General features: G+C 54.9%; 113 protein-coding genes and 3 tRNA genes (2 of these 116 running past the window's edge). 48 read left to right on the top strand and 68 right to left on the bottom strand.

Going from position 1 to position 115,343, the window contains the following annotated elements; genetic code table 11:
* Positions 1-1,632, bottom strand: the 5' portion of a protein-coding gene (gene aspS / locus AB3N39_RS12635) for an aspartate--tRNA ligase (RefSeq protein WP_111964818.1). It extends 141 nt beyond the left edge of the window; 1,632 of the gene's 1,773 nt are visible here — the first part of the coding sequence; its start codon is at positions 1,630-1,632; its stop codon lies off the left edge, out of view.
* Positions 1,633-1,895: 263 nt separating this feature from the next.
* On the opposite strand from aspS, the gene AB3N39_RS12640 reads away from it, so the two are divergent.
* From AB3N39_RS12640 to cmoB, 5 genes are read left to right on the top strand one after another with little or no spacing between them, the layout of a single operon-like run.
* Positions 1,896-2,462, top strand: a complete 567-nt coding sequence (locus AB3N39_RS12640; protein WP_121932053.1) for a hydrolase — start codon at positions 1,896-1,898, stop codon at positions 2,460-2,462.
* The gene (locus AB3N39_RS12645; protein WP_367896770.1) at positions 2,459-3,277 is read left to right on the top strand and encodes a DUF72 domain-containing protein; all 819 of its coding nucleotides are present in this window, start codon (positions 2,459-2,461) and stop codon (positions 3,275-3,277) included. Before AB3N39_RS12640 ends, AB3N39_RS12645 begins: the two co-directional genes overlap by 4 nt.
* Before the next feature lie 51 nt (positions 3,278-3,328).
* On the top strand, positions 3,329-3,724 hold the full coding sequence (locus AB3N39_RS12650) for an MAPEG family protein (protein ID WP_021240443.1): 396 nt from the start codon (positions 3,329-3,331) through the stop codon (positions 3,722-3,724).
* 40 nt (positions 3,725-3,764) lie between these two features.
* A complete protein-coding gene (cmoA, locus tag AB3N39_RS12655) occupies positions 3,765-4,508 on the top strand; it encodes a carboxy-S-adenosyl-L-methionine synthase CmoA (protein ID WP_111964821.1) in 744 nt (247 codons plus the stop codon).
* On the top strand, positions 4,505-5,476 hold the full coding sequence (gene cmoB / locus AB3N39_RS12660; RefSeq protein WP_115875692.1) for a tRNA 5-methoxyuridine(34)/uridine 5-oxyacetic acid(34) synthase CmoB: 972 nt from the start codon (positions 4,505-4,507) through the stop codon (positions 5,474-5,476). The genes cmoA and cmoB overlap by 4 nt, the downstream gene beginning before the upstream one ends.
* Before the next feature lie 205 nt (positions 5,477-5,681).
* On the opposite strand, the gene cutC is transcribed toward cmoB, so the two are convergent.
* Positions 5,682-6,425 (bottom strand): copper homeostasis protein CutC, encoded by a 744-nt coding sequence (gene cutC, locus AB3N39_RS12665; protein WP_111964823.1) that lies wholly within the window; start codon positions 6,423-6,425, stop codon positions 5,682-5,684.
* A 78-nt stretch (positions 6,426-6,503) separates the two neighbouring features.
* Positions 6,504-7,064 (bottom strand): VOC family protein, encoded by a 561-nt coding sequence (locus AB3N39_RS12670; RefSeq protein WP_367896771.1) that lies wholly within the window; start codon positions 7,062-7,064, stop codon positions 6,504-6,506.
* Positions 7,065-7,303: 239 nt separating this feature from the next.
* Between AB3N39_RS12670 and argS the strand changes: the two genes are divergently transcribed.
* A complete protein-coding gene (gene argS / locus AB3N39_RS12675; protein WP_248174521.1) occupies positions 7,304-9,037 on the top strand; it encodes an arginine--tRNA ligase in 1,734 nt (577 codons plus the stop codon).
* A gap of 56 nt (positions 9,038-9,093) precedes the next feature.
* Here the strand turns inward: argS and AB3N39_RS12680 are convergent, their stop codons facing one another.
* From AB3N39_RS12680 to AB3N39_RS12745, 14 genes are all read right to left on the bottom strand, one after another.
* A complete protein-coding gene (locus tag AB3N39_RS12680) occupies positions 9,094-9,486 on the bottom strand; it encodes a flagellar protein FlhE (protein WP_111964826.1) in 393 nt (130 codons plus the stop codon).
* On the bottom strand, positions 9,486-11,564 hold the full coding sequence (flhA, locus tag AB3N39_RS12685) for a flagellar biosynthesis protein FlhA (RefSeq protein WP_111964827.1): 2,079 nt from the start codon (positions 11,562-11,564) through the stop codon (positions 9,486-9,488). The genes AB3N39_RS12680 and flhA overlap by 1 nt, the downstream gene beginning before the upstream one ends.
* On the bottom strand, positions 11,557-12,705 hold the full coding sequence (flhB, locus tag AB3N39_RS12690; protein ID WP_048992249.1) for a flagellar biosynthesis protein FlhB: 1,149 nt from the start codon (positions 12,703-12,705) through the stop codon (positions 11,557-11,559). The genes flhA and flhB overlap by 8 nt, the downstream gene beginning before the upstream one ends.
* A gap of 147 nt (positions 12,706-12,852) precedes the next feature.
* Complete coding sequence (gene cheZ / locus AB3N39_RS12695; protein ID WP_111964828.1) at positions 12,853-13,497, bottom strand: protein phosphatase CheZ; 645 nt, start codon at positions 13,495-13,497, stop codon at positions 12,853-12,855.
* 10 nt (positions 13,498-13,507) lie between these two features.
* Positions 13,508-13,897 (bottom strand): chemotaxis response regulator CheY, encoded by a 390-nt coding sequence (cheY, locus tag AB3N39_RS12700; RefSeq protein WP_008500431.1) that lies wholly within the window; start codon positions 13,895-13,897, stop codon positions 13,508-13,510.
* Between the two features lie 17 nt (positions 13,898-13,914).
* Complete coding sequence (locus AB3N39_RS12705) at positions 13,915-14,964, bottom strand: chemotaxis response regulator protein-glutamate methylesterase (protein ID WP_008500430.1); 1,050 nt, start codon at positions 14,962-14,964, stop codon at positions 13,915-13,917.
* A complete protein-coding gene (gene cheR, locus AB3N39_RS12710; RefSeq protein ID WP_111964829.1) occupies positions 14,961-15,827 on the bottom strand; it encodes a protein-glutamate O-methyltransferase CheR in 867 nt (288 codons plus the stop codon). The genes AB3N39_RS12705 and cheR overlap by 4 nt, the downstream gene beginning before the upstream one ends.
* Positions 15,828-15,846: 19 nt before the next feature.
* Positions 15,847-17,448, bottom strand: coding sequence for a methyl-accepting chemotaxis protein IV (gene tap, locus AB3N39_RS12715; RefSeq protein ID WP_367896772.1), 1,602 nt, complete (start codon positions 17,446-17,448; stop codon positions 15,847-15,849).
* A gap of 44 nt (positions 17,449-17,492) precedes the next feature.
* Entirely contained in the window at positions 17,493-19,160 is a 1,668-nt protein-coding gene (gene tar / locus AB3N39_RS12720) for a methyl-accepting chemotaxis protein II (protein ID WP_133294696.1), read from the bottom strand.
* 84 nt (positions 19,161-19,244) lie between these two features.
* Positions 19,245-20,207: a spore coat U domain-containing protein gene (locus AB3N39_RS12725; protein ID WP_136195785.1), complete on the bottom strand. Its 963-nt coding sequence runs from the start codon at positions 20,205-20,207 to the stop codon at positions 19,245-19,247.
* Positions 20,204-22,588, bottom strand: a complete 2,385-nt coding sequence (locus AB3N39_RS12730; protein WP_248174533.1) for a fimbria/pilus outer membrane usher protein — start codon at positions 22,586-22,588, stop codon at positions 20,204-20,206. Before AB3N39_RS12730 ends, AB3N39_RS12725 begins: the two co-directional genes overlap by 4 nt.
* Complete coding sequence (locus tag AB3N39_RS12735; protein WP_133294699.1) at positions 22,564-23,319, bottom strand: molecular chaperone; 756 nt, start codon at positions 23,317-23,319, stop codon at positions 22,564-22,566. The genes AB3N39_RS12730 and AB3N39_RS12735 overlap by 25 nt, the downstream gene beginning before the upstream one ends.
* A 16-nt stretch (positions 23,320-23,335) precedes the next feature.
* Positions 23,336-23,884 (bottom strand): spore coat U domain-containing protein, encoded by a 549-nt coding sequence (locus tag AB3N39_RS12740; protein ID WP_367896773.1) that lies wholly within the window; start codon positions 23,882-23,884, stop codon positions 23,336-23,338.
* A gap of 12 nt (positions 23,885-23,896) precedes the next feature.
* Positions 23,897-24,469, bottom strand: a complete 573-nt coding sequence (locus tag AB3N39_RS12745) for a spore coat protein U domain-containing protein (protein WP_111964835.1) — start codon at positions 24,467-24,469, stop codon at positions 23,897-23,899.
* A 429-nt stretch (positions 24,470-24,898) separates the two neighbouring features.
* Between AB3N39_RS12745 and AB3N39_RS12750 the strand changes: the two genes are divergently transcribed.
* Complete coding sequence (locus tag AB3N39_RS12750) at positions 24,899-26,164, top strand: dicarboxylate/amino acid:cation symporter (protein ID WP_111964836.1); 1,266 nt, start codon at positions 24,899-24,901, stop codon at positions 26,162-26,164.
* Positions 26,165-26,268: 104 nt separating this feature from the next.
* Here AB3N39_RS12750 and cheW read toward each other — a convergent pair whose 3' ends face one another.
* From cheW to flhD, 6 genes are all read right to left on the bottom strand, one after another.
* The gene (gene cheW / locus AB3N39_RS12755) at positions 26,269-26,772 is read right to left on the bottom strand and encodes a chemotaxis protein CheW (RefSeq protein WP_023312262.1); all 504 of its coding nucleotides are present in this window, start codon (positions 26,770-26,772) and stop codon (positions 26,269-26,271) included.
* 19 nt (positions 26,773-26,791) lie between these two features.
* Positions 26,792-28,831 carry a chemotaxis protein CheA gene (gene cheA / locus AB3N39_RS12760; protein WP_127731482.1) on the bottom strand — a complete coding sequence of 680 codons (2,040 nt, stop codon included), beginning with the start codon at positions 28,829-28,831 and terminating at the stop codon, positions 26,792-26,794.
* Between the two features lie 4 nt (positions 28,832-28,835).
* A complete protein-coding gene (gene motB / locus AB3N39_RS12765; RefSeq protein ID WP_028018604.1) occupies positions 28,836-29,765 on the bottom strand; it encodes a flagellar motor protein MotB in 930 nt (309 codons plus the stop codon).
* Entirely contained in the window at positions 29,762-30,649 is an 888-nt protein-coding gene (gene motA, locus AB3N39_RS12770) for a flagellar motor stator protein MotA (protein ID WP_008500417.1), read from the bottom strand. The genes motB and motA overlap by 4 nt, the downstream gene beginning before the upstream one ends.
* A gap of 123 nt (positions 30,650-30,772) precedes the next feature.
* Positions 30,773-31,351, bottom strand: coding sequence for a flagellar transcriptional regulator FlhC (gene flhC / locus AB3N39_RS12775; protein ID WP_013096051.1), 579 nt, complete (start codon positions 31,349-31,351; stop codon positions 30,773-30,775).
* Positions 31,352-31,353: 2 nt separating this feature from the next.
* Positions 31,354-31,704, bottom strand: a complete 351-nt coding sequence (gene flhD / locus AB3N39_RS12780) for a flagellar transcriptional regulator FlhD (protein WP_008500415.1) — start codon at positions 31,702-31,704, stop codon at positions 31,354-31,356.
* 794 nt (positions 31,705-32,498) lie between these two features.
* Between flhD and uspC the strand changes: the two genes are divergently transcribed.
* Entirely contained in the window at positions 32,499-32,927 is a 429-nt protein-coding gene (gene uspC / locus AB3N39_RS12785) for a universal stress protein UspC (protein WP_133294702.1), read from the top strand.
* A gap of 15 nt (positions 32,928-32,942) precedes the next feature.
* Here uspC and otsA read toward each other — a convergent pair whose 3' ends face one another.
* From otsA to araF, 5 genes are all read right to left on the bottom strand, one after another.
* Complete coding sequence (gene otsA, locus AB3N39_RS12790; RefSeq protein WP_029741334.1) at positions 32,943-34,367, bottom strand: alpha,alpha-trehalose-phosphate synthase; 1,425 nt, start codon at positions 34,365-34,367, stop codon at positions 32,943-32,945.
* A complete protein-coding gene (gene otsB / locus AB3N39_RS12795) occupies positions 34,342-35,145 on the bottom strand; it encodes a trehalose-phosphatase (RefSeq protein ID WP_133294703.1) in 804 nt (267 codons plus the stop codon). Before otsB ends, otsA begins: the two co-directional genes overlap by 26 nt.
* A 176-nt stretch (positions 35,146-35,321) precedes the next feature.
* A complete protein-coding gene (gene araH, locus AB3N39_RS12800; protein WP_023312268.1) occupies positions 35,322-36,308 on the bottom strand; it encodes an L-arabinose ABC transporter permease AraH in 987 nt (328 codons plus the stop codon).
* Between the two features lie 14 nt (positions 36,309-36,322).
* Positions 36,323-37,837, bottom strand: a complete 1,515-nt coding sequence (araG, locus tag AB3N39_RS12805; RefSeq protein ID WP_127731486.1) for an L-arabinose ABC transporter ATP-binding protein AraG — start codon at positions 37,835-37,837, stop codon at positions 36,323-36,325.
* A 71-nt stretch (positions 37,838-37,908) separates the two neighbouring features.
* On the bottom strand, positions 37,909-38,898 hold the full coding sequence (gene araF / locus AB3N39_RS12810; RefSeq protein ID WP_003859687.1) for an arabinose ABC transporter substrate-binding protein AraF: 990 nt from the start codon (positions 38,896-38,898) through the stop codon (positions 37,909-37,911).
* A 786-nt stretch (positions 38,899-39,684) separates the two neighbouring features.
* Here araF and AB3N39_RS12815 point away from each other — a divergent pair.
* Complete coding sequence (locus tag AB3N39_RS12815; RefSeq protein ID WP_136195790.1) at positions 39,685-40,188, top strand: non-heme ferritin-like protein; 504 nt, start codon at positions 39,685-39,687, stop codon at positions 40,186-40,188.
* A gap of 591 nt (positions 40,189-40,779) precedes the next feature.
* A complete protein-coding gene (locus AB3N39_RS12820) occupies positions 40,780-42,123 on the top strand; it encodes an anaerobic C4-dicarboxylate transporter (RefSeq protein WP_111964843.1) in 1,344 nt (447 codons plus the stop codon).
* 41 nt (positions 42,124-42,164) lie between these two features.
* Here the strand turns inward: AB3N39_RS12820 and AB3N39_RS12825 are convergent, their stop codons facing one another.
* Together AB3N39_RS12825 and azuC are read right to left on the bottom strand one after the other, a co-directional pair.
* A complete protein-coding gene (locus AB3N39_RS12825) occupies positions 42,165-42,416 on the bottom strand; it encodes a DUF2766 family protein (protein ID WP_008500405.1) in 252 nt (83 codons plus the stop codon).
* A gap of 107 nt (positions 42,417-42,523) precedes the next feature.
* Positions 42,524-42,607, bottom strand: a complete 84-nt coding sequence (gene azuC, locus AB3N39_RS12830) for a stress response protein AzuC (RefSeq protein WP_014884364.1) — start codon at positions 42,605-42,607, stop codon at positions 42,524-42,526.
* A 234-nt stretch (positions 42,608-42,841) separates the two neighbouring features.
* On the opposite strand from azuC, the gene yecR reads away from it, so the two are divergent.
* From yecR to tyrP, 3 genes are all read left to right on the top strand, one after another.
* The gene (gene yecR, locus AB3N39_RS12835) at positions 42,842-43,180 is read left to right on the top strand and encodes a YecR family lipoprotein (RefSeq protein ID WP_023336145.1); all 339 of its coding nucleotides are present in this window, start codon (positions 42,842-42,844) and stop codon (positions 43,178-43,180) included.
* A gap of 204 nt (positions 43,181-43,384) precedes the next feature.
* Complete coding sequence (ftnA, locus tag AB3N39_RS12840; RefSeq protein WP_111964846.1) at positions 43,385-43,882, top strand: non-heme ferritin; 498 nt, start codon at positions 43,385-43,387, stop codon at positions 43,880-43,882.
* Between the two features lie 250 nt (positions 43,883-44,132).
* A complete protein-coding gene (tyrP, locus tag AB3N39_RS12845) occupies positions 44,133-45,344 on the top strand; it encodes a tyrosine transporter TyrP (RefSeq protein WP_126330200.1) in 1,212 nt (403 codons plus the stop codon).
* A gap of 119 nt (positions 45,345-45,463) precedes the next feature.
* Here tyrP and AB3N39_RS12850 read toward each other — a convergent pair whose 3' ends face one another.
* The 9 genes from AB3N39_RS12850 to AB3N39_RS12890 form a co-directional block, all read right to left on the bottom strand.
* Positions 45,464-46,840, bottom strand: a complete 1,377-nt coding sequence (locus AB3N39_RS12850) for a hypothetical protein (protein ID WP_367896774.1) — start codon at positions 46,838-46,840, stop codon at positions 45,464-45,466.
* The gene (locus AB3N39_RS12855) at positions 46,837-47,094 is read right to left on the bottom strand and encodes a PAAR domain-containing protein (protein ID WP_045356826.1); all 258 of its coding nucleotides are present in this window, start codon (positions 47,092-47,094) and stop codon (positions 46,837-46,839) included. The genes AB3N39_RS12850 and AB3N39_RS12855 overlap by 4 nt, the downstream gene beginning before the upstream one ends.
* A 13-nt stretch (positions 47,095-47,107) precedes the next feature.
* On the bottom strand, positions 47,108-47,812 hold the full coding sequence (locus AB3N39_RS12860; RefSeq protein WP_133294706.1) for a hypothetical protein: 705 nt from the start codon (positions 47,810-47,812) through the stop codon (positions 47,108-47,110).
* 18 nt (positions 47,813-47,830) lie between these two features.
* The gene (locus tag AB3N39_RS12865) at positions 47,831-48,547 is read right to left on the bottom strand and encodes a hypothetical protein (RefSeq protein WP_136195794.1); all 717 of its coding nucleotides are present in this window, start codon (positions 48,545-48,547) and stop codon (positions 47,831-47,833) included.
* 3 nt (positions 48,548-48,550) lie between these two features.
* Entirely contained in the window at positions 48,551-49,246 is a 696-nt protein-coding gene (locus AB3N39_RS12870; protein ID WP_133294708.1) for a hypothetical protein, read from the bottom strand.
* A 3-nt stretch (positions 49,247-49,249) separates the two neighbouring features.
* Positions 49,250-49,945 (bottom strand): hypothetical protein, encoded by a 696-nt coding sequence (locus AB3N39_RS12875; RefSeq protein ID WP_133294709.1) that lies wholly within the window; start codon positions 49,943-49,945, stop codon positions 49,250-49,252.
* A gap of 9 nt (positions 49,946-49,954) precedes the next feature.
* Positions 49,955-52,090 (bottom strand): DUF3274 domain-containing protein, encoded by a 2,136-nt coding sequence (locus tag AB3N39_RS12880; protein WP_133294710.1) that lies wholly within the window; start codon positions 52,088-52,090, stop codon positions 49,955-49,957.
* Entirely contained in the window at positions 52,090-54,600 is a 2,511-nt protein-coding gene (locus AB3N39_RS12885) for a type VI secretion system Vgr family protein (RefSeq protein WP_367896775.1), read from the bottom strand. Before AB3N39_RS12885 ends, AB3N39_RS12880 begins: the two co-directional genes overlap by 1 nt.
* 377 nt (positions 54,601-54,977) lie before the next feature.
* Complete coding sequence (locus AB3N39_RS12890; protein ID WP_133294712.1) at positions 54,978-55,646, bottom strand: YecA family protein; 669 nt, start codon at positions 55,644-55,646, stop codon at positions 54,978-54,980.
* Positions 55,647-56,071: 425 nt separating this feature from the next.
* On the opposite strand from AB3N39_RS12890, the gene AB3N39_RS12895 reads away from it, so the two are divergent.
* The 5 genes from AB3N39_RS12895 to AB3N39_RS12915 all read left to right on the top strand — a co-directional run bounded on the left by AB3N39_RS12895 (position 56,072) and on the right by AB3N39_RS12915 (position 61,078).
* Positions 56,072-57,193, top strand: coding sequence for a branched-chain amino acid ABC transporter substrate-binding protein (locus AB3N39_RS12895; protein ID WP_023312277.1), 1,122 nt, complete (start codon positions 56,072-56,074; stop codon positions 57,191-57,193).
* 99 nt (positions 57,194-57,292) lie between these two features.
* Complete coding sequence (locus AB3N39_RS12900) at positions 57,293-58,207, top strand: branched-chain amino acid ABC transporter permease LivH (RefSeq protein ID WP_115875715.1); 915 nt, start codon at positions 57,293-57,295, stop codon at positions 58,205-58,207.
* A gap of 11 nt (positions 58,208-58,218) precedes the next feature.
* Positions 58,219-59,493 carry a high-affinity branched-chain amino acid ABC transporter permease LivM gene (gene livM / locus AB3N39_RS12905; protein WP_149366619.1) on the top strand — a complete coding sequence of 425 codons (1,275 nt, stop codon included), beginning with the start codon at positions 58,219-58,221 and terminating at the stop codon, positions 59,491-59,493.
* A complete protein-coding gene (locus AB3N39_RS12910) occupies positions 59,490-60,365 on the top strand; it encodes an ATP-binding cassette domain-containing protein (protein WP_136195798.1) in 876 nt (291 codons plus the stop codon). Before livM ends, AB3N39_RS12910 begins: the two co-directional genes overlap by 4 nt.
* Entirely contained in the window at positions 60,362-61,078 is a 717-nt protein-coding gene (locus AB3N39_RS12915; protein WP_111964853.1) for an ABC transporter ATP-binding protein, read from the top strand. Before AB3N39_RS12910 ends, AB3N39_RS12915 begins: the two co-directional genes overlap by 4 nt.
* A gap of 280 nt (positions 61,079-61,358) precedes the next feature.
* Here the strand turns inward: AB3N39_RS12915 and AB3N39_RS12920 are convergent, their stop codons facing one another.
* From AB3N39_RS12920 to uvrY, 7 genes are all read right to left on the bottom strand, one after another.
* Entirely contained in the window at positions 61,359-62,036 is a 678-nt protein-coding gene (locus tag AB3N39_RS12920) for a DUF2076 domain-containing protein (RefSeq protein WP_136195799.1), read from the bottom strand.
* A gap of 302 nt (positions 62,037-62,338) precedes the next feature.
* A tRNA-Leu gene (locus AB3N39_RS12925) sits at positions 62,339-62,425 on the bottom strand.
* Positions 62,426-62,436: 11 nt separating this feature from the next.
* Positions 62,437-62,510 (bottom strand) — tRNA-Cys (locus AB3N39_RS12930).
* 46 nt (positions 62,511-62,556) lie between these two features.
* A tRNA-Gly gene (locus AB3N39_RS12935) sits at positions 62,557-62,632 on the bottom strand.
* Between the two features lie 152 nt (positions 62,633-62,784).
* Entirely contained in the window at positions 62,785-63,333 is a 549-nt protein-coding gene (gene pgsA, locus AB3N39_RS12940; RefSeq protein ID WP_008500348.1) for a CDP-diacylglycerol--glycerol-3-phosphate 3-phosphatidyltransferase, read from the bottom strand.
* A 56-nt stretch (positions 63,334-63,389) separates the two neighbouring features.
* A complete protein-coding gene (uvrC, locus tag AB3N39_RS12945; protein WP_133294717.1) occupies positions 63,390-65,222 on the bottom strand; it encodes an excinuclease ABC subunit UvrC in 1,833 nt (610 codons plus the stop codon).
* Positions 65,219-65,875, bottom strand: coding sequence for a UvrY/SirA/GacA family response regulator transcription factor (uvrY, locus tag AB3N39_RS12950; protein WP_111964857.1), 657 nt, complete (start codon positions 65,873-65,875; stop codon positions 65,219-65,221). Before uvrY ends, uvrC begins: the two co-directional genes overlap by 4 nt.
* A gap of 154 nt (positions 65,876-66,029) precedes the next feature.
* On the opposite strand from uvrY, the gene AB3N39_RS12955 reads away from it, so the two are divergent.
* Positions 66,030-66,191 (top strand): hypothetical protein, encoded by a 162-nt coding sequence (locus tag AB3N39_RS12955; RefSeq protein WP_367896776.1) that lies wholly within the window; start codon positions 66,030-66,032, stop codon positions 66,189-66,191.
* Between the two features lie 149 nt (positions 66,192-66,340).
* Complete coding sequence (locus tag AB3N39_RS12960; protein WP_008500345.1) at positions 66,341-66,565, top strand: DUF2594 family protein; 225 nt, start codon at positions 66,341-66,343, stop codon at positions 66,563-66,565.
* Between the two features lie 66 nt (positions 66,566-66,631).
* Here the strand turns inward: AB3N39_RS12960 and sdiA are convergent, their stop codons facing one another.
* The 9 genes from sdiA to AB3N39_RS13005 form a co-directional block, all read right to left on the bottom strand.
* A complete protein-coding gene (gene sdiA, locus AB3N39_RS12965; protein ID WP_133294718.1) occupies positions 66,632-67,354 on the bottom strand; it encodes a transcriptional regulator SdiA in 723 nt (240 codons plus the stop codon).
* A gap of 221 nt (positions 67,355-67,575) precedes the next feature.
* Entirely contained in the window at positions 67,576-68,328 is a 753-nt protein-coding gene (gene tcyN, locus AB3N39_RS12970) for an L-cystine ABC transporter ATP-binding protein TcyN (RefSeq protein ID WP_008500343.1), read from the bottom strand.
* Positions 68,325-68,993, bottom strand: coding sequence for a cystine ABC transporter permease (gene tcyL / locus AB3N39_RS12975; protein ID WP_028013677.1), 669 nt, complete (start codon positions 68,991-68,993; stop codon positions 68,325-68,327). The genes tcyN and tcyL overlap by 4 nt, the downstream gene beginning before the upstream one ends.
* Positions 68,994-69,014: 21 nt before the next feature.
* On the bottom strand, positions 69,015-70,001 hold the full coding sequence (gene dcyD / locus AB3N39_RS12980; RefSeq protein ID WP_133294719.1) for a D-cysteine desulfhydrase: 987 nt from the start codon (positions 69,999-70,001) through the stop codon (positions 69,015-69,017).
* Between the two features lie 106 nt (positions 70,002-70,107).
* A complete protein-coding gene (tcyJ, locus tag AB3N39_RS12985) occupies positions 70,108-70,908 on the bottom strand; it encodes a cystine ABC transporter substrate-binding protein (protein WP_023336163.1) in 801 nt (266 codons plus the stop codon).
* Positions 70,909-70,994: 86 nt separating this feature from the next.
* Positions 70,995-71,546, bottom strand: a complete 552-nt coding sequence (fliZ, locus tag AB3N39_RS12990; RefSeq protein ID WP_008500339.1) for a flagella biosynthesis regulatory protein FliZ — start codon at positions 71,544-71,546, stop codon at positions 70,995-70,997.
* Between the two features lie 54 nt (positions 71,547-71,600).
* Entirely contained in the window at positions 71,601-72,320 is a 720-nt protein-coding gene (locus AB3N39_RS12995; protein ID WP_014170714.1) for an RNA polymerase sigma factor FliA, read from the bottom strand.
* 129 nt (positions 72,321-72,449) lie between these two features.
* The gene (fliB, locus tag AB3N39_RS13000; RefSeq protein WP_367896777.1) at positions 72,450-73,709 is read right to left on the bottom strand and encodes a flagellin lysine-N-methylase; all 1,260 of its coding nucleotides are present in this window, start codon (positions 73,707-73,709) and stop codon (positions 72,450-72,452) included.
* 8 nt (positions 73,710-73,717) lie between these two features.
* Positions 73,718-74,542 (bottom strand): flagellin, encoded by an 825-nt coding sequence (locus tag AB3N39_RS13005; protein ID WP_088544828.1) that lies wholly within the window; start codon positions 74,540-74,542, stop codon positions 73,718-73,720.
* 401 nt (positions 74,543-74,943) lie between these two features.
* On the opposite strand from AB3N39_RS13005, the gene fliD reads away from it, so the two are divergent.
* The 4 genes from fliD to amyA are packed head-to-tail and all read left to right on the top strand — an operon-like array spanning position 74,944 to position 78,713.
* Positions 74,944-76,368 (top strand): flagellar filament capping protein FliD, encoded by a 1,425-nt coding sequence (gene fliD, locus AB3N39_RS13010; protein WP_133294722.1) that lies wholly within the window; start codon positions 74,944-74,946, stop codon positions 76,366-76,368.
* A gap of 21 nt (positions 76,369-76,389) precedes the next feature.
* Positions 76,390-76,794, top strand: coding sequence for a flagellar export chaperone FliS (gene fliS / locus AB3N39_RS13015; RefSeq protein ID WP_033145898.1), 405 nt, complete (start codon positions 76,390-76,392; stop codon positions 76,792-76,794).
* Between the two features lie 5 nt (positions 76,795-76,799).
* Positions 76,800-77,174, top strand: coding sequence for a flagella biosynthesis regulatory protein FliT (gene fliT / locus AB3N39_RS13020; protein ID WP_033145899.1), 375 nt, complete (start codon positions 76,800-76,802; stop codon positions 77,172-77,174).
* A gap of 51 nt (positions 77,175-77,225) precedes the next feature.
* A complete protein-coding gene (gene amyA, locus AB3N39_RS13025) occupies positions 77,226-78,713 on the top strand; it encodes an alpha-amylase (protein WP_133295442.1) in 1,488 nt (495 codons plus the stop codon).
* A 102-nt stretch (positions 78,714-78,815) separates the two neighbouring features.
* Here amyA and yedD read toward each other — a convergent pair whose 3' ends face one another.
* Positions 78,816-79,229 (bottom strand): lipoprotein YedD, encoded by a 414-nt coding sequence (gene yedD / locus AB3N39_RS13030; RefSeq protein WP_115875725.1) that lies wholly within the window; start codon positions 79,227-79,229, stop codon positions 78,816-78,818.
* Positions 79,230-79,303: 74 nt separating this feature from the next.
* Positions 79,304-79,618, bottom strand: coding sequence for a flagellar hook-basal body complex protein FliE (gene fliE, locus AB3N39_RS13035; RefSeq protein ID WP_008500329.1), 315 nt, complete (start codon positions 79,616-79,618; stop codon positions 79,304-79,306).
* A 228-nt stretch (positions 79,619-79,846) separates the two neighbouring features.
* On the opposite strand from fliE, the gene fliF reads away from it, so the two are divergent.
* From fliF to rcsA, 14 genes are all read left to right on the top strand, one after another.
* Positions 79,847-81,526, top strand: coding sequence for a flagellar basal-body MS-ring/collar protein FliF (fliF, locus tag AB3N39_RS13040; RefSeq protein WP_133294723.1), 1,680 nt, complete (start codon positions 79,847-79,849; stop codon positions 81,524-81,526).
* Positions 81,519-82,517, top strand: a complete 999-nt coding sequence (gene fliG, locus AB3N39_RS13045; RefSeq protein ID WP_059346984.1) for a flagellar motor switch protein FliG — start codon at positions 81,519-81,521, stop codon at positions 82,515-82,517. Before fliF ends, fliG begins: the two co-directional genes overlap by 8 nt.
* Entirely contained in the window at positions 82,510-83,217 is a 708-nt protein-coding gene (gene fliH / locus AB3N39_RS13050; protein ID WP_111964865.1) for a flagellar assembly protein FliH, read from the top strand. Before fliG ends, fliH begins: the two co-directional genes overlap by 8 nt.
* Positions 83,217-84,587 (top strand): flagellar protein export ATPase FliI, encoded by a 1,371-nt coding sequence (gene fliI / locus AB3N39_RS13055; RefSeq protein ID WP_023336182.1) that lies wholly within the window; start codon positions 83,217-83,219, stop codon positions 84,585-84,587. The genes fliH and fliI overlap by 1 nt, the downstream gene beginning before the upstream one ends.
* A 21-nt stretch (positions 84,588-84,608) precedes the next feature.
* Positions 84,609-85,052, top strand: a complete 444-nt coding sequence (gene fliJ, locus AB3N39_RS13060; protein WP_023312304.1) for a flagellar export protein FliJ — start codon at positions 84,609-84,611, stop codon at positions 85,050-85,052.
* The gene (gene fliK, locus AB3N39_RS13065) at positions 85,049-86,281 is read left to right on the top strand and encodes a flagellar hook length control protein FliK (protein ID WP_133294724.1); all 1,233 of its coding nucleotides are present in this window, start codon (positions 85,049-85,051) and stop codon (positions 86,279-86,281) included. Before fliJ ends, fliK begins: the two co-directional genes overlap by 4 nt.
* A gap of 106 nt (positions 86,282-86,387) precedes the next feature.
* Positions 86,388-86,858: a flagellar basal body-associated protein FliL gene (fliL, locus tag AB3N39_RS13070; protein WP_023312306.1), complete on the top strand. Its 471-nt coding sequence runs from the start codon at positions 86,388-86,390 to the stop codon at positions 86,856-86,858.
* Positions 86,859-86,862: 4 nt separating this feature from the next.
* Positions 86,863-87,867 (top strand): flagellar motor switch protein FliM, encoded by a 1,005-nt coding sequence (gene fliM, locus AB3N39_RS13075; protein WP_008500320.1) that lies wholly within the window; start codon positions 86,863-86,865, stop codon positions 87,865-87,867.
* Positions 87,864-88,277, top strand: a complete 414-nt coding sequence (gene fliN / locus AB3N39_RS13080) for a flagellar motor switch protein FliN (RefSeq protein ID WP_008500318.1) — start codon at positions 87,864-87,866, stop codon at positions 88,275-88,277. The genes fliM and fliN overlap by 4 nt, the downstream gene beginning before the upstream one ends.
* A gap of 2 nt (positions 88,278-88,279) precedes the next feature.
* Positions 88,280-88,654: a flagellar biosynthetic protein FliO gene (gene fliO / locus AB3N39_RS13085; RefSeq protein WP_032658659.1), complete on the top strand. Its 375-nt coding sequence runs from the start codon at positions 88,280-88,282 to the stop codon at positions 88,652-88,654.
* Positions 88,654-89,391 carry a flagellar type III secretion system pore protein FliP gene (gene fliP, locus AB3N39_RS13090; RefSeq protein ID WP_023619313.1) on the top strand — a complete coding sequence of 246 codons (738 nt, stop codon included), beginning with the start codon at positions 88,654-88,656 and terminating at the stop codon, positions 89,389-89,391. The genes fliO and fliP overlap by 1 nt, the downstream gene beginning before the upstream one ends.
* 9 nt (positions 89,392-89,400) lie before the next feature.
* Positions 89,401-89,670, top strand: coding sequence for a flagellar biosynthesis protein FliQ (gene fliQ / locus AB3N39_RS13095; RefSeq protein ID WP_008500315.1), 270 nt, complete (start codon positions 89,401-89,403; stop codon positions 89,668-89,670).
* A gap of 7 nt (positions 89,671-89,677) precedes the next feature.
* Positions 89,678-90,463 (top strand): flagellar biosynthetic protein FliR, encoded by a 786-nt coding sequence (fliR, locus tag AB3N39_RS13100; protein ID WP_008500314.1) that lies wholly within the window; start codon positions 89,678-89,680, stop codon positions 90,461-90,463.
* 294 nt (positions 90,464-90,757) lie between these two features.
* Positions 90,758-91,381, top strand: a complete 624-nt coding sequence (gene rcsA / locus AB3N39_RS13105; RefSeq protein WP_008500313.1) for a transcriptional regulator RcsA — start codon at positions 90,758-90,760, stop codon at positions 91,379-91,381.
* 101 nt (positions 91,382-91,482) lie between these two features.
* Here the strand turns inward: rcsA and dsrB are convergent, their stop codons facing one another.
* The gene (gene dsrB / locus AB3N39_RS13110; protein WP_008500312.1) at positions 91,483-91,671 is read right to left on the bottom strand and encodes a protein DsrB; all 189 of its coding nucleotides are present in this window, start codon (positions 91,669-91,671) and stop codon (positions 91,483-91,485) included.
* A 136-nt stretch (positions 91,672-91,807) separates the two neighbouring features.
* Here dsrB and yodD point away from each other — a divergent pair, with 136 nt between their 5' ends.
* Positions 91,808-92,035, top strand: coding sequence for a YodD family peroxide/acid resistance protein (gene yodD / locus AB3N39_RS13115; RefSeq protein ID WP_008500310.1), 228 nt, complete (start codon positions 91,808-91,810; stop codon positions 92,033-92,035).
* 301 nt (positions 92,036-92,336) lie between these two features.
* Positions 92,337-93,137: a mannosyl-3-phosphoglycerate phosphatase-related protein gene (locus tag AB3N39_RS13120; protein ID WP_133294725.1), complete on the top strand. Its 801-nt coding sequence runs from the start codon at positions 92,337-92,339 to the stop codon at positions 93,135-93,137.
* On the opposite strand, the gene dgcQ is transcribed toward AB3N39_RS13120, so the two are convergent.
* From dgcQ to AB3N39_RS13135, 3 genes are all read right to left on the bottom strand, one after another.
* Positions 93,122-94,822 (bottom strand): cellulose biosynthesis regulator diguanylate cyclase DgcQ, encoded by a 1,701-nt coding sequence (gene dgcQ / locus AB3N39_RS13125; RefSeq protein WP_136195806.1) that lies wholly within the window; start codon positions 94,820-94,822, stop codon positions 93,122-93,124. The two genes, AB3N39_RS13120 and dgcQ, sit on opposite strands and share 16 nt — an antisense overlap.
* Before the next feature lie 73 nt (positions 94,823-94,895).
* Positions 94,896-95,078 carry a YodC family protein gene (locus tag AB3N39_RS13130; protein WP_008500307.1) on the bottom strand — a complete coding sequence of 61 codons (183 nt, stop codon included), beginning with the start codon at positions 95,076-95,078 and terminating at the stop codon, positions 94,896-94,898.
* A gap of 78 nt (positions 95,079-95,156) precedes the next feature.
* Positions 95,157-96,068, bottom strand: a complete 912-nt coding sequence (locus AB3N39_RS13135; RefSeq protein ID WP_008500306.1) for a DUF808 domain-containing protein — start codon at positions 96,066-96,068, stop codon at positions 95,157-95,159.
* A gap of 178 nt (positions 96,069-96,246) precedes the next feature.
* Here AB3N39_RS13135 and yedA point away from each other — a divergent pair, with 178 nt between their 5' ends.
* Positions 96,247-97,161, top strand: a complete 915-nt coding sequence (gene yedA / locus AB3N39_RS13140; protein ID WP_115875733.1) for a drug/metabolite exporter YedA — start codon at positions 96,247-96,249, stop codon at positions 97,159-97,161.
* Here yedA and AB3N39_RS13145 read toward each other — a convergent pair.
* The 3 genes from AB3N39_RS13145 to AB3N39_RS13155 all read right to left on the bottom strand — a co-directional run bounded on the left by AB3N39_RS13145 (position 97,133) and on the right by AB3N39_RS13155 (position 99,783).
* The gene (locus AB3N39_RS13145) at positions 97,133-97,624 is read right to left on the bottom strand and encodes a very short patch repair endonuclease (RefSeq protein ID WP_367896778.1); all 492 of its coding nucleotides are present in this window, start codon (positions 97,622-97,624) and stop codon (positions 97,133-97,135) included. The genes yedA and AB3N39_RS13145 overlap by 29 nt on opposite strands.
* Positions 97,605-99,020 (bottom strand): DNA cytosine methyltransferase, encoded by a 1,416-nt coding sequence (locus AB3N39_RS13150; protein WP_133294729.1) that lies wholly within the window; start codon positions 99,018-99,020, stop codon positions 97,605-97,607. Before AB3N39_RS13150 ends, AB3N39_RS13145 begins: the two co-directional genes overlap by 20 nt.
* A gap of 61 nt (positions 99,021-99,081) precedes the next feature.
* Positions 99,082-99,783 (bottom strand): phosphohydrolase, encoded by a 702-nt coding sequence (locus AB3N39_RS13155; protein WP_133294730.1) that lies wholly within the window; start codon positions 99,781-99,783, stop codon positions 99,082-99,084.
* Positions 99,784-100,067: 284 nt separating this feature from the next.
* Here AB3N39_RS13155 and ompC point away from each other — a divergent pair, with 284 nt between their 5' ends.
* Positions 100,068-101,174 (top strand): porin OmpC, encoded by a 1,107-nt coding sequence (gene ompC / locus AB3N39_RS13160; RefSeq protein ID WP_252093204.1) that lies wholly within the window; start codon positions 100,068-100,070, stop codon positions 101,172-101,174.
* A 53-nt stretch (positions 101,175-101,227) separates the two neighbouring features.
* Here the strand turns inward: ompC and AB3N39_RS13165 are convergent, their stop codons facing one another.
* On the bottom strand, positions 101,228-102,091 hold the full coding sequence (locus tag AB3N39_RS13165; RefSeq protein WP_288459699.1) for an N-acetylmuramic acid 6-phosphate etherase: 864 nt from the start codon (positions 102,089-102,091) through the stop codon (positions 101,228-101,230).
* Between the two features lie 164 nt (positions 102,092-102,255).
* On the opposite strand from AB3N39_RS13165, the gene AB3N39_RS13170 reads away from it, so the two are divergent.
* Complete coding sequence (locus AB3N39_RS13170) at positions 102,256-103,872, top strand: sensor histidine kinase (protein WP_136195813.1); 1,617 nt, start codon at positions 102,256-102,258, stop codon at positions 103,870-103,872.
* Entirely contained in the window at positions 103,869-104,588 is a 720-nt protein-coding gene (gene dcuR / locus AB3N39_RS13175) for a two-component system response regulator DcuR (protein ID WP_045908149.1), read from the top strand. Before AB3N39_RS13170 ends, dcuR begins: the two co-directional genes overlap by 4 nt.
* Here dcuR and AB3N39_RS13180 read toward each other — a convergent pair.
* Complete coding sequence (locus AB3N39_RS13180) at positions 104,569-105,531, bottom strand: FAD:protein FMN transferase (RefSeq protein ID WP_136195814.1); 963 nt, start codon at positions 105,529-105,531, stop codon at positions 104,569-104,571. The genes dcuR and AB3N39_RS13180 overlap by 20 nt on opposite strands.
* A gap of 95 nt (positions 105,532-105,626) precedes the next feature.
* Complete coding sequence (locus tag AB3N39_RS13185; RefSeq protein WP_367896779.1) at positions 105,627-108,407, bottom strand: flavocytochrome c; 2,781 nt, start codon at positions 108,405-108,407, stop codon at positions 105,627-105,629.
* A 609-nt stretch (positions 108,408-109,016) separates the two neighbouring features.
* Between AB3N39_RS13185 and AB3N39_RS13190 the strand changes: the two genes are divergently transcribed.
* Together AB3N39_RS13190 and fumA are read left to right on the top strand one after the other, a co-directional pair.
* A complete protein-coding gene (locus AB3N39_RS13190; protein ID WP_023325580.1) occupies positions 109,017-110,525 on the top strand; it encodes an anion permease in 1,509 nt (502 codons plus the stop codon).
* Positions 110,526-110,581: 56 nt separating this feature from the next.
* Positions 110,582-112,231, top strand: a complete 1,650-nt coding sequence (gene fumA, locus AB3N39_RS13195; RefSeq protein ID WP_325813635.1) for a class I fumarate hydratase FumA — start codon at positions 110,582-110,584, stop codon at positions 112,229-112,231.
* Here fumA and AB3N39_RS13200 read toward each other — a convergent pair.
* Positions 112,220-113,113, bottom strand: coding sequence for a LysR family transcriptional regulator (locus tag AB3N39_RS13200; protein ID WP_136195817.1), 894 nt, complete (start codon positions 113,111-113,113; stop codon positions 112,220-112,222). The genes fumA and AB3N39_RS13200 overlap by 12 nt on opposite strands.
* A gap of 105 nt (positions 113,114-113,218) precedes the next feature.
* Here AB3N39_RS13200 and AB3N39_RS13205 point away from each other — a divergent pair, with 105 nt between their 5' ends.
* Positions 113,219-114,517 carry a serine hydrolase gene (locus tag AB3N39_RS13205; protein WP_136195818.1) on the top strand — a complete coding sequence of 433 codons (1,299 nt, stop codon included), beginning with the start codon at positions 113,219-113,221 and terminating at the stop codon, positions 114,515-114,517.
* Between the two features lie 281 nt (positions 114,518-114,798).
* A protein-coding gene (locus AB3N39_RS13210; protein ID WP_127731546.1) for an MFS transporter crosses the window boundary here: on the top strand, positions 114,799-115,343 show its 5' end (the start). 769 nt of this gene lie beyond the right edge of the window; 545 of the gene's 1,314 nt are visible here — the first part of the coding sequence; it begins with the start codon at positions 114,799-114,801; the stop codon falls past the right edge of the window.

Consider the following 115,343-nt stretch of genomic DNA (forward strand, 5'->3'; position numbering starts at 1 on the left):
GCCGGTCAGCAGCATGGTCAGACGGTCAAGACCAAAGGCCAGACCCGCGTGCGGAGGCGTACCGTATTTCAGCGCGTCCAGCAGGAAGCCGAATTTCTCGCGCTGCTCCTGCTCGTTGATGCCCAGGATGCCGAACACGGTCTGCTGCATTTCACCGCTGTGAATACGCACGGAACCGCCGCCCACTTCGTAGCCGTTAATGACCATATCGTAGGCGTTGGCGACGGCCTCTTCCGGTGCCGCTTTCAGCTCTGCCGCCGTCATCTCTTTTGGCGAGGTGAACGGGTGGTGCATCGCGGTCAGGCCGCCTTCACCGTCGTCTTCAAACATTGGGAAGTCGATAACCCACAGCGGCGCCCATTTGCTCTCGTCGGTCAGGTTCAGGTCTTTGCCGAGCTTCAGACGCAGCGCGCCCATCGCATCCGCAACAACTTTCTTGTTATCTGCGCCGAAGAAGATCATGTCGCCGTCCTGCGCGCCGGTGCGCTCAAGGATCGCTTCCACGATGTCCGCGTTCAGGAATTTCGCGACCGGGCTGGTGATACCTTCCAGACCTTTCGCACGCTCGGTCACTTTAATATAGGCCAGACCTTTAGCGCCGTAGATCTTGATGAAGTTGCCGTAATCGTCGATCTGCTTACGGCTCAGTGCTGCACCACCCGGTACGCGCAGGGCCGCCACGCGACCTTTCGGATCGTTAGCCGGGCCGGAGAAGACGGCAAACTCAACGGCTTTCACCAGGTCTGCAACGTCCACCAGCTCCATCGGGTTACGCAGGTCTGGTTTGTCAGAGCCATAACGACGCTCGGCTTCCGCGAAGGTCATGATTGGGAAATCGCCCAGCTCAACGCCTTTAACGTCGTTCCACAGGCTACGCACCAGGGCTTCCATCACTTCACGCACCTGCTCAGCGGTCATGAAGGAGGTTTCCACATCGATCTGGGTAAATTCAGGCTGGCGGTCAGCACGCAGGTCTTCGTCGCGGAAGCATTTCACGATCTGATAGTAGCGATCGAAGCCGGACATCATCAGCAGCTGTTTGAACAGCTGTGGAGACTGCGGCAGCGCGTAGAATTTGCCTTTATGAACGCGGGATGGGACCAGGTAATCGCGCGCGCCTTCCGGCGTGGCTTTGGTCAGCATCGGGGTTTCGATATCAAGGAAACCGTGGTCATCCATAAAGCGACGCACCAGGCTGGTGATTTTCGCACGGGTTTTCAGGCGCTGAGCCATTTCCGGGCGACGCAGATCCAGGTAGCGGTATTTCAGACGCGCTTCTTCAGTGTTGACGTGGTTGGAGTCCAGCGGCAGCGCTTCAGCACGGTTAATGATCGTCAGATCGGACGCCAGCACTTCAATGGCACCCGTCGCCATGTCGGCGTTAACGTTTTTCTCGTCACGCGCACGCACGGTGCCGGTGACCTGAATGCAGAACTCATTACGCAGCTCAGAGGCCAGCTTCAACGCATCAGCGCGATCCGGATCGAAGAACACCTGAACGATACCTTCGCGGTCGCGCATATCGATGAAGATAAGGCTACCAAGATCACGACGACGATTGACCCAACCACACAGGGTGACCTGCTGTCCGACGTGGGACTGACGCAGCTGCCCGCAATATTCTGTACGCATGAGATATCCCTTAATTAGCCGCAGGCTAAATGTCGCCTGGTATGCAGGCTACTATGTCGCAGCTTTCTGTATGTCACAACTGGATGAAAAAAGGCGGCTATTATACTGGAAATTCCGCCGGACGATAAGAGCGAACCACGGCCTGGCGGTCGTTTGCTGCACTCTTATTGCGCATTCTCACAAAAATTAACAAAATTATCCGCCCAGGAACAGGCCATCACGTCGTATGGTGTCCGGAAGTGATTCATTTAACGGGAGTAACGATGTTAACACTTGATGCCAGTAAAACCGCGCTTGTCGTGATTGATTTACAGGAAGGCATTTTGCCCTTCGCTGGCGGCCCGCATACCGCGGACGATGTAGTCAGCCGCGCCGCTCGCCTGGCGGAAACCTGTCGTGCCAGCGGTGCCCCGGTTGTCATGGTGCGCGTCGGCTGGTCTGCTGATTACGCCGAAGCGTTAAAACAGCCCGTTGATGCCCAGGCTCCTGCACGCGCCCTGCCGGAAAACTGGTGGACGTACCCGGCCTCACTGGGTAAACGCGACAGCGATATTGAAGTGACCAAACGTCAGTGGGGTGCATTCTACGGCACCGATCTTGAACTGCAGCTCCGCCGTCGCGGCATTGACACCATTATCCTGTGCGGTATTTCCACCAACATCGGCGTGGAGTCGACTGCCCGCAACGCGTGGGAGCTGGGGTTTAATCTGGTGATTGCCGAAGATGCCTGCAGCGCGGCCTCCGCGGAACAGCATCAGGGCAGCATGACCCACATCTTCCCGCGCATCGGCCGCGTGCGCAGCACGGATGAGATTGTCAGCGCGCTATGATGTATGTCGGTTTACCCCAGTGGTCGCACCCGAAATGGGTGTGCCTTGGCATCACCGGCCTTGAGGAATATGCCCGGCACTTCAACTGTGTCGAGGGTAACACCACCCTGTATGCGCTTCCGAAAGCCGAGATTGTTGCACGCTGGCGGGAACAAACGACCGACGACTTCCGCTTCTGCTTCAAGTTTCCGGCGACCATTTCTCACCAGGCCGCGCTGCGCAACTGCGGCGATTTGACCGAAGAATTTTTCGCGCGCATGTCACCGCTGGCAAACCGCATCGGCCAGTACTGGCTGCAGCTTCCGGCCGTCTTTGGCCCGCGCGACCTGCCCGCGCTGTGGACGTTTCTGGACGCCCTGCCCCGGGAGTTTACCTACGGCGTTGAAGTCAGGCATCCTGAGTTTTTTGCTAAGGGCGAAGCGGAAAAAGCGCTCAATCGCGGCCTGCTTGAGCGTTCCGTTAACCGGGTGATCCTCGACAGCCGTCCGGTGCACAGCGCTATCCCGCATAGCGAAGCCATCGTTGAAGCTCAGCGTAAAAAACCGAAAGTACCGGTTCACGCCATCGTGACCGCACATAACCCAATGGTCAGGTTTATCGGCAGCGATAACATGCAGCAAAACCAGGCGCTGTTCACCGCCTGGCTGGAAAAACTGGCATCGTGGGAACACACCACCACGCCGTATCTCTTTTTGCACACGCCGGATATTGCCCAGGCCCCCGAACTGGTCGATGCTCTATGGCAGGCCTTGCAGGCTGCGGTGCCGTCCGTGGGAAGCGCCCCTTCCATCCCACAACAATCTTCTCTTTTCTGATATCACCCCCTATCATAGTGAAGTGCCATCTGCCAAAAACAGGGAGTTTGTATGGTCAGCGCGCTGTATGCGGTGTTAGGTGCATTACTGCTGATTAAGTTTTCATTTGATGTTGTGCGCCTCAGAACGCTCTACCGCGTCTCCTACGGTGACGGCGGGTTTTCAGAGCTACAAAGCGCTATCCGCATTCATGGCAACGCGGTTGAATACATCCCCGCAGCCCTAATCCTGCTGCTGTTTATGGAGATGAATGGCGCAGAAACCTGGATGGTGCACATCTGTGGCTTGCTGCTTATTGCTGGCCGCCTGATGCATTATTACGGCTTTCACCATCGCTTAATCCGCTGGCGTCGTTCCGGCATGAGTGCAACCTGGTGTTCACTTTTGCTGATGGTGCTGGCTAACCTGTGGTATATGCCGTGGGAGTTGGTTTTCTCCCTCCATTAGCGCACAATACGCCACTTTATTTTTCCCGGATTTTTACGTTATGTCAGATCGCGACACGCTTTTTTCCGCGCCTATCGCCAGCCTGGGCGACTGGACCTTCGATGAACGGGTAGCCGAAGTCTTCCCGGATATGATCCAGCGCTCTGTTCCCGGTTATTCCAATATTATCTCTATGATCGGCATGCTGGCTGAGCGCTTCGTTCAACCCGGCACGCAGGTCTATGACCTGGGCTGCTCGCTCGGCGCGGCAACGCTGTCGGTTCGTCGTAACGTTCACCACGAAGGCTGCCGCATTATTGCCGTCGATAACTCCCCGGCCATGGTTGAGCGCTGCCGTCGCCATATTGACGCGTACAAAGCTCCTGTTCCGGTAGACGTGGTGGAAGGTGATATCCGCGAGATTGAGATCAATAACGCGTCTATGGTGGTGCTGAATTTCACGCTTCAGTTCCTGGTACCGGAAGACCGCCAGCTGCTGCTGGACAAAATTTATCAGGGGCTGAATCCTGGCGGCGCGCTGGTGCTCTCTGAGAAATTCAGCTTCGAAGATGCCGAGGTTGGCGAGCTGCTGTTCAATATGCACCACGATTTCAAACGGGCGAACGGCTACAGCGAGCTGGAGATCAGCCAGAAGCGCAGCATGCTCGAAAACGTGATGCTGACGGATTCCGTAGAAACCCATAAAGCGCGTCTGAGCAAAGCCGGTTTTGAGCACAGCGAACTGTGGTTCCAGTGCTTTAACTTTGGTTCGCTGGTAGCGCTGAAAGCGGGGAAACCGGCATGATCGAGTTCAGTAACTTCTATCAGCTGATTGCCAAAAACCAGCTCTCCCACTGGCTGGAAACCTTGCCCGCGCAGATTGCCGCCTGGCAGCGGGACCAGCAGCACGGCCTGTTAAAGCAGTGGTCAAATGCAGTGGAGTTTCTGCCCGAACTGACCCCGCATCGTCTGGACCTTCTGCACAGCGTCACCGCAGAGAGTGAAGAACCGCTCCCGGCCGGGCAGATCAACCGCATCGAAACGCTGATGCGTAACCTGATGCCGTGGCGCAAAGGGCCGTTTTCACTTTACGGCGTGAACATCAATACCGAATGGCGCTCGGACTGGAAATGGGATCGCGTCCTGCCCCACCTTTCCGACCTGACCGGGCGCACCATTCTGGACGTGGGCTGCGGCAGCGGTTACCACATGTGGCGCATGATTGGCGCGGGCGCGCATCTGGCGGTAGGTATTGACCCGATGCAGCTGTTCCTGTGCCAGTTTGAAGCGGTACGTAAGCTGCTGGGTAACGACCAGCGCGCGCACCTGCTGCCGCTGGGCATTGAGCAGCTGCCAGCTCTGAAAGCGTTTGATACCGTGTTCTCCATGGGCGTGCTTTATCACCGTCGTTCCCCGCTTGAACACCTGTGGCAATTGAAAGATCAGCTGGTCAGCGGCGGCGAGCTGGTGCTCGAAACGCTGGTGATTGAAGGCGATGAACACGCCGTTCTGGTGCCGGGCGATCGTTACGCGCAGATGCGCAACGTTTACTTCATCCCTTCCGCGCTGGCGCTAAAGAACTGGCTGGAGAAGTGCGGGTTTGTGGACGTGCGGATTGCCGATGTCAGCGTGACCTCAATCGAAGAGCAGCGCCGCACCGACTGGATGATCACCGAATCGCTGGAGCAATTCCTCGACCCAACCGATCACAGCAAAACCATCGAAGGCTATCCGGCCCCGATGCGTGCGGTGTTAATAGCAACTAAGCCGTAGTCTTTTAGTCGGGTGGCGGCTGCGCCTTACCCGGCCTACTCGTAGCACGTTTTCTCCGAAATAGTTCAAGTTGCAGCAAGGCGGCCAACGCAGCTGCGGCTTGAAATATGAAGGAGAAAAAAAGGCCCCTGTGTAATTGGCAGGGGCCTGGTACAAGCAAGCATCATATTGGGCGACATGATGCGCGGTAAAAATCGGTACGTTGCTACACGTGATGGCGCTCAATCAGCGACTTCATTTCCGCAACCGACTCTCCCTCTACGCCATAGCGTGAATACTCATCCGCTTCAGCATCCGTCGACATTGACAATCCTGTATTGCGATAACGCATGGGCGAAGGTATCCATTTCCCCGCGGAGCTGTGCAGCTCTTCTACCCCGGCGTTTAAAAACCGTTCCAGATTGCTGGCGCGGACTCCCGCACCCGCCATTATTATTGGAACACCAGAATGTGCTTTTAGTTCCGTAATTAATTGCAGTCCTTTTTCAGCTGACGCCTGCTGACCCGATGTCAGGATGCGCGCCACGCCAAGTTCTCCAAGCGTTTCAAAGGCCTGAAGCGGATCTTTACACATATCAAATGCGCGATGAAAAGTGACGGCCATCCCCTGCGCGGCGCTCATAATCTGACGCATACGCGGTATATCGATATTGCCGTCTTCATCCAGCAGCCCGGTCACCAGCCCTGGAAACCCCAGGTCCCGAACGAGGGCGATATCATCAAGCATGGCACTGAACTCGCCCGCCGTGTAACAAAAATCACCGCCGCGCGGACGAATAATTGGGTGAACGGGAATAGTGACGGCCTGACGGGCTGACTTCAACACGCCGTAAGACGGCGTCAACCCGCCCTCCTTGGGTGCCGCGCACAGTTCAATGCGGTCAGCCCCGTGCTTTTGCGCGGTCACGGCACACTCCACGCTGTAACAACAAATCTCCAGCAGCGCCATTTAATCCTCCTGAAATTCCACTAAGCGAAACATCATGACACGCCGTTCGTTTTCGGTCCCGGCGTGAACTCACATCTCTTATGCATCACTGGCAACGATCTGCTCAATGGTCCACGGATGAAACTTCACCGTAACCTGTCCGTCAGTAACGGCCAGCGTCGGGTTAGGTAACCGCTCGCGCTCGCCTTTGGGAGAACTGGTCTTCACAAAAATTCCCGGCTGGCTTAAGCCTTCGTCCGCTAACAGGGCCAGCGCGCGCGCGTTTAACGTCTCCGGCTCACCCGGCAGGACAATCTCGATATGTTCCCAGCCTTCGTGCGGATAGCGTTTCTCGCCCGGCCACGGCAGTTCAACCACACTGAACTGCCAGTGCGCCACGTTCACCGGCTCATGCAGTTTGAACAGGCAAATGGGGCGGCCATTAATGATATTCTCGGACAGTAACTCGCCGCACTGTTCGAACCCGCGACGCCAGCGCTCGGCGGTGGCATTCTGATGACAGCGCAAAGAGATATGATCGGCCTCAAGCGGCGCAATATCCAGACCCAGACGGGTGGCAAGTTCTGTGAACGCCTGGGTGAAGCGCGGTAAATCTGCGGAAATATCATGCAGTTCGTCAATGGATTGCCAGTTCGCCATAAGTCATTCTCTTTTCATGTCGCAAAGCCGCTAATTTACTCTGTTGCCCTGTTTTGACCAACCTCAGAAACCGGCTTTTTGCGACTGCATGATTATGCACACCTTCACTGCCTGGATTCTGAGCAATCTTCAGGCCCCGCACTGCTGACGTCAGAAGGCATTTGCAGTATACTCCCGCCCTAAATTCTTTAACTGGCGCGGGCGGTTGTAAGCCCGCATCAAAAACGTAAGGTATCCAGGTGAATATTCAGGCTCTTCTCTCCGAAAAAGTCAGTCAGGCACTGATTGCCGCAGGTGCCCCTGCGGATTGCGAACCGCAGGTTCGTCAGTCAGCAAAAGTACAGTTTGGCGACTATCAGGCTAATGGCGTGATGGCAGTGGCTAAAAAACTGGGCATGCCGCCGCGACAGCTCGCTGAGCAGGTACTGACGCATCTGGATCTTTCCGGCATTGCCAGCAAAACCGAAATCGCCGGTCCGGGCTTTATCAACATCTTCCTTGAGCCTGCTTTCCTGGCAAGCCACGTTGACGCGGCGCTGAAATCCGATCGTCTGGGAGTGTCCCAGCCGGAAGCGCAGACCGTCGTGATCGACTATTCTGCGCCGAACGTGGCGAAAGAGATGCACGTTGGCCACCTGCGCTCCACCATCATCGGTGATGCCGCAGTGCGCACGCTCGAGTTCCTCGGTCACAAGGTGATCCGCGCGAACCACGTGGGCGACTGGGGCACCCAGTTCGGCATGCTGATCGCTTACCTGGAAAAACAGCAGCAGGAAAACGCGGGTGAAATGGCGCTGGCGGACCTGGAAGGATTCTATCGCGAAGCCAAAAAACACTACGACGAAGACGAAGCTTTTGCCGAACGTGCGCGTAGTTACGTGGTTAAACTGCAGGGAGGCGATCAATACTTCCTCGAAATGTGGCGCAAGCTGGTTGACATCACCATGTCCCAGAACCAGCTGACCTATAACCGTCTGAACGTCACCCTGACCCGCGATGACGTAATGGGTGAAAGCCTGTACAACCCAATGCTGCCCGGCATTGTGGCTGACCTGAAAGCGAAAAACCTGGCGGTGGAGAGCGAAGGCGCAACGGTTGTGTTCCTTGATGAGTACAAAAACAAGGAAGGTGAACCGATGGGCGTGATCATCCAGAAAAAGGATGGCGGCTATCTCTACACTACGACCGACATTGCCTGCGCGAAATACCGTTACGAAACGCTGCATGCCGACCGCGTGCTGTACTACATAGACTCCCGTCAGCACCAGCACCTGATGCAGGCGTGGACCATCGTGCGTAAAGCCGGTTACGTGCCGGACAGCGTTCCGCTGGAACACCACATGTTCGGCATGATGCTGGGTAAAGACGGCAAGCCGTTCAAAACCCGCGCGGGCGGTACGGTGAAACTGTCAGACCTGCTGGACGAAGCGCTGGAACGCGCCCGTCGTCTGGTGGCCGAGAAGAACCCGGACATGCCGGCCGACGAGCTGGAAAAACTGGCCAACGCCGTGGGTATCGGTGCGGTGAAATACGCGGATCTCTCCAAGAACCGTACCACCGACTATATCTTCGACTGGGATAACATGCTGGCGTTTGAAGGTAACACGGCGCCATACATGCAGTACGCCTACACCCGCGTGCTCTCGGTATTCCGTAAAGCCAGTATCGACGAAAGCGTGCTGGCGAATACCACCGTGACCATCACGGAAGATCGTGAAGCACAGCTGGCGGCGCGTCTGCTGCAGTTCGAAGAGACGCTGACGGTTGTCGCGCGTGACGGCACGCCGCACGTAATGTGTGCTTACCTGTATGACCTGGCGGGTCTGTTCTCCGGCTTCTATGAGCACTGCCCTATTCTGTCTGCGGAAAACGAATCGGTTCGCAACAGCCGCCTGAAGCTGGCGCAGCTAACGGCGAAGACCCTGAAGCTGGGTCTGGATACCCTGGGTATCGAAACCGTAGAACGCATGTAATACAAAAAACCCGGCAATCGCCGGGTTTTGTTTTTGCAGTCCTGGTAATCCAACCGTCAGCGATAGTTCACGATGACGGAATTGCTCTGCACCTTCAGAGCCGGAATCAAACGTCCCCCCCCCGGTACTTCCCAGATGAAACGCAAAGGTTCAATAGCCGGTACGCCGTTGAATGCCTGCGTTGTCCCATTTTCGCCGTCGATTTCGGTACAGCGCGTCTGAGAGCAGAGGCGCACCCGCAAGCCCGCTGGCGTAGGGCCAATCAGCCGATAGTTCCAGACCACAAGGCCCATCTGACCGGAGACCTCTTCTGAAGGCGCCAGCGGGTTAGACGACATAGCAACACCGCGATTGCTGAGGGTCACCCCCATGCTGCTCGCCTGCCAGGTGCCCCCCCCGGCAGCCTGCGCCGCCAGCGGGAAGAGCAACATCCAAAGCCATTTACGCATTATTTTCCTCCAATCGTCGCGGTCATGCGGATATGACGGTTATCCGACAGCTCCAGATTCGACAGCACGACCAGCTGGTTCAGGCTACGACGCAGGAAGCGGGACAGCAGCGGACGCAGCGCGTGGTTCACCAGCAGCACCGGCGGCGCGCCGAGCATCTCCTGACGCGCCAGCGCCTCCTGCGTTTGCGCCAGCAGACGGTCCGCCAGGCCCGGCTCCAGACCGCCTCCGCCCTGCAGAGCCTGCAGCAGCAGACGCTCAAGCGGCGTATCGAGGCCGATCACCTGCACTTCCCCGGTTCCCGGGAACCACTGCTGGGTAATGGCGCGTCCCAGCGCCACGCGCACCACCGCCGTCAGCTCGTGCGGATCGCTTTGTATCGGCGCGTGTTCGGCAAGGGTTTCCAGAATGGTGCGCATATCGCGGATCGGCACCTTCTCGTCGAGCAGGTTTTGCAGCACCTTGTGCAGCGTGGTTAAGGTCAGCACGCCCGGGACCAGATCTTCCGTCAGCTTCGGCATCTCCTGCGTGACGCGGTCCAGCAGCTGCTGCGCTTCCTGACGGCCAAACAGCTCCGCCGAGAATTGCCCAATCAGGTGATTAAGATGGGTCGCCACCACGGTACTGGCTTCAACAACCGTATACCCCTGGATCTGCGCCTGCTCTTTCAGGGCGCTTTCAATCCAGATAGCGGCCAGGCCAAAGGCCGGATCGATAGTTTGCTCGCCCGGCAGCGTGCCTGCGGCGGTGCCGGGGTTAATCGCCAGCCAGCGGCCCGGATAGGCATCACCGCTGCCAATTTCGACACCTTTCATCAGGATACGATAGCGCGCGGGCGGCAGGTCCATATTGTCGCGGATGTGTACCACCGGCGGCAGGAAGCCCATATCCTGCGCGAATTTTTTACGGATACTGCGGATACGGCCGAGCAGCTCGCCGTCCTGCTGGAAATCGACCATCGGGATCAGGCGATACCCGACTTCCATTCCCAGGGAATCTTCCAGCTGAACGTCGTTCCAGGTCGCTTCGACGGCCTGGGTATTCTCCGGCATTTTGACCTGAACAGGTTCAGCTGCCGGTTTGGTTTCACGGCCACGCATCCACCACGCAAGCCCCAGCAGCCCCGCCGTAAACAGCAGGAAGACGAGGTTTGGCATCCCCGGCACCAGGCCGAGCAACCCGAGAACCGCAGCGGCCAGCAGCATCACGCGCGGGTTGCTGAACAGCTGGCCCACCATCTGCTCGCCAACGTCCTGATCGGTGCTCACGCGGGTCACAATCACACCCGCCGCAGTGGAGATAACCAGCGCCGGGATCTGCGCGACCAGACCGTCACCGATAGTCAGCAGCGTATAGCTTTCCGCCGCGTGGCCCATGTCCATCCCATGCTGCAGCACGCCCACCAGCAGGCCGCCGACCACGTTAATCACCATGATCAGAATGCCCGCGATGGCGTCACCGCGCACAAACTTACTCGCACCGTCCATGGAGCCGTAGAAGTCCGCCTCCTGCGTCACCTCCGCACGGCGTTTTTTGGCTTCATCTTCGGCGATAAGACCGGCATTCAGATCGGCGTCGATCGCCATCTGCTTGCCCGGCATTCCGTCGAGCACAAAGCGCGCGCCCACTTCCGCAATACGCCCTGCACCTTTGGTGATGACCATAAAGTTGATGATCACGAGGATGACGAACACCACGATACCGATAGCGAAATTACCGCCCACCAGAAAGTGGCCGAACGCCTCCACCACTTTACCTGCAGCTGCCGCCCCGGTGTGACCTTCCATCAGGATGATACGCGTGGACGCCACGTTCAGCGCCAGTCGCAGCAGGGTGGTAAACAGCAGAATGGTCGGGAACGCGGCGAACTCCAGAGTACGCTGGGTGAACATCGCCACCAGCAGCACCATAATGGAGAGCGCAATATTGAAAGTGAAAAGCAGATCGAGGATGAACGCCGGAAGCGGCAGTACCATCATCGACAGAATTAGCAGGATCAGAATCGGCCCGGCCAGGATCTGCCATTGGGTCGATTTCAGGTTGCCGGGCAGGCGCAACATTGCCACCAGATTAGCCATCAGTGTCCTTCTCGTTCATAAAATCCAGCGCGGCAGGCACCGGAAGGTTCTCAGGTTTCACAGGCCGTTGACCGCCGGCCAGACGCCAGCGCTTCAACTGCCATACCCAGGCCAGCACTTCCGCCACGGCGGCGTAGAGTTGTCCCGGGATCTGTTGTCCAATATCCGCATGGCGGTAAAGGGCACGCGCCAGCGGAGGGGCTTCCAGGATCGGCACGCGGTGTTCCGTGCCGATTTCCCGGATGCGCAGCGCGATCAGCCCTGCCCCTTTCGCCACCACTTTCGGCGCGCTCATTTTGTTTTCGTCATAGCGCAGGGCAACGGAATAGTGCGTCGGGTTGGTGACGATGACGTCGGCCTTCGGCACATCTTCCATCATGCGGCGACGGGCGGCAGCACGCTGCATCTGGCGGATACGCCCCTTCACGTGCGGGTCACCTTCCATCTGCTTATATTCGTCACGGATGTCCTGACGTGACATGCGCAGCTTTTTGAAGTGGGTATAAAGCTGGAAGATCACGTCAAAACCCACCATCGGGATAATGCTGAGCACCACAAGCAGTGCGCAAAGCCCGACAAGATTCAGCGCGTTGCTCATCGCGGTGAGGGGCGATTCGCTGATGAGACGCATCATTTCCGGCCAGTGGTACCAGAGGTAAAACCCCGCGGAACTGCCCATCAGCACCGATTTGAGAATGGCTTTGAGCAGCTCGGCCCCGGTCTGAGCAGAGAACATTTTCGCAATGCCCGGCAGCGGGTTCAGTTTGGAAAATTTCGGCTGCAGCGATTTGGCACTAAAAACCAGACCGCCGAGCATCACCGGCGAGACCAGCGCGACCAGCACGACCCCGGTAATCAGGGGCAACAGCGCGACCATGGCCCCTTTAATCAGTTGAATAATCTGGCTGAGGATCAGATTCGGATCGTTGACCATGCTGTGGTCAAAACGCAAGCCGGTTGACAGCATTCCCGCCAGCTTGCGGGCGAGCGACTCCCCGCCCCACCAGATAATGCACACGCCTACGATAAGGATCAGCAGGGAGGTCAATTCTCGGGATCGGGGGATTTGCCCTTCCTCACGCGCCTTTTCTAGTCGGTGGGGTGTGGGGGCTTCCGTTTTGTCGTCGTTCTCTTCTGCCACAGTGCATGCTCAGCCCATTACGTCACGGGTATCATGCCAGCGCAGCGGAAATCCAATGGCGGGAAAAGCCCGTTTATTCGGGCTCTTTTCGGTGATTTTGTCGCAAACCGCCTCAGGCGGCGTAACCTCCTGAGGCGGAAAGGACTATCAGAAGCCGAGGCTGTCCAGCAGGTCGTCTACCTGATCCTGGCTTGCCACAACGCCTGCCTTGGTGGCGTCGAGCTGTGGACCATTGAGCAGGCTTTCGTTCTCGCGTTTTGGACGGGCTGCCGGTTCCGGAATGTTCTCCAGCAGAACCATCAGCAGCTGGCGCTCAATCTCCTGGATAACATCCATCATGCGCTTGATGACCTGACCGGTCAGGTCCTGGAAATCCTGCGCCATCATAATGTCCAGTAGCTGGGCGTTGGTGAAGCTGGTGTGGCCCGGCACATCGCCAAGATACTGACGAGTATCCGTTACCAGCTCGCGGGCATCAGCCAGCTCGATAGGGTTTTCAAACCACTCGTCCCAGCGTTTGCTCAGGGCTTTCGCCCCCTTTTCCATCGCATCCTGGTGCGGCTGTGATGCTTCAACGCTGTTCAGCGCACGTTCCGCAGCCTGAGCGGTCATTTGCACGACATAGTCCAGACGATCGCGGGCATCAGGAATAGCTTCCGCCGCTTCGGCAATCGCCTGATCCAGACCCAGCTCGCGCAGGCTGTCACGCAGCATGCGCGTCAGGCTGCCGATGCGGACGATGATATCGCTCGGCGAGTGTTCTTCAACGGGTTTCATAGCAGGTTGCAACATTTCCATCACCTCACATGCCGAGTTTCTCGAAGATCTTACCGAGCTTCTCTTCCAGGGTTGCCGCGGTGAATGGCTTCACCACATAGCCGCTTGCGCCCGCCTGTGCAGCGGCAATGATGTTCTCTTTTTTCGCTTCTGCAGTGACCATCAGAACCGGCATAGAGGCCATTCCCGCATCGGCACGAATAGTTTTCAGCAGTTCCAGACCGTCCATGTTTGGCATGTTCCAGTCGGAGATAACAAAACCAAACCCGCCAGCCTGCAGTTTGTTCAGCGCATCAACGCCATCTTCTGCTTCTTCAACGTTGTTGAAGCCCAGCTCTTTCAGCAGGTTGCGTACGATGCGACGCATGGTGGAAAAGTCATCCACAACCAAAAACTTAAGCTCTTTATCCGCCATAAAATAATACTCCTGAGTCAAATACGTATTGCCTGTCCGGCACTGATTTTCGCCAGCATCTGCTGGCTTACCTGGCTAAGATCGACCACTTCGCTCACGCCACCCATATTGATGGCCTCGCGCGGCATGCCGAACACCACACAACTTGCTTCATTCTGCGCAATCGTCCAGGCGCCAGCCTGGTGCATTGCAAGCATTCCGGCGGCACCGTCGTTGCCCATCCCCGTCAGGATCACCCCTACGGCGTTGCGCCCCGCATGTTTCGCCACCGAATGAAACAGCACATCCACCGACGGACGGTGCCGGTTGACCGGCGGTCCGTCATGAATTTTGATTTGATAGTTAGCGCCGCTGCGCGCCAGCTCCATATGCTTGTCGCCCGGCGCGATATAGGCATGCCCCGGGAGCACGCGCTCGCCGTCTTCCGCCTCTTTCACGCTGATCTGGCACAGCTTGTTCAGGCGTTCGGCGAACGAACGGGTAAAGCCTGGCGGCATATGCTGAGTGATCAGAATACCCGGACTTGAAAGCGGCAATGGCTGGAGTACATGACGAATTGCCTCTGTTCCTCCGGTTGACGCTCCAATGACCAGCAGTTTTTCCGAGCTGAGTAATGGACCGGCCTTCAGGGTCGCCGGCGCGGCCATCGGCGTGTGGGCGGCAAGCTTCGCACGCGAAGCGGTGCGGATCTTCTCGGCGATCATCTCGCTGTAGGCCAGCATCCCTTCGCGAATGCCAAGCTGCGGCTTGGTGACAAAATCCACAGCCCCCAGCTCCAGCGCGCGCAGGGTGATTTCAGATCCTTTCCCGGTCAGGGAGGAGACCATCACCACCGGCATAGGCCGCAGCCGCATTAATTTTTCGAGGAAATCGATGCCATCCATGCGCGGCATCTCGACATCCAGCGTTAGCACATCGGGGTTATATTTTTTAATTAAATCCCGCGCTACCAGCGGATCGGGCGCGGTTGCCACCATCTCCATGTCGCTGTGGCTATTGATAATTTCAGTCATGATCTGACGCATCAGCGCTGAATCATCGACAGACAACACCCTGATTTTACTCATGCTTTTTCCTTACTCAGCGCATATACCGTTTGCCCACGCAGGCTAAACTCACGCACGAGGTTGCTGAAGTTTTCCGAGTGCCCGGCAAACAGTAAACCGTCAGGCTTGAGCAACGGAACAAACCGACGCAGAATGTCCTGTTGCGTCGTTTTATCAAAATAGATCATGACGTTACGGCAAAAAATGGCGTCGAACGGCCCCGGCACGTTGTACTGCTTATCCAGCAGGTTAACGGGCGCGAATTCGACGCAGTTCGCCAGCTCCTGGCGTACGCGCACCAGGCCTTCATGCGGGCCCGTCCCGCGCATGAAATAACGCTGCAGCTGCTGCGGCGACAGCGTTTTCAGTTCATCCTGGCGATAAACACCGTTACGCGCCTTCTCCAGCACTTCAGTATCGATATCGCTGGCGTAGACCTTCCAGCGTCCCGGCGTCATTCCCAGCGTATCGGCAAGGGTGATCGCCAGCGAGTACGGCTCTTCACCCGTCGAGGCGGCCGCACTCCAGACGCGATACTCCCCGGTGCGACGGCGCGCATGCTCGGCCAGAACCGGGAAGTGGTGAGCTTCACGGAAAAACGCCGTCAGGTTGGTGGTTAACGAGTTAATAAAAGCCTGCCACTCGGCGCTGTTCTGGTTCGCCTCGAGCATGCTCAGATAGCGGCCAAAATCATCCAGCCCCAGCGTACGCAAGCGCCGCACCAGACGGTTGTAGACCATGTCCCGCTTATGATCCGCAAGCACGATCCCCGCACGCTGGTAGATTAACTGACATATCCGACGAAAATGCGCGTCGGACAGCGCGAGGCGCTGTGTCATCTGCAACAATAATGACGTTTGCCCAGGGGGCATTGGTGATGTCATAGCGCCTTCTTAATTACATTCAGGATACAACTGGCACGGCCTGCGACCGCCCGACTTCTGTTACTGCTTCAACGTGCTCTTTCACATTAAATACCGCGACCAGTCCGGTAAGACGATCCGCCTGGCTGGCCAGCTGATCGGTTGCCGCTGCCGCTTCCTCAACTAACGAGGCGTTCTGTTGCGTCACCTGATCCATCTGGCTGACCGCCTGGGCAACCTGCTCAATGCCGCGACGCTGTTCATCCGACGCCGAGGCAATTTCGCCCATAATGTCGTTAACCCGCGTCACGGAGGTGACGATCTCGTGCATGGTTTTCGCCGCCGTATCCACAAGCGTTGAGCCCTGCTGAACGCGCGAGACCGACTCTTCGATCAGGACCTTGATTTCTTTCGCCGCGTTGGCGCTGCGGCTCGCCAGGTTACGTACTTCCCCCGCCACCACCGCAAACCCGCGCCCTTGCTCACCGGCGCGCGCCGCTTCCACGGCGGCATTCAGCGCCAGAATGTTGGTCTGGAACGCGATACCGTCAATCACGCTGATGATGTCGCCAATTTTCTGCGAGCTGGTGGCAATCTCCTGCATGGTGCTGGCGACATGGGACGCCTGGTCACCGCCTTTCTTCGCCGTCATCGCCGCCTGTTTTGACAGGTCAGACGCCTGACGCGCGTTATCGGCGTTCTGGCTTACCGTTGCCGTCAGCTGCTCCATGCTGGCCGCCGTCTGCGCCAGCGAGGCCGCCTGCTGCTCGGTGCGGGACGACAGATCGTTGTTACCCGCCGCAATCTCAGAGATCCCGGAGTGCATGGCATAACTGCCCTGCCGCACGTCGCTCACCGTTTCCCGCAGCGAACCCTGCATCGCCTTCAGGCTGGCAAAGATCGCCGAAATTTCGTTCTTGCCGAACACCGCCACCGGACGCGCCAGGTCGCCTTTTGCAATACTGTCGAAATGGCTGCTGACGATCGCCAGCGGCTGCACAATCATTCTGCGCGACCAGAGCAGCGCCCCGCCGGTCAGCAACCCTGCCAGAATCACCACCACGGCGAAGATGACGCCCGACATGTGATAGCTTTGACGGCTCTGGTCACCGGCACGCTGTACAGACTGGTTAGTATCCTGCTGCCAGGCGTTAAAGCTGCCGTCAAACGCTGCCTGAGACGCCTGGACCGGTGCGGTCATAAAGTCCGACAGCTGGTTGTTCTCAAGCCACGTCGCCTGGTGGTCCAGATCGCTGTACCACTGCTCAAAGTTCGTCTTCATGGCGGCCTTCAGCGCTTTCTCTTTCTCGCTGTCGGCGGCCTGCGCCGTAAAGGCTTTAAACTGTGCGTCAGCCTGTTTCAGGCTGTCGCGCGCGGTTGCCATCAGCGCTTTAATGTCATCCGGCGGATAGCTCAGCGCGGTTAAGGTTCCCGCCTTGTTCAGCGCAGTGCTTGCCTGCAACAGCACGGCACGCGTTTGTGCCAGTGCGGAGCGCTGCTGATTACTCGCCTCAACTTCCTGCAAATTCTGATAGCCATCGCGAAACGCCCAAAAAGACAACCCGTTACTGCCAACCTGCAACACACCGCAAAGGATCAGAATCAAAAACAGTGTGGTCGAGATACGAATACGATTTAACATCCACGCTCCCATCAAGCGGCAAGCAGCCGCGGTTTAATTGTCAGTCAAAATGTTTCCCAGTTTTCATCTTGTCCGGTCGTCGCGGTACGCGTACGGAGTGCAGCCTGTTCAGCGGCTGGCGCGCGGTACGTCGCCTGCGGAGTGACCGTGTTTCCAGCGAGTGAAGCGAGACGAAACGCCGAGACGGCCATCTTCAGACGGCTCGCCTGGTCTTCCAGGGCAGCGGCCGCCGCAGCGGACTCCTGCACCAGCGCGGCGTTTTGCTGTGTCACGCGATCCATTTCCGATACCGCCAGGGCAACCTGGTCGATACCACGACTCTGCTCATCAGACGCAGAGGCGATTTCCCCCATGATGTCCGTCACGCGGGTAACGGCATTCACGATGTCATTCATGGTCTCCCCGGCACTTTCCACCAGCACGGAGCCGGTATCCACGCGGGAGACAGAGTCTTCAATCAGCGACTTGATCTCTTTTGCCGCGTTGGCGCTGCGGCTGGCCAGATTGCGCACTTCCCCGGCCACCACGGCAAAACCGCGTCCCTGTTCGCCCGCTCGCGCCGCTTCCACGGCGGCGTTCAGCGCCAGAATGTTGGTCTGGAAAGCAATGCCGTCGATGACGCTGATGATGTCGGCGATTTTCTTCGAGCTGTCGGCGATTTCGTGCATGGTTTTCACTACGCCATCTACCACGCGTCCGCCGCGCTGCGCCGTCTCGGAGGCGCTTTCTGCCAGCTGAGACGCCTGGCGGGCGTTATCGGCGTTCTGCTTCACGGTCGCGGTGAGCTGCTCCATGCTGGCGGCCGTCTCTTCCAGGGCGGAAGCCTGCTGTTCGGTACGGGATGAGAGATCGTTATTCCCCATCGCAATTTCGCTGGTGCCGGTGTAGATAGCCTCCGACCCGTTACGCACGTTGGCGACGGTTTCGATTAACGAACGCTGCATATGGTCAACGCTGTTTGCCAGCTCGGTGATCTCATTGCGCCCCGAAACGGTCAGCGTTTTAGTCAGATCGCCGCCGGCAATTTCACGAATGTGGTCAATGACGCGCCCAAGAGGATTCAGCAGGATATGGCGAATGCCGTACCAGACCGCGACCAGCACGATGACCAACGCCAGCGCCATTACGGCCATCTGCCATTTCGCAAAGCGGTAGTCATTCTGACTTGCCGTAAAGGCCGAGTGATAGAGATCGCCACTGGCCTTCGCGTATTCCCCCAGCGCCGCGCCGAGTGCGTTTTGCATCCCCTGCGTCGGCTGCGCGAAATAGGCGTCCATATTTCCGCTCTCCAGGAACTGAATGAGCTCTGTCAGACCGGTATGGTAGGCATTGTATTTTTCATCGATGTTCTGGCTCACCTGCTCCATAGCAGGCTGCGGGGCGATCTTTTTGAAGGCGTCGTAATGTTTCGCGGCGTCAGCGAGGGTGGCACGGGCATTTTTCAACAGATCGGTTTTCGCGCTGCTCTGCTGATTGTTAGGGTCCATCATCATGCGCGCGGACGAGCGGCTCAGGTTGATACGCGTTTGCAGCATCAGATCCCACGTCGACGTGAGTTCACTCTGCTGCAGGCGGAGATCGTTCGAGGCCGCGAAACTGTCCTGGTTCTGTTTTAATGACGAGAAAAAAAGCCCGCCGGAGATGAGCTGAAGAAGTGCGAAAATGACCAGCACCATCATGAGCATTGTGACAACGCGGATACGGTTCAACATACAACACCTTCTCATAGATTTATTAACGGTGTTATCGGCACAGCCCACAGGAACTTTACATTTGCGAAAGGGAAAAGCGCGGGGTTAAAACGCCACGTCGACAATAAGCGTGTCGGTGTAGGTTCCGGCAGGAGGCGTGGCCTGACTGGTCAGGACTTTCGCGGTGTAGTTGTAGGTGCGCAGTAAACCGTCGGCACTTACCTGCGACGACGTCGCGCTGGACCAGCGCTCGCTGCCGCTGCCGCCCCAGCGGTTACCGGTGGCTTCCTTATAGATGTCGTAGCTCATGGCGTTACTGCCGCTCACCATGCGCCGCACGTTGTTCAGCGCGTTGGCACCGTTATTAATGCCGATGGTATACGTACTGCCTTTGGTACAGGTGACGGCAATCGCCTGCGAGACGGTAGGGAAACTTTGCACCAGCGCCGCGCTGTTGAAGTTGACGTCCGGCGTGGTCATGGCGCTGCAGTCGTTGGTGACGGTCATATCTAACAGGATGGTGGTTGTCGCGGTTCCCGTCTGATTGATTGTGCAAGCGCCGAGCGCGCCCACGGAGCAGACGCTGTAGTTAACGCTGAAGGTTAACTGCACCTGATATGGCCCGGCAGTCACGTTTTGCCCGGCGACGGTGCGGAAATAAAGCGGAATGTTGTACTGCTTTGATCCCAGTAACCCCAGCAGGGTATTCCCGCTCCAGGTATACGATTTACTTATCTGTACCTCGCTGCTGCTCGCGCACCCCGATAGCCCGCACAGCCGGGTGGGGATCACGTCGGTGATGGCCGCATTATCCGTGCGTTTCATCGTGGCCCGGCTGCTGCCCGAAACCGATGCCGCGGTGTAGGTCAGCGTTACCGAGTCGCTGGTCAGCAGATTCAACACGGCATCGCAGGCCACCACCAGCGTGCCGGTGGTTTGAACTTCCCCGGTTCCGCTGAGCGCGAACGAAGTGACGCTGCCAAACGACGCATTAACCGTACTGACGGTACACGCCGCCCAGCCGCCGCCGGAGAAAAGCAGCAGGATCAACAGCAGCAGGCGCGTCATGGCTCCTCCCGACAAATCAGCGGCCCGTAGGTTTTTAGCTTGTGCTCCGGATTGGCCCCCACGGTTAGGGTGGCCTTGCAGCGTTTACCGTCAGGTGCAGTCACCTCGAGCGGGTTCACATCGCTGAGATTTTCCAGCCATGCGATGCCGTCATACCCCACCACCGCATTGCTGCGCGAGACCCGTCGGACCTGGCTTCCCACCGGCAGCGCCTGGCCGCGCGCATCATGCAAAATGACGCTTGCCACCCGCTCCTGCTCCATCGGGAAATCGACCAGATAGCCGCTGTGGCGGCGGATCGCTATCCGCCGTTCGGTCTCTTTCAGACGGGTATCCGCCGGCAGATTCAGGGTATCAATCCGGTAGCTTGCCGGATAATACGCCGACACCCCGCTGATCAGCAGGTAGCCGTTATTATTGGTTTTACCGACGGGCTGGTTCTCATAGCTGACGGGCACATCCGGGTGGCCGTCGGTACTGATAACCACAAATGCATCGTTGATCTTATTCGCTGCAAACAGCTCGCCGTCCATCAGCACAATTGCGCCCATCGCCTCGCCCCACCAGGTCATGGTGTCCCTTTCGCCATAGCCGCCGCCCTGCAGCTCTATGTTGTTATTGCGCCAGCCCAGCGTAGCCTGTTGATAATCGCTGGATCTTGACTGGTTGGCCCAGGCCATGTTCCAGCTGAAACCGCCGTCAGAAGGCATAGAGTGGTTGTAGTTAATGCGCTGGGTACTGCCGGCATCCGGGGTATTTTCAACGGTGACGGCAGCGCTGTCGCGTGCCCCCAGCGGCACCTGCAGCGACAGCGCGACCGTCCAGTCTCCCCGCTGCTGGTCCCGGCTGCCGGCCAGGTAAATGCTGCTCGCCCCCCACAGGTTGCGGCTCCAGGAGAGATTGAGCAGTTCGGTTTTTTGACTGTCAAAACTCTCCACCCCAATCCAGGCCGCGCCGATATTTCCATACCGTCCCAGATTGAAGGTCAGAGAATACTGATCCGTATTACGGCTAAAGCTGGCGATGGGCTTATCGTTTTCGTCATACACCGTCGGCTGGTCGTAGAGGGCCAGATTGCCAAAGCCGCGGTCGCGACGCGTGTGTTGAGTGGCGACGCTAAATTCGCTGGTACTGTACTGGTAACCCCAGTTGATTTGCCCGCCCGCATCCCCGCGCATGCGGCTCTGCGAGTAAGAGGTATTTACCACGCCAAACTGGCCGAGTTTTATTACCGTTCCCGCACCACCCAGCGCCAGCTCCTGCGCCCCTTCTGCATGCCCTTCCAGCGTTAGCCAGTCCGTCACCCCGTAGCGATACGAGCCGCTGCCTGCCGCCGAGCCGTAGTCAAAATTCTTGATACCGTAATTACGCCGCAGGCTGCCGAGCGTCACGGCGCCGTCGCTCAGCCCTTGTTTAAGTAAGTCACTGGTGACGTAAAACGGGAGCGTGGTGCTTACCTGGCGTCCCAGCGCATCCGTTGTGACCAGAACCGCATCCCCGGCGCCGTTGATATAGGGTAAATTAGTCAGGGTGAAGGGGCCGGGCTGAAGCTGGGTCGAACCGGAGCGATAGCCGTTGATAAAAAGATCGACCGAGGTGGGTACCGCGGCTTCCCCTGCGAACTCGGGCAGCGGCCATGTCACCAGGTCAGGTCGCAGGGAGAAATCCCGCCCTACGCTTACGCCCCCCATCCGCACGCTGGAGCTCCAGCTCAGGGCATCGCTGATCACGTCCCCGACGCTCCAGCTCATCGCGTCATCTTCGTGAGTGAACAGCAGGGTCGTATCATAGCGGACATACCCTTCCTGCTGGCCGTCATTACCGGTGAAATTTTCCCGCGCGTAACCGGTGGAGGAAAACGAGCCGTTCTCGTTGAAGTAGCGGAACTCATGCCAGAGCGACGCCTGACCGCCGATATGTTCCGTGTGGTTAGTGTAGAGATCGTAATTCAGCAGCGCCCCGCGGCCAAAGTGCGGTTTGGCCTGCGCCGTTTGCCCACTAAAAGACGTCACGCGGGCCGTCACCCAGTCACGGGGCACGGTCAGCAGCAGGCGCTGCGCGGCGCTGTCATACTCGACCCGAACCTGAGCAAGCGAGGAGAGATTCACCTCTCCGGTGGGAACATGCGCCGGGGGCAGCCCCGCGCGCAGCAAATCGGCGCTTGAGATAAAGAAAGCGCCTTTACGCTGCGTCACGGGCACGACCAGACCGGTATCGTAGTGGTTCAGCACGAGGGCAAGCTGGAAAACCGCTTCATCATTTATCGTCTGCGCCTGGGGAGGTGGCGGCAAACTGTCGTCGCCGGGCTCGGCCAGGGTCGCGGAACTGACGCAAAGCAGTATTATCATCGCCGGCTTCAGTTGACGGGCGTCGACTGCCATTGTGCGTCCCTGGCATTAATCTGTGCGCTCATCCGCTCTGGCTGACGAACGCCAGCGGGTATGGGCCAGCTGCGGGTGCTGCCCGGGAGGACGTAACCCAGTAATCCTTCCGCTACCGTGCGTTTCTGCCCTCCCTGCTCCAGCGTCACCTGGCTCAGCCTGACATGGACATCCCCCCGATTTCTGACCTCCAGCACAGGCTGCCCCTCCGCGCGCGTCACACGCCAGCTCAGGTTTTGGGTTTCCGCCAGCGCGTGATGCGCGCCCTCTTTGATGGTTCGGATCCCCTGTCCATACACGAACAGAGGGATGGAGTAACGCATCTGCAATTTGAGGCCGATGGCGGGTTCGGCTTTTGCATCAGGCTGGGGGATTTCATCTACGATAATGCGGTAAGCCTGTTCGACGCCCGCGGGAACCGCAGCCTGTTTGATAAGGCGAATAAGCTGCTTGCTGCCTGTGCCAATCGTGACGATGGGCGGGCTGGCGACCACGTCCTGCTGCGAGGTATATCGCTCGTGTCCGTCCTCCTGCTTCCAGCGCACGATGCGGACCTGCATCGTCGTGGCGCTGTTTCCCTGGTTCTGGATCCACAGTTCAGTGGCGTTGGCGTCCGCAGCAAGCCACGGGTCGATAGGCCAGAGCAGAATGGTGGCTGCCGCCTGCGCCTGGCCGGCAACCGCCATTCCCAACGCGCCCGCCAGACAAACGGGTCTGAAAAATGGCTTCATCAACACTCTCCCTTTATTACCATGACAAGGTCACGGTGAGCTGATCGGAATAGGTTCCCGCCGGGCGAAACCCGGTCAGTAGCGCCACGCCAAAAAGCGGTAGCGCGATGTTATTGCTGTTGGTATAGGTCACCGGTATCGCCTGGTTGACGCCAATTTCACTGTTTGCGGCCAGCGAGCTGCTGCTGTAGAGCCGGTATGGCACCAGCTCTGTTCCACCGGACCGCTTCATGCGGCGAACGGATGAGTAATTCTGCCCGCCATTAATGCTCATGCTCAGCGACACGCCCGGCGTACAGGCGATAGACAACGCCCCGTTTGGCACAAAGCTGGTGCTGACCGGCGCGCTCTCAACGCCGTTATGGCTGCCAAAATCCAGCGTACCGAGAAGCCCTCCGCTACCGGTGGCCACCGCGCATCCTGGAACAATCGTCGCGCTGACCTTAAAGGACTGGGATGTCACCGCATCCGCTGCGGGCATCATGAACAATCCGGCGATCAGCGCGAAAAAAGGCTGCACGATTCCCTCTGCGCGATTGCGCAGACCAGTAAGAGTTGCCTTCATGGCGGTGCAGGACTAATAAGTGACGCTGACGTTTATCGTGTCGGTGTAGGTGCCCGGGACGACCGTCACGCTGTTACCGCCGCCGGTAATCCGTCCGTAGAGGGTGTAACTGTCCACCCCTCCGGCCGTTGAGGCGATCGGCAGCGCGGCATTATTGGCAATCACGCTGTTAAACCCGCTGTCGCTGTACAGGCTGTATGCCACACCCTGAGCCGCGTTGGCGGTGTTAACCAGATAGCGCGCAGGTGTTCCCGGGGTGCCGACAACGGTGCCGGGGGCGGTAGAGTTGGTGTTGCCGGTGATCGCCACCGTATAGCTGGCGGTTGTACATTGAATGGTGAAGGTGTTTCCGCCGCTGGCGCCGGTTAGCTGCGTGGTCAGAGTGGAAAACGTTGCGGGATGGGTGCCGAAATCCAGTGTCCCGAAGTTAATGCCGTTTTGCGTGGGCGATCCGTTTATCAGACAACCATTCGTGAGCGTCAGCGTCGCCCCGATGGTGCCGCTGCTGGTAACGGCCAGCGCCTGATGGACCGTTGTCGCAGTCAGTAAAGTGCCTGCGCAGATCAAAAGGAGTTTTCTTTTCATTTACCACCCTCCAGAAGACGTCTCCGTTCCCTTGCCACGTTTTATTTTTGTCGTTCAAGATGTTAGCCCCGCTTAATGTTCCTCTGAGGGGGTTATTGAGAATTTAGTTTACGGATATCGCTTCGACCACCTGCCCCACAACGCATAAGCCATATGTCTTATTGACTAAATTTTCACATAAATAACAGAGAGTTAAATTAAAACAGGCAGCAATTTTATTATATCTGAAGAGAATATATCCATTAAAGTGTGACGACGATCACAATATATCGTCTGCACATTAACAACAAAATTAATAAAACTTAAAAAGGAGTTGTATCCCCCTACACTTTGCGTCAATTTATGTGCCGAATAATTTCCTGCGTCGTAATAAAAAATTTATATGTATCGACGCGGGCTACATCTGAAGCGCATAGAGGGTCTTTTTTCGTGGCAAGTGCAAACAAACTCACACTCTTCATCGTGATATTCATGCTGGCGGGTATTCTTTCAGGGGCAGCAATTCATGAGTATGCATCTGCGGATGCCATCAAAGCCTGGTCGGATAATATTACCCTTCTGACCGATATTTTCCTCCGTCTGATCAAAATGGTCATTGCACCGTTGGTCTTTAGTACGCTCACCGTTGGCATTATGAAGCTGGGCGAAACTTCCACCATTGGCCGCGTCGGCGGTAAAGCGATGGTGTGGTTTATCAGCTCATCCGTGCTCTCAATTCTGGTCGGACTGTTTATCGTCACGCTGGAGCATCCGGGGAGCGGTCTGAACCTGACGATCCCTACCGAGGCGGTAGATACCGGTCTGGCCGTTGGAGGCATGACGCTGAAAGCGTTCCTGTCGCACACCATTCCAACCAGTATCGCAGGGGCGATGTCAAACAATGAGATCCTGCAGATTGTGGTGTTCTCGATGTTCTTCGGCATTGGCGGCGCGTCGCTGGGACAGAAATTCAACGCCCCGCTGGTGGCCGCGCTGGATGTGGTTTCCCATATCATGCTGAAGGTAACAGGTTACGTGATGTACGTTGCGCCGCTGGCTATTTTCGCGGCGATTTCCTCCGTCATTGCCACGCAGGGTCTGGGCATTCTGCTGAACTACGCCTCGTTTATTGGTGGCTACTATGTTGCCATTCTTCTTACCTGCATGGTGCTGCTGGCCGTGGGTTACATGGTGCTGAAAAAAGAGGTGTTTCGCCTGGTCAGCATGCTGAAAGACCCTGTTCTGGTGGCGTTTACCACCAGCAGCTCTGAAGCCGCCTATCCTAAAACGCTGGAACAGCTGGAGCGCTTTGGCTGCTCGCGCAACATCGCCTCTTTCGTTCTGCCGATTGGCTACTCCTTCAACCTGGTGGGTTCGATGGTGTACTGCTCATTCGCCTCGATGTTTATCGCGCAGGCATACAACATTCACCTCAGCTTCTCTGAAGTGACGGTGCTGATGCTGACTCTGATGCTGGCGTCGAAAGGGATTGCAGGCGTACCGCGTTCTTCCCTGGTGGTGCTGGCAGCAACCATTCCGAGCTTTAATATTCCGGTGGCGGGTATTCTGCTCCTCATGGGGATCGACCACTTCCTGGATATGGGCCGTTCCGCAATTAACGTTCTGGGGAATGGTATTGCGACCGCGATGCTGTCGCAGAATGAAGGTGCGCGGGAAGCGGACGCTGAAGCTGAGCTGGTAAAGCAGGAAGCGTAAGGTGAAAAAAAGGGTGAAGCCTGATGGCTTCACCCCAGCCCTCACCCTGTGGGTGAGGGAGCAAATACAAAAAACGGCAACCTCGGTTGCCGTTTTGCATTTACTTACGCGACGTGACTCGCGGCGATGTCCAGCAGCGCCATCTCATCGCTGTTCAGCAGCTTCTCAATGTTCACCAGAATCAGCATACGCTCGCCGAGCGCGCCCAGTCCGGTCAGATATTCGGTCGACAGCGTGACCGCAAACTCCGGTGCAGGACGAATTTGGTCAGAGGTCAGAGAAAGCACATCAGATACGCCATCCACCACGATACCTACCACGCGCTGCCCCAGATTCAGAACGATCACCACGGTGTTGTCGTCGTAGTCAACGTCGCCCTGGCTGAACTTCACGCGCAGGTCCACGATTGGCACAATGACGCCACGCAGGTTAGTGACACCTTTAATAAACGCAGGCGTGTTAGCGATGCGGGTAACCTGGTCGTAACCACGGATTTCCTGCACTTTCAGGATATCGATGCCGTACTCCTCATCGCCTAAAGTGAATACCAGGAATTCCTGCCCTGATGGCTCGCCCGCCAGTTTCGTTACATTACTCATACCGGTCATGTTATTACCTTCTACTTAATCAGGCGGCTGTGTACGCCACACGTTGTTCACGATTTAATCCCTGAAGCGCCGACACGTCGACGATCAGCGCCACGCTACCATCACCCAGAATGGTGGCGGCAGAAATACCCGGCACTTTGCGGTAGTTGCTTTCGAGGTTCTTCACCACCACCTGGTGCTGACCAATCAGCTGATCGACCAGCAGCGCGTAGCGGCGGCCCGCGCTTTGCAGGATCACAACGATGCCCTGCGTGGCCTCGGTCTTCGCCCCGTCCACTTCGAACACTTTCCACAGTTCCACCAGCGGCAGGTACTCACCGCGCACTTCGAGGACGCGCTCGCCGCCCGCCAGCGGATGCAGATCTTCTTCACGCGGCTGCAGGGATTCCATCACGGCGTTCAGCGGCAGGATAAAGACTTCGTCCGCCACTTTGACCGACATCCCGTCGAGGATCGCCAGCGTCAGCGGCAGCAGGATGCGAATGGTGGTGCCGGACCCCTGTTTAGACTGGATCTCAACGTGGCCGCCCATCTCCTGGATGTTACGTTTCACCACGTCCATGCCAACGCCGCGTCCGGAGACGTCGGTCACCTGCTCCGCGGTAGAGAAGCCCGGCGCGAAGATCAGCATGCCCACTTCTTCGTCGGTCATGTTTTCATTGACCGCCATCCCCTGCGAAATCGCTTTTGCCAGGATGCGCTCGCGGTTAAGACCCGCGCCGTCGTCGGTCACTTCGATGCAGATGTTTCCGCCCTGGTGTTCCGCAGAGAGGATCAGGTTTCCGACCGGGGATTTACCGGCGGCAATGCGGTTTTCCGGCAGTTCGATCCCGTGGTCGAGGCTGTTACGCACCAGGTGCGTTAACGGGTCAATAATGCGCTCGATCAGGCTCTTATCCAGTTCGGTTGAGCTGCCCATCAGGGTCAGTTCAATTTGTTTGTTCAGCTTGCTGGCAAGGTCGCGGACCAGACGCGGGAAGCGGCTGAAGACATATTCCATCGGCATCATACGGATGGACATGACCGATTCCTGCAGGTCGCGGGCGTTACGCTGCAGCTGACCCATGCTGGTAATCAGGTCGCCGTGCGTGACCGGATCCAGTTCGTTAGAACGTTGCGCCAGCATCGACTGGGTGATCACCAGTTCGCCAACCAGGTTAATCAGCTGGTCAACCTTCTCAACGGCAACGCGGATACTGGTTGACTCGCTGGAGCGAGCGGCAGGTTTCTCACCACGTCCACCGGGTGCCGCAGCCTCTTTTGGTACGGCCTTCAGCGCCGGGGCCGCAGGTGCCACAGCCGGTGCGGCGGCCTGAGCCACAACAGCCACCTCTTCCGCAGCGGCAGGGGCGTCAACCGCAGCAGTTTCGGTTTCGAAGGCAATCTGGTCAGCTTCAATCACGAAGCACAACACTGCTACGATATCGTCCTGGCCAATACCGTCATCAAGCGTCGCGGCCAGGCTGTCTTTGCCTTTTACCACGTTGCTTAACTTCGCCAGGTTGCCCAGCTCTTCTTCCAGCAGGTTAACTTCATTCTCTTTGAGGCGTGACAGCACAACGCGCAGTTTTCCCGCCTGTGCAGCGGCTGGCGCGGCCTCATCGACAGCAACCGCATCGACAACGCTCAGTTTCGCCGCAGGGACAACGGCTGCAGCGACCTCACCTTTTGCTTCCAGGGCGAGCTGGCGCAGCGCATTGCAGATATATTCAAAGCTGGCGGCATCAGGCTCTGCCGAACTTTTATAGGCGTCGAGCTGTTCCTGCATAATATCTTTGGTTTCCAAAAACAGGTTGATAATGTCGGTATTGAGCTGCATCTCACCGCGTCGTGCTTCATCAAGCAGGTTTTCCATTAAATGGGTCGTTTCCTGCAGGATGGTAAATCCAAACGTTCCGGCTCCGCCTTTAATCGAGTGCGCCGCACGGAAGATGGCATTGAGCTGCTCGGAGTCCGGTGCTTCGGGCACCAAATCGAGCAAGTGTTGCTCCATATCGGCCAACAATTCGTCGGCTTCATCAAAGAATGTCTGGTAAAAATCGCTAATATCCATGCTCACGCTATCACCTCGGATTGGCTGGTGGCGATGTTGGAACGGCAGCCGAAGGAACGGCCCCAGGCTGTTTTAAATCGTCCAGTGACTCATTCTGACTTTCGGCGTTTTCATGCAGGATGGCCTGCTCCGCCTGCTGGTTCAGCACTAAAAGACTGATACGACGGTTGATGGCATCATCCGGCCCGCGGTCGGAAACGCGCATGGTTGCGGCCATGCCGACTACGCGCAGTACCTTGCCATCATCAAGCCCACCTGCCACCAGCTCGCGACGCGAGGCGTTGGCACGATCGGCAGAAAGCTCCCAGTTGCTGTATCCCTTCTCCCCACTGGCGTACGGGAAATCATCCGTGTGTCCTGACAGGCTGATTCGGTTAGGAATGCCGTTCAGCACCGGTGCAATGGCACGCAGAATGTCGCGCATATACGGTTCGACTTCCGCACTCCCGGTTTTAAACATGGGGCGGTTCTGGCTGTCGATAATCTGAATACGCAGCCCTTCCTGCACCAGGTCGATCTTCAGATGCGGGCGCAGCGCGCGCAGTTTCGGATCTGCTTCAATCAGCTGATCGAGATCGCCACGCAGTTTCTTCAGGCGCGCCTGCTCCATCTTTCTTTTCAGCTCGTCGATGTTCGGCTCTTTTTTCACCTCACCCTTCTGCTGGGTGTAATCATCGCCGCCGCCCGGGATCGGGCTGTCGCTGTTAGAGATACGCGGCCCGCCGGCTACCGCCGTTGCCAGCGGCGTGCGGAAATATTCGGCAATCTGGATCAGTTCTTTTGGGCTGGAGATGGAGATCAGCCACATCACCAGAAAGAACGCCATCATTGCCGTCATAAAGTCGGCGTACGCAATTTTCCACGAGCCGTGTGCGCCATGCCCGCCGCCCTTGTGCTTGCGTTTTTTTACGATGACGATCGGATGGGACTGGTTTTTCATGCGTCCTCAGTTGTCGTCTGTTGGTTTGGGTTTTTCACCGCACGCACGTGTTCTTCAAGCTCGATAAACGACGGACGCTCGCTGGAGTAAAGCGTTTTACGGCCAAACTCAACCGCGATCGGTGGCGCGTAACCGTTGAGGTTAGAGAGCAGCGTAATCTTCACGCACTGCATCATTTTGGTGGTTTCGGCGCTCTTCTGGCGCAGAACGCTTGCCAGCGGAGAGATGAAGCCGTACGCCAGCAAAATACCGAGGAAGGTTCCCACCATCGCGTGGGCAATCAGCGCACCGAGCTCGGCTGCCGGACGGTCTGCCGAGGCCAGGGCGTGAACCACCCCCATCACCGCTGCAACGATACCGAATGCCGGAAGCGAGTCGCCGACCAGCGCCAGGCTATTGGCCGGCACTTCTGATTCGCTTTCGTGGGTTTCGATCTCTTCGTCCATCAGCGCTTCGATTTCGAAGGTATTCATGTTGCCGCTGATGATCAGTCGCAGATAGTCGACGATGAAATCCAGCATCATGGCGTCAGCAAGAATGCGCGGATAGCTGGCAAAAATTTCGCTCTCTTTCGGGTTTTCGATATCCCGTTCAAGCGAGAACATGCCCTGCTGACGCGACTTCGCCATCAGGCGATAGAGCAGTGCCAGCAGATCCATATACATGCTTTTCGTGTATTTCGAGCGACGGAACAGCAACGGAATTGCTTTCAGCGTGCCCTTAATCGATTTACCGTTGTTACCAACGATAAAAGCCCCTACCCCTGCGCCGCCGATGATAATAAGTTCAGCCGGTTGATAGAGTGCTCCAAGGTGCCCGCCGGTCATCATGTAACCGCCGAAAACTGTACCGAGAACTACCAGGTAACCTAATAAGATAAGCACGACATCATCCTTCCGCTAGTGACTATGGCAAGGATGTCCAGCTCGCAGCGTTGACCGATTGCGGGGTAAAAAAAAGCAGCGGTAATTGCTTACCGCTGCTGGAATCTTTCCCACACGTTCGGGTTAAACAGCCTGTTCGATCTGTTCATCCAGCAGTTGTGGAATAATATCGGCAGCATCCCGGGAAAGTTTACGTCTTTTTACTGCGCGGGATGGAGGCTGACATAAACTACAGGCGAAGCTGCCTGCAGGTTGATGAGCATGGGTAATAAAATTGCCATCGCAGCAGTTGCAGCGCGACAGTTCAAGCATTCCGCTCTCAACAAAACGCACCAGCGTCCATGCGCGGGTCAGCGCCAGCAGAGGGCCTTCTTCCTGCTGTGGGCATTGTTCAAGGTAAAGTTTGTATGCTTTGATCACGGCGTCAACGCCGCTACACAAACCGGTTTTGAGAAGATACTGCCAGGCATTACAGAACATGGAAGCGTGAATATTCTGCTCCCACGTCATAAACCAGTCGGTAGAAAACGGCAGCATGCCTTTCGGCGGGGGACTACCACGTAACTCTTTGTACAGTTTGATGAGACGACCACGGCTCAGCTGAGTCTCGCTTTCCAGCATTTGTAAACGAGCACCCAGTGTAATCAGCTCCATGGCCAACTGTATGTCACGCGCTTCCTGAACAATGCTTTTCTCGCTCATTGCTAGGCCCTTTTCTTACGGGCTACGTCATCAGGCTGGCTGATTTCGTTAAGCAAGCGAGTGGAGAGAAGAATACCGGTATGGATCTGTTGAAGATCGTCCACACGGGACTCCTGCGTCAGACGCGTTATTGTCTGTGAATCATCGAAACGGAACTGGCAAACCAGTTGATTCGTTTCAGCCAGTTTAACCATCTGCGGGAGGGTTAAGCCGCCCAGCATGGTTGCCATTTCTTCGTTAATACCCAGACGAAACATCGCGGACGCCTTGTCCTGACTAATCAAACGCTGCGCGAGCAGTAAATACGACAAATTGATGTCATAGATATGTTTTAGCAACTCGGATGTATGCATTGTTCCCATCCCGAATAACCAACTATTATTTTTATGCGGAAAGACCGCACCCCGTGATGTCGCCGGGAAATCACCCGGTATAAAAAAGAAAAGGCTAAATGCATAGTTGAATTTAGGTTTGTATTCACTGAAACCGTAAGAGAGAAACCGCGAATGCGTCTCTTACATGATTTATCATTTCTTACAAATAACTAAGATTTTTCCTAATTCGACGCAAACTCTACTCGTCAGTTTTGCCACATACAATCCAGCTACCCTCAAATTTAAAAAAAATGTGATCTGCGTCACACAATTTAAGTGAATATGACCCATAAATCCATCAGTATGACTTGTAATTTGCTCACTTATTAGCCAATTGGAACTATTTTGTATTCTTAAATGACGAATACTCATGCAGATGGCTTAAAAGAACTGGCACGTTACATGCTTGCTCTGTCATGAACCTCTGTCTGAAACATTCACGCCAGTTGACTCTGCGTAAAACATTTTTCTTACCGTGAAAAAACAGAGAGTTATGAGGGCAGTCTCAAAACACTGTTTCACACTGAAATTATTAGAAATGACTTTGTAACGCTTAAGAAGGATTAAACATTGAAAACATGCATTTGTGTGATGTTCGTTAAGTTGTTAATTTTTTTCATTTAGGCGCATTTTTCAGTTATTCTTCTTATAAGAATAATTAATGAATAATTATGATAAGCTTCACACTAATGTCGCATTCAGCTCTTGCAGAAGTGGAGATTTCGCGGTAAAGGTGGTTAAACGCTGTCTTTCAGACATCTAAGGAGTGCGCCATGAGTTACTCCCATCTTCTTGTTTCCGTAGCAGTTTCTCCCGAAAGCCATCAGCTCGTCGCCAGAGCCGTTTCCATTGCCAGGCCCCACAATGCCCGCATCAGCCTTATTACACTGGCCGCAGAGCCTGAGATGTATAATCAGCTGGCTGCCCCCATGCTGGAGGATATTCGTGAGGTTCTGCAGGAAGAAACGCAGCAATTTCTGCGTGAATTAGTGGAAAAGGCACAATATCCGGTTTATGAGACAATTATTGCGACCGGGGAGCTTAACGCCCATATTCTCGACATGTGTCACAAACAAAATATTGATTTAGTGATTTGCGGGAATCATAACCACAGCTTTTTTTCGCGCGCAGCCTGCGCGGCGAAATCTATTGTCGCATCAAGCCAGGTCGATGTTCTGTTAGTGCCGCTTGGGGGGAATTAACCCCCCAGCGGAAAATCAGGCAAGTTTAGGGAAGGTCGCGATCTTTTTTTGCAGATCGCCTTCATGGCTTTGCGGAGCGATGTCCCGGAGATCCTGAATAAAACGCGCCTGCCAGTGGTTAATGTCGTTCTTCCGGATCGTCTCCATCATGTCGGCATGGCGGGAAATACGTTCCGTGAGCGGCATTGTCAGGGCACGATTCAGCGCGTTAGCCACGTCATCCCTGTCGTAAGGGTTAACAATAAGCGCAGACGTGAGCTCATTTGCAGCCCCGGCAAACTGGGAAAGCACCAGAACCCCCGGGTCGGCAGGATCCTGGGCCGCCACATACTCTTTCGCCACCAGGTTCATCCCGTCGCGCAGCGGCGTGACCAGCCCAACGTCCGCATAGCGGAAAACCTTCATCAGGATCTTACGGTCAAAGTGCTGATTCAGGTAAAAGAGCGGCGTCCAGCCCAGCTGGCCGTAGCGGCCATTTATGCGCCCTGCCTCTGTTTCCAGCTGGTGGCGAATATCCTGATAGGCCTGAACCTCACCGCGCGACGTCGGCGCGATCTGGGTATAGCGGATTTTACCGTGGTGCTGCGGATATTTATCCAGCAGCGTTTCATACGCCAGGAAGCGTTCCGGCAGCCCTTTGGAATAATCAAGGCGCTCAACCGAGAAGATATTTTTCACGTGCTTAAGTTCATTCTTAAGCTGCGCAAGCTTCGGCGGCAGCGGACCTGAGGCCTGCTCCGCGATCTCGTCTGGTTCAATTCCTATTGGATACACCTCGGTGTGGAAGGTTTTGCCCCAGGCCGTGTGAGTTTTTCCGCCTTTTGTCACCAGACGGGCTTTCCCTGATACGGAGTCAAGGAATGCCAGGCGGTCATTTTCCGTCTGGAAGCCAAGCAAATCGTAGTCACACAGCGCCTCCAGCAGCTCTTCATGCGGCGGCAGCGCGGTAAAAATTTCCGGCGTCGGAAAAGGAATGTGCAGGAAGAAGCCAATCCGGTTATTCACCCCCCTCTTTCGCAGCTCTCTCGCGAAGGGTAGCAGGTGATAATCGTGGATCCATAAAATATCGTCTTCTTCTATTAATGGCAGCAGTTTATCCGCCAGCAGCGCATTCACGCGCGAGTAGCCTTCGAAGGATTCACGCTGAAATTTGACCAAGTCAAGACGATAGTGAAACGCGGGCCACAGGACGGCATTCGAGAACTGCGAGTAATACTCGTCATAGTCTTTCTCTTTTAATGCAAATGAAGCCCACGTAATGTTTCCGCGCGTCACCTTTTTAAGCGGCTTCTCTTCTTCACTGATTTCCCCACTCCAGCCAAACCACAGCCCGCCAGCGGCTTTCAAGGCACCTAACACCCCTACCGCCAGGCCACCTGCACTGGCTTTTTTGTCATCAGGCGGTGCGATTCGGTTAGAGACGACGACTAAGCGACCCATAATGGTTTCCCCCTTTGCTTTGCGCTATTTGTTGTTGTTGCTGGTTAGCGATGTCAGATATCCACTGCCAGACGCTGGCGACATCCGCCAGTCGCCATTCGGCAACGGTGTCACCAGGCCCCACCTTGACGGCGATACCTCCGGCCTGATTCACCACGCGAAACCCGGCCTCATCGGTCAGGTCATCCCCTAAGAAAACAGGCGTCCGGCCCTTAAATGGTGCCTCCGCCATAAATGCGGCGATGGCTGAACCTTTATTAATCCCCTTCGGTTTTAACTCGACTACGCATTTGCCCGGCTGCAGCGCCAGCAGTGGATGCGCATCCGCAACCGTATGAGCAAGCGCGAGCACGGCATCTTCGTGCTGCGGCGCCTGACGATAATGCAGGGCAAAGGCCATGCCTTTGGCTTCCAGCTCGGTGCCGGGCAGTACGGCCAGCGCTGCAGAGAGCTGCTTATGCAGCGTTTGCGTGAGTGCGTCGGGGAGTGAAACGATATGCGTGTGATCATGGATGTCGCGGCGCTCCGCTCCGTGTACACCGGCCAGCGGAAAGTGGTAAGGACTGGCGAGCATATCCAGCTCGGCCATTGAGCGCCCTGATATCAATGCCAGTGCTCCCTCGTTCATGAGCGAGAGCTGATGCAAATCCTGTAACACCGCCTCCGGAATAGACACCTGATCGGGGTGCGGTTTTATCCCGGCGAGCGTGCCGTCGAGATCAAAAAAGAAAGCATAATGTCCGGGCAGTACAGGCGGTGCGGTTAACATGTCAGCCACCCTTTTCCTCCTTACGGTTTACGAGAGGTAAACGCCTTTACCTCTTTCATAGCCATGTAAGTATAGACAGTGTGACGTGGCTCGCCATTTGACAACCGCCCCGCCAGTTTTACTGGCGGGGCGGTTCAGGGGTCAACTATGGTTATAAGTTGAGCAATAAAAGACGGAAAAAAGGATTACACGGTACGCTTCGCTTTTTGCTTGTAACGGTCGAAAATCACCGCTGCCAGCAGGATCAGGCCACGGACCACGTACTGAGAGAACGGCGAAATATTCAGCAGGTTCATGGCGTTCTCCACCGTGCCTAAAATCAGGATACCGGCCACAACATATGAGATTTTTCCGATGCCTCCCTTGAGGGAAACGCCCCCTAAAACGCAGGCCGAAATGACGATCAGCTCATAACCGATAGAGGTCATCGGCTGGCCGCTGGTCATACGCGAAGCAAGAATAATCCCCGCGGCGGCAGAAACCAGCCCTGAGAGCACAAAGATAATAATCTTGGTTCGCACCACCGGTACCCCTGCCAGGCGTGCCGCCTCTTCATTACCGCCGATCGCCAGCGTGTTACGGCCAAAGGTGGTTCGGTTGAGCAGGAAGCCGAACAGGATCAGGCAGGCCACGGTCAGCCAGATAGGCGCGGGCAGACCCAGCCAGTTGGCGTAACCCAGGGTAAAGAAGCGCTCGTCTTCAATCCCCACGGCTTTACCGTCGGAGATGATGTAGGCCAGCCCGCGGACAATTTGCATTGTCGCAAGCGTGGTTATCAGGGCGTTAATCTTCAGGCGAGCGATAACAAAACCGTTCACCAGACCGCTGATGACGCCGAGCAGCAGTCCGGCCAGGACGCCAATCCACAGGCTCTCCGTCATGTTGATTACCACGGCCGTCGTGACGCCCGCACAGGCAATCACCGACGCCACCGACAGGTCAAAATCGCCGGAGGCCAGACAGAACAGCATACCGCAGGCCACCATCCCGGACATGGAAATAGCTAGCCCCAGTCCCTTCATATTAATGAAGGTGGCAAAATTAGGGACGAAAATAGCACAGGCGAGGAACAGCGCGGCAAAGACGACCAGCATGCCGTACTGATCCCAGATACGCCCAAAACTCAGCGCCGATTTCGATTTCGGCGCCCCGGATGTAGTAACAGAGGACATCATTAACTCCTTACTCAGGCGACAGCCTGGCTGACTTTAGGCATGGCGAGGTTCAACGCCTGTTGTTCATTCGCCTGTTCATGAAGTAATTCACCGGCAATTTCGCCTTCACGCATCACCACAATGCGGTCGGCCACGCCAAGCACCTCCGGCAGATCGCTGGAGGCGAAGAGCACCGCCACGCCGCGCTTTGCCAGTTCATAGATCACGTTATAGATCTCGTGTTTTGCCCCCACATCGATACCGCGCGTCGGCTCGTCCAGCAAAATCACCTTCATATCCTCCGACAGCCAGCGGCCTAAAATGGCTTTCTGCTGATTTCCGCCGGAAAGATTCATGATCAGCTGTTCCGGACCCGGCGTTTTGATATTCAGCGAGCGAATATGGTGGTCGGCGTTGCTCGACTCCCAGCTATCGTTTATCAGGCAGCCTGCGCGAATAAACTTGCGGCGAGCGGAAATATTGATGTTGTCGCGTACCGAATGCACCGGAATGATCCCCTCTGCTTTACGGTCTTCCGGGCAGAGCATCATGCCCGCCCCGATCGCGTGGGCCGGTTTCTGAATATCTACCCGTTCGCCGTCAATGGAGACCTGGCCATCGGTAATACGGGTACCGCCGAACAGACCTTTCATCAATTCGCTGCGCCCCGCCCCCACCAGACCAAACAGGCCGACGATTTCACCGCTGCGAACGGATAACGAAATCGGTGTTCTGACGCCCGGCGCTTTGACGTTATCCAGGCGCAGGCGTTCCGGGCCGTACGGGCGCGGCTGCCAGTGATAAATATCGCCCAGATCGCGTCCGACCATTGCCTGAACCAGCTGGTCATGGTTCACCTGCGCCATGTCGGTAAAGGTGCGCACATAGCGTCCATCTTTAAACACGGTGATGGCATCGCTCAGGGCAAAAATCTCTTCCATTCGGTGCGAAACGTACAGGATCGTACGCCCTTCCTGACGCAATTCGCGGATCACGCGGAACAGATTTTCGATTTCACGCTTAGAGAGCGAACTGGTGGGTTCATCAAAGGCAATAATTCTGGCGTTACGCGCCAGCGCCTTGGCAATTTCAACCATCTGCCACTGGCCGATGGAGAGATATTTCAGCGGCGTCTGGGGATCGACGTCCAGACCCAGGTGTTTAAGCTGCAGCCCCGCTTCATAATTGAGTAGCGAACGATTCACCACGCCGCCTTTATGCGGGAGCTGTCCTAGATAGATATTTTCCGCCACGGTCATCTCGGGAATGAGGTGCAGCTCCTGGTAGATGATCGCCACCCCGGCATTGAGCGCCGCCGTGGTATCGGCAAACGCCATCTCTTCGCCGCGAATGGCCAGCGTGCCGGTCGTGGGCGCGTAGTTGCCGCTGAGGATCTTCAACAGCGTGGATTTACCCGCGCCGTTTTCCCCCATCAGGGCGTGAACCTGGCCGGCATAGCAGTCGAAGCTGATATCGGTCAGCGCGTTCACACCGGGGAAGGTTTTCCCGATGCCGCGAAAAGAGAGATACGGATCAGACTGTTGCATAACGTCTCCGTGATTCCTGTAGTGTGTACGTCTGGCCCCTCACGATGTATGAGGGGCGCAATCACAGCGTATTACTTACCGCCCAGTCCTTTTTTCGCCAGCTCCTCTTTGAAGTTGTCGCGGGTGATCAGCACCACGTCGGTCACTTCGGTAAATTTCGGCGGTTCGGCCCCTTTGGTGACCCAGTTGTAGAGCATCTCACTGGATTTGTAGCCGTGAACGTCCGGGCTTGGCAGCAGAGAACCGTAGAAACCGGTAGCCTGCGCTTTGGACAGCTCGCTGACGGCGTCAACGCCGTTGATGCCAATCCCGATCACGTCAGGCGCTTTGAAGCCCTGGCCTTCCGTCGCACGAACCCCGCCCAGCACGGTGTTGTCGTTCATGCCGACCACCAGCCAGTGTTTGACCTCCGGATGCTGGACGAGCATAGAGTTCGCGGCGTCGAAAGCGCCTGGGATATCGTTGGATTTGGTTGGGACCTTATAGATCTGTTTTTCCGGGAAGCCGGCTGCTTTTAGCGCATCCATTGAACCGGTAGTACGACGACGTGCGGTGTCCAGCTCGTCAGCCGTGATAGCCATCACCGCGGTCTCTTTGACATCCCAGCCGCGCTTTTGCATCTCTTTATAGAGCTCCTGGCCCTGGCGTTCGCCAATTTTTGTCGCCGCCATCATGACCAGCGGGACGGTATCCATCGGCTTGCCTTTAGCGTTGACGAACTGATCGTCAACCGCGATGACCTTCATGTCGTAACCGCGCGCCTTCGCCGCAATCGCCGATCCCAGCTTTGGATCAGGGGTACAGATAACGAAACCTTTTGCACCGCTGGCCGCAAGGCTGTCGATGGCGTTCAGGGTTTTTTCGCCGTCAGGCACGGCGATTTTAATGACTTCAAAACCTAAATCTTTCCCGGCTTTATCTGCGAATTTCCACTCAGTCTGGAACCAGGGCTCTTCGGGCTGTTTTACCAAAAAACCGAGTTTTAAATTCTCAGCGATAGCGGATTGTGACATAACGGCAGCCAGACCGATGGCCGCCAGCGCTTTAGTAAATTTGTGCATGGTAAACTCCAGCTTTAGCATTCTTTTCTGTAGGGAATAAGTGCGTGCTTCTTATTTAATCGGACTTAAAACAAGGCATTAGCGCTTACCTCGTCATAAGCGTTATTGCTGGTGATAGTTTTAGCGGGAAATTAATCATCCATAAGAGAGCCCCATCACACCGCAGAATTACAGTAATTGCGTACATAAATTCAGCGAAAAATGACATAAAAAAGACAGGATTTGTCAGACAAATAGAAGGGGGTTAAGCAGAATTATCCATAAGATTAGCCAAGATATCCCTGATGCCCATCAGCGGGCAAAACGGCACCTGGCGTTAAACGGGTTCAACATGTTTTTCATCACGAATGTACAATGCACCTGAAAAACGTTATTCCGCAGAATTTGATTTAGCGCAATTTTATTGACACATCATATATTCGAAACGATTAAACCGTATTTCTGTTTTTCACGGAGTAATATTCCAACTTAATATTTTGAAAGAGTAACAGTGTGTCACCTCAGCAAAAAACCTTAATATTTAGACACTTAAAAAGCACTCACTTCATGGCGAGCTAATTGCTTTTCTGTACTATATTAAGCTTTGTAATGTATGGTAAACACAGCCTAATTAAGAGTTTTCTTAGACCACAGACAAGGGTATGCTTATTTATATCGAACACAGGAAGTGTATTTCGGTCGACTTCGGTCACGGCAGAATGTGTATTTCTGCTCTTTTCTTCATATTTGCCTGACGCTCAGGTTAAGCAACGGACATCACGTCCCACAGTCAATAAGGATATGAGTATGGCTACCCAAACGATGATGCAAAAACTTAACGCGCAGATGAACCTGGAGTTCTACGCCTCGAATCTGCACCTTCACTTAAGTGCGTGGTGTGCCGAGAATAGCCTTACGGGGTCTGCCACCTTCTTTCGCTCGCAGGCGCAAAGTAACGTCACCCATATGATGCGTGTCTTTAACTTTCTGAAAGCCGCAGGGGCAAATCCTGTCGTCAAAGCCCTTGATGGGATCAACGAAAACTACTCTTGCCTGGAAGAACTCTTCCAGAAAACGCTTGAAGAGTACGAGCAACGCTGCAGCACGCTCAGCAAACTGGCCGATGAAGCCAAAGCGCAGCAGGACATTACGACGCTCAGATTCTTACGCGATATGGGTAAAGAACAGCAGCAGGATGGCATGCTGCTGAAGACGCTGGCGGATGAGATCCATCACGCGCAGCAGGCGGGTTTATGTCCTGAGCAGACAGACCGTCATCTGCTCGACATTGTGTCGGTGCAGCAACACTGAGTTTTTTAATCTGCTCCAACCGGGCTGAGGGTTTCCCAAGAATTTATTAACCTGAAGCGATGAATTTTGTTTCAGGCAAGTGAATAACTGACAGCGATGTCCTGGTCCGGCTGTAAATCGCCGAAGCGTTTCCGTAAGGCCGGGGCGAGGCGCAGGGATGCGCCGAGAGGGTGTGGCCTGCAGGGATGCAGGCTCATGCCCGACCCGATAGCCTGAAGGAATAAGCTGAGGGCACCGCGAAGCGGCGATTTACCGCCGGGAGCCCGGGTCGCCAGGGCGGCGGCGATTGAGCCGCCCTGGCACGTTCACCGGTCATGTCGTTAAAGAGTAGCAAGGAACATGAAGTGAACGGAATGACCACCACAGCCGTATGTTCCCCCTCACCCCAGCCCTCTCCCTCAAGGGAGAGGGAGTCGTCCGTGCAGGCATTGTTTTGTGGGGATCCCTCCTCCCACCTGAGGCAGGATTCCTTTTCCCATCTCCAACCATCTGCTTTTGCTGAAATTTAACAAATCAGATCTGGCTCCCAATGATTAACCACACAACGTGTGATGATTTATTTAGTTACATAATCATTGACGAGGGAGCATCATGATCACCATTGAGTTTGTTGTCATTCTCCTCTGCCTGCTGACGGGTACGCGTTTCGGCGGAATGGGGCTTGGGTTAATCAGCGGTATTGGTCTTTTTATTTTATGTTTTGTCTTTGGTCTGCAGCCGGGTAAACCGCCGGTTGACGTTATGCTGACCATCCTTGCGGTGATTGGCTGTGCCGCTACCCTGCAAACGGCGGGCGGTCTCAACGTCATGATGCAGTTTGCTGAACGTCTTCTGCGCAAACACCCGCAGCACATCACCCTGCTCGCCCCTTTCACCACCTGGATGCTAACCTTTCTGTGCGGCACCGGGCATGTGGTCTACACCATGTTCCCCATCATTGCGGATATCGCCCTGAAAAAAGGGATCCGCCCGGAGCGCCCTATGGCCGTGGCATCGGTCGCGTCGCAGATGGCGATCACGGCCTCCCCCGTTTCCGTTGCCGTCGTGTCGCTGGTCTCCATCCTGGCGGCCCAGCATGGGCTCGGCCACGCGTGGGGGATCCTGGAAATACTTGCCGTCTCGGTTCCCGCTTCACTTTTTGGCGTGGCCATAGCGGCCCTGTGGAGCTTACGCCGCGGGAAAGATTTGGCAGACGACATGGAGTTTCAGGAAAAGCTGAAAGATCCTAAGCAGCGAGAATTTATCTACGGCGGAACGGAGACGTTAATGAATCAACGTTTTCCTAAACAGGCCTACTGGTCCACGTGGATTTTCTTTGCCGGTATTGCCGTGGTCGTTTTGCTGGGGGCATTCCCTGAATTGCGCCCTGCCTTTGAAGTGAAAGGTAAAATGACGGCGCTGTCGATGAACCTTGTCATTCAGATGATGATGTTAATTGCGGGCGCGGTGATGCTGATGGCCTGCAAGGTCAATGCGTCGGCCATTTCCAACGGCGCGGTGTTCAAAGCCGGTATGGTCGCGATCTTCTCGGTGTTCGGCGTGGCGTGGATGAGCGATACTTTTTTTCAGGCACATCTCGAGGAGTTAAAGCTGGCGCTGGAAGGCGTGGTGAAAAGCCACCCGTGGACGTATGCCATTGTACTGTTTCTGGTGTCAAAACTGGTGAACAGCCAGGCGGCGGCGCTGACGGCCGTTGCGCCTATGGGCCTCATGCTGGGCATCGACCCGAAAATGCTGATCGCCTTTTTCCCGGCATCATACGGCTATTTTGTGCTGCCAACCTATCCAAGTGATTTGGCCTGCATCGGCTTTGACCGGTCAGGCACGACCCGCATCGGGAAATTCATAATCAACCACAGCTTCATTTTGCCAGGGCTGATTGGGGTGAGCTGCGCGTGCGCGGCGAGCTACCTGCTGGTCCAGACGTTCTTCTGACAGCATCAAAGGGCGACACGTACCGTCGCCCATTTCCCTGCTTAGTGGGATTCACCCTGCGGCGTGAATCGCAGCTCGATCAGCGCGATGGCTTTCTGGATCGCACGAAGCGTTACCGGATCAGCGGCAGCAGGATGGCTGGCGAAATCGATGTTTTTGAGCTGGGTAGACATCTTCTCGCGCACTTCAACCGGCGCAATCACGTCCAGAACATCAAGGATTTGTTTGATAACCAGCTGACAGGCGACAACGTCAGAGACCAGTTCCTGATCGGCGCTCAGGTTTTGTGACATGGGGCTTTCTCCTTATTTAAAGGCCGCCATATTAGCAAAACACGCCCCCTGACATCTCCCCTTCAACGCCTGCAGGTATAAAAAAACCTGCCGAAGCAGGTTTTTTATCAGAACATGGCGCCCGGCGGCACGTCTTTGAACGTGCGGCAGTAATTGGCCCACATGCTTTTCAGGATTTTGCGCAGTTTCACGATGAGGCTCCATTAACTTGTTATACAACTTTATTGTCAACGTGCCTATAATATGACCACTGTCACAAAAATCAATATTTTTGTGACATGCATCACAATTTAATCCGCATGTGGCCTGACAGCGTTAATCCCGGACCCGTTGCAAAGAGTGAGGGCAGATTGTCCGGCTATTCCAGGCATTGCAGCGGGCATCTGCGGGTACGATAACGTATTTCCATCCACTCAGAGCGAACCATGAAAAGAGTCATTGTAGCCGGCACAATCCTGCTGCTCGCGGGGTGTAGTATTAACCGCCAGGCTGAAGTCAGTAGTCTCGATGCCCCAAACGGAATCGTCCGCCTCGACTACGGCCAGGCAGCGCTGCAAAATGCATATTCCGATGAGTATGTGAATAACGGCACGGCGGCAAAAGCGTGTCAGAGCATGGGGTATGCTACCGCCTCAGCCTATGGTCAGCCCATTAAAACCTGTACCCTGACAAGCGGTTCTCTGTGCCTGAACGAGAGCGTGACTATCCAGTACAAATGTATGGGTTACGCCGTTAATCCTAAGTCAAATAATCCGTGGTATTAATCGAAGCTGCCAGCGTGTGCTGGCAGTTTATTTCATTACGAACAAAAATAATTCTCATTAATACATTATAAAAATCGCCAATGCGTTTTATTCCCATTCGTATTTTGAATAAATAAAATAATAATTTTACGTTTTGCAAATAATTAAATAACAAATTATAGTGTCGCTCATTGTGGACCAGAAATAATAATCCGGAGCGTCACCATGCTGAAAACTGAAATGATCGACAAGCTCAACGCACAAATGAATCTTGAGCTTTTTTCATCCCTGCTCTACCAGCAGATGAGCGCCTGGTGCAGCTACCACAGCTTCGAAGGTGCGGCCGCGTTTCTGCGTCGTCACGCTCAGGAAGAGATGACCCACATGCAGCGTCTGTTTGATTATCTGACAGATACGGGCAGCCTGCCGCGCATTGACACCGTGGCCTCACCGTTTGCTGAGTATAATTCTCTCGATGAACTGTTCCGCGCCACCTACGAGCACGAGCAGCTGATCACCCAGAAAATTAACGAACTGGTTCATGCTGCGATGACCAGCCAGGATTATCCAACCTTTAATTTCCTGCAGTGGTACGTCGCTGAACAACACGAAGAAGAGAAGCTGTTTAAATCCGTGCTGGATAAATTATCGCTGGTGGGGAAATCCGGTGAAGGTCTTTACTTTATTGATAAAGAACTTTCCACTCTCGATACTCAGAATTAATTTCAGCGCGGTGCCGGTTTCCGGCACCGCGTTAATTTACCTTCCCTCCCCCGCATCGAAATACCCATTTTATTCCCTGTACGCCCTGTTTACGTTACGCCTGAGCGTCGCCCCACGTCATAGAATTGCCGGCAGCGCAATTCGTAAACTTTTAATTACAGTACTTGTAACGGTGATTTGACGAGTTACGGCTTTTCCCTTACTCTGCGCCGCAGATTTGTCGCGGTTAAGAAGCGTTGTAGAGGAAAGCGTGAAAAACAGAACCCTGGGAAGTATTTTTATCGTCGCCGGAACGACAATTGGCGCAGGAATGCTGGCCATGCCCCTGGCGGCCGCGGGCGTGGGATTTGGCATGACCCTGCTGCTGCTGGGTACGCTCTGGGCGCTGATGTGCTACACCGCCCTGCTGCTGCTTGAGGTTTACCAGCACGTCCCCGCCGACACCGGCCTGGGTTCGCTTGCGGCGCGCTATCTGGGACGCTACGGCCAGTGGATAACCGGCTTTAGCATGATGTTCCTGATGTACGCCCTGACCGCCGCCTATATCAGCGGCGCCGGGGAACTCATCGCCTCCAGCGTCAACGACTGGTTTGGCTCTGACATTACCCCGGCGACGGGGGCTATCTTCTTTGCGCTCATCGGCGGCGGCGTGGTCTGCGTGGGGACATCGCTGGTCGATCTGTTTAACCGCTTTCTGTTCAGCGCCAAAATTCTCTTCCTGATTATCATGCTGGTGCTGCTGGCCCCGCACGTGCACAAGGTCAACCTGCTGACGCTGCCGCTGGAAAAAGGGCTGGCGCTTTCCGCGATCCCGGTCATTTTCACCTCGTTTGGCTTCCACGGTAGCGTGCCGAGCATCGTCAGCTATATGAACGGCGATATCCGCAAGCTGCGCCGCGTCTTTGTTATCGGCAGCGCGATCCCGCTGATCGCCTATATTTTCTGGCAGCTGGTGACGCTGGGCAGCATTGACTCTTCGACCTTTATTGGGCTGATGGCGCAACACGCTGGCCTGAACGGTTTTCTGCTGGCGCTGCGCGAGGTTGTTACCTCCCCGCACGTGGAGCTGGCGGTACACCTGTTTGCCGACCTGGCGCTGGCAACCTCGTTCCTGGGAGTGGCGCTCGGCCTGTTTGATTACCTGGCCGACCTGTTCCAGCGTCGCAATACCGCGGCTGGACGGTTGCAGACGGGGGCCATCACCTTCCTGCCGCCGCTCGCTTTTGCGCTGTTTTACCCACGCGGATTTGTGATGGCGCTGGGCTATGCGGGGGTGGCGCTCTCTATCCTGGCCCTGCTGCTCCCTTCCCTGCTGGCATGGAAGAGCCGCCAGCAGCATCCGCAGCAGGGTTACCGCGTGGCGGGGGGAAAACCGCTGCTGTGCGTGGTGTTTTGCTGTGGGGTGGTGATTATTCTGGTGCAGGTGTTGATTGCAGCCGGGATGCTGCCGGAAGTGGGATAACAAAGGTTTAAGGGGAAACTATCCGCTTTAATAGGGAGAGATTCCCCTTTAATCAATTCCTTATATTACTATTATCATCATCCGGAATGCTGTCGTTAAAATTAATGCTTCATTCATCATCACATCCCCATGTGCTCATAAGCTTTGTCACCATAATACAAGGTAAACAATGTCCCCATCCCAAGGAATAAACCTATTAACAGAACCGCCATTATCGTTATAAACCAGCCGGACAGAGTTTTACCGGCTTCACCAACGCTGGCAATGATTAACATCAGCCCAAAAAACAACATCAGACCGCCAATCCCGCCAGCTTGCCACGGCAACGTATATCTTTTTTCTTCGGGGTAATCGGGTTGGCAGGTCAACCGGGAGGATAGCGCGGCCATGGCAAAATGGTTCTGTGCGGACGCGGCCACAAGCTGATCGCCCTGCCCATACATAACCGCATCAGCGGCCAGCGCCAGCATCAGCCACTGATAACCGGCAGAGCGCTCACCGAGCGAAGCCTCAAGCTCCAGCCTGTCCGGCACCACTTTGTTCTCGTCCAGCACTTCCAGCAGCGGATACTTCTCTGTGCGGGATAACCCGGTATACCAGAGCAGTTTAGGTTTACTGACCGTTTCCGTCCTCAGATAAACCGGTACCTTGCTTTCAACGTCATTGACACCTGTCATCGGCTGGTAAAGATAAACAGGTTTTTCTCCTTCAGTTTTGACGTAGTCGTTCGTGAAGAGAAGTGCCGTAACATTTTCCATCTGTTTAGATGCTTCTTCGTCAGAATGCAGATCGACGCAGATAAGCAGCCGTTGAACGACGTAGCTTTTCGACAGATTTATCCATTCCGTGACTTGCGTATAGTCCGGGCATTCAGGTAAAAAAGTGATTTTCTTCGTCGCGATCGCAGAACGTTCAAGCACGCGCAGGAGTTCATCGCTAAAGGATTCATCCCCGCCTCGAACCCACACCAGCGCTTCAATCTGCTGGTACCGAGAAAGTTTCCCTGCCATGGGCTCCAGAACGCGGGATACTGCCTGCCCGGCCCTCGTGAAATCGAACGATTCTTCCAGCTCGATTTTCAACGGCATTTTAGCGGCCAGCGGAAACTCTCCCTCAAGTTTCAGCATTCTCAGTGCCAGTTCCTTTGTTGCCTTTGGTGGAGTGAGTACGGACCAGCCAGCAAGGGTAATATTCCCCCGGGCAAAGCTGACAACCTTGTATTCCTGCCGGGCGGCAATCAGCAGCCTCGTTTCCATGTAGTGCCTCATGCCGTGATACACGACAGACCACATCTGAACGAACCCCGTCAGAAAAACAACTGGAATAACAACGGACTGGGCAAGAAAATCGAGATCAACATGTTTATTACCCGGCCAGGTGACTGCCCGAACAGCAATACCGATAATCACGACGATCACATATAGGATAAAAACTGCCAGATAGGGGTAGTCTTCTTTAAATTCGTCCTGTTCAGGATACAACCACCAGTTCATCACACAGCCCCCGCAACAGGTAGCGTGGTCCGGATAGCACAACCACACGCCGCTTTACAGCCGTCCACGACCACGCCGCGGCCGTTCATCGTCCAGGTTGGGTGACAATCGTTAATAGGGAACGTCCCTTTATGCTCCGTACACGTCACTTCATCGCCTTTCAGAGCCACGGGCAGGCCCATAAATTGCGCGCCTGACGCCTTAATCACTTTCCCGCCGCTTACCAGCGGGTCATTGAGTCGAATTACGCCGTTCATCACTTCATTCCTTTTAGTGAGCTTTCATTGATGCCATACTTGCAATACCAACAAGAGGCAAACTAATTAATTGCAATGGCGATGTAACAATATCCACAGCAAGAGTAACAGGGTATAAGAGCGCACCAGCGACAGCTGGGGATGTAGACGTACTTTTCTTGTAAAATGCAATTTTGACTGGCTGATAGAACATTAATACTTTGCTATTATCTTGTTGGGTATTTTTCTTATGAATACTACCAGAAAGGAAACGTACTGTTAGCTCACAATTGTTATTGCTATGGCAAATAAAACCATGCTGTTTCAATGAATTACGGACGCCATCAATTAACGGGGCATTTTTATACAGAATATAGATACTTCCAGAAAACGCATTACCCTTTTGTGAAATCACAAACTGTTCTTCGCCGCGCGCTGTAAGGCTTTTTTTATCAATTGAGTCATCATTTAGAAGACTTACAATTGAATCGCCCCCACTAGATAGTAAATAATCAAAATTTTTACCAATAAAAACCCAACCTTCCTTTTTATTACTGTCAATACCTTTGGAGAAGCCAATAATTTCATCATTGCTATATGATATTGATACGTCCTTTCCATCACCAATTTTCTGGGAAAGCGAGTAGGTCAAACATCCAGATAAACTGGTGCAAGCCACCAGTAAAAACAAAATGTTACATGCTAACACGTTAATGTCATATATTTTAATAAATTTCATATCCTACGTCCTTTTAAGTTAATAACTTTTCCGCCCAGCATCTATATCGCAGCGCATATGGTCCCAGCCGGTGTAGCCTTTTACTTCCGGGACTTTATCGGGGAGGCCCTGATAGTTCGTTTTAAACTGCGCCGTATTCTCTTTCAGACCTTGCTTGGTGATGTAGTCCAGCCCCCAAGCTGGGCCAGGAAATCGAGGTTCCAGCTTGCCGTTTACTTTGCTCCCCATACCATCATCCACGGTATACTCAATCCCTGGACCACCGGGCAGAATACGCGGGTCATCAAACGGTTTTGACGACATATACAGCCGGTGTTTCGTCTGTAAAAAACCCTGCTCGTTGACGACTGTGAAAGAAAGAACGTCTTCATAAGGAGGACCATCATCACCATTTGGCTCATTGTGACCGGGTGCAATACCTACAGAATGCCAGGTTTGTCCGTAGTCTTTGGACACCATAAACCCACCAGCGCCCCAGCCTGTTATTGCAATATATCGTTCTGACGGATGGATAAATTTGCGGGTAAATAATCGGTAATACTGGCTGACCGGTTCGGTATGAATACCTCTCTTCGTATCCGTGTACCAGAGTTCACCTTCGCAGTCCCAGCCTTTCAGCTCCAGATAGCGATGATCGTCAAACCGATAAACCACCTGCGTCGGCGGCTCTTTCGCCTGGCAACCCGCTGCTATAAATACAGCTGCAGCTGTCAGACCTGAGCATAATCCTTTCATGCTTTATCGCCCCGCATCCATATCGCACCGCATATGGTCCCAGCCGGTATAACCCTTTATTTCCGGTACCCTGTCAGGAAGATCCTGATAGTTGGCTTCATGACTCATTATTTTTCCAACAAGTCCTTCTCGCGTGAAGTAAATCAATCCCCAAGCCCATCCTGGTGCTTCCGAAGTAATACTGTCTTTTTCCCCATTAGCAAGGCTATAAAAAATACCCGCCCCTCCAGGCAAAATACGCGGGTCATCAAACGGCTTTGATGACATATACAGCCGGTGTTTCGTTTGCAAAAAACCCTGATCGTTGACGACGGTAAAAGAAAGAACATCTTCCTGCTGTGGGGCATTCATTCCATTAAGATCATTTTCACCAGGGGAAAACAGTGCATCATGCCAAGTCTGACCGTAATCTTTCGAAACAAGAAAACCACTTACATCCCAGGTCGGAAGCGCAATGTAACGTTCTGATGGATGCACATATTTTTTGGTAAATATCCGGTAAAACTGGCTGACTGGCTCCGTGTGGATACCCCGCTGTGTATCCGTGTACCAGAGTTCACCCTCGCAGTCCCATCCCTTCAGCTCCAGATAACGATGGTCATCGAACCGGTACACCACCTGCGTCGGCGGCTCTTTCGCCTGGCAACCAACTGCCATAAATACAGCTGCAGCTGTCAGACCTATGCATAATCCTTTCATGCTTTATCGCCCCGCATCCATATCGCACCACATATGGTCCCAGCCGGTATAGCCTTTTACTTCCGGTACTTTATCGGGGAGGTCCTGATAATTGGCCTCACGGCGCATAACCTTTCCTTGTAAACCTTCCTGCGTAAAATAAACCATCCCCCAAGACCACCCTGGGGCATCTGGCGTAATTTCATCCATTTCACCGCTGTCTAAACGATATTTAATCCCCGACCCACCAGGCAAAATGCGCGGGTCATCAAACGGCTTTGACGACATATACAGCCGGTGTTTGGTCTGCAAAAAACCCTGATCGTTGACTACGGTGAAAGAGAGAACATCTTCATAAGGCGCACTATCATCACCATTGGGTTCATTTTCTCCTGGGACAAACTGTGCAAGTTTCCATGTCCGACCATAGTCCTTCGATACCCTGAAACCATCTGTCCCCCAAATAGGTACAGACATATATTTTTCTGAAGGATGAATAAATTTACGCGTGAAGATCCGATAAAACTGAAAATAAACCTGAGAATGTATAGCCCTCTGCGTATCGGTGTACCAGAGTTCACCTTCGCAGTCCCAGCCCTTCAGCTCCAGATAGCGATGGTCACTGAATCGGTAAACCACCTGCGTCGGCGGCTCCTGGGCTTGACAAGCCGCTGCCAGAAAAATAGCTGTGACCGCCAAGCCTGTACATAATCCTTTCATATCTAATCCTTAAGCCAGCTGGCTGTCACTTTTAGGTTTTGGCATTTCCCATTGCAATAATTTTACTTCCTGGAAATCTTCCGGCCTGGCGGTTCCCGTCTCAATATCCATCAGGTTACGTGATCGCGGCCGGATACCGGCATAATCATTTTTCACACCGAAGTCACCCGCAGGCAGCACCTCATCGGGTTTATTCATAAAATCTTTTGTAGAGGCCGTTGGCAATCGACCCGATTTGTAATATTCCCTCGCATATTGATTACCGCTTTGAGGATCACGCCAGTCTGCACGGTGTAACAACCCTTCCCAGAATTTACCGGCTTTGTAGTCAAACGACTTACACTGACCAATTGCAAGGTCGAACGCCATCGCGTGCGATGGTGCAAACTCGCTCATGACAATTGACGAATGCTGGCTGTAGCTTACCGGGTCAACTTTTTTCCATTCTTTTTCAAGTTCTTCACGGGTTTTCAGCCAGGTAATGGACAACACAGGGTAATCTTTTGAACCAGTTACTTCCCCGTGAATAACGGTATGCCCCCGGTCAAGGCTTTCCCCCTTCAGCTCATCTGGTGTTAAAACATGCCCAGGCTTCCAGCTAATACGCTGATAACTGTTAAGCATATACATCGCAGAATCCGTGCGCTTAATGGCACTGGCTTTAGCTGAATAGGATATGTAGGCGTCTGGGCTATCCGGGTCGATATAATACGTATACGGCTTGTCACTCGTTTCAGGGTCATTATCAGGATGGTTATCCTGACCCTGTAGTTTGAAAATAAAGGGCTCTGGCAATTCTTCACCGTTTATCACTACGTCATGGGCTCGGTAGCTGGCATTCGGGAGAAACGAATATTTTGCATCCCCATCTTTTCGTTGTGGCAACGCAAAGGGTTTAGTGTCAGGTGCTTTTCCTACTTCGCCATGCTGATAAAAAACTCGCTGGAACAGGTTAGGAATAACACTGGCTATTTTTTGGGGGATACCACCCCAGCCGAACCCCTGCACATTCTCAAGTGACACAACACCATCGTTCGGGCAGAAGTAGTTGTACACTTTGCCGTTGTTGTTCCGACAATATCGATCATCACCCCGCAGCGGGTTATCTGAAGGTTTACGCAACGTACAGGAGGCTTCCAGGGTCAGTAATTCATCCTCGTCTAATTTTCCTCCCCCTTTCCACTGGGTATACATCAGGCTACAGAAATTTTTGAATGTCTTCTGTCTGGCGGCATCCGTCTGTTGGTATCCGGGCTGAATATTTTCAGCCACGCGGGACTCCAGTGAATAAGGGGAATGATTCAGAATGACGCAGTTCACCGGATTCTGTCCTGCCTGTTTTACCAGCATATTTGCCAGCATGGTGATGATGGTCCCCTGGCTGTGCGCCACGATGTTAATAACATCATGTTTAGTTGCCTCTTCGGTTCGGATTTGTAAAATCAAATCAGCGAGGCGCTGGGCAGCAAAAAACTGATAGATTCGGTGGGGGTTTTCATAGATAGGGTGAGTGTAATCCCCGTCATTCATATGCAGTGATGCAAATCCCGCAGCCGCCAGAGCCACACCACCCGCCCCCGGCCCAAGCATGTCGGGAATATTGGTTGTGGCGTTCGCGAAGGTACCGCCCCCTTTGGCAAAGTTCGCTTCCAGCGCATTACCAAAGTTATCGTTCTGGTACTTAAACGCACCTTTTCCGTCATTACCCAGATCGGCTTTTTTATCAGTATTATCTTCCTGATAGGCATCGTACGGCAGGTGAGCCTGGTCCTTCAGCTTACCCACTTCATCCCGGTACTGCTTCTGATCTGCTTTATAGTCGTCATGCGTAACAGGCTTATACCCCCAGTAAAACGGGATAACCGGTGAACGCCCGGGACGGGTGATTCTGTAGTCCCCCCATTCATGGGTGTAAAAGTCTGTGCGGCCAAGACGTTTACTCAGGCCCGCGATAATGCCCTTCTCCTGGTTCTGGTACGCTTCGCCTACATCATTCACGCCGTGGACCAGAATAACGATCCCCGGCATCGGGCGCGGTACGCCCACACGGCAGGTCTGAGCAACTTCCCCCAAATCCCTGTGTACAGGAATATCCCCTTCTGATATTACCCGTGGCGCATACGGGCTTTTCCTCGCTTCCGTCATTACAGTAACTCCATTTTGTAGGTATCCAGGTCATCGGCATCGAGTAACGATGAATGACCGTTGCTGTCCGTGACACCCTCAACCACGTTTCCGGCCGAGCTGGTCAGCCTGAATTTTTTGTTTGCGAGAATTTGTTCCGGGTCATCTCCGGCGTGCAGCTGGTAGCGGAATTTGAATGCGCCCTTATTGAACGGCGGGACCGTGACCTGCGCGCTTTCCGGACCGTCATACTTCAGGTTGGGTCCTTTAAGTTCGATTCCCGTTGGCGAAAAGATGGTGACCAGCCCGTTCGGACTGACTCGGATCCCGCCGCCGCCACAGACCAGCTGTATGCCCTGTTTGGCACTGCCGTTCAGCTGCCCGGCGGTGCTCGCCATCGTGAAATCTTTCTGCGAGAGCATGTGCATGGCACCACGCTGGGCCTGCGTCGTGATATCCCCGGCACCGGCAATCATCTGGATGCCGAGCTTGCGGACGAACAGCGAGAGTTTTTCCCCCACGGTCAGCGAGAATTTTTTCACCACGTTCACGCTGGCATCCTGACCTGCTGTTGCGATCAGGTCTTTCCCGGCGGACAGCTGCAGGCTCTGCGGGGTGACGTGTGCGGCACCTTTTTCGGCATACGCCAGAATGCCCGGCCCTGTCAGCTGGTTCAGCACCCGGGCCAGCTGGTTTTGCTGATCGGTATCCACATTCCCGGCACCGGCCGTTAAGGCGCTTTGTTGCAGCGTCATCGCCAGCGACAATGCTTTTTCCAGCTGCGCGATGGCGGCCGTCATATCCAGCTGTTGGCCCTGCGCGCGGGGCTGGGCCTCTGTGGTAATGAGTACCCCTTTGGCGGCACGCAGCGCCATCCAGTCATCGGTGCGGGCTTCCACGCCCTGCCCGCGTTTTTTCCCCGTGGCATCGACCAGGTGGCCGACGCTGACCTGTCCCTTGCCGTGCTCCGTGGAAATCTTGATATGTTCCTCACCCCGGCGATCCTCAAGGCGGATTTTGTTCGAGGCGGCCGTGCGGATCACGTTGCGGGTATCGTTGCGGTTTGTGACCAAATCCGGATGGCTGCCGTCATGCATGACGTGCGCGATATACGGCCTGTCCGGGTCGCCGCCTTCAAAGGCGACTGCCACCTCCGTCCCGTCCAGCAGCGGGAAGTGAAACCCAAACACATCCCCGCCGTACGGTCTGCCCAGACGCATCAGCGCACTTTCAAAGCCGTCACGTTTTTCATCAAGGTCAAAATCAAACTTCACGCGGTAGCGACCCTGCGCATCGACTCCGGCATACGTGGGATCGCGATTAATGGCCGCTACGCGGCCGGGCACGGTTCCGGCTATCACCGGACGCGGCAGATAGTCCGGACGGTAGCTGTAGCCGTGCAGATAGGGAATGCCCTTCAGGACGGCGCGATAGTGCTCCGCGCGGCTGCCGGAGAGCGTCATCGTGGTGACAACGAATCCAGGCTTAAACCCGGCAGGAATATCGCCTGTCAGGTTAAACATCACGCCCGGCAGCAGTTCCGGATCGCTGGTCGTCACCCCCAGCACGCTCTGATTGTTCAGCAGACGCTCATAGCGCAGGCGCGCGTAAAACGTAGCCGTTTCCGCCTCCTGTCCATAAAAGTCGCCTTCACTCAGAAAATGATCGGCGTAGTGGTACTGTTTGCCGCGGATTATCCCGTCAGGAATGTCGTTGTCGGTAAGAGTTTTATCCGCCTGCGGGGAAAACGGATCGCGATAGTTGTAGGTGCGGACCAGCACGTTTTCGGGAATGAGCTGGTAGCGCTCTTCAAGCTCGGTAACGTACTCTTCATGACTGGTCATGCCCGAATTAGGAACGTATGGCAGCTTTTTATCGCTGAATACGTAGCGACGGCCCCCGTCGCCAAAAATCACCACCGTTTCGGCCGGTACCTTGTCGTGATTTTCAAAGCGAAACCAGATCCCGACTTCGGCCAGCAGGCGGCGGATAAACTGGAGATCGGTTTCTTTCCACTGGATAACCATTTCCCGCAGCGGATAGCTGAAGCCCAGCTGGTCGAAATCGATGTTGTAACCCTGAAAATACCCGCTGTCCTTCATTAACTTCGTGACAAGCTCAGGCACGGTCATGTCCATGTACACGGCCGAACGGTAATTTCGGTCCATCAGCGCCAGTTCATGCTCCAGCACGCATTCATACAGCGTTTCATCGGCGGACGACTTCAGACGGGAAAATGACGTGATTACGCCATTTATCTGCCGCACCGGCAGCCAGGGATCCTGATGATGCCAGCCTGCTCTCGGATTCGGGGCACGCAGAATAAACTCGGCCATCTGGTTAAGGACGTCTTTAACCGCGATGTTCGGTGTTGAGCTGGTAAAGCGAATAGTATAACGGTAAGGTTTACTGAGTTCTTCTTCCCCGCTAAACGAGAGAACATCAGATAAAACGGTTTTATTTCTGGGAAAATAAAGTAAATAACGATTCAGTGTATCCTGATATTGAACCGTGTCTGATTGTCCTGCCATCGTCAATTATCCTTTTGAACAACCGATAAGATTAATCAAAATATACGCCCGGAGGCCGAATATTAAAACCTTATTTCACAGGAAGGGATAAAGGATTTAATTTATTCAACGCATAAATAAGCGCAAAATAAACATTCATGAATTAAATGAAAAGATAAACACCAGAAAGATATATGACAATACAAGAATACAACTAAGCACTTCGGGGTGTATAGATCAAAGATATTCGATGAGCAACAATAGACATTCAGCTTATTCTCGGTCTGCTACGCCTTGCCATATAAGGGGCCTCGACGGCCCCTTATATCGTTCACAGGTTAAGAACGTATTACCTTCTACTGGTCTTAAGGTGAACGAACCAAAGCCACAAAAATGTTTCAGTGCAAACAGCAGCTCTTAAACTTCTTCCCGCTGCCGCAAGGACACGGATCGTTACGCCCGACCTTCGTGCCGTTCACAATCGGCTTCTTCGCTTCCGGCTGCTGCGGGTTGTTTACCCAGTAATTATACAGGCGCAGCGCCGCAGGCTGGATGCTCTCGATGCTGGCGATATATTCCTCTTCGGACAGTTCATCCAGCTTGTCGCTGTTCTCTTCCGTCCCGTGCAGCGCAATCACATCAAGATCGGCCTTCAGGGCTTCCGGCAAGGCTGACCAGTCCGTCAGAGCCACACCGCGCATGTAGCCATAGCACCACTCTTCCACCACGGTATAACTCTCACCGTCCACATCGTTATAGCCAAACATCGGTTCGAACTGATCCGGGTATTCGCTCAGACGCTCGGCAATATCGTTCATGTGCTTAAAGCAGAGATCGATAAAACGGTTCATCTCACGATCGTTTTTCCAGCGCGGAATGTACTTCTCGCCCCCCCACACCGCCACCAGCCAGGCATCTGGCTCAACGACAACAGGACCGGAAAGCACTGCGGTAAGCATGCCGTCCAGTTCGGACACGTCAATCACGGACGCGTCATCATGACCGTAAGACATTAACGTCTCTTCAAGCCACGCCATTTCGCTTTCATTCAATGGGCCTTCAGTCATCGCTGATACTCCTGCAAAAAAGGAAACGATCCTAACACATATCTCACCCCTCTCCGGGCTGAAGTTTAGGTCTTTATTGCTGCAAAAACGTGCAAACCGTGACCTTTGCACAACTTATGGGCTTTATTGTTAACGATATGTGATCTCCGCTGTAATTTCTTCTCCTCCCCTAAGGCGGCATAACGCGGCGCTCTATACTCAAACATGTCACATGCCCGTCAATGGGTTAACCATTCTGGCAACGTTTTTGCTTAACGTTCTTCGCGCGTCTCTGCGCAGGGAAATCTCGCCGTAATATGCAGGATGCCGTCTGTATCTTGTTCGTTTAGTGCATTTTGTTCTTGCTCGTGTTTCGGATTGGCTGCGCCGTCGGGCGTTCGGGTTTACGCCGTGGTGCAAAAACCTCTTTGCTAAGGAACATAATAATGTCGCTGAAATTTATCAGAACTCCTCTTTCTCTTGTGTTGGCCGGTTGCCTGGTGACGGCGTTTTCCGCCCGGGCAGATATTGTGATTGGCGTGGCCGGGCCGTTCACGGGTCCGAATGCCACCTATGGCGATCAGTACTGGCACGGCGCAACGCAGGCCGCTGAAGACATTAATGCCGCAGGCGGCATTAATGGCGAGAAGATCAAACTGGTTCAGGGGGATGATGCCTGCGAGCCCAAGCAGGCCGTGGCCGTCGCTAACCGTTTAGTTGACCAGGATAAAGTCAACGCCGTGGTCGGCCATTTCTGCTCCTCTTCCACCATGCCCGCCTCCGAGGTGTATAGCGACGCAGGTATTATTGCGATTACCCCCGGCTCCACTAACCCGCTGATTACCGAACGCGGTATGAGCGACATGTTCCGCATGTGCGGCCGCGACGACCAGCAGGGCCAGGTTGCCAGCGACTTCATCATCGACAAGCTGAAAGCCAAGCGCGTGGTGATTATTCACGACAAAGACACCTATGGTCAGGGTCTGGCTGACGCCACCAAAGCGGCGCTGGCGAAACGCGGGGTTCAGGATGTGATGTACGAAGGGTTATCCCGCGGTGAAAAAGACTTTAACGCGCTGGTCACCAAGATCGGCGCGCAAAAACCGGACGTCGTATTCTTCGGTGGCTGTCACCCGGAAGCCGGTCCGCTGGTTCGCCAGATGCGTGAACAGGGCGTGCAGGCCAAATTCTTCTCCGGTGACTGTATCGTCAACGAGGAGATGGTGACCGCGGCGGGCGGCCCGCAGTACACCAACGGCATTTACATGACCTTCGGTAAAGACCCGCGCCTGATCCCGGACGGTAAAGCGGTAATCGAGAAATTCCGCGCCGGTAAATTCGAGCCGGAAGGTTACACCCTTTACTCCTATGCCTCCGTACAGGCCATTGCCGCGGCCTTCAAGGCCACCGGCGGCAAGGACTCTGCCAAAGCCAGCGAGTGGCTGAAGGCCAATTCCGTCGACACGGTGATGGGCAAAAAAGCCTGGGACAGCAAAGGCGATCTGAAAGTGTCTGACTACGTTGTTTACCAGTGGGACGACAAAGGAAAATATAAGGAAGTGCAGTAACGGGACGGAGTCACGCTCAACGTCGGCGGGCCTACCCGTCGGCGCGTAATAAACATCAGGCTGCGCGTCTCGCGCGGCCTATAAAACGAGCGCGCTAAGATGAGTACATTCTTCCTGCAACAGTTAATCAATGGCTTAACGCTGGGTTCCGTCTACGGCCTGATCGCCATCGGCTATACCATGGTGTACGGCATTATCGGCATGATTAATTTCGCCCACGGCGAAGTGTATATGATTTCCGCCTATCTCTGCGCCATTGGCCTGGCGCTGCTCTCGTTCTTCGGACTGCAGTCCTTCCCGCTGCTGATCCTCGGGACGCTGGTGTTCACGATTGTGGTCACCGGGGTGTACGGCTGGACCATCGAGCGTATCGCCTACAAGCCGCTGCGTAACTCCACGCGCCTGGCGCCGCTGATCTCCGCCATCGGGATGTCGCTTATCCTGCAAAACTACGCGCAGCTGAGCCAGGGCCCGCGCCAGCAAGGGGTGCCGACCATGCTGGACGGCGTGATTCGCCTGCATCTGGGCGACGGGTTCGTGCAGATAACCTACACCAAAGTGTTTATTCTGTTGGCCTCGTTTGCCGGCATGCTGGTGCTCACCTGGATAATCAATCGTACCCGGCTGGGGCGAATGTGCCGCGCGGTCCAGCAGGATCGTAAGATGGCCTCCATTCTGGGGATTAACACCGACCGGATTATTTCGCTTGTCTTTGTTATCGGCGCGGCGATGGCGGGCCTGGCGGGGGTACTGATCACCATGAACTACGGCACCTTTGATTTCTACGTCGGGTTCGTGATCGGCATTAAAGCCTTTACGGCGGCGGTACTCGGCGGCATCGGCTCCCTCCCTGGCGCCATGCTCGGTGGCCTTATCCTGGGCGTGGCGGAAGCCCAGTTCTCGGGCATGGTGAACTCGGACTATAAAGACGTCTTCTCGTTCGGCCTGCTGGTCATGATCCTTATTTTCCGTCCCCAGGGACTGCTCGGGCGCCCGGTTGTGGCCAAGGTGTGAAGGAGAGAATGATGACATCACACGGCTTTTCACTTAAACGCTGCATGCTGGACGCGATCTTTTCCGGGCTGGTTGCGCTGATTATCTTCGGTCCCATCGCGGGCGTGGTGCTGGACGGGTACAGCTTTACCTTCGCCGGGCAGCGCCTGGCCTGGATGGTTGGCACCGTAATGCTCGGACGTTTTCTGTTGAGCGCCTTTTTAGGTACCGCCGCGGGCGCCCGTTTCCAGGCACGCTTCGAAGCCGATAGCGCAGGCGTATATGTCCGTCCACCGGAATACAAAAGCCGCATGCGCTGGATTATTCCTCTGGTGATTGCTCTTGCGATTTGCTTTCCGTTTGTTGCCACTAAATATGTGCTGACCGTCGCCATTCTCGGGCTGATCTACGTGCTTCTCGGTCTGGGGCTGAACATCGTCGTGGGTCTGGCCGGTCTGCTGGATCTGGGATATGTCGCGTTCTACGCGATTGGGGCGTACGGTCTGGCGCTGGGGTACCAGTATCTCGGCTTAGGCTTCTGGAGCATGCTGCCGCTGGCGGCGATCATGGCCGCCGCCGCAGGCGCCCTGCTCGGTTTCCCGGTACTGCGCATGCACGGTGACTATCTGGCCATCGTCACCCTCGGGTTCGGGGAGATTATTCGCCTGATACTGAACAACTGGCTGACCTTCACCGGCGGACCCAACGGCGTGTCGGCCCCTCCCCCCACTTTTTTCGGCCTGGAATTTGGACGACGCGCGAAAGAAGGCGGCGTGCCCTTCCACGAATTTTTCCACCTGACCTACAACCCGAACATGAAGTTTATTTTTATCTACGCGGTGCTGTTCCTGGTGGTGATGCTGGTGCTCTACATTAAGCACCGCCTGACGCGAATGCCGATTGGTCGGGCGTGGGAAGCGCTGCGTGAAGACGAAATTGCCTGCCGCTCAATGGGGCTGAATCATGTTCTGGTTAAGCTTTCCGCCTTTACGCTGGGCGCGTCGACCGCGGGCATTGCCGGGGTGTTCTTCGCCACCTATCAGGGGTTCGTGAATCCTACCTCGTTTACCTTCTTTGAATCGGCACTGATCCTCGCCATTGTGGTGCTGGGCGGTATGGGCTCTACGCTTGGCGTGGTGCTGGCCGCCTTTGTGCTCACGGTAACGCCGGAACTGCTGCGCAGTTTTGCCGAGTACCGCGTCCTGCTGTTTGGCATGCTGATGGTGGTGATGATGATCTGGCGTCCACGCGGTTTGATCCGCATCAACCGCAGCGGGTTTGCCGTGCGTAAGGGCGTCGCACCATGAACGGAACGATACTACGCGTTGAACATCTGATGATGCACTTCGGCGGGATTAAAGCGCTAAACGACGTCAACCTGGACGTGCAGCGTGGCTCCATTACCGCCCTGATTGGGCCAAACGGGGCGGGAAAAACCACCGTGTTTAACTGCCTGACGGGCTTCTACAGAGCCTCCGGCGGCAACATTTTGTTTAATACCCGCCATAAAACGACCAACGTCATTCAGGTACTCGGGCAAAAATTCCAGCCCGGCGACTGGATTAACCCCGCGCAGCTCGGGCAGCGTCTTTTCTACAAAATGTTCGGCGGAACCCACCTGGTCAACCGTGCCGGGCTGGCGCGCACGTTTCAAAATATCCGTCTTTTTCGCGAGATGTCGGTCGTGGAAAACCTGCTGGTGGCGCAGCATATGCGCGTTAACCGCAATCTGCTTGCCGGGATCCTGAATACGCCGTCCTACCGGCAGGCAGAAAGCGACGCCCTGGACAGAGCCTTCTACTGGCTGGAAGTGGTAGATCTGGTGGAGTGCGCCAATCGCCTGGCGGGAGAGATGTCCTACGGCCAGCAGCGGCGACTGGAAATCGCGCGAGCAATGTGCACCGGGCCGGAAATGATCTGTCTGGATGAACCCGCAGCCGGACTGAACCCGGTTGAAACGCATAAGCTCAGCAGCATTATTCGTTTTCTGCGGGATCATCATGACATAACGGTATTACTGATTGAGCATGATATGGGGATGGTGATGGAAATTTCGGACGACATTATCGTGCTCGACCACGGCGATGTGATTGCCAGGGGGAAACCCGAGCAGATCCAGCATGATGAAAAGGTCATTGCCGCCTACCTGGGCACGGATGAAAGCGAGGTCTCCCTATGAGCGAACCGCTGCTGGCTTTTCGCGAAGTGGATGTCTTTTACGGCGTCATTCAGGCACTGAAGCAGGTCTCCCTCGAGGTGAATAAGGGGGAAACCGTGGCGCTGATTGGCGCAAACGGCGCGGGAAAATCGACATTGCTGATGTCCATCTTTGGCCAGCCGCGTATTCGCAGCGGGCAGATCCTTTTCGGCGGTGAAGATATCAGCCATAAATCCACCCACTACGTCGCGTCCGGCGGCATTGCGCAGGCGCCGGAAGGCAGACGAATTTTTCCGGATATGACCGTTGAAGAGAATCTGCTGATGGGGACCATCCCCATCGGCAGCCAGTTTGCGGCTGAAGATATGCAAACCATGTTTGACCTTTTCCCTCGCCTGAAAGAGCGGCGCAAGCAGCGCGCGATGACCATGTCCGGTGGCGAACAGCAGATGCTGGCGATCGCCCGGGCGCTGATGAGCCGTCCGAAGCTGCTGCTGCTGGATGAACCGAGCCTCGGTCTGGCGCCGATTGTGGTGAAACAGATCTTCCAGACTCTGCGCGAGCTGGCCCGTAACGGCATGACTATCTTTCTGGTGGAGCAGAATGCGCATCACGCGTTGAAGCTCTCTGACCGCGGGTATGTGATGGTAAACGGACAGATCAGGTTGACCGGCAGCGGCGAGGAGCTGCTGGGGAATCAGGAGGTGAGGAAGGCGTATTTGGGCGGGGTGTGATTTGATACCTGCCGAATGCGCTTATACAGTGATGGACCATTTCGGCACATAAGGAATAGAAGAACTGGAGGATACCTTAGTCGATATCGCCTCTTTATTTAGATTGCTTCCGGCAATTCTTACAGGTTTGCTAGTAAGGAAAGTAGTAAAACGAATCTAATTTATGAGCCTTCAGGGGTAGCGTCGAAGGATTCTTTTGACCCGGAAACGCAAAACCCCTAATCGTAGGATATCCAACTTTCGGGGTTCACTTCATTTCGGTAGTCACACGATAACGTCGTTAAATAAAACTGTCGTCGTCATTGCTGTAGTCGTCATCTACATCGTCGTTCTGCCAGGCGTCGTTATTATTGCCGAGCGGATCGTTCTGGTTGAGGAAACGGGTGTCAGAGACGTTATTGAAGTCGCCGTATTGATTACCGACAAACGGTTCACCACCGACGGGTATTATCGGTTCTTCGATGATGTTCACTATCTCTTCCGGCCGCGACTGATGGAACATGCTGGTAAGCATCTCGGCCAGCGCGATGCCACCGGCCACGCCAGCGGCTGTCTGGAGCGCGCCAGCCATAAAACCGCCGCCGCGAGTAGCCGGCGCTGGCGCCCGAGAGTAATCCTGCGCCGGCGGCTGTTGCGGCTGGGCATTCCAGCTGTTTTCAGGCTGCGGGTTACTTTTCCCGCCACCAAACAGGCCGCCGAGGAAACTGCCGCCCGTCGAGGGTTTGCTTTTTTGCGCGGCTAATTCGCTTTCCAGCTCCTGAACCCTGGACTGCAGGCGTTTCAACGCCGCTTCCTGAATCAAAATCGATTGCGCCATATAGTAGGGGGCCGCAGGCTGCTGTCTGACGAATTCAGCGATCTGACGCTCCGCATCTGCATCCCGTTGGCTGTTTTGTTGTCCGGCCTGTTTAAGACGCTCGAAAAGGCCGTTGATAAGCTGCTGTTCTTCATATTGCATGACAATAACCTTCCGCTCTCCGGGGTGGATACCAACCAGTTTATCAGCGGCGGCAACCTGTGTCTGACCAGTGAAATGTTTGTTTAAGATTGGTTGCAGGTTATCTGAAAATCGCCCTGCTTTCCGGGCTTGATATTAGAAAGTTAGGCTTACCGTTCTGGTATGGCAGCAAATCCTTGGGCACAGCAGGATCGGGATGATGATGAGATATGATCACTTCGCGCTAAGCCAGGGGCACAAAAAAACCACCTTTCGGTGGTTTCACGACACTGCTTATTGCTTTGATTATTCTTTGTTTCCCATGGTAGCCGGAGTGGGACTTGAACCCACACAGCGCGAACGCCGAGGGATTTTAAATCCCTTGTGTCTACCGATTCCACCATCCGGCCAGGGAAGAAAGTGGAGGCGCGTTCCGGAGTCGAACCGGACTAGACGGATTTGCAATCCGCTACATAACCGCTTTGCTAACGCGCCGTAAAACTTTTCAAACTGACACCCGCTACTGCGCATGTCTTTAATCTGGAGCGGGAAACGAGACTCGAACTCGCGACCCCGACCTTGGCAAGGTCGTGCTCTACCAACTGAGCTATTCCCGCATGTCATCAAGTAAATGTCTAACCACTTGATTTCATTATCGTCCGGCTGACTGTGCCGCCGTTCGATGCGTTGCATTCTACTGATATGACGTTATGAGTCAACGTTATTTTTTGCATCCCCGGATCGTTTGCTGAAAATTACGGCGAAACGATCACTGATCAAGCAAATCCCCTCGGGCAGCGTTCAAATATTGCAGCATTGACCACAGCGTCAGCACTGCCGCTACCCACAGCAGGCCAATTCCCGCCCACTCAACCCAGGCGTTCGGACGCCAGAGCATCCAGACCAGCGCCGCCATCTGCGCCGTCGTTTTCACTTTACCAATCCACGAGACCGCCACGCTGCTGCGTTTTCCCAGCTCCGCCATCCACTCGCGAAGCGCAGAGATAATAATCTCACGGCCAATCATGGTTGCCGCAGGCAGCGTCACCCACCAGGTATGATAGTGCTCGGCCACCAGCACCATGGCAATCGCGACCATCACTTTATCCGCCACCGGATCGAGGAAGGCGCCGAAACGGGTGCTTTGATTCCAGCGGCGCGCCAGATAGCCATCAAACCAGTCTGTTACCGCTGCGATAAGGAAGATCAATGCGCACGCAAAGGGTGCCCAGACAACCGGCAGGTAAAACGCCAGCACAAAGAACGGGATGAGTACAACACGAAAAAGAGTGAGCAACGTAGGGATATTATATTGCATAGTGACGGTAACTATTTGTTGTCAGTAAAATTTAGCTCTATGTTGCTACAGAGCCCTCAATGTTTCAACGAGTAGTAGATCTTTTCTGCCAGCCCTTGCGAAATACCCGGCACTTTTGCAATTTCCTCCATGCTGGCGTTGAGTAATCCTTGCAATCCGCCCATATATTTCAGCAGCATCTGGCGACGTTTTGGCCCCACGCCTTCAATCGTTTCCAGGCTACTGGTATTTTTCACCTTCGCCCGTTTTTTGCGGTGACCGCTGATGGCATGATCGTGTGATTCATCGCGAATATGCTGGATGACGTGAAGCGCCGGCGAATCCGGCGGCAGGCTGAAGCCCTCACCTTCCGGCTCGAAGAAGAGTGTCTCCAGCCCGGCCTTACGATCGGCCCCTTTTGCGACACCCAGCAGCAGCGGATGTTTTTTATCCCAGCTGACATCAAGCGATTCAAATACCGCTTTCGCCTGCCCGAGCTGTCCTTTCCCACCGTCAATCAGGATCACATCCGGGATTTTGCTCTCCTCAATGGCTTTACCATAGCGACGACGCAGAACCTGATTCATCGCCGCATAGTCATCGCCCGGCGTGATGCCGGTGATGTTATAGCGACGATACTCGGCGCGCAGCGGGCCGTTAGCATCGAACACCACGCAGGACGCCACCGTCTGTTCCCCCATCGTATGGCTGATGTCGAAACACTCCATCCGTTTCACTTCCGGCAGCTTCAGCAGCGTTGCCAGGGCCGTTAAACGCTGGTGCACCGTCGACTGCTGCGACAGCTTAGTGGTGAGCGCCGTCGCCGCGTTGGTGCGTGCTAGCTTCAGATAACGCGCACGATCGCCGCGCGGTTTGGTTTGTACATTGACCCGACGCCCCGCCAGCTCAGAGAGCGACTCGCCCAGCAGGGTTTTATCGTCAAGATTAAAATCGAGCAGGATCTCAGAAGGCAGCGTGCGCATCTGGCTCCCCTGCAGATAGAACTGGCCGACAAAGGTTTCCACCACTTCACCCAGTTCGGTACCGCCAGGCACTTTCGGAAAATAGCTGCGGCTGCCGAGCACTTTGCCCTGGCGAATAAACAGCACGTGCACGCAGGCCATCCCGGCGTCAAAGGCTACGCCGATAACGTCGAGATCGTCACCGGTATTCGAGACAAACTGTTTCTCAGTGACTCTGCGCACCGCCTGGATTTGGTCGCGGATCCGTGCGGCCTCTTCGAACTCGAGTGCGGCACTGGCTTTTTCCATCCGCGCGATAAGCTGCGTTAAGACCTGATCGTCTTTTCCTGCTAAGAACAGGCGCACATACTCCACCTGCTGAGCATACTCCTCTTCACTCACCAGCCCGGCTACACACGGCCCCAAGCAGCGACCAATTTGGTACTGCAGGCACGGGCGCGAGCGGTTACGGTAAACGCTGTTTTCACACTGGCGGATTGGGAAGATTTTTTGCAGCAGCGCCAGCGTTTCACGCACGGCATAGCCGTTAGGGAACGGCCCGAAATATTCACCCTTTGCATGTTTCGCACCGCGGTGCATGGCGAGGCGCGGATGGGTGTCGCTGCTCAGAAAAATAAACGGGTAGGATTTATCATCACGCAACAGGACGTTATAGCGCGGCTGGTAGAGCTTAATATAGTTGTGCTCTAACAGCAGCGCTTCTGTCTCCGTGTGCGTGACGGTGACATCAATATTCTGGATGAGTGAGACCAGCGCTTCGGTCTTACGGGAGGCCAGGTTGCTGCGAAAATAGCTGGAGAGACGTTTTTTAAGATCTTTTGCCTTCCCCACGTAGATAACCGTACCGCCAGCGTCATACATGCGATAGACGCCAGGCTGGCTGGTTACGGTTTTCAGAAATGTTATTGAATCGAACACATCACTCACTGACTTAACAACGTCTCCGCATTACACAAACCATGCCGGATGGCCAGATGCGTCAGTTCCACATCACCATGAATGTTCAGTTTACTGAACATACGGTAACGATAGCTGTTGACCGTTTTCGGGCTGAGATTCAGCTGTTCCGAGATCTCATTCACCTTCTGACCTTTAGTGATCATCAGCATAATCTGCAATTCACGCTCGGACAAACTGGCAAACGGTGATTCGGTTTTCTCGGGCTCGATCTGGCTCAGGGCCATCTGCTGTGCGATGTCGGAAGCAATGTAACGCTGTCCGGCATACACGGAACGGATCGCATTGACGACCTCCTGCGGCGCAGCACCTTTACTCAGGTAGCCCGCGGCGCCCGCCTGCATCACTTTCGCGGGCAGTGGGTTTTCGGTATGCACGGTCAGCATGATGACTTTTGTATCAACAAAAGTACGCGCGATTTTGCGTGTTGCTTCAAGACCACCGATACCGGGCATGTTCATATCCATCAGTACCACATCTGCCGAGTTTGTGCGGCACCATTTTACCGCATCTTCGCCACAGCACGCCTCACCGGCAACTTTAATACCTTTAATATCTTCAAGAATGCGTCGTATCCCTGCGCGCACCAGTTCGTGGTCATCAACAAGAAGGACGTTGATCAAAGGAAATGTCTCCAGAATAGGGATAACGCTACTGAGTGATAATTTGGTTTATATTAACGGTTTTCCTCACAAGATTAAAACGTTAAAAAACCGGCTATTCGATTTTGCTCTCGTTTTTGGAAATTAGGCTGTACAGTCCGTGGAAAGAGAGACCATGCAGTCAGGGCTTTTGCAGCTTTTTTTAAGCATCTGTATTCAAAAAGTTACAAAAAACTTGCAGGCTTTTCCTGCAAAAAACAGATCTCAAATTTTTGTAACAATAATTAACGGCAAGCGAACCGGGCATAAACAATTAATAGCCTTTAACGGCGGTTAAGTTTACCGGTACGTTCTGTTTACGCAATTAAACATCCACGTAAAAGTACAAAAAACAACCACTGCATTTTTTGCTTCAGCTTGTGGTATACTCCGCCGCCTTGACTTTCGTCGTCGCGCTTTAGCGCCGTTTAATAATGAGGAAAATAAATGAGCACACCTGAATTTGCCACTGCGGAGAATAACCAGGAACTGGCACAGGAAGTAAACTGCCTGAAAGCATTGCTAACGTTGATGCTGCAGGCGATGGGCCAGGCTGATGCCGGTCGTGTGATCATTAAAATGGAAAAACAAATCGCGGAGATGGAAGACCAGGCTGAATCTGCGGTATTTGCTAACACCGTTAAGCAAATCAAACAAGCCTACCGCCAGTAACAAAAAACGGCTGGATGCAGTGCATTCAGCCGTTCCCTCGTCTGTCACGCAGAACGTATTATCCTGTCAGATCAGCCCCGTTGCCGCCGCGTAACACGCAATCTGGGTTTTGTTAGGCGCATTGAATTTCTTCTGCATATTTTTCTGATGGAAGTTAACGGTATTCTCTGAGATAGAGAGAATGATCGCTATTTCCGCTGACGTCTTCCCTTCCGCAGTCCATTTCAGAATTTCGCGCTCGCGTTTACTGAATTTCATTTCTGGCGGCATGACCATCTCATCTTCAAAACGCGTCAGAGAGGTTAAAGCCATTTGCACCAGCATTTGCAACCGCAGTTCTATTTCCTCATGGGCAAATGGCCCTTCCTTAAGACTCGTACGAGATACTGACAGGAAGCCAAGCGCGTGGTTAGGCAGCATCAGGCACTGCGTTATTCCCGCGCGTAAACCGTGGTCCTGGGCGCTATGCCATAATTCCTGCGCCTCGGCAAATAATGCGTCTGTCCAGGGTAGATGACCCTGGATGAAATTTTCCGCTTTTAAAACCGGATCGATAGCGAAATAGTTCGCGGAATGATATTGCGCCATCCACGGCTTTGGATAAGTAGTCTGCAAAGAGATTTTAGGGCGCGTAAAGGGCACGGGATGCCGCACGCAGAGCGCGTAATAATCGAATTCCAGCGCCTGAGTTTGCCGCTCTAGCTCCTGATATACCTCATCGGTACTCGTCAATTGCTGAAACCGGAGTGAGCAGTCCCGTCGCCAGTTGAAAAAGTCTGAATCCTTCATACTTACTAAATGAAGCCTCTGAAAAGATAATCATTATTATGGTGAATATAAACTAACACATAAAACTTTTTTCTAACTGCAAAATATCGGCAATAGCCCAATTAACTTTAGTATTCATAAGGTTTATCCGAGCTGGGCGGAATAAAAAATCAAAGGACGGCGCCCGTAGGGAGAATAATTTGCTCCAGCCTAAATTTCTGGAGCAAATTAGTGCATAAATGCTACTGCATGAGGAATTTTTCAAGGAACTGACGGGTTCGCGGCTGTTGAGGATTGGCGAACAGACTTTTCGCCGGCCCCTGCTCAACAATCCGACCCTGATCCATGAAGATGGCTCTGTCAGCAACATCGCGTGCAAAGCTCATTTCATGCGTTACGATCACCATCGTCCTTTTTTCCTGCGCCAGCTGGCGAATGGTGTTCAGCACTTCACCCACCAGTTCAGGATCGAGCGCGGAGGTCGGTTCATCAAACAGGATCACGTCAGGACGCATCGCCAGCGCGCGCGCTATCGCCACGCGCTGCTGTTGGCCGCCCGACAGACGGCGCGGATAGCTGGTCTCTTTTCCCGCCAGCCCGACTTTGGCGAGCAGTTCGCGCGCGCGCGCCGTCGCCTCCTCTTTTGGCTCACCTTTAACGATAACCGGCCCTTCGATAATGTTCTCCAGCACCGTACGGTGCGGGAAGAGATTAAAGTTCTGGAAAACGAAACCGACATGCTGACGCAGGCGGCGAATTAAACCTTTCTGCTGGCTGATTGATTTCCCTGTATCAATCGTTATCTCGCCTACCCGGATGGTGCCGCCTTCCGGCTGTTCAAGCAGGTTAATGCTGCGCAGCAGCGTCGTCTTTCCCGAACCGCTCGGTCCGATAATCGCCACCACTTCCCCCTGCTCTACTTCCAGATCGATCCCGTGGAGCACCGTTTGACCGTGGAATTTTTTCACCAGGTTTTTGACGTCGATAGCACTCATTTTGGATCACGCTCCTGGCGGTTAAGCTGGTTTTCGAAGTAGTTTTGCAGAGCAGACAGTACCGTCGCCATCACCCAGTAAATTAGCGAGGCGGCCAGATACATGGTAAAGACTTCAAGCGTGCGCGAAGTAATAAGCTGTGCCTGACGGAAAAGTTCCGGAACCTGAATCGTTGCTGCCAGGGAAGTATCTTTCACCAGGCTAATAAAGCTGTTGCTGAGCGGCGGTAGCGCCACGCGCGCCGCCTGAGGCAGAATGGCCCGGCGCAGCGTCTGCCATGGCGTCATCCCGATACTGGCCGCCGCTTCCCACTGCCCTTTGTCAATGGAGGAGATGGCCGCACGCAGGGTTTCAGAGGTGTACGCCGCGGTATTGAGAGACAGACCAATCATCGCTGCCGGAATCGGATCCAGCTCGATACCAAACTGCGGCAAGCCGTAGTAGATCATAAAGAGCTGGGCGATGAGCGGCGTACCGCGAAACACGGAGATATAAAAACGCGCCAGCCAGCGCACCGGCAGGATGGGCGACATGCGCATTAAGGCCAGCACAAATCCCAGAACCAGCCCAAAGAACATCCCGCCGATACTGAGCTGTAACGTAAATACCGCACCTTTCAGCAGAAACGGCAGAGAATCAATAACCAGTTGAATACTTTCTTGCATTATTATTTTTCGACCTGATTTTTAGACATGAGGATGGTAGGCAAACAGAGCAGGCGCCCCGCCGGTATGGACAAATAAAATCGGCCCTTCATCCTTAAAGCGTTTCTGCGCAATGCCGTCAATCAGTCCGGCCATCGCTTTGCCGGTATAGACCGGATCGAGCAGTATGCCCTCGAGGCGCGCCAGCAGCTTCACCGCTTCCATGCCCTCTTCGTTAGGCGTACCGTAACCCGGCGCAAAATAGTCATCCCAGAGCAGAATATCGGCCTTTGCCTTCAGCTCCAGCTGCTCTGCGACCGCCTGCTGTAGCGTAACCACTTTTGGCTTTTGATCCGCGACGCTGCGGGACACCGTCACCCCAATAAGCTCGACGTCCGGCAGCAGTTGTTCGAGCCCCACCGCCAGCCCGGCATGCGTGCCCGCGCTTCCGGACGCGACAACCACGGAGGAGAGGCTCACTGCGCCCTCGCACTGCTGCGCAATTTCCAGCGCACTTTCCACATACCCCAGCGCGCCCAGCGCGTTCGAACCGCCGACAGGAATAACGTAGGGGCGGAACCCCTGCGCTTCCAGACGCGTCGCCAGCTCGTCGAGCTGGGCGGCCGGATCGGTCAACGCATCCACCATTTCTACCTGCACATTAAACAGATCCAGCAGCAGACGGTTACCGTTGGTGAGATAGTTTTCTGCCAGCGTGCCAATCGGGTTTTCCAGCAATGCCACGCAGTGGAGCCCAAGCTTTGCCGCCACGGCCGCCGTCTGGCGAACGTGGTTGGACTGGATGGCCCCGGCAGTAATGAGCGTATCCGCGCCTTCGCGCAGGGCGTCAGCAGCCAGAAACTCCAGCTTGCGCAGCTTGTTGCCCCCCATCGCCATCGGCGTCACGTCATCACGCTTAATAAAAATATCGCGCCCTAAATAATCAGAAAATCGCGGCAGGTACTCCAGCGGCGTCGGCGCGCCGATGAACTCCAGGCGGGGAAAGCGCGTTAAATTCTGTAGTGACATGGGTTCTCCGGTAACTCTGACAAAATGTGATATTTTTCATTATGCACGCAGACGCGAAAGAAATAAAAAAGGCGCTTTTAAAAGCGCCTTTTTTTACGGCAGAAACTTATTTCGTGACGTCTGCACCGAACCACTTCTCGGAGAGCGCTTTCAGGCTACCGTCTTTTTGCATGTCAGCAATCGCTGAATCAATCGCTTTAACCAGGTCTTCGTTACCTTTACGAACGGCAACGCCTGATTCCTGACGAGAGAACGCATCACCCGCTACCGCCAGGGTATTGTTGGTTTTCTTCACCAGATCCAGCGCGGCCAGGCGGTCAACCAGAATGGCGTCGATACGGCCCACGCGCAGATCCTGGTATTTCGTCGGGTCGTCATCATAGGTGCGGATATCAACGCCCTGCACGTTCTGGCGCAGCCACTCTTCATAGTTAGTACCCAGACCAACACCGACTTTCTTCCCTTTCAGGTCCGCGGCAGTTTTAATTCCGCCTTCGTTGCCTTTCTTCACCAGCGCCTGAATACCGGACACGGTGTACGGCGTAGAGAAGTCATATTTCTTCTTACGCTCGTCAGAAATGGTCACCTGATTGATCACCACATCAATACGTTTGGAATCCAGCGACGCCAGCATACCGTCCCACTTGGTCGGTTTCAGGGACGCTTTCACGCCGAGGTGCTTCGCCAGCTCTTCAGCAAACTCCACTTCAAAACCGGTCAGCTTACCGTCATCGCCCTGGAAGCTGAACGGAGGATAGGTTCCTTCCAGCCCGACCAGCAGCGTACCGCGCTCTTTTACTTTATTCAGCAGGTTTTCTGCGGCGAACGTTTTCACGCTCATGCCCGCAACCAGCGCAACGGCCATAACACCCATCAGCGCCTGACGACCCAGAAGTGCAAATTTCATAAATACCCCGATATAGTGGAATTTTTACGTAGTGTAGAGAAATCGCCTGCAACGTCAAAGGCGACTGCGCTACATCTTATTCTTTTTTAATATATATCAGAAGTTGTTCCGGCGTGGGCTTTCTGCTTTATGGCACCCGGCATTTGTACCTTGTATTGCGCATACTTGCGCAGCGCAATTCGGTAGTTGTTGGTGCTGGTCGCAGGCAGCCACGGCTCAAGATTTTCATCCAGATAACCGGTTTTCAGCAGATCGCGAGAAATATTGTTTACGGTCAGATGTTGCCCAAGGCGGCGCAGGCGAACGACATATTCGCGAACGGTGCCGTGGCTCATCTCCGTTTGTTCAAACAGGAACTGTTTGAAGCCGATAATATCGAAGAAGTCGCTTTGCTCTTTGCAGTGGAGATCCCCACAGAAACGGCAAAGCGCCACCCACTCTTTTTGCTCTTCGAGCCATGCTGCTTCGTCCATCAACGTGTCGAGACGCGAAATCGCAATCTTATTGACGATTTCGCCCCGGCGAACCAGCGTGATACGATCGAGTAACTTGTTACAGTGGGCGCAATGCGTCTGGCTGTGTTTAAAGTCTTTCAGGTAGCGGCTTAAAGGCCGTCTTTTAGATTGCTGCACCGTCATGATAACTCCTGGTTGTCAATACGTTGTGCGGCATTTTTAAGGTGAATCAATCACCTATAACTTACCCAGCTTGGTTCGTAAGCGTTTAATGGCCTGGCTGTGCAGCTGGCTCACCCGCGACTCTCCCACCTCCAGAACAGCGCCAATCTCTTTGAGGTTAAGCTCTTCCTGGTAATAAAGGGTCAATACCAGCTGTTCGCGTTCAGGCAGAGCTTCAATAGCCTCCATGACGCGCTGGCGTAAATTCCCTTCCATTAAATGGTGTAACGGGTTCTCCTGCTGGTGCTCGTCCGTCACCAGCTCGATGCTATCGCCATGCTCTTCGCGCCACTCATCATAAGAGAAGAGTTGGCTATTATTGGTATCGAGCAACATCTGACGATACTCTTCAACAGCAATGCCAAGACGTTCCGCCACTTCGGTTTCCGTTGCGTTACGTCCCAGTTCCTGTTCCAGCTGCCCCATCGCATGCGCCACTTCGCGCGCGTTGCGGCGAACACTACGCGGCACCCAGTCGCGGCTGCGCAGCTCGTCCAGCATCGCACCACGAATACGCTGAACTGCGTAAGTCGTAAATGCCGTTCCTTGCAGAGCGTCGTATCGGTCAACTGCATTCAATAACCCGATACCGCCCGCCTGTAGCAGATCGTCGAGTTCCACGCTCGCCGGCAAGCGCACCTGGAGGCGCAATGCTTCGTGACGCACCAGCGGGACATAACGCTGCCACAGCGAGTGTTTATCCATTACACCTTCAGCGGTATAGAGTGAATTCACGATAAACAGCCCTGCGTTAGTTGAGTTATCGGCATGATTATCCGATTCTGCAGGGCGTTCAATTGGATGAAAAAGGGGGATAAAGTGAGGTTATTCTGAGGTTGCCCACAACAGGGGCAACTTTTCTGTCTAAATTAACAGTTGTAACAATGAAAGATCGTCGCCCAGTTTGACGCTATCTATATGTTGATGAAAGAGCTTTCCTGCTTCCTGATTATGCTGGCTAAGGGAGTGGAAGCTGTAAATAACATCAATGATATTATCTTGTTCAATTTTCCCCGCCACGAGTGCCTGACCGGCAAGTAACGTTTTAAGGAAATAGAACTCCGCAACGATTAAATAAAGGTTATTCAACATGCTGCGGCCGTTGTTCTGCGGGAAGCCCTGCTCCCACAGTTTGTATTTAAAAAAGTTCTTGAATAAATGGTCATTGGTCGCCAGATAACTGCCCGCCACATCGCGCCAGACGGACTCGATGTTTTCCATGACCTTCTCTGCCGGCACGCTGTCACCCGCAGACTCAAATTGTTGATAAAGCTGGGTAAAATAACGGTTTAATACCGCACCGCCGCGGGCTGTTACTTTCTTCGTGAAGTAGCTCTGGATGAGCGAAATTAACGCGAACTTCAGGCTATAGTTCTGATTAAAGCCGCCTAATTCCGTTTTGATTTTACCGCTCACCAGTTCGTTAACCAGTGAGAAATAGACCGTTTCGAGCGTGCCGATATTCTCTGCGATATTATCGAGCTTTTCCGCCACCATGAGGAATTTCACTACGGCGTAAACCTGTTCTTCAACGCTGACGCCCTCAACGCTGAAAATATTCTGGCAGAAGAGATTGATGACCTTGGCCTTCAAATCAATCATCGGCGCATTATTGACGTCCTGCTGAACAATGACAGATTCCATCAACGACATAGACTCCCGATCGTTCAACAGAAGTCGGGTCACTTCCGGACACGACAGGTTCAGCGATTTTTCGATTTCATTTTTATAGACCCGGCTTGTCCGTGGAAATGTCGAACAGGTTGGGCTTAAGGCCTGGACGCCCATGGCGCCATGAACAGAACAGAGTTTTTCCGTATCCATAAACGGACAGTTTTTACTTTCCGTATGGAAAATCACTTCCCCCCAGTGGTCATAGTTTTTTTTGGTGACTTTTATCGCCGTTTTCGCCGTCTGACGAATCGCGGCATTTTTACTGTTCAGATAGCGATTAACGGAGGATTTATCAAACGCGATGGTCCAGCCCTGGCAACAATGTTCACGGCATTCCCCACCGACACATGAAAAATCTGCGACCAGCTTTGGTTGAGTGACACTGATTTGTTTCACAGGCGGATTCTCAAATAGCAGAGATAAAAAAACCCCGCCGAAGCGGGGTTTCACGCGTAAAATTAACGCAGCAGAGACAGAACGGTCTGTGGAACCTGGTTTGCCTGAGACAGAACAGAAGTACCAGCCTGCTGCAGGATCTGCGCGCGGGACATGTTGGAAACTTCAGTTGCGTAGTCAGCGTCCTGGATACGGGACTGAGCAGCAGACAGGTTGTTAGAGGTGTTGTTCAGGTTGTTGATTGCAGAAGTGAAGCGGTTCTGCACAGCACCCAGACCTGAACGTGCTTTATCAACTTTAGCGATAGCTGCGTCGATGGTGCTCAGGTCGGTAGCGGTCATCGTTTTCAGGTCGATTGCGTTCACGCCCAGGGTAGTGGTGTCAGCTTTAGCACCGCTCAGGTCCAGATCGATGGTGTCGCCATCGTTAACGCCAACCTGAATTTTAACCACGCCAGCTGCACCAGCAGAACCGTCCAGCAGTTTGATGCCGTTGAAATCAGTTTTGCCCGCAACGCGGTTGATTTCAGCCAGACGAGCGGTAACTTCATCCTGCAGAGAAGCCAGGTCAGAGGTGCTGTTGGTGCCGTTGCTTGCCTGAACAGCCAGTTCACGAACGCGCTGCAGGTTGTTGTTGATTTCGTTCAGAGAGCCTTCAGCAGTCTGCGCCATGGAGATACCGTCGTTGGCGTTACGCGCAGCCTGGTTCATACCTTTAATCTGAGCGGTCATGCGGTTTGCAATCGCCTGGCCAGCAGCATCGTCTTTCGCGCTGTTAATACGCAGACCGGAAGACAGACGCTCGATAGCAGTGCCCAGAGAAGACTGAGATTTGTTCAGGTTGTTCTGAGTGGTCAGGGACAACAGGTTAGTATTGATAACTGCCATAATTTTCTTTCCTTCAAAAATTGGGTTTTAGGTCCGGTGCCTAACACTCACAGCGTCTCTCACCGTCAACAAGGTTATCGACGGGTCCCCAAAAGACTTTAGAATCAATTTTGAAAAAATTACAACCAATTGATTATTAAGGGTTTTATTTTTAAAAAATCAATTAAGGTCCAACAGAGCGTTATTATTTATGCTTTTTTAACGCGCAAAGAGATGACTAAAAAGGCACACACTTATTCGTGTTTTCAAAGCGCAGATAATGATCCTAAAGTGCAATCCTTTCATTTACCCCGCCAGGACGTGCCTATTCTTTGGATTATTTTTTTCTCACCATCGTAAACTTTTACGTTAAGAGGCCGATAAGAGTCCTGAACTACTTTCGTATTTTAAGGAAAATATGCATGGCTACTATCAGTAACCTCGGGATAGGTTCTGCAGGACTCGGGGATTTATATAATCAGTTGGATGCAGCAGAAAGAACCAAGCTGACGACGATTACTTCCCAGCAATCAACGTATAACGCACAGTTAAGCGCTTACGGCAAACTGCAGAGCGCCATGACATCGCTGCAGACTGCCACCGCTGCGCTGGGTAAAGCAACCACCTGGAACTCAACGTCCGTTAGCAGCACCAACACGGCCTTTACCGCCACGACAACGGCTGACGCATCTGTCGGTTCCTTTGTTGTAAACGTCAACCAGGTTGCCAAGGCACAGGCACTGACTACCGGCTCCTATGCAAACAACACGGATTTGCTGGGCGATACGACAGGTACGACGCGTAAAATCACCATCACCCAGCCGGGCACGAAAACGCCTTTAGAGGTCACCCTGGCGGATGGCGATACGTCTCTGGCCGGGATCGCGAGCGCCATTAATAAAGCGAACGGCAACGTCACCGCCAGCGTCATTAAAGCGAAAGACGGTGATTATCGCCTGATGCTGTCATCTAAAACCACCGGTACGGATGGTGCGATGACGGTAAGCGTCACTGGCGACGCCAAGCTGCAAAGCGCCATTGGCTACGATTCCGCCACCAAAACGGGCGCGCTGACGGTGAACACCGACGCGCAGAACGCGATTGTGGTAGTGAACAACATCTCCATCGAGCGCCAGTCGAATACCATTACCGATGCCCTGCCTGGCGTGACTTTCTCGCTGAAAGCAGAAAGCAAGGCAGATGAAACATTAGAGGTGACTCGCGCAACGGATGCTAACCAGAAAGCGATCACGGACTGGGTCACGGCGTATAACTCGCTGCAGTCCACCATTAACAGCCTGACGAAATATGTTCCGGTTGATGCTGGCTCCGGCAGCCAGTCAGCCAGCAACGGGGCACTTGTTGGTGATGCGAACGTGCGCGGGATCCAGTCTCAGCTGCGCGGTCTGCTGACCGAAGTGCAGAGCGGCTCGGTACAGATCATGGCCCAGCTGGGGATTACCCAGGACCCGGTAAAAGGTTCTGACGGTACCGTCGGTAACCTGAAAGTCGATACCGATAAGCTGAAAAAAGCGCTGACCGATAACCCGAACGCCGTACAGCAGTATTTTGTCGGTGACGGAAAGAAAACCGGTATGGCCACCCAGATGAACAACACGCTGACCACCATGCTCAGCACCAGTACCGGCAGCGCCGGGGTGATCCAGAACGCGAAAGACGGGATCAACAAAACGCTAAAAACGCTGGGTGAGCGTTACGATGCTATGGAAGCCACTATTGATGCCACCATGGCGCGTTACAAAACCCAGTTCACCAGTCTGGACGTATTAGTCACCAAAATGACCAATACAGCCAACTACCTGACCCAACAGTTCTCACAAAAGTAGTCGTAGCCTTCAGGAGTGGATATGTATAAGACCTCTGGTGTTCAATCCTATCAGCAGATAGGAGTCGAAAGTGCAGTCATGAATGCCAGTCCACACCAGCTGATTGTCATGTTATTCGACGGGGCGCATAGCGCCCTTGTTCGCGCGCGTTTGTTCATGGAAGCCGGACAAATTCGTGAGAAAGGCGAAGCGTTAACGAAAGCCATCAACATCATCGACAACGGTTTAAAAGCAGGACTGAACATGGAGGTTGAGAGCGAGTTGTCCGGTAATCTTGCCTCCTTGTACGAATATATGGTTCGACGTTTGTTGCTGGCAAATGTCAGTAACGACGTAGACGCAATTGTTGAAGTCGAGGGTTTATTAAACAACATTGCGGATGCGTGGAAGCAAATCGGCCCCAATGCGTCCTCTATTTCAGGATAATTTTGATGAATAATCCCAGCGCAGCGCTTAGCCACTGGCAGGCGTTACATGCTCAGAGCATTGCTATGCTCAATCTCGCACATTCTGGTCAATGGGATGCGCTTATCGAGCAGGAAATGCATTACGTTCAACTGGTGGAAAAAATTTCGCAAACGCCCATCATGTCATGCCCTCCGGCTCAGGTTGAGCAAGCGCGTGCGCTGCTGGAAATGATCCTTGAAAATGAGAATGCGCTAAAGGCTCTGCTGAAAGTCCGGATGGACGAACTGCGTAATCTGATTGATCAAACCGGTAAACAGCAATCCATCACGTCTACCTATGGAAAGCTGTCCGGGAATATTCTTTATCCAGAAAGTTTGACCCGCGACACACAACTATGATTTCTTCATCCATACTCCAGAAGTCTGCCAATGGCTTCTGGAGCAAGGATGATGAAAAACCCCACCCTGTTACAATGTTTTCACTGGTACTACCCTGCTGGCGGTGAATTGTGGCGAGAGGTCACGGCGTTAGCTCCCAATCTTAACGAAATCGGCATCAACATGATCTGGCTGCCGCCCGCCTGTAAAGGGGCATCCGGCGGGTATTCTGTCGGCTATGACACCTATGACCTGTTCGATCTGGGCGAGTTTGACCAGAAAGGCAGTATCGCCACCAAATATGGCGACAAAGCACAGCTGCTGGAGGCCATTGATGCCCTCAAGAGCAACGACATTGCCGTGCTGCTGGACGTGGTGGTCAACCACAAAATGGGCGCCGATGAAAAAGAGCCCGTGCGCGTTCAGCGCGTGAACGAGCAGGACCGCACGCAAATCGATGACGAGGTCATCGAGTGTGAAGCCTGGACCCGCTACACCTTCCCTGCCCGCGCCGGGCAGTATTCGCAGTTTATCTGGGACTACAAATGCTTCAGCGGCGTCGACCACATTGAAAACCCCGATGAAGACGGCATCTTTAAAATCGTCAACGACTACACTGGCGAAGGCTGGAACGATCAGGTTGATGATGAGATGGGCAACTTCGATTACCTGATGGGCGAAAATATCGACTTTCGCAACCACGCCGTGACCGAGGAGATCAAATACTGGGCCCGCTGGGTCATGGAACAGACGCGCTGCGACGGTTTTCGTCTGGACGCCGTCAAGCATATTCCCGCCTGGTTCTACAAAGAGTGGATTGAGCACGTCCAGGAAGTTGCCGACCAGCCGCTGTTTATCGTGGCGGAATACTGGTCCCATGAGGTGGATAAACTTCAGGCCTATATTGACCAGGTCGAAGGCAAAACCATGCTGTTTGATGCCCCCCTGCAGATGAAATTCCACGAGGCGTCACGTCAGGGCCGGGATTACGACATGAGCCAAATCTTCACCGGTACCCTGGTGGAAGCCGATCCGTTTCATGCGGTCACCCTCGTCGCGAACCACGATACTCAGCCTCTGCAGGCGCTGGAAGCGCCGGTCGAAGCCTGGTTTAAGCCGCTGGCCTACGCGCTGATCCTGCTGCGGGAAAATGGCGTGCCGAGCGTCTTTTATCCGGATCTCTTCGGCGCCAGCTATGACGACGCGGGAGGTGACGGTGAAACGTACCATATTGATATGCCGGTCATTGAGCAGCTTCACGAGCTGATCCTCGCGCGCCAGCGTTTTGCCCACGGCGTGCAAACGCTGTTTTTCGACCATCCAAACTGCATCGCCTTCAGCCGCAGCGGTACGGAAGACGATCCCGGCTGCGTGGTGGTGCTGTCGAACGGGGACGATGGTGAAAAAGTAATTTGTCTTGGAGAAAACTACGGCAACAAAACGTGGCGGGATTTTCTCGGCAATCGCGAAGAAACCATCACCACGGCGGCGGATGGCGAAGGGACGTTTACATGCAAAGGCGGAAGCGTGAGCGTGTGGGTAATAGAGGAAGCGCTGTAGAACGGGAAACGTGCGGCCTGATGCCCTCACCCCGTCCCTCTCCCACAGGGAGAGGGCGCAAACACCAAAAACGGCAACGATGTTGCCGTTTTGCTTTTACCCTTAGGGCAGCTTACTCTCCAGCGGATTCTTGCTCAGGTAATCGGCACACTCAACCGTTGGGCGATCGACCTTCTGCAGCTCCAGCCCGTCGTACTCAAGCGTCGAGCCATCGCGCTCCAGCGGATAGATATCCAGCTTACGCGTCACGTTGTAATAACTGTCTGAACGCAGCATGATTTTACCCGGCACGGCAATCACGCGCTGCCACTGACGGCAATCCAGCGTATCGCCCTCCTCCGTCACCACCAGCGTGGCAATCGCCTTCGGGCTGACCATGTTGCTCTGCGGACCTTTCGACTGCCAGTATCCCGCCAGCTGCGCCGGGACAGGATGCTTGATCACGTCTTTATAATTATCGACCTGAACGCACCCGGTCAGTGCCAGCAGCGCGCCAGCAATTGCTATTTTTTTCATCATCTTTCCTGCATTCGAAGAAAAAAATATTGTGGCATTAAAGCGCTGCGGCTGCCAGCGGAGATCGACAGGTCTTAAACCTGCATCCCCATCACTTCCTGATAGGCCGACACCAGCTTATTACGCACCTGGATCCCCATCTGCAGGGAAACCGAGGCTTTTTGCAAATCGGTCATCACATCATTCAACGCCACGCCCGGCTCGCCGAGGGTGAACTTCTCGGCCTGAGTGCGCGCAGCGGTCTGGGTATCACTGATACGGTCAAGAGCGGCATGCAGTTGCCCTGCGAAGCTGATGCTCGGCTGCTGATCTGCCACATTCTGATTACGGGCCGTCATTGCCGTTGCCTGCAGCTGACTGATTACCCCTTCAATGCCCTGTATAGCCATGACTCTCCCCTGGATGGTTTTTTACGCGGTCAAGACTAACAGCTTGTCAATAAGATAATGGCGGTAAATAGCATGAAAAAACCAGGTTATTTGACGCATAGAAAATCACGAATCATCAAATAATGGCAGGGCCATCAATATGGAACTTTTGTCGTGTTTGCCGACCCGGGAGTCAGTTTTGTTTCTCTACACGAATAACGTAAACCACCAGGATTTAAGAGGTGCGCAATGAGTGCAACAGCATCGACAGCGCCGCAGAATAAATCACTCGAGTGGATGAACCGCCTTCGCGCGAATCCTAAAATCCCGTTGATCGTGGCAGGCGCTGCCGCAATTGCGATCCTTGTAGCGATGGTCCTGTGGGCGAAAAGCCCTGATTACCGGACGCTCTACAGCAATCTTTCCGATCAGGATGGCGGCGCCATCGTCACCCAGCTTACCCAGATGAACATCCCTTATCGCTTTGCCGATAATGGCGGTGCGCTTGAGGTACCGGCAGATAAGGTGCACGAACTGCGTCTGCGTCTGGCTCAGCAGGGGCTGCCGAAAGGCGGCGCGGTGGGCTTTGAGCTGCTGGATCAGGAAAAATTCGGTATCAGCCAGTTCAGCGAGCAGGTGAACTACCAGCGCGCGCTGGAAGGTGAACTGGCCCGCACCATTGAAACATTAGGCCCGGTGAAGAGTGCCCGCGTGCATCTGGCGATGCCTAAGCCTTCCTTATTTGTCCGCGAACAGAAATCACCTTCGGCTTCCGTGACCGTGAACCTCGAACCCGGCCGTGCGCTGGACGAAGGGCAAATCAGCGCGGTGACGCACCTCGTCTCCAGCGCCGTGGCCGGTCTGCCGCCGGGTAACGTGACGCTGGTTGACCAGAGCGGTCACCTGCTGACGCAATCCAATACCGCCGGTCGCGATCTGAATGACGCGCAGCTGAAATATGCCGCCGATGTCGAAAGCCGTCTCCAGCGTCGTATCGAAGCGATCCTGGGCCCGGTAGTGGGCAACAGCAACGTGCACGCGCAGGTAACCGCCCAGATCGACTTCGCGAATAAAGAACAAACTGAAGAACAATACAGCCCGAACGGCGATGCGGCTCAGGCGGTGATGCGTTCGCGCCAGATCAACACCAGCGAGCAGATTGGCGGTGCAAACCCGGGCGGCGTGCCGGGCGCACTGTCTAACCAGCCTGCCCCGGCTAACGCGGCGCCGATCTCTACGCCGCCGGCTAATCAGCAGAACGGTCAGCAGACTAACCAGCAGACCACCTCAACGGCGAATAACAGCGGCCCACGAAACACCAGCCGTAATGAAACCACGAACTACGAAGTGGATAGAACGATTCGCCACACTAAGCTGAACGTGGGCGATATTCAGCGTCTTTCCGTTGCGGTGGTGGTGAACTACAAAACGCTGGCGGATGGCAAACCGTTGCCGTTGACCGCCGAGCAGATGAAGCAGATTGAAAACCTGACCCGCGAAGCGATGGGTTACTCCGAGAAGCGCGGCGATACCCTCAACGTGGTGAACTCACCGTTCAACTCGGTTGACGAGACCGGCGGTGAACTGCCGTTCTGGCAACAGCAGGCGTTTATCGATCAGCTGATGTCCGCAGGACGCTGGCTGCTGGTGCTGATTGTCGCGTGGCTGCTGTGGCGTAAGGGCGTTCGTCCGCAGCTCCAGCGCCGTGCTGAAGCCGAAAAAGCGGCTCGCGAGCAGATGAATGCGCGTCAGGAAACGGAAGAAGCGGTTGAAGTGCGCCTCAGCAAAGATGAACAGATGCAGCAGCGTCGTGCTAACCAGCGCATGGGCGCTGAGGTCATGAGCCAGCGCATTCGCGAAATGTCAGATAATGATCCGCGCGTCGTGGCGCTGGTCATCCGCCAGTGGATGGGTAACGAACATGAGTAATACGCTTACGGGCACCGATAAAAGCGTCATCCTGCTGATGACCATTGGCGAAGATCGCGCGGCAGAGGTGTTTAAACACCTCTCCCAGCGAGAAGTGCAAATTCTCAGTGCGGCCATGGCCAACGTGCGTCAGATCTCCAACAAGCAGCTGACCGAAGTGCTGGCAGAGTTTGAACAGGAAGCCGAACAGTTTGCCGCGCTGAACGTCAACGCCAACGACTACCTCCGTTCCGTGCTGGTCAAGGCGCTGGGCGAAGAGCGTGCCTCCAGCCTGCTGGAAGACATTCTGGAAACCCGCGATACCGCAAGCGGTATCGAAACACTCAACTTTATGGAACCGCAGAGTGCCGCCGACCTTATTCGCGACGAGCACCCGCAGATTATCGCCACCATCCTTGTCCACCTCAAACGTGGTCAGGCGGCCGATATTCTGGCGCTGTTCGAAGAGCGTCTGCGTCACGATGTGATGCTGCGTATCGCCACCTTCGGCGGCGTCCAGCCGGCCGCATTGGCGGAGCTGACCGAGGTGCTGAACAACCTGCTCGACGGTCAGAACCTCAAGCGCAGCAAAATGGGCGGCGTGAGAACGGCGGCGGAAATCATCAACCTGATGAAAACGCAGCAGGAAGAGGCCGTCATTACGGCGGTTCGCGAATTCGACGGCGAGCTGGCACAGAAAATCATCGACGAGATGTTCCTGTTCGAAAACCTTGTCGAGGTGGACGATCGCAGCATCCAGCGCCTGCTCCAGGAAGTGGATTCCGAGTCGCTGCTTATCGCACTCAAAGGCGCCGAGCAGCCGCTGCGCGAGAAGTTCCTGCGCAACATGTCTCAGCGAGCGGCAGATATCCTGCGCGACGACCTTGCCAACCGCGGCCCGGTTCGTCTGTCTCAGGTGGAAAACGAACAGAAAGCCATTCTGCTTATTGTTCGTCGTCTGGCGGAAACCGGCGAGATGGTGATTGGCAGCGGAGACGACACCTATGTCTAATGAGCTGCCGTGGAAACGCTGGACGCCGGACGATCTGGCTCCTCCCCTCTCCGAGTTCACGCCAGCCGTGATACCGACCGAGGAGCTTGACCCGGACGTCGAGCAGCCCGAGCTGAGCGAAGAAGAGCAGCAAGCTCAAATGCTGGCTCAGCTGCAAATGCAGGCGCACGAGCAGGGTTACAATGCCGGTCTGAACGAAGGCCGGCAGAAAGGCCACGAGCAGGGATATCAGGAAGGTCTGGCGAAAGGGTTAGAGCACGGTATCGATCAGGCGCGCCAGCAGCAGGCGCCGATCCATGCCCGCATGCAGCAGCTGGTCAGCGAGTTCCAGCACACTCTTGACGCGCTGGACAGCGTGATTGCCTCACGACTGATGCAGATGGCGCTGGAAGCCGCGCGTCAGGTGATCGGCCAGACGCCCGTGGTGGATAACACCGCACTTATCAAACAAATTCAGGGTCTGCTTCAGCAGGAGCCGCTGTTCAGCGGGAAACCTCAGCTGCGCGTCCATCCGGACGATCTGCAGCGCGTGGAAGAGAGCCTGGGCGCGACGCTGAACCTGCACGGCTGGCGTCTGCGCGGCGACCCGTCGTTACATCACGGCGGCTGCAAAGTCTCTGCCGATGAAGGCGACCTGGATGCCAGCGTTGCTACCCGCTGGCAGGAACTGTGCCGCCTGGCGGCACCGGGAGTCGTCTGATGACCGCTCGCCTCACCCGCTGGCTCACCACGCTCGACAACTTTGAGACGAAGATGGCGCAACTGCCATCTGTTCGTCGTTATGGGCGACTCACGCGCGCCACCGGGCTGGTTCTCGAAGCCACCGGCCTGCAGCTGCCGCTGGGCGCGACCTGCGTGATTGAGCGTCAGGACGGTCTGGAAACGCGCGAAGTTGAAAGCGAAGTGGTCGGGTTTAACGGCCAGCGCCTGTTCCTGATGCCGCTTGAAGAGGTGGAAGGCATTCTGCCCGGCGCGCGCGTCTACGCCAAAAACATTTCTGGCGATGGGCTGCAAAGTGGGAAACAGCTGCCGCTTGGCCCTGCCCTGCTGGGCCGCGTGCTGGACGGCAGCGGTAAACCGCTCGACGGCCTGCCCTCCCCGGACACCACCGAAACCGGTGCGCTGATCACCCAACCGTTCAACCCCCTGCAGCGTACCCCTATCGAGCATGTGCTTGACACCGGCGTGCGCCCGATTAACGCCCTGCTCACCGTGGGACGTGGACAACGTATGGGCCTGTTCGCCGGGTCTGGCGTGGGTAAATCCGTTCTGCTCGGTATGATGGCGCGCTATACCCAGGCCGATGTGATCGTCGTGGGGCTGATTGGCGAACGTGGTCGTGAAGTAAAAGACTTTATTGAAAACATTCTGGGTGCGGAAGGCCGTGCCCGCTCGGTGGTAATTGCCGCGCCGGCGGACGTGTCGCCGCTGCTGCGTATGCAGGGTGCCGCGTACGCCACCCGCATCGCCGAAGATTTTCGTGACCGCGGCAAGCACGTGCTGCTGATCATGGATTCCCTGACCCGTTACGCGATGGCGCAGCGTGAAATCGCGCTGGCCATCGGTGAGCCACCGGCGACCAAAGGCTACCCGCCTTCGGTCTTCGCCAAACTTCCTGCGCTGGTGGAACGCGCGGGGAACGGCATCAGCGGCGGCGGCTCCATCACCGCGTTCTACACGGTTCTGACGGAAGGCGATGACCAGCAGGACCCGATTGCCGACTCCGCGCGCGCAATTCTTGACGGTCACATTGTGCTGTCGCGTCGTCTGGCCGAAGCCGGGCACTACCCGGCCATCGATATTGAAGCCTCTATCAGCCGCGCAATGACGGCGCTGATAACCGAGAAGCACTACGCCCGCGTGCGTAACTTCAAACAACTGCTTTCCAGCTTCCAGCGCAACCGCGATCTGGTCAGCGTGGGGGCGTATGCCAAAGGCAGCGACCCGATGCTCGACAAGGCGATTAGCCTGTGGCCACAGCTGGAGGCATTTTTGCAACAAGGCATTTTTGAACGCGCCGACTGGGAAGATTCAATTCAGGCACTGGAGCTGATTTTCCCGCAGGTGTAACACAGGTGGAGGGCGAAGGTCATGGCGCAAAACAGCGCGTTATCAACGCTGAAAGATCTGGCTGAAAAAGAAGTTGATGATGCCGCATTGCAGCTTGGCGCAATGCGACGCGGGTGCCAGCAGGCTGAAGAACAGTTGAAGATGTTAATCGACTATCAGCATGAATATCGCACCAACCTCAATACCGATATGACACAGGGCATTGGAAGCCAGCGCTGGATTAACTATCAGCAGTTTATCCAGACGCTGGAGAAGGCGATAGATCAGCATCGCCAGCAGCTTAACCAGTGGACCCAGAAAGTCGATACCGCGCTGAATTTCTGGCGCGAGAAGAAGCAGCGGCTGCAGGCCTGGCAGACTTTACAGGACCGACAGATCGCGGCAACGACCCTGGCGGAAAACCGTCTGGATCAGAAGAAAATGGATGAGTTTGCCCAGCGCGCATCAATGAGGAAACCGGAATGATCACACTGCAACAACTGCTGATGAGCGACAGCGACCTGTCAGGCGGCACGCAAACAGGGAAAGGCACCGACGGTGCTCAGGACTTTCTCTCACTGCTGGCGGGCGCCCTGTCGGACGCAACGGGCAAGGGCAAAGATGCGCCGCTGACCCTGGCTGACCTGAAAGCCGCCGGCAGTAAACTGTCAAAAGTGGCCCAGGACGCAAAAGGTGATACCACCCTGCAGGCCAAAATTGCCGACCTGCTCTCGCGCCAGACGGCGCTGAATGGCGATGAAACGTCGCCCGTCACGTCGCTTGATACGCTGGTTTCCGGGCTGGTGCCGCTGTCTAAGGGCGACGCGCTGAAGACGATCAATGCCGCGAACAGCAAAGATGACGGTAAAAGCGAGCTTAGCGAAGAAGAACTGGCCGGATTAAGCGCGCTGATGGCGATGCTGCCTCATCAGCAAACTACAGCCTCTCGCGCGGCAGGCAGTGAGGGCGTTTCCGCCACCTCAACGCTGAGTTCCGCGACGCTTTCGCAAAACGGCGTGGGCCAGCCGTCCCTGAACGCGTCCGCGGGAAGCCACGATAAAGCGCAGAGTTCTACGCCTTATCAGAGCCAGGCGAAAACCAACGAACCCGCTCTGTCGGGCAACGTGCCTGCTACACCGGCCGTGGCCGCGGCAGCAGAGAAGCAGGAGCTCGCCAGTTCGTCCTCCTCATCATCACCAACGGCCACCCTGGCACCGATTATGTCCAGCCATGCGACCAGCCAGACGGCCGCTACCGTTGCCACCGCGCCGGTGTTAAGCCAGCCTCTGGGAACCCACGAGTGGCAGCAGTCTCTGAGCCAGCACATCACCCTGTTCACTAAGCAGGGCCAGCAGACGGCAGAGCTGCGCCTGCACCCGGAAGATCTGGGTCAGGTGCAAATTTCGCTTAAGCTGGATGACAACCAGGCCCAGCTGCAGATGGTCTCTGCGCACAGCCATGTTCGTGCAGCGCTGGAAGCCGCGCTGCCGGTACTGCGGACCTCACTGGCGGAAAACGGCATTCAGCTTGCACAGAGTAGCGTCAGCAGCGAGAGCTTCGCCGGGCAGCAGCAGTCCTCATCCCAGCAGCAGCACCAGGCTTCGCGTTCCGGCAACACCGGCGGTTTTAATGAAGAAAGCGATGAGTTGCTGCCTGTTCCTTCCGCCCTGCAGTCCGCAGCGCGCGGTAACAGTGCCGTAGACATCTTCGCCTAAACGCCAGAGGTAGCGTGATTATCCCCGTCTTTTCCACGCTTTGACGACAGCAGGACACGGGATAATCACCTTATTAAGCTGTACCGAAACAGGAAGCTCGTATCAGATGACTGACTCCGCTATCACCAAAAAAAGTAAGCGTTCCATCTGGATCCCGCTGCTGGTGTTGATCACGCTCGCCGCCTGCGCTACCGCGGGCTATAGTTACTGGCGTATGCAGCAGGAACCGACCACCGCTGCGGCCAAAGCTGAAGCACCTCCTCCGCCGGCTCCAGTGTTTTTCCCGCTGGATACCTTCACCGTCAATCTCGGTGATGCGGATCGCGTGCTTTATGTTGGCATTACGCTGCGCCTGAAAGATGAAGCCACCCGTTCACGTCTGAACGATTACCTTCCTGAAGTGCGTAGTCGTCTGTTGCTGCTGTTCTCTCGTCAGGACGCTTCAGCGCTGGCCACCGATGTGGGTAAGCAAAAGCTGGTCGACGCTATTAAACAAACGCTGGCGACCCCGCTGGTAAACGGCCAACCTAAGCAGGAAGTCACTGACGTTCTGTATACAGCATTCATTCTGCGGTAACGACATGGGCGACAGTATTCTTTCTCAGGCAGAAATCGATGCGCTGCTCAACGGCGACAGCGATAAAAGTGATGATCCGCAACCGGGCATTGGCGGCGATAGCGATATTCGTCCCTATGACCCGAATACCCAGCGTCGCGTGGTACGTGAACGTCTGCAGGCGCTGGAGATCATTAACGAACGTTTTGCACGTCAGTTCCGTATGGGACTGTTTAACCTGCTGCGTCGTAGCCCGGATATTACGGTCGGTGCGATCCGCATTCAGCCGTACCATGAGTTTGCCCGCAACCTGCCGGTGCCAACCAACCTTAACCTGATTCATCTGAAGCCGCTGCGCGGCACCGGTCTGGTGGTGTTTTCGCCAAGCCTGGTGTTCATCGCGGTGGATAACCTGTTCGGCGGCGACGGGCGTTTCCCGACCAAAGTAGAAGGTCGTGAATTCACCCACACCGAACAGCGCGTTATTAACCGCATGCTGAAGCTGGCGCTGGAATCATACAGCGACGCGTGGAAAGCGATTAACCCGCTGGAAGTGGAGTACGTCCGTTCTGAGATGCAGGTGAAATTTACCAATATCACCACCTCCCCGAACGATATCGTCGTTAACACGCCGTTCCACGTGGAGATCGGTAACCTGACCGGCGAGTTCAACATCTGCCTGCCGTTCAGTATGATCGAACCGCTGCGCGAGCTGCTGGTTAACCCGCCGCTGGAGAACTCCCGCAACGAAGACCAGAACTGGCGTGAAAACCTGGTCCGCCAGGTCCAGCATTCGCAGCTTGAACTGGTGGCGAGCTTCGCCGATATCCCGCTGCGGTTATCTCAGATCCTGAAATTACAACCCGGCGATGTTTTGCCGATAGAAAAACCCGACCGCATTATTGCCCATGTGGATGGTGTCCCCGTGCTGACAAGCCAGTACGGCACGATTAACGGTCAGTATGCGTTACGCGTTGAGCACTTGATCAACCCGATTTTGAATTCGCTGAATGAGGAACAGCCCAAATGAGTGACATGAACAATCCGTCCGATGAAAACAGCGGAGCACTGGACGATCTGTGGGCTGACGCGTTAAACGAGCAAAAAGCGACCCCGGCCAAAAGCGCAGCGGATGCCGTATTCCAGCAGCTCGGCGGCGGTGACGTCAGCGGCACGCTGCAGGACATCGACCTGATCATGGATATCCCGGTTAAGCTGACCGTTGAGCTGGGACGCACCCGTATGACCATTAAAGAGCTGCTGCGCCTGACGCAGGGTTCCGTGGTGGCCCTTGACGGTCTGGCCGGTGAGCCGCTGGATATCCTGATCAACGGCTATCTGATTGCCCAGGGTGAAGTCGTAGTGGTTGCCGATAAATACGGCGTACGCATCACCGACATCATTACCCCGTCTGAACGTATGCGTCGTCTGAGCCGTTAAGCATGAAAACCCAGGCAACAATATCACAGCCTTCTGCCGTTCCCGGCTCACCTCTGCTCCAGGTGAGCGGGGCGTTGTTCGGTATTATTGCCTTTATTCTTATCGCCGCCTGGCTGGCAAAACGCTTTGGCCTGGCGGGTAAAACCGCCGGTGCCCGCGGACTGAAGGTTAGCGCCAGCACCACCCTGGGTCCACGCGAACGCGTGGTCATCGTCGAGGTGGACGATGCGCGTCTGGTTCTGGGCGTAACGGCCTCAAACATCAGCGTATTACACAAGCTGCCGCCCGCTCCTGTTGTGGTGGACGAGCGCGCAGAGGCCCCTGCGGATTTTCAGTCCGTCATGAAGAGTTTGCTTAAGCGTTCCGGGAGATCCTGATGCGCCGTTTGTTATCCCTGACGCTTGCGGGCGTTGCCCTGTTTGCTCCCGCGGTCTATGCACAGCTGCCCGGTCTGGTCTCAACCCCTCTCGCGGGTGGTGGGCAAAGCTGGTCACTTCCCGTTCAGACGCTGGTGTTCATCACCTCGCTGACGTTTATTCCGGCCATCCTGCTGATGATGACCAGCTTCACCCGCATCATCATCGTTTTCGGTCTGCTGCGAAACGCGCTGGGCACCCCTTCCGCTCCGCCAAACCAGGTTCTGCTCGGGCTGGCGCTGTTTTTGACCTTTTTCATTATGTCACCGGTGATCGATAAGATTTATACCGACGCCTATCAGCCGTTCAGCGAAGACAAAATCTCCATGCAGGAGGCGCTCGACAAAGGCGCACAGCCGCTGCGGGAATTTATGCTGCGCCAGACGCGCGAAGCCGACCTGGCCCTTTTCGCCCGCCTGTCCAACACCGGCGAGCTGCAGGGACCGGAAGCGGTGCCAATGCGTATTCTGCTGCCCGCCTATGTTACCAGCGAGCTGAAAACCGCGTTCCAGATTGGCTTTACCATTTTTATTCCGTTCCTGATTATCGATCTGGTGATCGCCAGCGTCCTGATGGCGCTCGGGATGATGATGGTGCCGCCCGCGACCATTGCCCTGCCTTTTAAGATCATGCTCTTTGTACTGGTCGACGGCTGGCAGCTGCTGGTCAGCTCGCTGGCGCAGAGTTTCTACAGTTAAGGAACGGCAATGACACCCGAATCGGTCATGATGATGGGCACGGAGGCGATGAAAATCGCGATTGCCGTTGCCGCGCCGCTGCTGCTTGTCGCGCTGGTTACCGGTCTGATTATCAGTATTCTGCAGGCCGCCACCCAGATAAACGAAATGACGCTGTCATTCATCCCGAAAATCATCGCCGTGTTCGTGGCGATCATCGTAGCCGGGCCGTGGATGCTGAACCTGTTGCTGGACTATATGCGCAACCTATTTACCAACCTGCCGTATATCATCGGCTGACCTGACGATGCTGCACTTCACCAGCGACCAGTGGGTTCAGTGGCTCGGCGTCTACTTCTGGCCGATGCTGCGCATCATGGCGCTGATCTCCACCGCCCCCATTCTCAGCGAGAAATCGATACCCAAACGCGTCAAGGTGGGACTGGGGATTATTATCTCCATTATCGTCGCGCCCTCTCTGCCCCCCGTGGATATTCCGATCTTCTCGGCGAACGCGGTGTGGGTGGCCTTGCAGCAGGTTATGATTGGCGTCGCCGTCGGCTTTACCATGCAGCTGGCCTTTGCCGCCGTGCGTACCGCGGGGGAACTGATTGGCCTGCAGATGGGGTTATCTTTTGCCACGTTTGTCGATCCCGGCAGTCATCTCAACATGCCCGTGCTGGCGCGCATTATCGATCTGCTCGCCATGCTGCTGTTCCTGTCGTTCAACGGCCATCTGTGGCTAATCTCCATGCTGGTGGACACGTTCCATACCCTGCCGATTGGCGAAAACCCGGTGAACAGCAACGCTTTCCTGGCGCTCACCCGAGCGGCGGGGCTGATCTTCCTGAACGGGCTGATGCTGGCGTTACCTATCATCACCCTGCTGCTGACCGTCAACCTGGCTTTAGGTTTACTCAACCGAATGGCGCCGCAGCTTTCGGTGTTTGTCATTGGTTTTCCGCTGACGCTGACGGTCGGAATTTTATTAATGTCATTACTGATGCCACTGATCGCTCCCTTCTGTGAACATTTATTCGGCGAGATATTCAACCTGTTAGCGGATATTGTCAGCGAGCTGCCACGTAAATAATATCCCTCACTGTTGCTATTGTCTTTCTGAGGATATTCCTAAAATAAAATGCGAAAAACATCTTCCAGGATATATCTGACGCGGTTTAATTGTTTCTAACCACCTCACAATACTTAATATTTACTTTACTTTAAGAAGATTCCTGGCAAATTATACGTAACTTTACGGGATAGTGAGTCCGCCTGAAAGTCTTTGTCATGCTCACAGGTTTATTATTTTTTTCCATCCCGTATGGCTGTTTTGAGCTCTCAGGCAGATGGTGAATTATCGTTACGCATTGAGTGAGGGTATGCCATGTCAACGATCATTATGGATTTATGCAGCTACACCCGGCTAGGGTTAACCGGGTACCTGGCAAGCAGAGGGGTAAGAAAGAGAGACATCAACGATGCACACACCGTTGACGAACTCGCAGCCGCTTGTGACGAACTAAAACCAGGCGTGGTGTTTATTAATGAGGACTGTTTCATTCACGATCCAGCCAACAGTCAGCACATTAAGCAAATCATTAATCAGCATCCAAAAACCCTGTTTATTGTTTTTATGGCGATCGCGAATATCCATTTCGATGAGTATTTGTTGGTCCGTAAAAATTTATTGATCAGTTCTAAATCGATTAAACCCGAGTCGCTGGATGACATTTTGGGTGATTATTTGAATAAAGAAGTTAAAAATGTAGGAGCGGTTAACTTACCCACCCTATCATTAAGCAGGACTGAATCAAGTATGCTGCGAATGTGGATGGCGGGACAAGGAACTATTCAGATCTCCGACCAGATGAATATTAAAGCGAAAACCGTTTCGTCACACAAAGGAAATATTAAACGGAAAATTAAAACGCATAATAAGCAAGTGATCTACCATGTGGTACGCCTGACCGATAATGTGACGAACGGGATTTTCGTTAACATGCGTTAGTCGCTTAAGACCCTGTGCACCCTACCTTTGATCTCTGGCCTGGCCAGAGATTTTTGCTTCTGCAGAGGATGTCGGGCCGCGATGTGCTACCCGACGCCATGTTAGTCTGCTTTCTCAACAAAGATACCGTCAGGATGCCCCAGTTCGTTAAAAAACCAAATGCCGAGCGGGTAGTCTTCCAGTGATACCAGGTACATTGTCCCTTCACTAAACTCTTCAATTGCCAGCACCACACCCGGGCGGCGCGGCCCACCGTCCGTTTTAACGGTTACCCGATCGTTGACCTTCATACATTCCTCCTCTGGTTTTGAGCCAGTGTAGAACAAAACGCAAAAACACACATCGCCGCCCGGCGTGAATGGCGTTTTTATACACAGGCTATACTTAACCTTGGACACGTTTGCAGGTTGAAAGAGGAGTCCCGCAATGAAGACCGATAAAGAGTACAGCGACACCATCAAGCGCGAAGTCGAGGTGGATGTCGATGCCCTGCTGGCCGCCATCAATGAGATCAGTGAGTCAGAAGTCCGCCGGTCGGACGACAATTCGGACCGCGTCATTGTCAACGGAAGGGATTATCACACCTATCGTGAGCTGGCGGAGGCCTTCGAGCTCGATATTCACGACTTTAGCGTGTCTGAAGCCAATCGTTAGGGCGAAAAAAATCCCGGTCATGGGGATGACCGGGATCAAAACTTGCTTATGCAAGAAGCACTTGAAAATTCGTTACACCAGGAAATCTGATGTACAAGCCACACTATCCCCAACGAATTTGTCTGACAAGCATATATTCTTATGATGAATATAATATTTTTAACATAATGCTTTTCGCTATGAGCAATAACATACGCCGAATGCGGGTTTGCCAGGGAATACTCTCATTTCTCCTGTTAACAATTCGGTTATTTTTTAGGAATTTTCTTAGATAAGGACGCAGCCGTTACCGGGAGCCACTATGCCTTCACTGCGGGATAACTTGCTGATTTTTTCTGACCTGGACGGCTCGTTGCTGGATATTCATACCTATGAGTGGCAACCCGCCATGCCCTGGCTGGACAAACTGCTGGATAATCAGATTCCGGTCATTCTCTGCAGCAGCAAGACCGCGGCAGAGATGCTGGATATCCAGCAGGATCTTGGGCTTGAAGGCTTGCCTTTTATTGCCGAGAACGGCGCGGTGATTCAGCCTGACGTGCGCTGGGATAAGGTTCAGCGCCAGACCAGAGGGATGACGCACCGGGATATTCGTCCTCGGATCGAGCAGATTCGTCTGCAGACGGGCTTTAAATTCACCACCTTTGACGATGTGGATGAGCACGTTATCAGCGAGTGGACCGGGCTGACGCGCTACCGTTCGTCGCTTGCCCGCAAGCATGAAGCGTCCGTCACGCTCATCTGGCGCGATACCGACGAGAAAATGGTTCAGTTTGAAGAGGAACTGGCGAATATCGGCCTGAAATGCCTGCAGGGTGCGCGGTTCTGGCATATTCTGGACGCCCGCTGCGGCAAAGACGTAGCGGTGAACTGGCTGATTGAACAGTATGGCGAGCAGGACGAGATCGAGCCCACCACGCTGGGGCTCGGCGACGGTCCTAACGATGCGCCGCTGCTCGACAGCGTTGACTTCGCGGTGGTCATCAAGGGGATTAACCGCCAGGGCATCACGCTACGGGATGATAACCCTGCCCGCGTTTATCACACCCAGCAGCCCGGCCCGGCAGGCTGGCGGGAGGGGCTGGATCACTTCCTGTCCTGATCTCGCCACATGACCCGGTTACGCCCGCTCTGCTTGGCCTCATAGAGCCGGACGTCCGCCACGGACTGCAGCTGCTCAAAATCGTAGTTACCCGCTTCATCCGCGCTGCTGACCCCCAGCGACGCGCTGATGCGCAGGGTCGTGCTCTTCTTCACCAGAATCTCCTTACTGTTGATTCGGCAACGAATGCGATCCGCGACGCCTCTCGCCTCCTCCAGACCAATCCCCGGCAGGACGACGCAAAACTCTTCCCCGCCCACACGCCCTGCCACATCATTCTTGCGTAACGCGCTGGCAATCAGTCCTGCCGTGTGGGAGAGCACCTTATCACCGGCCTGATGGCCGAAGCGGTCGTTGATGTTTTTAAAATGGTCGAGATCGATCTGAATCACCGAGAACGGCAGCGACTGCTGGCGACAGGTTTCTGCCAGCATTTTTGCGCGGTCGAACAGCGCGCCGCGATTATTCAGTCGCGTAAGCGGATCGTGCCAGGCCTGCCACTGGAGGGAGTGCTGAAGCGTATACATGTTACTCACCATCCGGCGGATCACCAGCCACGAGATCAACAGCATGGCGGTAAAGAGCGCCCACAGCAGCGCCAGTACGATACTGATGCTACCGAAGTCGTCCTGTACCCCTTCATGCAGAGTGTGGATCCGCAGGACGACGCCATCGAAGTGATCGAGCCGCTCCCAGGTAATAAACCGGCTCCCGAGGCGGATACCGCCGCCGGTATCATGCTCAATCGCCTGGGCAATCTGCGCCGCTTCGCGTTCGTCAAAATGGTTAACCGGGCTTCCCGCGTGGGCTGAGGTGGCGATCATATTTAGCCGGGTATCGTACAGCTGATACTCTCCCTCCGTTCGATCTTCCGTCGCATCGGCCAGCAGACGCTGCATCGTGCTCAATGTAAAGTCCATCGCCACGACGCCGTACCAGTAACGATCGAAATAGATGGGGACGCTGGCGGTGATCGTTCGTTCATCCCCGGTCCAGGATGAAGGCGTGGAGATAAACCAGCGCACGGCGCGGGCGCGGTTGTTACGTTCTGACTGCTGGGTAAACCAGGACTGCGTGACCAGATTATAATAGCGGGCAGTAATATCACCCGCCCGATCCGGCGTATCCGTGGAAAGGAAAAATCCGGCGCGGGAGACGTAGATCACTCGCGCTTCCGTTTGCGCTCTCGACGACGCCAGTCTGAGCAAATAGCCCACTTCGAGCGCGGCAGAAATTTCATGGCTTATGCGTTCAGCGTCCCGATTGAGAAGCGTGGTTTTTTCGACAAAGGCGTCCGAGACCCCGTTAATGGGAAGGGTACGTTTTTTATCAACGGCAAGCTGCCAGGTGGGGAGCATGCGGACGGTATTAAAGCGTGACACCGCATCCTGTAAGACTTCAAAGGCCAGCGGCGTCTCGATTGCGTCATGCATGCCCTGGCGAAATAACAGCAGCCTGTCGATGCTGTTCTGTAACTGCCTGTCCAGAGAACTGGCCACCGTATCCAGATGATTGCGCTGGCTGGAGATGTATGCCTCTTCCAGCACCACCACCTCACGCCAGGTAAGTAGAGTGGAAAATACCAGAACGATCATAAAACAGAGATTAACAATCCGCCCCGGATTGCTACGCTTATGCAGCCATTGCAAAAAAGATTGTCTTACAACAAAGGTATCGCGCTGCACACACACTCCATGATCGCTACCTAACACCCAGTACTTGAGATAAAAACGCCCGGCAAAGCCGGGCGTTATGTGATTAAGCCTTGTCCCGCTTGTGCTGCCCGTCACCCGGCTGAAGCTCATCTTCACGAAATGCTTCCCGCTTGATGCTATAGCCATCGTGCCACCGGCATTCCACCATTCCGCTGGAATACCCGGTGACGATCATACGTGGGCCGCCCTTTTTAGGCTTAACTTCATCACTGACCAAAAAGACCATACCTGCCTCCTGTATCAGGGTGAAACTGTTTCAATTTAGACGAGGAATGGTCTTTTTGCATCCTGCCGCGGGTAACAATTAGTGCGACGTGCCGCGAATTTTCTCAACCAGCTTCACCGCCGCAACGACGATAGCGCCAATGATAAAGCCCAGCACCAGATTCAGCAGGGTGGGCAGAATCGCCGCGATAACGGCCCCCTGCGTGGAGGAGAAATGTTCGATGGCATGGTGCAGCGGCGCGATGCCGTGAACCACAATTCCGCCGCCTACGAGGAACATCGCCAGCGTGCCCACCACCGACAAGCTCTTCATCAGCCAGGGCGCCAGCACCAGCAGGCTTTTGCCGATGCCTCTTGCCACCGCGCTCGACTTTTCTTCCAGCCAGTAGCCAATATCGTCCAGCTTGACGATCAGCCCCACCAGACCGTACACGCCCACGGTGACCAGAATCGCAATGCCGGAGAGGATCAGCACCTGGTTCAGAAGCGGCGCGTCAGAGACAATCCCCAGCGTAATCGCGACGATTTCCGCAGACAGGATAAAGTCGGTCCGAATGGCGCCTTTGACCTTATCACGCTCGAAGGTTTTCGGATCCTGCGCGGCCAGCGCTTCAAGACGCTGCTGGCGTACCTCCGGCGTATCGCTCTGCTTGCGCGCGCTAAAGGAGTGGAGCACCTTCTCCACGCCCTCGAAGCAGAGAAATGCCCCGCCAATCATCAGTAACGGCGTGATGGCCCAGGGAATAAACGCGCTGATCAGCAGCGCCAGCGGCACCAGGATCACCTTATTCAGGAAAGAGCCTTTCGCCACGCCCCACACCACCGGCAGTTCACGGTTTGCCCTCACCCCACTCACCTGCTGAGCGTTAAGCGATAAATCATCGCCCAGCACGCCTGCGGTTTTCTTCGCCGCCAGTTTCCCCATTACTGAAATGTCGTCCAGTAAGGTGGCAATATCATCCAGCAATGTTAATAAGCTACTTCCTGCCAAAATCTTAATCCTTCATTTTTTGGTAATTAAGTGAATAGTATGGAGCAAAAGCGCCAACCCGGAAACAGGCGCCTTACGTCAACAAAAAATTCACATCTGCCACACAATTAAAGGGCTCGCCAGCGCGATAGTTTTCGCGTTTACTATCAGCGAACTTTTTATTTCGTCGTGAGGGATTATGCGTTTCCGGCAATTGCTACCGCTCATCGGGGCACTCTTTTCGCTGTACATCATCTGGGGGTCAACCTACTTTGTCATTCGCATCGGCGTGGAGAGCTGGCCGCCGCTGATGATGGCGGGCATTCGCTTCCTCTCGGCGGGCATCCTGCTGCTTGCCTTCCTGCTGCTGCGCGGGCATAAGCTTCCCCCGCTGCGTCCGATGCTGAATGCCGCCCTGATCGGCCTGCTGCTGCTGGCTGTGGGGAACGGATTTGTGACGATTGCCGAGCACCAGAACGTACCGTCCGGGATCGCCGCCGTGGTCGTTGCCACCGTACCGCTGTTTACCCTGTGCTTCAGCCGCCTCTTTGGTATCCGCACCCGCAAGCTGGAGTGGCTGGGTATTGGGATTGGCCTTGCCGGCATCATTCTGCTGAATAGCGGCGGTAACCTGAGCGGGAATCCGTGGGGTGCAGTCATCATCCTGATTGGCTCGATGAGCTGGGCGTTTGGTTCCGTGTACGGTTCGCGTATCGAACTGCCTACCGGCATGATGGCGGGCGCAATCGAGATGCTTGCCGCCGGGATTGTACTGCTGCTCGCCTCCATGCTTACGGGAGAAAAGCTGACAACCCTGCCGCCGCTGTCGGGCTTGCTGGCGGTAGGCTACCTGGCGCTGTTCGGCTCTATCATCGCCATTAACGCCTATATGTTCCTGATCCGCAATGTCTCTCCGGCTGTCGCCACCAGCTACGCTTACGTCAACCCGGTCGTGGCCGTGCTGCTCGGGACAGGACTGGGGGGAGAAACGCTCTCGCCAGTGGAATGGATTGCATTAGGGATCATTGTGTTTGCCGTCGTGCTGGTCACGCTGGGCAAATATTTGCTGCCGGCAAAACCGGTAGTCACGCCTTGCGAGGCGGAGAAACCGTAAGCAGGTGAATGCCCTGCGTGTCGATCTGCGCGGTCTGGCCGCCGCCGCAGATCCACTCTTCAAGCCGTTCGGTCAGATCGGTATCATTCAGCTTTAATCTGCCTCTCAGCGCACACTCCCAGACAATCAGCACCCGCCAGCCCTGCTCAATAAGCGTCGAGAGGTCCCGCTTGTCGCGCTCGACGTTTTTAGCAATCTTATCCAGCCAGAAATCGATGCGCGTCGCGGGGACTTTAAACAGGTAGCAGCCGTGATGGTGCCAGAAACAGCCGTGGGTAAAGATGATGCACTGCCAGGCGTCGATGACGAAATCCGGGCGTCCCGCCAGGGTGGGATCCTGCACGCGGAAGTCAAACCCCGCCTGCGTCAGCAGCGCGGCCAGGCGCTTTTCAATCGCGGTGTCACGCGTGCCGATGGCACGCATGTTTTTGCTGCGCGTCGCCTTATCGTGAACGTCCGTCATTGACGGCCTCACTCTGGCGGAGCGCCACCGCCTGCCTGATGCGCGAGGCCAGCAGCTTTGCGACCGCCGCAAACGCGGGAACGACCACCGAATTACCAAACTGGCGGTACGCCTGGGTATCCGAAACCGGAATCCGGAAACCGTAGCCTTGCGGCGTTTCAAAACCCATCAGCCTGGCGCATTCCCGCGGCGTTAAGCGTCGCGGACGGTGACGCTGGTTGTGCGGATCGTCGAAATCTTTTTCACCCAGCGCTTTGTCCCAGCCTCTGTCGATCAGGATTTCCGCGCCGTCTTTGTAGTAGCGAGCAGACAGCGTGCGGGTGACGCTGTGCGGATCGTTAGGGTTTACCATCCCAAAGCCGAAGCCGTTGCCTTTCGCCTGGTGCTTCTTGGCATAGCGGTAAAGGTATTTCCACAGCACCGGGGTCAGGATAAATTTCGCGTCGACGACCGGTTCAAGAAGATCGGCCACGGTGGGACGGCGCTCGGGATACAGAGAAGGAATATCCCGCAGGGTGAAATCCCCTTTCAGATTGAGATCGCGGCGGAAGCCCACCAGCACGATACGTTCGCGATGCTGGGGCAGGAAATGTTTCCCATCAATGATTTTAGGATCGTCCGCGCCCATGTCCTCTGAATCGGCCACGTCATAACCCAGCTCATCCAGGGTTTGCATGATAATGCGGAAGGTTTTCCCGCCGTCGTGGCTTTTTAAGTTTTTGACGTTTTCCAGCACAAAGATGGGCGGGCGGCGGGCGTCAATAATGCGCGCCACATCAAAAAAAAGCGTTCCCTGCGTATCGCAGGCGAAACCGTGGGCGCGTCCAAGGGCATTCTTTTTGGAGACGCCCGCCAGCGAGAAGGGCTGACAAGGGAAGCCTGCCAGCAGCACGTCATGCGCCGGGATCGTCTGACGAATGTGCTCGGCGGCCTGTTCATCGCTCACGCCGCTTTTATGGCTCAGGGTCACATCGCGGATATCCGCGTTGAAATGATGCTCGTTCGGATCGCAGTACCAGTTAGCCTTGTAGGTGCGTACGGCATGTTTGTTCCACTCGCTGGTAAACACGCACTGTCCGCCGATGGCTTCAAAACCGTGCCGAATGCCGCCGATACCGGCAAAAAGATCGATAAAGCGGAAGGCATAGTTCGGGTGCGCGGCAGAAGGTCGCGGAAGCAGGTTTTGCAGATAACGATACTCGCCTTCACTCAGGCGACGCCCTGCTCGCTCGCTGGTCAGCAGGCGTTTAAGGATCGCCGGGCTCCAGTGGCTCTCGCCGTGCGCCACCAGCAGGCTGGCCAGCGTTTTAGCATCATAGATATCCAACAGCTGGCGCAGTAATGCCTGCACCGTTGCCGTTGTTTTCTCAGCCTGCGCGGGCGCGGGCTCTGTCACTGATCGATTTTCCTGCATTCTTTTAACCGGAGAATAAAGACTGGGAACAGATTACCACAGTTCAGTTGCGCAAACTGCGACGGAAACGGCTCAGCACCTGGCTATCCAGCCCGAGGCAGTCGCCGTGTAATTCGGCGCTGAGTTTCGCCATAAACTGGATCAGGAAATCGGCATTGTGACGTGCCAGTTCGCGGCCCATGTCCGTTTGCATTGTATCAGGCAATCGCAGCAGCTTGGTCTGAAAATGGTCGAGGGCAAACGCACGGTCGTCGAGGGGACGCGCATCGGCGAAGGGATCGTTAGCATCAAAAAGCGACACGCCCAGCGCGCCCGAGACGGCAAAAACGCGCGCCAGGCCGATAGCGCCTAACGCTTCCAGCCGGTCTGCATCCTGCACAATTTTGGCCTCCATGATCTGCGGCGCAATCCCGGCGCTGAAGCTGTGCGCCTCAATCGCGTGCCCGACGGCGGCAATATGCTCTGGCGGAAAGTCCGGGAAGTCGTGGCGCAGAATGTCGCTCGTCTTAAGCGCCGCGAGCCGTGACGACCGGCTGCGTTCAGGATGGTTTTTCGGCAGGCTGACAATATCGTGAAAATAGCATGCGGTCAGAATCACCAGCGGCTCGACCATGTGGTGAACCATGATTTTTTGCGCCGTCATCCAGACCCGACGAAAATGCGAAATATCATGTGCGGTATCGTCGGTGCTGTGATTCTCCTCGAGCCAGTGCTCAAATCGTTGCTGCCACCGGGCAAGTTCCATCGTCATGTCCTGTCGTCTAAAAGAGAAAGAATTATAACACAGGCAAATTAAACCAATTAAAAAATAGAAGCTCGAAATACTTAATAATAATTACACCCTACAAATTCAAGCAACTAATTCACGGGAAAAACAAAGAGAGCAAATGAAATATTTTGCAATATTTAAAAGGTTTTAATTACATTTGTTTTTAGAACTAAATAACACATCCTGGAATAGTATCCACCCTGTAATTGCGGAGAGTGATTACATATATTCATATAAATTATCTTTCAAGGGAATATATAATGAAAAGAAAAGTTTTGGCAATTATTGCACCTGCATTATTAATTGCAGGCATAGCAAATGCGGCTGAAGTTTACAACAGCAATGGCAATAAACTCGACCTGTACGGTAAAGTAGATGGTCTGCATTATTTCTCTGACGACACGGGTTCAGATGGCGACGTAAGCTACGTTCGTCTGGGCTTCAAAGGCGAAACGCAGATCAACGACCTGCTGAGCGGCTATGGCCAGTGGGAATATAATATTCAGGCTAACAAAACAGAGAACTCAGGCAATCAGTCATGGACACGCCTTGGCTTCGCTGGTCTGAAATTTGGTGAATACGGTTCATTCGACTACGGTCGTAACTACGGCGTGGTTTACGATGTTGAAGGCTGGACCGATATGCTGCCTGAGTTCGGCGGAGATTCCTATACCTATACCGATAACTTTATGACCGGCCGTACAAACGGTGTTGCAACCTACCGTAATAATGATTTCTTTGGTCTGGCTCAGGGCCTGGATTTCGCTATTCAGTATCAAGGCAATAACGAAAGCGCCTCTAACGATCAGGAAGGTACTAACAATGGTCGTGATATCCGCAAAGAAAACGGAGACGGTTGGGGTATTTCAACTTCCTACGATTTCGGTATGGGATTCAACGCCGCCGCTGCATATGCTTCATCTGACCGTACCAACGACCAGGTTACCAAAACAACAGCCGGTGGTGACAAGGCTGACGTCTGGACTGTTGGCTTGAAATACGATGCCAACGATATCTATCTGGCAACCATGTATGCAGAAACCCGCAATATGACGCCTTACGGTGACTTCGGCGTTGCTAATAAAACTCAGAACTTTGAAGTGACAGCACAGTATCAGTTTGATTTCGGCCTGCGCCCTGCGATCTCTTTCCTGATGTCTAAAGGTAAGGATCTGAATTCCTTCTACGGAAGTGATAAAGATCTGGTGAAATATGCTGACGTGGGTGCGACCTATTATTTCAACAAAAATATGTCCACCTATGTTGACTACAAAATCAACCTGCTGGATGAAGATGACGATTTCTACAACGCGAATGGCATCAGCACCGATGACATCGTAGCAGTCGGTCTTGTTTATCAGTTCTAATCCCCAAAATACCAAAGGCCGCAATTGCGGCCTTTTTTATTTCTTCATTTTTATTATGGCGCTTCCTGCAGCGCCACCCGAATAAACCCGTTATTCTGCGCCAGCAGTTCATGGGCCTTCCACGCATCCAGCCCTGTGAGCACCATCAATACCGCCGTTTTACAGTGATGGTTACAGCTCTCCAGCGCGGCTTTAGCCTCCGCCCGGGAGCATCCCCCCGCTTCCATCACAATGGCGATTTGGCGTTCGGCCCATTTGGTGTTGCTTGCCTCAAGATCCACGCGCAGGTTGCTGTAAACCCGTCCGGTCCGAACGGCCAGCCCTGTAGCGATCATTGAGAGGATCATTTTCTGCGCAATCCCCGCTTTGGTGTTGATATAGCCTGCGACGACATCGGCACCCAGATCCGGAGCGATAACCATGCTCGCCAGATGCGCGGCTTCACTTTGCGCATCGCCGGTAATGATGGCCACCGGCGAACCCAGCGACCACGCATGGCGCATTGCCCCCCAGACCCACGGCGTTTTTCCGCTGACGGTCACGGCCAGCATCATATCGTGTTCACCAAACTTAATGGCCTGCAGATCGGCAACGCCGCGCTCGTAGCTCCCTTCCCCTTCTTGTGCCGTAACGGCAATCACCGGGGTTTTGCCCGGCGCATACTCATCGGTAACCTGTTGCGCAACGCGCCCAGACGCCCCCGCGCCAACGATGACCAGGCGACCGCCGTGGCTGAGCGCCGCGGCGGCGTTGTCCACCACGCGTGCAATAGTGTCTAAACAGGGGGTAATAGCAGCAGAAATGAGTGCATCATCCTGGTGAATGACTTTCAGCATGTCCAGCGTGGACAATCTATCAATATTCATCGTGCTGGCGTGCCGTCTTTCCCTGACCGAACCGGTAAGCATAACGCTCATAAACAGCCTCCTTATTATGAGTACCCATACACTATAAAGTGTTTTATATAGATGACCTGCGAGGAGGGTCACGAAAAGAGGACCAAATCCACGCCTTTACATGGCTTTAAGAAAAGCGCGTCATCGGCGATAATTACCCCTTTCTTAATCATCGCGGAGTGTTGATGAGCGATTTGCAGCCTTTCCTTCCGACGCGCAAGCGCCCCATGAAACTCAATACGCTGGTCACGCTGATGGTGTGCGCGATTATTGCCTCTGTGCTGCTGGTGGTCTTTGCGCTCTACTCCGTACAAATCACTCGGGCGACCCGCGATGATGTTAAAGACACTGCGCTCGGCATTGCCCGCACCCTCGCCGACAGCCCCGAGATACAGCGCGGCCTGATGCAGGCACCGCAGGAGAATATTATTCAGCCCATCGCCCAGGCGGTGACGAAGCGAAACGATCTGCTGTTCACCGTGGTCACCGATATGCGCGGGATCCGCTATTCACACCCGAACGAGGCGCTGCTGGGGCTGCATTTTATCGGCGATGATTTAACCCCTGCGCTGGAAGGCAAAGAGAACGTATCGGTTAACCGGGGCGCGCTCGCCGAAGCGCTGCGCGTTTTTACGCCCGTCTACGACGGCCAGCACGAGCAGATAGGCGTGGTGGTGGTCGGTATCTCCCTGAATAAGGTTGAAGAGCAGATTGCCCGCGGGCGGCTAAACGCCGTCTGGACCATTTTATTCAGTATTTTTATGAGTTCGATGGCAATTTGGGGTCTGGTGCGGGTACTTAAACGCATCCTGTTCGGGCTCGAACCTTACGAAATTTCCGCCCTGTTCGAACAGCGCCAGGCGATGCTGCAGTCGCTTCGCGAAGGGGTTCTGGCCGTCGATATTCACGGGCGAGTGACGATGATCAACCAGACCGCCAGAGAAATATTGCTTCTCCCCTCCGGCAAGCAGACCGAAAACGCCAGCGCGCCCCTGCTGGCCAGCCTGCGTGACGTCTCGAAGACGGGCGTCGCGCGCCAGGATCAGGAGATCAGCTGCAACGGTAGGCTATTGCTGTGCAACATGGTCCCCGTGAAAAGTCAGGATCGGGTGATCGGCGCCATCACCACCTTTCGTGATAAAACGGAAATCAGCCAGCTGATGCAGCGTCTGGACGGCATGGTTAACTACGTCGATGCCCTGCGCGCCCACACCCACGAGTTTATGAATAAACTGCATGTGATACTCGGCCTGCTGAATATTAAGCGCTACGACAAGCTGGAAGAGTACATTCTCCAGACGGCACATCATTACCAGACGGATATCGGTACGATACAGAGCAAGGTAAAATCCCCGGTGGTTGCCGGGTTCCTGCTGGGTAAAATCAACCGGGCGAAAGAAGCGGGCATCACCCTGACGCTGGCGGATGAAAGCCAGATACCGGATACCGCAAGTGAAGAGCAGGTCGCGGTGCTGATCACCGCGCTGGGCAACCTCATTGAAAACGCGCTCGACGCGATGGAAGGACAGCAGGAGGGCGAGATCGGCCTGCTGCTGCATTATCAGAACGGCTGGCTCAGCTGTGAAGTCAGCGACGATGGCCCCGGCATTGATCCCACTCAGCTGGAGTCTATTTTTACAAAGGGCTTCTCAACAAAAGGTGAAAACCGCGGCGTTGGGCTGTTCCTTGCTCGCCAGCAGATTCAGAACCTTGGCGGCGATATCTCCGTCGAGTCTGAGCCCGGCGTATTTACCCAATTTTTTGTTCACATCCCCTGGGATAGCGAGAGGAAAATCGCGTGATAAATGTGTTAATTGTCGATGATGACGCCATGGTGGCCGACCTCAACCGTCTGTACGTCAACCGCGTTGAAGGCTTTACCTGCTGTGGCGTCGCCTCCACGCTAAACCAGGCCGAGGCCATCATTAATGACCCCAGCCATCCTGTCGATCTGGTGCTGCTGGATGTCTATATGCAGCAGGATAACGGGCTGGATCTGCTGCCCGTCATTCGCGCATCCGGCCGCCCAATCGACGTGATCATGATCACCTCGGCCGCCGACGCCGCCACGATCCAGACCTCCATTCACTACGGCGTGGTGGATTATTTGATCAAGCCGTTCCAGTTCCCGCGCTTTGAAGAGGCGCTGAACGGCTGGAAGGCAAAGCATAGCCTGATGGGGTCGCATCAGTATTACGAGCAGGCGGACGTCGACCGGCTGATCCACGGCGGGGCACCGGAACTGGCGGACAGCAAAAAGCTGCCGAAAGGGTTAACGCCGCAAACGCTGCGCACGATTTGCCAGTGGATTGACGCACACCCGGAGACGGAGTTTTCTACCGACGATCTGGCAAACGCGGTCAATATTTCCCGCGTGTCCTGCCGCAAATATCTGATCTGGCTGGCGCAAATCAATATTCTGTTCACCAGCATTCACTACGGCGCCACCGGGCGTCCGGTGTATCGCTACCGCCTCCAGCCGGAGCAAACGGGCCTGCTCAAGCAATACTGTCAGTAACGCGGTAGGTATCATCCAGCAGGGTAAAGCGGAAGTGGTGTGCTGAAGAGAACACCACTTCTTTTGTTTTGGTCACAAAGATCGCTTCTATGTCGGGACGCGCGCGCAGCGCAGCGCGGCCCTTCTCCACGCCCATGCCGTACATCAGCGTGGTCCAGATATCGCCGTCGATGGAATCTTTTGAAATGATGGTCACGCTGTCCAGTTCGTTATCGAGCGGGTAACCGGTGCGCGGATCGAGAATGTGGTGATAGCGTTTGCCGTCTTGTTCAAAGTAGCGCTCGTAAGTTCCCGACGTGACGACGGACAGGTTCTCTACGGTCATAGTGCCGATCAGCGCGTCACCGGCGAACGGTTTTTTCAGCCCAACGCTCCAGCCCCCTTCCGGGGAGCCTAAGGTCTGAATGTTTCCGCCGAGGTTAATCAGCCCCAGTTCCGCGCCCTCTTTATGCAGGTAATCCCGCACCCTGTCGGCGATATAGCCTTTGGCAATCGCCCCCAGATCGATCTCCATCCCCGCCCGGGTCAGAAACACGCTGCTGCTGGCCTCATCAAGGAGGACATCCTCGGGGCGGGTAATCGCCAGCAGCGAGGCGATTTCATCGGCAGGCGGAACGCTGTCCCCCTGAAAGCCAATTTTCCAGCGCTTCACCAGCGGACCGATCGCCAGGTTAAAGGCGCTGTCCTTGAGCAGGCTTGCCGCTTTTGCACAGCGGATCAGATCAAACACCGGCCGACTGACGGTGACCGGATGCTGGCCCGCCGCATGGTTGATGTCCATCACCTGCGAGTGCGCGCGGTTGACGGTGAGCAGGTCTTCATACTGTTTGATCAGGCGAAACACGCGGGACGCGAGGGCTTCGTCATGGGAGAAGAGCTTCAGGAGGATGGGAGACCCCATCAGGACGGCGGAGTAGCTGTAAACGCGATGGCTATCAGGCATGGCAGGAGTCCTCAGCTGTAGCCCCCGGCTGGCACCGCGCCGCCGGGGAAAATGCCGGATAGCGCTGCGCGTATCCGGCCTGGGAAGCAGGTGCCTTACATCTTTTTCGAACGCAGAGCCGCCTGATGTCCTGCAAGGGTACCAAAAATAATGATATCTGCCACTGCGTTACCGCCGATACGGTTAGCGCCGTGGATCCCGCCGACCACTTCACCGGCCGCAAACGCGCCTGGCAGCACGTTGTGGTTGCTATCCAGCACGCAGGTTTCGGTGTTGATGGTCACGCCGCCCATGGTGTGGTGCACGCCCGGCGCAATCTGAATGGCGTAGAATGGCCCTTCATTGATTGGCGCACGCAGCGCGGTGGTACGACCAAAGTCGTCATCGTGCTGTTTTTCAACGAAACCGTTGTAACGTTCCAGGGTCGCCAGGAAAGCGTGGTGATCCATACCGAGCGCTTCCGCCAGGGCTTTAGGCGAGCTGGCGCTGGTCACGAAGCCTTTTGCGATGTACTCATCCGCGGCTTTGTTTTTGGCACGTACGTGCTCGTCAAAGACGATGTATGCGTATTTCTCCGGCAGCGCGATGATTGACGCCGAGACCTTATCGCGGGTCGACATTTCGTTGTAGAAGCGCTCCCCTTTCTGATTGACCAGAATCGCCCCGCCGCCGCGAATGGATTCGGAAATCAGGTACGAGGTGTTTTGCTCAACGGTTGGGTGAATTTGAATTTCGCCCATATCCACGGTACCCGCCCCGATGCGCTCCAGCAGCGCGATACCGCCGCCGGTTGCCCCTTTGTGGTTGGTGGTGACGAACCCTTCCAGATCCGGACGGTATTTCACGACCATCTGGCTGTTGGCGCTGAAGCCGCCTGTGGCGACAATCACACTTTTCGCTGCCACGGTGACAGTTTCATTCTCTTCGGTGGTCAGGCGCACGCCGGTGACTTCACCGTTTTCGAAGATAATGTCGCTGACGGAGGTATCCAACATTACCTCGATGTTGCGTTTGTTGACGTTACGCACCAGGCCGCTAATCAGGTAACCGCCCACCGCAGAACCGTCTTTTGGACGGTGAGTACGGTCAATGCTCATCCCGCCGGTGGTGGTGATGTCGTTCAGCATGATGCCGCGGGTTGCCAGCCACTCAATCGCCTGCGGCGCGTTCTCGACGAAGCGGCGCAGCAGTTCCGGGTTGTTCTTGTTGCCGCCGCCTTTCAGGCTTTCCTGGTAGAACAGCTCTTTGCTGTCCTGAATGCCCTTCACGCGCTGGAAGCGGGTTTCGGCAGCGTTCATACCGGCAGAGGCTTTAATGGTGTTCCCGCCGATGGTCGGCATTTTCTCGACGATCAGCACGCTCGCGCCTTCGTCGTGAGCCTGAATCGCCGCCGCCAGCCCGGCGCCGCCGCTGCCGACAACCACCACGTCCACGCTGCGGGTTTCGTTCGGGTCAACGCCCTCTTCCGCGGCCAGCGCTTTGCTGGATTTCAGCATCGCTTTAGAGACCGCTTTCTTCACCGCTTCACTCTGGCTGGTTGCGCCGGTGATGGCATCCACGTGCGGAGTATTAGCATCCAGAATGCGGGTACGGATCTCTTCAAAGCTGGTGACGAACTCAACGTCTTCGCTCGGGCCGGAGGCCAGCTCGATGTCCGCAATGCGGTCGGTTTCCAGGCTGACGTTAATCACCAGTTCGTTAGCGTCATCCTGCACTTTCTCAGCAAAGGTACCCGGTTTGAATTTTGATTCGCCCATGCTCATGTCGCGGATCATCGCTTCCACCAGCGAGAAGCGCCACAGCGGTTCAGGAATGTTCAGCGCCTCGCGCTGGGTGCTGTCCATAAACAGCTCAAGGCTTTCGCCGGCCGCGATGCGGTCTGTCCAGTCCGGATAAGCGATGGTGGCGCGGCCAACGGCAATCAGGTCGTAGCCGTGGTCGAGTGCTTCATTGGCATCGGCGGCATTCACTACGCCGCCCACGCCCATGACCGGAACCTGCGCCAGCGTTTCAGAACGCATCGCGCAGTATTTTTCGATAAGCGGCGTCGGGTCCTGGGTGTCGACAATGGAAGGACGCAGGGTCGCGCCGACGGAGAAGTGCAGATAGTCCACGCCGCGCGCCGCCAGTTTTTCCAGCAGGTACATGGTGTCTTCAAAGCGAATGCCCGGCACTTCAAGCTCTTCAGGGGAGAAGCGATAGCCAATAATAAAGGCGTCGTCCGCGTACTGGCGCACCATTTTGTGGGTGATGTCCAGAACCGCCAGCGGGAACTTCGCGCGGTTATCGCGGCTGCCGCCCCACTCGTCGTCACGCTGGTTAGAGTTTGGCGAATAGAACTGCTGAATCAGATAGGTGTTCGCCCCGTGGATTTCCACGCCGTCGAAGCCGGCCTGGATCGCGCGGCGCACCGCTTCACCAAACTTGCCGATCATGCCTTCGACTTCTTCGCCAGTCAGCGCCACTGGCGTTGCTGCGCCCTCACGCGGCGCGGCAACAGCGCTTGGGCCAACCGGCGTACGGCCACCGATCAGTTTCGGGTCAACCATGCGGCCGCCGTGGTAGATCTGCAGCAGGGCCTTTGACCCTTTGGATTTAATCGCCTCCGCGATTTTCGCCAGCCCGGCAATTTTCTCGTCATTATCAATCCCGATCGCGCCCGGGAAGGCGAGGCCGAGATCGTCAACGAAGCAACACTCCACAATGATGGTGCCGATGCTGCCGGAACGAGCACGATAGTACTCCACCAGTTCGCTGGTAACGGTGCCGTCGTAATAGCCGGTACAGGTGGTCATAGGGGCCATTAACAAACGGTTTTTCAGTTCAGTGCCATTCGGTAATGTGAAGGGGCTAAGAATGCGTTCGTTAGTGCTCATAATAGAAACTCCAAACTTTTAAAAAATTAAGAATTCGTTATCGGAGTGATTTTTTTGTTCGTCGTTATTTGCCGATGTCATGATATTAATATAATGATTTTTTTAGTTTCTAAAGTTATTACGTTAGTTAATAAACTATTTAATCCCTGCAATAACACAAATAACACATTGGTGTTAGCGAATGTAATTTAGTCATTCACAATAATTTAAAATTCGTTAAATAAAAATTGGTAAAACCAATTTCTATACCACATACAAAACCATAAAAAACAATAATATAAAAAAACAAAGAAAGCATAAATGTTACGAAAATGATAAAACAAACCAATAAAACAGGTAATACCCACATACGCCTGAGTGGTTATTAATAAAAGCATAAAAATAACGCTGCAATTCTGTTTTTTTGATCGCGATCAATAGTTATGGCATCCAAAGGCGCAATATAAAAACATCATCAATTTTTAATTTAGCGCATCTACAAAAGCGTTAAATTGCTATTACTGAAAATACAAAATTGCACCTTTAATAACTAAAAAAAGCAAAGAAACTTAAGAAAGTGATTTTGTTTTTCAGTTCGACCGAATCTTTGACAACTTAAGACGTGAAACTATGAATACAAAAACTGCTGTAACGCCCCCTGTGGCGAACCAGGCATCAAATGGAAACGCAAAACGTCTGCTGATGATGGCACTGCCCGTCATCGTCGCCGTACTGCTGCTGTTTGTTCCGGTACCGGAAGGACTGCCTCCTTACGCGTGGCACTACTTCGCAATCTTTGTCGGCGTGATCGTCGGTTTGATCTTCGAACCCCTGCCAGGTGCGGTGATCGGTCTGACCGGCGTGGTCGCCATTGCCCTGTGCAGCCAGTGGGTGCTGTTTAGCCCTGAACAGCTGGCCGATCCGAAATTCAAGCTGGCAGGCGCCTCCTTTAAGTGGGCGGTGAGCGGGTTTGGTAACTCTACCGTCTGGCTGATTTTCGGTGCCTTTATGTTCGCCGCAGGCTATGACAAAACCCGCTTCGGCCGCCGTCTGGCGCTGATTCTGGTGAAATACCTCGGCCGTCGCAGCCTGACGCTCGGTTACGCAATTACGTTTGCTGACCTGCTGCTGGCGCCGTTCACCCCGTCCAACACCGCGCGCAGCGGCGGGACCATCTACCCGATCATCGCTAACCTGCCGCCGCTGTACGGTTCAAAACCTAATGACCCAAGCGCGCGTAAGATTGGTTCGTACCTGATGTGGGTGGCGATCACCGCGGCCTGTATCACAAGTTCAATGTTCCTCTCCGCCCTCGCGCCAAACCTGCTGGCCCTGGCGCTGGTGAAAAGTACGGTTGGGATTGATATCTCCTGGGGCACCTGGTTCCTCGCCTTCCTGCCGCTGGGTATTCTGCTGATTCTGACCATGCCGCTGCTGGCCTACTGGTTCTACCCGCCTGAAGTGAAGGTCAACAACGAAGTGCCGCTGTGGGCGACCCGCGAACTGGAAAAACTCGGCAAACTGTCCCGCAATGAAATTCTGCTGCTGGTGTTCGTGTGCTGCGCGCTGCTGATGTGGATCTTCGCCGCCGCGTGGATTGAACCGGCTATGGCTGCCCTGCTCATCGTCGGCCTGATGCTGTGGACCGGCGTGCTGGAGTGGAACGACATCACCGGTAACAAAGCCGCGTGGAACACCTTCGTCTGGTTCGCCACCCTGGTGGCGCTGGCGGACGGTCTCTCCTCTACCGGCTTTATCAGCTGGCTGGGTAAAGAAGGCGGTCTGCTGATGAGCGGTATCTCTCCGGGCGTGGCGACCATCGTCCTGCTGCTGGCGTTCTACCTGCTGCACTACCTGTTTGCCAGCACCACCGCGCACACTACGGCGCTGCTGCCAGCGATGCTGACCATCGCCTCCACCATCCCGGGCATGAATATGGAAGTGTTTGTTCTGCTGATGGTGACCTCGCTGGGTGTGATGGGGATCATCACCCCGTACGGTACTGGCCCAAGCCCGATCTACTACGGTAGCGGCTACCTGCCAACCAAAGACTACTGGCGCCTCGGCACCATCTTCGGTGCCATCTTCCTGGCGGCCCTCCTGCTGATTGGCTATCCGTGGATGTCCATGATGTTCTGATTCCTGACCGCCGGACTTCTCCTCCGGCGGTTTTATTTTTTGTGGAGCAATACGCTATGTCAAACAAACCGTTTATCTACCAGAACCCCTTCCCTCTTTCGCATGACGACACCGAATACTACCTGCTGACCAAAGAGCACGTCTCCGTTACCGAGTTCGAAGGCCAGGAAATCCTGAAGGTGGAGCCGGAAGCCCTGACCCTGCTGGCGCAGCAGGCCTTCCACGACGCCGCGTTTATGCTGCGTCCTTCCCATCAGAAGCAGGTTGCCGCCATTCTCAACGACCCGGAAGCCAGCCAGAACGACAAATACGTTGCCCTGCAGTTCCTGCGTAACTCTGAGATCGCGGCCAAAGGCGTGCTGCCGACCTGCCAGGATACCGGCACCGCGATCGTCATGGGTAAAAAAGGCCAGCGCGTCTGGACCGGCGGCGGTGACGAAGCGGCCCTTAGCCAGGGCGTGTATAACACCTACATTGATGACAACCTGCGCTACTCGCAGAATGCGGCGCTGGATATGTATAAAGAGGTGAACACCGGCACCAACCTGCCGGCGCAGATTGACCTCTACAGCGTGGACGGCGACGAATACAAATTCCTGTGCATGGCAAAAGGCGGCGGTTCTGCCAACAAAACCTATCTCTACCAGGAAACCAAAGCGCTGATCACCCCGGCTAAGCTGAAAAACTACCTGGTTGAGAAGATGCGTACCCTGGGGACAGCAGCCTGCCCGCCGTACCATATCGCGTTTGTGATTGGCGGAACCTCGGCGGAAGCCACGCTGAAAACCGTGAAGCTGGCCTCCACGCGCTACTACGACGCGCTGCCAACGGAAGGCAACGAACACGGCCAGGCGTTCCGCGACGTTCAGCTCGAACAGGAGCTGCTCCAGGAAGCACAGAACCTCGGCCTCGGCGCGCAGTTTGGCGGTAAATACTTCGCCCACGACATCCGCGTGATCCGCCTGCCGCGCCACGGCGCGTCCTGCCCGATTGGCATGGGCGTCTCCTGCTCCGCGGACCGCAACATCAAAGCGAAAATCAACCGCGACGGGATCTGGATTGAGAAGCTGGAGCACAACCCAGGCCAGTACATTCCGGAGTCACTGCGCCAGCAGGGCGAAGGCGACGTGGTCAGCATCGATCTGAACAAGCCGATGAACGAGATCCTGGCGCAGCTTTCCGCACACCCGGTCTCTACCCGCCTGTCGCTGAACGGGACCATCATCGTGGCGCGCGACATCGCCCACGCGAAGCTGAAAGAGCTAATCGACAACGGTGAGGAACTGCCGCAGTACGTCAAAGATCACCCGATCTACTACGCGGGCCCGGCCAAAACGCCGGAAGGCTACGCGTCTGGCTCGCTCGGCCCGACCACGGCGGGACGCATGGATTCATATGTGGACCTGCTGCAGTCCCACGGCGCGAGCATGATCATGCTGGCCAAAGGCAACCGCAGCCAGCAGGTGACGGACGCCTGCCATAAGCACGGCGGCTTCTACCTGGGCAGCATCGGCGGCCCGGCGGCGGTGCTGGCGCAAAACAGCATTAAGAGCCTGGAGTGCGTCGCGTATCCTGAGCTGGGAATGGAGGCCATCTGGAAAATTGAAGTCGAGAACTTCCCGGCGTTTATCCTGGTGGATGACAAAGGCAACGATTTCTTCCAGCAGATCCAGAACCAGCAGTGTAAAGGCTGTTCACAGCGCTGAGTGCTTCCATACGTTCGGCAGGAGCGACAGCGTTTCAGCGATCGTGCTGCGCTTGTCGCTCCCCGGCTTCCAGATGGTGACCATCGTCTGACCAATTCCCTGGCTGCCCACTTCGGTGTGCAGCCTTTTTACGTTTTGCCACTGCCCGGCGTGAAAATGCGTCGGTAAGAATCCCCAGCCGCAGCCGCGCTCCAGCAGACCGCGCAGCATCTCCGGCTCATTGGTAAAGAGGGTATGCCCGGAAATCTGCAGGCGGCGCGCCACCGGCTCGTCCGAGGCGGGGTGCATGACGACCTGAGGTACCAGGGAGAGATCGAGCAGCGACAGAGGCGAAGAACGGTCAGCAAACAGCCCGCTGGCGGCATAAAAATCCATATCGATGGCACCCAGGGCACGCCACTCCATATCATTGCCCACGCTGCGGTTGCGTGCCTGACAGATGGCGAGATCCGCGTCATTGTTCGCCAGCAGCCGTTCCGATTCATCCCGCGAGGCGCAAATAAGGCTCAGGCGGATTTTTCGTACCGCCATTTCAGCAATCACCCCATGCAGAAAGGCTCTGGGCGTAAAAGGATCGTAGACCAGCGTCAGGTCCTGCGTGGCACCGTGCGGCACCTCTCTGGCAAACGCCTCAAAGGCTTTGACCTGCCGCATCAGGAGGTGCGCCTGGCGCTGAAGCTGTTCCCCTTCGGGCGTGAGCCGCAGGGTGCGGCCGTCGCGAATAAACAGCGCGTAGCCCAACCCATCCTCAAGAAAATCAACCAGATCGCGAAGCGTCGTTCGGTCCTTCTTCAGCGCCACCGCGGCTTTACTCAGGCTCCCGTTCTCGGCCACGGCGGTAAATGCCTCGAGCTGTGCAAAAGAATAAATCAGTCCTGCCACGCTACGCTCCCTCTGTTTTTTGGGGGATTTTCCCCCGCTACGCGTTTTTTATTATAGCCCCGGGGTTTTTAAACTGAAGCCGTTCCTAACCTGTAAGAGACGGATATGAAAAACACAAAAGTAAACCATGCCCTGCTGGCGGGCCTTATCTTCAGCACCCTGATCTCCCCTGCGGCAGTGGCCGCCTGTAAAGGCACCGACCTCAGCGCTTGCCCTGCCCCCTTCGACACCACCCTGCCTGACACCCATAAGATGCTCACCTGGAGTCAGGCCGATCGCGTGGTGGGCTTTCGCAATGACTACCGCAACTACGCCGGGGACGTTTTCCGCCACGGTAGCGCCGTGCCGCTGGAAATGTCGGACAAGCCGCTCACGGACGCACACTATCAGGTCAACGGCAGGCGCTACGGCCTTAAGGACTACCTCCAGCGGCAGAACGTCAGCGGCATGCTGGTGCTGAAGGACGGCAAAATCGCCTGGAAGTATCTTGGAGAGGGCAATACCGACTCGACGCTCTGGACCTCGCGCTCGGTTGGGAAATCGGTGGTATCGGCGCTGGTGGGCGTAGCCCTCAAAGAGGGAAAGATCCACTCGCTTGACGATCGGATCACGCGGTATGAACCCGATCTGAAAGGCACCGCGTGGGACGGCGTGACGCTCAGACAGCTGATCACCCATACGTCCGGCGTGGCCTGGAACGAGGATTACACCAACCCCCACTCCGACTTTGCACAGCTCACCGAGTGCGAGGCGAAGCCGGGTACCTATGACTGCGTGCGCAAGCTGGTGAAGGGGCTGGGCAGAGCGCATCCGGCCGGAGAGAACTGGTCTTACTCTTCGGGCGGTGCCTGGCTGCTAGGTGACGTGCTGGAGCGGGCCACCGGCATGACGCTCGCAGCCTATCTGGAGAAAAGCATCTGGCAGCCTTACGGCATGGCGAGCGACGGCGTGTGGCATGCCTACAGCAAAGGCCAGCACGACGTCGGCGCGCACGGCTTTAACGCCACGCTGGAGGACTGGGGACGCTTTGGGCAATTTATCCTGAACAACGGTACGCTGCCGAACGGTAAGACCATACTGCCGGAAAACTGGATCAGGCAGTCGTCAGAGTGGACGAAGGCCAAAGGCTCGGTCTCAGACGCCCATCCCGAGGGGCTGTACGGCTATCAGTGGTGGAACAATGAAGTGCCCGCCAACGCCACGGGCGTAGAGCCGACGGCACAGGATTCGCTGAAAGGTTCGCTCTGGGCGCTGGGCATTTTCGGGCAGATGATCGTGGTGAACCCAAAGGAAAATCTGGTCATCGTCCAGTGGTCTATCTGGCCGCAGGCGGAACCGTCCTTCAGCGCCCAGCCGCTGGAAGCCTCTCTGATGTTTAGCGCGATTGCCAGGGCGCTGCGCTAAATTGCATCCGCCGGGTAATGAAGCGGTTACCCGGCTCATTCTGAAACGCGCCTCTGTGCCACATCACAAAATCGCAATATCAGAGACTTACAGAATATTGGTGAATAAAAAGCCAACGGCTTGTTAAGTTATTGTTGCCATTAATTGTATTTATTCGTCGGATTATATTCATGCAAGAAATGCATCAGTCGATGCGGCATTTGCGCTTATCTAATTCCTCATCCTGATCCAGTTTTCAGAAACAGACGCGTAAAACGTCAACAATAAAACTGGAGATAACCATGTTTTCCTCAACCTCACCTGCAACCGTACGTTCGAAGGCGGGCGCCATACTTCGCGTCACGTCCGGCAACTTTCTTGAGCAATTCGATTTCTTTCTGTTCGGCTTCTATGCCACCTATATCGCCCACACGTTCTTCCCGGCAAGCAGTGAATTTGCGTCGCTGATGATGACCTTCGCGGTCTTCGGCGCGGGCTTTTTGATGCGTCCCATCGGGGCCATCGTGCTTGGCGCCTATATCGACAAGGTGGGGCGCAGAAAGGGGCTGATCGTCACGCTGTCCATCATGGCGGCGGGGACGTTCCTGATCGTGCTTATCCCCTCTTATCAAAGCATCGGTCTGTGGGCGCCGCTGCTGGTGCTGACGGGCCGTCTGCTGCAGGGCTTTTCCGCCGGCGCGGAGCTTGGAGGCGTGTCGGTCTATCTGGCTGAAATCGCCACGCCGGGCCGCAAGGGTTTTTACACCAGCTGGCAGTCCGGTAGCCAGCAGGTCGCCATTATGGTCGCCGCGGCGATGGGCTTTGCGCTGAATGCCCTGATGGCGGA

The organism is Enterobacter vonholyi (assembly GCF_040834095.1).
Lineage (GTDB): Bacteria > Pseudomonadota > Gammaproteobacteria > Enterobacterales > Enterobacteriaceae > Enterobacter > Enterobacter vonholyi.

Bases quoted from the DNA above. Each gene is read 5' to 3' on its own strand.
- ompC (WP_252093204.1), top strand. From the start codon at position 100,068: ATGAAAAGAAAAGTTTTGGCAATTATTGCACCTGCATTATTAATTGCA.
- araF (WP_003859687.1), bottom strand. From the start codon at position 38,898: ATGCACAAATTTACTAAAGCGCTGGCGGCCATCGGTCTGGCTGCCGTT.
- AB3N39_RS13155 (WP_133294730.1), bottom strand. From the start codon at position 99,783: ATGGAACTTGCCCGGTGGCAGCAACGATTTGAGCACTGGCTCGAGGAG.
- fliS (WP_033145898.1), top strand. From the start codon at position 76,390: ATGTATAAGACCTCTGGTGTTCAATCCTATCAGCAGATAGGAGTCGAA.
- cmoB (WP_115875692.1), top strand. From the start codon at position 4,505: ATGATCGAGTTCAGTAACTTCTATCAGCTGATTGCCAAAAACCAGCTC.
- yedD (WP_115875725.1), bottom strand. From the start codon at position 79,229: ATGAAAAAAATAGCAATTGCTGGCGCGCTGCTGGCACTGACCGGGTGC.
- AB3N39_RS13190 (WP_023325580.1), top strand. From the start codon at position 109,017: ATGAATACAAAAACTGCTGTAACGCCCCCTGTGGCGAACCAGGCATCA.
- AB3N39_RS13165 (WP_288459699.1), bottom strand. From the start codon at position 102,091: ATGAGCGTTATGCTTACCGGTTCGGTCAGGGAAAGACGGCACGCCAGC.
- AB3N39_RS12865 (WP_136195794.1), bottom strand. From the start codon at position 48,547: ATGAAAGGATTATGCTCAGGTCTGACAGCTGCAGCTGTATTTATAGCA.
- tcyN (WP_008500343.1), bottom strand. From the start codon at position 68,328: ATGAGTGCTATCGACGTCAAAAACCTGGTGAAAAAATTCCACGGTCAA.
- yodD (WP_008500310.1), top strand. From the start codon at position 91,808: ATGAAGACCGATAAAGAGTACAGCGACACCATCAAGCGCGAAGTCGAG.
- AB3N39_RS12820 (WP_111964843.1), top strand. From the start codon at position 40,780: ATGATCACCATTGAGTTTGTTGTCATTCTCCTCTGCCTGCTGACGGGT.
- AB3N39_RS12855 (WP_045356826.1), bottom strand. From the start codon at position 47,094: ATGAACGGCGTAATTCGACTCAATGACCCGCTGGTAAGCGGCGGGAAA.
- fliZ (WP_008500339.1), bottom strand. From the start codon at position 71,546: ATGACGGTGCAGCAATCTAAAAGACGGCCTTTAAGCCGCTACCTGAAA.
- AB3N39_RS12705 (WP_008500430.1), bottom strand. From the start codon at position 14,964: ATGAGTAAAATCAGGGTGTTGTCTGTCGATGATTCAGCGCTGATGCGT.
- AB3N39_RS12960 (WP_008500345.1), top strand. From the start codon at position 66,341: ATGAGCACACCTGAATTTGCCACTGCGGAGAATAACCAGGAACTGGCA.
- AB3N39_RS12730 (WP_248174533.1), bottom strand. From the start codon at position 22,588: ATGGCAGTCGACGCCCGTCAACTGAAGCCGGCGATGATAATACTGCTT.
- fliO (WP_032658659.1), top strand. From the start codon at position 88,280: ATGAAAACCCAGGCAACAATATCACAGCCTTCTGCCGTTCCCGGCTCA.
- AB3N39_RS13120 (WP_133294725.1), top strand. From the start codon at position 92,337: ATGCCTTCACTGCGGGATAACTTGCTGATTTTTTCTGACCTGGACGGC.
- AB3N39_RS13180 (WP_136195814.1), bottom strand. From the start codon at position 105,531: ATGCCTGATAGCCATCGCGTTTACAGCTACTCCGCCGTCCTGATGGGG.
- pgsA (WP_008500348.1), bottom strand. From the start codon at position 63,333: ATGCAATATAATATCCCTACGTTGCTCACTCTTTTTCGTGTTGTACTC.
- AB3N39_RS12680 (WP_111964826.1), bottom strand. From the start codon at position 9,486: ATGCGTAAATGGCTTTGGATGTTGCTCTTCCCGCTGGCGGCGCAGGCT.
- AB3N39_RS12735 (WP_133294699.1), bottom strand. From the start codon at position 23,319: ATGAAGCCATTTTTCAGACCCGTTTGTCTGGCGGGCGCGTTGGGAATG.
- AB3N39_RS12640 (WP_121932053.1), top strand. From the start codon at position 1,896: ATGTTAACACTTGATGCCAGTAAAACCGCGCTTGTCGTGATTGATTTA.
- AB3N39_RS12645 (WP_367896770.1), top strand. From the start codon at position 2,459: ATGATGTATGTCGGTTTACCCCAGTGGTCGCACCCGAAATGGGTGTGC.
- fliR (WP_008500314.1), top strand. From the start codon at position 89,678: ATGCTGCACTTCACCAGCGACCAGTGGGTTCAGTGGCTCGGCGTCTAC.
- tcyL (WP_028013677.1), bottom strand. From the start codon at position 68,993: ATGCAAGAAAGTATTCAACTGGTTATTGATTCTCTGCCGTTTCTGCTG.
- tap (WP_367896772.1), bottom strand. From the start codon at position 17,448: ATGTTAAATCGTATTCGTATCTCGACCACACTGTTTTTGATTCTGATC.
- flhC (WP_013096051.1), bottom strand. From the start codon at position 31,351: ATGAGCGAGAAAAGCATTGTTCAGGAAGCGCGTGACATACAGTTGGCC.
- dcyD (WP_133294719.1), bottom strand. From the start codon at position 70,001: ATGTCACTACAGAATTTAACGCGCTTTCCCCGCCTGGAGTTCATCGGC.
- dsrB (WP_008500312.1), bottom strand. From the start codon at position 91,671: ATGAAGGTCAACGATCGGGTAACCGTTAAAACGGACGGTGGGCCGCGC.
- fliI (WP_023336182.1), top strand. From the start codon at position 83,217: ATGACCGCTCGCCTCACCCGCTGGCTCACCACGCTCGACAACTTTGAG.
- AB3N39_RS12955 (WP_367896776.1), top strand. From the start codon at position 66,030: ATGCAGTCAGGGCTTTTGCAGCTTTTTTTAAGCATCTGTATTCAAAAA.
- araH (WP_023312268.1), bottom strand. From the start codon at position 36,308: ATGTCCTCTGTTACTACATCCGGGGCGCCGAAATCGAAATCGGCGCTG.
- cmoA (WP_111964821.1), top strand. From the start codon at position 3,765: ATGTCAGATCGCGACACGCTTTTTTCCGCGCCTATCGCCAGCCTGGGC.
- AB3N39_RS12870 (WP_133294708.1), bottom strand. From the start codon at position 49,246: ATGAAAGGATTATGCATAGGTCTGACAGCTGCAGCTGTATTTATGGCA.
- AB3N39_RS12825 (WP_008500405.1), bottom strand. From the start codon at position 42,416: ATGTCACAAAACCTGAGCGCCGATCAGGAACTGGTCTCTGACGTTGTC.
- AB3N39_RS12890 (WP_133294712.1), bottom strand. From the start codon at position 55,646: ATGACTGAAGGCCCATTGAATGAAAGCGAAATGGCGTGGCTTGAAGAG.
- AB3N39_RS12860 (WP_133294706.1), bottom strand. From the start codon at position 47,812: ATGAAATTTATTAAAATATATGACATTAACGTGTTAGCATGTAACATT.
- AB3N39_RS12910 (WP_136195798.1), top strand. From the start codon at position 59,490: ATGAACGGAACGATACTACGCGTTGAACATCTGATGATGCACTTCGGC.
- AB3N39_RS12920 (WP_136195799.1), bottom strand. From the start codon at position 62,036: ATGCAATATGAAGAACAGCAGCTTATCAACGGCCTTTTCGAGCGTCTT.
- fliG (WP_059346984.1), top strand. From the start codon at position 81,519: ATGAGTAATACGCTTACGGGCACCGATAAAAGCGTCATCCTGCTGATG.
- cheR (WP_111964829.1), bottom strand. From the start codon at position 15,827: ATGACATCACCAATGCCCCCTGGGCAAACGTCATTATTGTTGCAGATG.
- cheZ (WP_111964828.1), bottom strand. From the start codon at position 13,497: ATGTTGCAACCTGCTATGAAACCCGTTGAAGAACACTCGCCGAGCGAT.
- AB3N39_RS12670 (WP_367896771.1), bottom strand. From the start codon at position 7,064: ATGGCGAACTGGCAATCCATTGACGAACTGCATGATATTTCCGCAGAT.
- tcyJ (WP_023336163.1), bottom strand. From the start codon at position 70,908: ATGAAATTTGCACTTCTGGGTCGTCAGGCGCTGATGGGTGTTATGGCC.
- rcsA (WP_008500313.1), top strand. From the start codon at position 90,758: ATGTCAACGATCATTATGGATTTATGCAGCTACACCCGGCTAGGGTTA.
- ftnA (WP_111964846.1), top strand. From the start codon at position 43,385: ATGCTGAAAACTGAAATGATCGACAAGCTCAACGCACAAATGAATCTT.
- AB3N39_RS12880 (WP_133294710.1), bottom strand. From the start codon at position 52,090: ATGACGGAAGCGAGGAAAAGCCCGTATGCGCCACGGGTAATATCAGAA.
- fliM (WP_008500320.1), top strand. From the start codon at position 86,863: ATGGGCGACAGTATTCTTTCTCAGGCAGAAATCGATGCGCTGCTCAAC.
- AB3N39_RS13205 (WP_136195818.1), top strand. From the start codon at position 113,219: ATGAAAAACACAAAAGTAAACCATGCCCTGCTGGCGGGCCTTATCTTC.
- fliN (WP_008500318.1), top strand. From the start codon at position 87,864: ATGAGTGACATGAACAATCCGTCCGATGAAAACAGCGGAGCACTGGAC.
- yedA (WP_115875733.1), top strand. From the start codon at position 96,247: ATGCGTTTCCGGCAATTGCTACCGCTCATCGGGGCACTCTTTTCGCTG.
- tar (WP_133294696.1), bottom strand. From the start codon at position 19,160: ATGTTGAACCGTATCCGCGTTGTCACAATGCTCATGATGGTGCTGGTC.
- fliH (WP_111964865.1), top strand. From the start codon at position 82,510: ATGTCTAATGAGCTGCCGTGGAAACGCTGGACGCCGGACGATCTGGCT.
- AB3N39_RS13005 (WP_088544828.1), bottom strand. From the start codon at position 74,542: ATGGCAGTTATCAATACTAACCTGTTGTCCCTGACCACTCAGAACAAC.
- livM (WP_149366619.1), top strand. From the start codon at position 58,219: ATGACATCACACGGCTTTTCACTTAAACGCTGCATGCTGGACGCGATC.
- AB3N39_RS12815 (WP_136195790.1), top strand. From the start codon at position 39,685: ATGGCTACCCAAACGATGATGCAAAAACTTAACGCGCAGATGAACCTG.
- fliD (WP_133294722.1), top strand. From the start codon at position 74,944: ATGGCTACTATCAGTAACCTCGGGATAGGTTCTGCAGGACTCGGGGAT.
- sdiA (WP_133294718.1), bottom strand. From the start codon at position 67,354: ATGAAGGATTCAGACTTTTTCAACTGGCGACGGGACTGCTCACTCCGG.
- AB3N39_RS12875 (WP_133294709.1), bottom strand. From the start codon at position 49,945: ATGAAAGGATTATGTACAGGCTTGGCGGTCACAGCTATTTTTCTGGCA.
- AB3N39_RS13145 (WP_367896778.1), bottom strand. From the start codon at position 97,624: ATGACGGACGTTCACGATAAGGCGACGCGCAGCAAAAACATGCGTGCC.
- AB3N39_RS12740 (WP_367896773.1), bottom strand. From the start codon at position 23,884: ATGAAGGCAACTCTTACTGGTCTGCGCAATCGCGCAGAGGGAATCGTG.
- AB3N39_RS13170 (WP_136195813.1), top strand. From the start codon at position 102,256: ATGAGCGATTTGCAGCCTTTCCTTCCGACGCGCAAGCGCCCCATGAAA.
- flhA (WP_111964827.1), bottom strand. From the start codon at position 11,564: ATGGCTAATCTGGTGGCAATGTTGCGCCTGCCCGGCAACCTGAAATCG.
- fliQ (WP_008500315.1), top strand. From the start codon at position 89,401: ATGACACCCGAATCGGTCATGATGATGGGCACGGAGGCGATGAAAATC.
- AB3N39_RS12885 (WP_367896775.1), bottom strand. From the start codon at position 54,600: ATGGCAGGACAATCAGACACGGTTCAATATCAGGATACACTGAATCGT.
- fumA (WP_325813635.1), top strand. From the start codon at position 110,582: ATGTCAAACAAACCGTTTATCTACCAGAACCCCTTCCCTCTTTCGCAT.
- fliP (WP_023619313.1), top strand. From the start codon at position 88,654: ATGCGCCGTTTGTTATCCCTGACGCTTGCGGGCGTTGCCCTGTTTGCT.
- AB3N39_RS12725 (WP_136195785.1), bottom strand. From the start codon at position 20,207: ATGACGCGCCTGCTGCTGTTGATCCTGCTGCTTTTCTCCGGCGGCGGC.
- AB3N39_RS12650 (WP_021240443.1), top strand. From the start codon at position 3,329: ATGGTCAGCGCGCTGTATGCGGTGTTAGGTGCATTACTGCTGATTAAG.
- fliE (WP_008500329.1), bottom strand. From the start codon at position 79,618: ATGGCTATACAGGGCATTGAAGGGGTAATCAGTCAGCTGCAGGCAACG.
- araG (WP_127731486.1), bottom strand. From the start codon at position 37,837: ATGCAACAGTCTGATCCGTATCTCTCTTTTCGCGGCATCGGGAAAACC.
- AB3N39_RS12900 (WP_115875715.1), top strand. From the start codon at position 57,293: ATGAGTACATTCTTCCTGCAACAGTTAATCAATGGCTTAACGCTGGGT.
- AB3N39_RS13130 (WP_008500307.1), bottom strand. From the start codon at position 95,078: ATGGTCTTTTTGGTCAGTGATGAAGTTAAGCCTAAAAAGGGCGGCCCA.
- fliL (WP_023312306.1), top strand. From the start codon at position 86,388: ATGACTGACTCCGCTATCACCAAAAAAAGTAAGCGTTCCATCTGGATC.
- cheW (WP_023312262.1), bottom strand. From the start codon at position 26,772: ATGACCGGTATGAGTAATGTAACGAAACTGGCGGGCGAGCCATCAGGG.
- flhD (WP_008500415.1), bottom strand. From the start codon at position 31,704: ATGCATACATCCGAGTTGCTAAAACATATCTATGACATCAATTTGTCG.
- AB3N39_RS12745 (WP_111964835.1), bottom strand. From the start codon at position 24,469: ATGAAAAGAAAACTCCTTTTGATCTGCGCAGGCACTTTACTGACTGCG.
- uspC (WP_133294702.1), top strand. From the start codon at position 32,499: ATGAGTTACTCCCATCTTCTTGTTTCCGTAGCAGTTTCTCCCGAAAGC.
- fliK (WP_133294724.1), top strand. From the start codon at position 85,049: ATGATCACACTGCAACAACTGCTGATGAGCGACAGCGACCTGTCAGGC.
- cutC (WP_111964823.1), bottom strand. From the start codon at position 6,425: ATGGCGCTGCTGGAGATTTGTTGTTACAGCGTGGAGTGTGCCGTGACC.
- AB3N39_RS12895 (WP_023312277.1), top strand. From the start codon at position 56,072: ATGTCGCTGAAATTTATCAGAACTCCTCTTTCTCTTGTGTTGGCCGGT.
- motB (WP_028018604.1), bottom strand. From the start codon at position 29,765: ATGAAAAACCAGTCCCATCCGATCGTCATCGTAAAAAAACGCAAGCAC.
- cheY (WP_008500431.1), bottom strand. From the start codon at position 13,897: ATGGCGGATAAAGAGCTTAAGTTTTTGGTTGTGGATGACTTTTCCACC.
- AB3N39_RS12915 (WP_111964853.1), top strand. From the start codon at position 60,362: ATGAGCGAACCGCTGCTGGCTTTTCGCGAAGTGGATGTCTTTTACGGC.
- fliF (WP_133294723.1), top strand. From the start codon at position 79,847: ATGAGTGCAACAGCATCGACAGCGCCGCAGAATAAATCACTCGAGTGG.
- AB3N39_RS13185 (WP_367896779.1), bottom strand. From the start codon at position 108,407: ATGAGCACTAACGAACGCATTCTTAGCCCCTTCACATTACCGAATGGC.
- amyA (WP_133295442.1), top strand. From the start codon at position 77,226: ATGAAAAACCCCACCCTGTTACAATGTTTTCACTGGTACTACCCTGCT.
- fliT (WP_033145899.1), top strand. From the start codon at position 76,800: ATGAATAATCCCAGCGCAGCGCTTAGCCACTGGCAGGCGTTACATGCT.
- otsA (WP_029741334.1), bottom strand. From the start codon at position 34,367: ATGGGTCGCTTAGTCGTCGTCTCTAACCGAATCGCACCGCCTGATGAC.
- yecR (WP_023336145.1), top strand. From the start codon at position 42,842: ATGAAAAGAGTCATTGTAGCCGGCACAATCCTGCTGCTCGCGGGGTGT.
- fliJ (WP_023312304.1), top strand. From the start codon at position 84,609: ATGGCGCAAAACAGCGCGTTATCAACGCTGAAAGATCTGGCTGAAAAA.